Origin of the sequence: Haloterrigena turkmenica DSM 5511 (genome assembly GCF_000025325.1) — an archaeon.
In the GTDB taxonomy this organism is placed as follows: Archaea; Halobacteriota; Halobacteria; order Halobacteriales; family Natrialbaceae; genus Haloterrigena; species Haloterrigena turkmenica.
Genome location: NC_013744.1, coordinates 230,687 through 346,029 on the forward strand (window position 1 = coordinate 230,687; position 115,343 = coordinate 346,029).

Annotated in this window: 104 protein-coding genes and 12 pseudogenes (2 of these 116 running past the window's edge); 49 read left to right on the top strand and 67 right to left on the bottom strand. The window is 57.0% G+C overall.

Annotation, left to right across the window (positions count from 1 at the left end; translation table 11 throughout):
- Positions 1-851: the 5' portion of a serine O-acetyltransferase EpsC gene (epsC, locus tag HTUR_RS19550; RefSeq protein WP_012945066.1), read on the bottom strand. Its footprint begins 22 nt before the window's first position; the window shows 851 of its 873 coding nt (coding positions 1-851); it begins with the start codon at positions 849-851; the stop codon falls past the left edge of the window.
- Between the two features lie 174 nt (positions 852-1,025).
- On the opposite strand from epsC, the gene HTUR_RS19555 reads away from it, so the two are divergent.
- Entirely contained in the window at positions 1,026-1,226 is a 201-nt protein-coding gene (locus tag HTUR_RS19555; protein WP_226377538.1) for a hypothetical protein, read from the top strand.
- 19 nt (positions 1,227-1,245) lie between these two features.
- Here HTUR_RS19555 and HTUR_RS19560 read toward each other — a convergent pair whose 3' ends face one another.
- Positions 1,246-2,403, bottom strand: coding sequence for a Fic family protein (locus HTUR_RS19560; protein ID WP_012945067.1), 1,158 nt, complete (start codon positions 2,401-2,403; stop codon positions 1,246-1,248).
- 226 nt (positions 2,404-2,629) lie between these two features.
- Here HTUR_RS19560 and HTUR_RS19565 point away from each other — a divergent pair, with 226 nt between their 5' ends.
- Both HTUR_RS19565 and HTUR_RS19570 read left to right on the top strand, forming a co-directional pair.
- The gene (locus HTUR_RS19565) at positions 2,630-2,905 is read left to right on the top strand and encodes a hypothetical protein (protein ID WP_012945068.1); all 276 of its coding nucleotides are present in this window, start codon (positions 2,630-2,632) and stop codon (positions 2,903-2,905) included.
- Positions 2,906-3,394: a hypothetical protein gene (locus HTUR_RS19570; protein WP_012945069.1), complete on the top strand. Its 489-nt coding sequence runs from the start codon at positions 2,906-2,908 to the stop codon at positions 3,392-3,394.
- Between the two features lie 153 nt (positions 3,395-3,547).
- On the opposite strand, the gene HTUR_RS19575 is transcribed toward HTUR_RS19570, so the two are convergent.
- Positions 3,548-4,138 (bottom strand): hypothetical protein, encoded by a 591-nt coding sequence (locus HTUR_RS19575; protein WP_012945070.1) that lies wholly within the window; start codon positions 4,136-4,138, stop codon positions 3,548-3,550.
- A gap of 219 nt (positions 4,139-4,357) precedes the next feature.
- On the opposite strand from HTUR_RS19575, the gene HTUR_RS19580 reads away from it, so the two are divergent.
- The 3 genes from HTUR_RS19580 (at position 4,358) to HTUR_RS19590 (ending at position 6,048) form a co-directional block, all read left to right on the top strand.
- Positions 4,358-4,939: a ParA family protein gene (locus HTUR_RS19580; protein WP_049941956.1), complete on the top strand. Its 582-nt coding sequence runs from the start codon at positions 4,358-4,360 to the stop codon at positions 4,937-4,939.
- Between the two features lie 68 nt (positions 4,940-5,007).
- Positions 5,008-5,361 carry a hypothetical protein gene (locus HTUR_RS19585; protein WP_226377539.1) on the top strand — a complete coding sequence of 118 codons (354 nt, stop codon included), beginning with the start codon at positions 5,008-5,010 and terminating at the stop codon, positions 5,359-5,361.
- A 267-nt stretch (positions 5,362-5,628) separates the two neighbouring features.
- A complete protein-coding gene (locus tag HTUR_RS19590; RefSeq protein WP_012945073.1) occupies positions 5,629-6,048 on the top strand; it encodes a helix-turn-helix domain-containing protein in 420 nt (139 codons plus the stop codon).
- Here the strand turns inward: HTUR_RS19590 and HTUR_RS19595 are convergent.
- Entirely contained in the window at positions 6,045-6,371 is a 327-nt protein-coding gene (locus HTUR_RS19595; protein WP_012945074.1) for a hypothetical protein, read from the bottom strand. The two genes, HTUR_RS19590 and HTUR_RS19595, sit on opposite strands and share 4 nt — an antisense overlap.
- A gap of 467 nt (positions 6,372-6,838) precedes the next feature.
- On the opposite strand from HTUR_RS19595, the gene HTUR_RS25700 reads away from it, so the two are divergent.
- The gene (locus HTUR_RS25700; RefSeq protein WP_226377540.1) at positions 6,839-7,948 is read left to right on the top strand and encodes a helix-turn-helix domain-containing protein; all 1,110 of its coding nucleotides are present in this window, start codon (positions 6,839-6,841) and stop codon (positions 7,946-7,948) included.
- Between the two features lie 7 nt (positions 7,949-7,955).
- On the opposite strand, the pseudogene HTUR_RS19605 reads toward HTUR_RS25700, so the two are convergent.
- Positions 7,956-8,210 (bottom strand): annotated as a pseudogene (locus tag HTUR_RS19605) (RNA-guided endonuclease InsQ/TnpB family protein); the annotation flags it as partial.
- Between the two features lie 15 nt (positions 8,211-8,225).
- Entirely contained in the window at positions 8,226-9,452 is a 1,227-nt protein-coding gene (locus HTUR_RS19610; RefSeq protein ID WP_012945076.1) for an AGE family epimerase/isomerase, read from the bottom strand.
- A 244-nt stretch (positions 9,453-9,696) separates the two neighbouring features.
- Here HTUR_RS19610 and HTUR_RS19615 point away from each other — a divergent pair, with 244 nt between their 5' ends.
- On the top strand, positions 9,697-10,530 hold the full coding sequence (locus tag HTUR_RS19615; protein ID WP_012945077.1) for an aldo/keto reductase: 834 nt from the start codon (positions 9,697-9,699) through the stop codon (positions 10,528-10,530).
- Positions 10,531-10,741: 211 nt separating this feature from the next.
- On the opposite strand, the gene HTUR_RS19620 is transcribed toward HTUR_RS19615, so the two are convergent.
- The 3 genes and pseudogenes from HTUR_RS19620 to HTUR_RS19630 form a co-directional block, all read right to left on the bottom strand.
- Positions 10,742-11,200 (bottom strand): response regulator, encoded by a 459-nt coding sequence (locus HTUR_RS19620; RefSeq protein ID WP_012945078.1) that lies wholly within the window; start codon positions 11,198-11,200, stop codon positions 10,742-10,744.
- A 114-nt stretch (positions 11,201-11,314) separates the two neighbouring features.
- Positions 11,315-11,590 (bottom strand): annotated as a pseudogene (locus HTUR_RS19625) (hypothetical protein); the annotation flags it as partial.
- A gap of 122 nt (positions 11,591-11,712) precedes the next feature.
- On the bottom strand, positions 11,713-12,120 hold the full coding sequence (locus HTUR_RS19630; RefSeq protein ID WP_012945079.1) for a helix-turn-helix domain-containing protein: 408 nt from the start codon (positions 12,118-12,120) through the stop codon (positions 11,713-11,715).
- A gap of 432 nt (positions 12,121-12,552) precedes the next feature.
- Between HTUR_RS19630 and HTUR_RS19635 the strand changes: the two genes are divergently transcribed.
- From HTUR_RS19635 to HTUR_RS19660, 6 genes are all read left to right on the top strand, one after another.
- Positions 12,553-13,392 (top strand): phosphoenolpyruvate hydrolase family protein, encoded by an 840-nt coding sequence (locus HTUR_RS19635; protein WP_012945080.1) that lies wholly within the window; start codon positions 12,553-12,555, stop codon positions 13,390-13,392.
- The gene (locus HTUR_RS19640) at positions 13,389-13,829 is read left to right on the top strand and encodes a cupin domain-containing protein (RefSeq protein ID WP_012945081.1); all 441 of its coding nucleotides are present in this window, start codon (positions 13,389-13,391) and stop codon (positions 13,827-13,829) included. The genes HTUR_RS19635 and HTUR_RS19640 overlap by 4 nt, the downstream gene beginning before the upstream one ends.
- On the top strand, positions 13,826-15,046 hold the full coding sequence (locus tag HTUR_RS19645) for a Tm-1-like ATP-binding domain-containing protein (protein ID WP_012945082.1): 1,221 nt from the start codon (positions 13,826-13,828) through the stop codon (positions 15,044-15,046). Before HTUR_RS19640 ends, HTUR_RS19645 begins: the two co-directional genes overlap by 4 nt.
- Positions 15,047-15,409: 363 nt before the next feature.
- Positions 15,410-15,688 carry a hypothetical protein gene (locus tag HTUR_RS19650; protein ID WP_012945083.1) on the top strand — a complete coding sequence of 93 codons (279 nt, stop codon included), beginning with the start codon at positions 15,410-15,412 and terminating at the stop codon, positions 15,686-15,688.
- A 315-nt stretch (positions 15,689-16,003) separates the two neighbouring features.
- Entirely contained in the window at positions 16,004-16,603 is a 600-nt protein-coding gene (locus HTUR_RS19655) for a DUF5789 family protein (protein ID WP_012945084.1), read from the top strand.
- A 214-nt stretch (positions 16,604-16,817) separates the two neighbouring features.
- Positions 16,818-17,240 (top strand): hypothetical protein, encoded by a 423-nt coding sequence (locus HTUR_RS19660; RefSeq protein WP_012945085.1) that lies wholly within the window; start codon positions 16,818-16,820, stop codon positions 17,238-17,240.
- A 64-nt stretch (positions 17,241-17,304) separates the two neighbouring features.
- Here HTUR_RS19660 and HTUR_RS19665 read toward each other — a convergent pair.
- Both HTUR_RS19665 and HTUR_RS19670 read right to left on the bottom strand, forming a co-directional pair.
- Positions 17,305-17,708: pseudogene (locus tag HTUR_RS19665) on the bottom strand (hypothetical protein); the annotation flags it as partial.
- A gap of 340 nt (positions 17,709-18,048) precedes the next feature.
- Entirely contained in the window at positions 18,049-19,353 is a 1,305-nt protein-coding gene (locus HTUR_RS19670; protein WP_012945087.1) for a dicarboxylate/amino acid:cation symporter, read from the bottom strand.
- 829 nt (positions 19,354-20,182) lie between these two features.
- Here HTUR_RS19670 and HTUR_RS19675 point away from each other — a divergent pair.
- Complete coding sequence (locus HTUR_RS19675; protein ID WP_012945088.1) at positions 20,183-20,845, top strand: hypothetical protein; 663 nt, start codon at positions 20,183-20,185, stop codon at positions 20,843-20,845.
- Positions 20,846-21,404: 559 nt separating this feature from the next.
- On the opposite strand, the gene HTUR_RS19680 is transcribed toward HTUR_RS19675, so the two are convergent.
- The 4 genes from HTUR_RS19680 to HTUR_RS19695 all read right to left on the bottom strand — a co-directional run bounded on the left by HTUR_RS19680 (position 21,405) and on the right by HTUR_RS19695 (position 24,784).
- Positions 21,405-22,019, bottom strand: coding sequence for a class I SAM-dependent methyltransferase (locus HTUR_RS19680; RefSeq protein ID WP_012945089.1), 615 nt, complete (start codon positions 22,017-22,019; stop codon positions 21,405-21,407).
- A complete protein-coding gene (locus HTUR_RS19685; protein ID WP_226377542.1) occupies positions 22,016-22,915 on the bottom strand; it encodes an alpha/beta fold hydrolase in 900 nt (299 codons plus the stop codon). Before HTUR_RS19685 ends, HTUR_RS19680 begins: the two co-directional genes overlap by 4 nt.
- A gap of 21 nt (positions 22,916-22,936) precedes the next feature.
- Positions 22,937-23,761 carry a class I SAM-dependent methyltransferase gene (locus HTUR_RS19690; RefSeq protein ID WP_012945091.1) on the bottom strand — a complete coding sequence of 275 codons (825 nt, stop codon included), beginning with the start codon at positions 23,759-23,761 and terminating at the stop codon, positions 22,937-22,939.
- Positions 23,762-23,959: 198 nt separating this feature from the next.
- Positions 23,960-24,784, bottom strand: a complete 825-nt coding sequence (locus HTUR_RS19695; protein WP_012945092.1) for a helix-turn-helix transcriptional regulator — start codon at positions 24,782-24,784, stop codon at positions 23,960-23,962.
- A gap of 151 nt (positions 24,785-24,935) precedes the next feature.
- Between HTUR_RS19695 and HTUR_RS19700 the strand changes: the two genes are divergently transcribed.
- Positions 24,936-25,739 carry an alpha/beta fold hydrolase gene (locus HTUR_RS19700; protein WP_049942009.1) on the top strand — a complete coding sequence of 268 codons (804 nt, stop codon included), beginning with the start codon at positions 24,936-24,938 and terminating at the stop codon, positions 25,737-25,739.
- 146 nt (positions 25,740-25,885) lie between these two features.
- Positions 25,886-26,686: an alpha/beta fold hydrolase gene (locus tag HTUR_RS19705; protein WP_012945094.1), complete on the top strand. Its 801-nt coding sequence runs from the start codon at positions 25,886-25,888 to the stop codon at positions 26,684-26,686.
- 403 nt (positions 26,687-27,089) lie between these two features.
- Here the strand turns inward: HTUR_RS19705 and HTUR_RS19710 are convergent, their stop codons facing one another.
- Positions 27,090-27,899 carry a helix-turn-helix transcriptional regulator gene (locus tag HTUR_RS19710; RefSeq protein ID WP_012945095.1) on the bottom strand — a complete coding sequence of 270 codons (810 nt, stop codon included), beginning with the start codon at positions 27,897-27,899 and terminating at the stop codon, positions 27,090-27,092.
- Between the two features lie 269 nt (positions 27,900-28,168).
- On the opposite strand from HTUR_RS19710, the gene HTUR_RS25710 reads away from it, so the two are divergent.
- Positions 28,169-28,642 (top strand): DUF1330 domain-containing protein, encoded by a 474-nt coding sequence (locus HTUR_RS25710; RefSeq protein ID WP_012945096.1) that lies wholly within the window; start codon positions 28,169-28,171, stop codon positions 28,640-28,642.
- Between the two features lie 859 nt (positions 28,643-29,501).
- Here HTUR_RS25710 and HTUR_RS19720 read toward each other — a convergent pair.
- The 3 genes from HTUR_RS19720 to HTUR_RS19730 all read right to left on the bottom strand — a co-directional run bounded on the left by HTUR_RS19720 (position 29,502) and on the right by HTUR_RS19730 (position 32,460).
- Positions 29,502-29,843: a cupredoxin domain-containing protein gene (locus HTUR_RS19720; RefSeq protein WP_226377543.1), complete on the bottom strand. Its 342-nt coding sequence runs from the start codon at positions 29,841-29,843 to the stop codon at positions 29,502-29,504.
- A gap of 105 nt (positions 29,844-29,948) precedes the next feature.
- Complete coding sequence (locus HTUR_RS19725; RefSeq protein WP_012945099.1) at positions 29,949-31,199, bottom strand: ZIP family metal transporter; 1,251 nt, start codon at positions 31,197-31,199, stop codon at positions 29,949-29,951.
- Position 31,200: 1 nt separating this feature from the next.
- Entirely contained in the window at positions 31,201-32,460 is a 1,260-nt protein-coding gene (locus HTUR_RS19730) for a multicopper oxidase domain-containing protein (protein WP_012945100.1), read from the bottom strand.
- Between the two features lie 291 nt (positions 32,461-32,751).
- Between HTUR_RS19730 and HTUR_RS19735 the strand changes: the two genes are divergently transcribed.
- Positions 32,752-34,374, top strand: coding sequence for a long-chain-fatty-acid--CoA ligase (locus HTUR_RS19735; protein WP_012945101.1), 1,623 nt, complete (start codon positions 32,752-32,754; stop codon positions 34,372-34,374).
- A 282-nt stretch (positions 34,375-34,656) separates the two neighbouring features.
- On the opposite strand, the gene HTUR_RS19740 is transcribed toward HTUR_RS19735, so the two are convergent.
- The 3 genes from HTUR_RS19740 to HTUR_RS19750 form a co-directional block, all read right to left on the bottom strand.
- Positions 34,657-35,160, bottom strand: a complete 504-nt coding sequence (locus tag HTUR_RS19740) for a winged helix-turn-helix transcriptional regulator (protein ID WP_012945102.1) — start codon at positions 35,158-35,160, stop codon at positions 34,657-34,659.
- A gap of 335 nt (positions 35,161-35,495) precedes the next feature.
- Complete coding sequence (locus HTUR_RS28665; RefSeq protein ID WP_012945103.1) at positions 35,496-35,921, bottom strand: hypothetical protein; 426 nt, start codon at positions 35,919-35,921, stop codon at positions 35,496-35,498.
- A 3-nt stretch (positions 35,922-35,924) separates the two neighbouring features.
- Complete coding sequence (locus HTUR_RS19750; RefSeq protein ID WP_012945104.1) at positions 35,925-37,451, bottom strand: aldehyde dehydrogenase family protein; 1,527 nt, start codon at positions 37,449-37,451, stop codon at positions 35,925-35,927.
- Positions 37,452-38,101: 650 nt separating this feature from the next.
- Between HTUR_RS19750 and HTUR_RS25720 the strand changes: the two are divergent.
- Positions 38,102-38,767: pseudogene (locus HTUR_RS25720) on the top strand (aldehyde dehydrogenase family protein); the annotation flags it as partial.
- Here HTUR_RS25720 and HTUR_RS19755 read toward each other — a convergent pair.
- Positions 38,765-38,896: pseudogene (locus HTUR_RS19755) on the bottom strand (calcium-binding protein); the annotation flags it as partial. The pseudogenes HTUR_RS25720 and HTUR_RS19755 overlap by 3 nt on opposite strands.
- A 211-nt stretch (positions 38,897-39,107) precedes the next feature.
- Complete coding sequence (locus tag HTUR_RS19760) at positions 39,108-41,801, bottom strand: glycoside hydrolase family 31 protein (protein WP_049941959.1); 2,694 nt, start codon at positions 41,799-41,801, stop codon at positions 39,108-39,110.
- 244 nt (positions 41,802-42,045) lie between these two features.
- Here HTUR_RS19760 and HTUR_RS19765 point away from each other — a divergent pair.
- Both HTUR_RS19765 and HTUR_RS19770 read left to right on the top strand, forming a co-directional pair.
- Positions 42,046-42,192: pseudogene (locus HTUR_RS19765) on the top strand (IS66 family transposase); the annotation flags it as partial.
- Between the two features lie 51 nt (positions 42,193-42,243).
- Positions 42,244-43,064, top strand: a pseudogene (locus tag HTUR_RS19770) (IS5 family transposase).
- 363 nt (positions 43,065-43,427) lie between these two features.
- On the opposite strand, the gene HTUR_RS19775 reads toward HTUR_RS19770, so the two are convergent.
- From HTUR_RS19775 to HTUR_RS27555, 6 genes are all read right to left on the bottom strand, one after another.
- Complete coding sequence (locus tag HTUR_RS19775) at positions 43,428-43,940, bottom strand: hypothetical protein (protein WP_012945106.1); 513 nt, start codon at positions 43,938-43,940, stop codon at positions 43,428-43,430.
- The gene (locus HTUR_RS19780) at positions 43,941-44,243 is read right to left on the bottom strand and encodes a hypothetical protein (RefSeq protein ID WP_012945107.1); all 303 of its coding nucleotides are present in this window, start codon (positions 44,241-44,243) and stop codon (positions 43,941-43,943) included.
- A gap of 122 nt (positions 44,244-44,365) precedes the next feature.
- Positions 44,366-45,607, bottom strand: coding sequence for a flavin-containing monooxygenase (locus HTUR_RS19785; protein ID WP_012945108.1), 1,242 nt, complete (start codon positions 45,605-45,607; stop codon positions 44,366-44,368).
- Between the two features lie 240 nt (positions 45,608-45,847).
- On the bottom strand, positions 45,848-46,870 hold the full coding sequence (locus HTUR_RS25725; RefSeq protein ID WP_226377544.1) for a transcriptional regulator FilR1 domain-containing protein: 1,023 nt from the start codon (positions 46,868-46,870) through the stop codon (positions 45,848-45,850).
- Between the two features lie 83 nt (positions 46,871-46,953).
- Entirely contained in the window at positions 46,954-47,193 is a 240-nt protein-coding gene (locus HTUR_RS28070; RefSeq protein WP_049941962.1) for an FAD-binding oxidoreductase, read from the bottom strand.
- A 258-nt stretch (positions 47,194-47,451) separates the two neighbouring features.
- Positions 47,452-48,285 carry a helix-turn-helix transcriptional regulator gene (locus tag HTUR_RS27555; protein WP_187291501.1) on the bottom strand — a complete coding sequence of 278 codons (834 nt, stop codon included), beginning with the start codon at positions 48,283-48,285 and terminating at the stop codon, positions 47,452-47,454.
- 114 nt (positions 48,286-48,399) lie between these two features.
- Between HTUR_RS27555 and HTUR_RS19805 the strand changes: the two genes are divergently transcribed.
- Positions 48,400-50,208, top strand: a complete 1,809-nt coding sequence (locus tag HTUR_RS19805; protein ID WP_012945110.1) for an FAD-binding protein — start codon at positions 48,400-48,402, stop codon at positions 50,206-50,208.
- A 14-nt stretch (positions 50,209-50,222) separates the two neighbouring features.
- On the opposite strand, the gene HTUR_RS19810 is transcribed toward HTUR_RS19805, so the two are convergent.
- The 5 genes and pseudogenes from HTUR_RS19810 to HTUR_RS19825 all read right to left on the bottom strand — a co-directional run bounded on the left by HTUR_RS19810 (position 50,223) and on the right by HTUR_RS19825 (position 52,797).
- Positions 50,223-51,215, bottom strand: a complete 993-nt coding sequence (locus tag HTUR_RS19810) for an arsenic resistance protein (protein WP_012945111.1) — start codon at positions 51,213-51,215, stop codon at positions 50,223-50,225.
- Positions 51,216-51,383: 168 nt separating this feature from the next.
- A pseudogene (locus HTUR_RS28080) lies at positions 51,384-51,488 on the bottom strand (glutaredoxin domain-containing protein); the annotation flags it as partial.
- Between the two features lie 15 nt (positions 51,489-51,503).
- On the bottom strand, positions 51,504-51,752 hold the full coding sequence (locus HTUR_RS19815) for a SelT/SelW/SelH family protein (protein WP_012945113.1): 249 nt from the start codon (positions 51,750-51,752) through the stop codon (positions 51,504-51,506).
- Positions 51,753-51,837: 85 nt separating this feature from the next.
- On the bottom strand, positions 51,838-52,305 hold the full coding sequence (locus HTUR_RS19820) for a DUF6789 family protein (RefSeq protein ID WP_226377545.1): 468 nt from the start codon (positions 52,303-52,305) through the stop codon (positions 51,838-51,840).
- Between the two features lie 84 nt (positions 52,306-52,389).
- Positions 52,390-52,797, bottom strand: a complete 408-nt coding sequence (locus tag HTUR_RS19825) for a DoxX family protein (RefSeq protein WP_012945115.1) — start codon at positions 52,795-52,797, stop codon at positions 52,390-52,392.
- A 153-nt stretch (positions 52,798-52,950) separates the two neighbouring features.
- Here HTUR_RS19825 and HTUR_RS19830 point away from each other — a divergent pair, with 153 nt between their 5' ends.
- Positions 52,951-53,319: a winged helix-turn-helix transcriptional regulator gene (locus HTUR_RS19830; RefSeq protein ID WP_012945116.1), complete on the top strand. Its 369-nt coding sequence runs from the start codon at positions 52,951-52,953 to the stop codon at positions 53,317-53,319.
- 55 nt (positions 53,320-53,374) lie between these two features.
- Here the strand turns inward: HTUR_RS19830 and HTUR_RS28670 are convergent, their stop codons facing one another.
- A complete protein-coding gene (locus tag HTUR_RS28670; RefSeq protein ID WP_226377546.1) occupies positions 53,375-54,010 on the bottom strand; it encodes a winged helix-turn-helix transcriptional regulator in 636 nt (211 codons plus the stop codon).
- 7 nt (positions 54,011-54,017) lie between these two features.
- Positions 54,018-54,199, bottom strand: a pseudogene (locus HTUR_RS28675) (hypothetical protein); the annotation flags it as partial.
- Between the two features lie 118 nt (positions 54,200-54,317).
- Between HTUR_RS28675 and HTUR_RS19840 the strand changes: the two are divergent.
- Positions 54,318-55,325 (top strand): sodium:calcium antiporter, encoded by a 1,008-nt coding sequence (locus HTUR_RS19840; protein WP_012945118.1) that lies wholly within the window; start codon positions 54,318-54,320, stop codon positions 55,323-55,325.
- 1,031 nt (positions 55,326-56,356) lie between these two features.
- On the opposite strand, the gene HTUR_RS19850 is transcribed toward HTUR_RS19840, so the two are convergent.
- A complete protein-coding gene (locus HTUR_RS19850; RefSeq protein ID WP_012945119.1) occupies positions 56,357-56,731 on the bottom strand; it encodes a hypothetical protein in 375 nt (124 codons plus the stop codon).
- A 369-nt stretch (positions 56,732-57,100) separates the two neighbouring features.
- On the opposite strand from HTUR_RS19850, the gene HTUR_RS19855 reads away from it, so the two are divergent.
- A complete protein-coding gene (locus tag HTUR_RS19855) occupies positions 57,101-57,883 on the top strand; it encodes an HpcH/HpaI aldolase family protein (protein ID WP_012945120.1) in 783 nt (260 codons plus the stop codon).
- 10 nt (positions 57,884-57,893) lie between these two features.
- Here HTUR_RS19855 and HTUR_RS19860 read toward each other — a convergent pair whose 3' ends face one another.
- Positions 57,894-58,130, bottom strand: a complete 237-nt coding sequence (locus HTUR_RS19860; protein ID WP_049941964.1) for a hypothetical protein — start codon at positions 58,128-58,130, stop codon at positions 57,894-57,896.
- Positions 58,131-58,922: 792 nt separating this feature from the next.
- Between HTUR_RS19860 and HTUR_RS28085 the strand changes: the two genes are divergently transcribed.
- Both HTUR_RS28085 and HTUR_RS28090 read left to right on the top strand, forming a co-directional pair.
- On the top strand, positions 58,923-59,255 hold the full coding sequence (locus HTUR_RS28085) for an amidohydrolase (RefSeq protein WP_264183130.1): 333 nt from the start codon (positions 58,923-58,925) through the stop codon (positions 59,253-59,255).
- A gap of 47 nt (positions 59,256-59,302) precedes the next feature.
- Positions 59,303-59,479: a hypothetical protein gene (locus HTUR_RS28090; RefSeq protein WP_226377549.1), complete on the top strand. Its 177-nt coding sequence runs from the start codon at positions 59,303-59,305 to the stop codon at positions 59,477-59,479.
- Between the two features lie 16 nt (positions 59,480-59,495).
- On the opposite strand, the gene gdhB is transcribed toward HTUR_RS28090, so the two are convergent.
- The 6 genes from gdhB to hutU all read right to left on the bottom strand — a co-directional run bounded on the left by gdhB (position 59,496) and on the right by hutU (position 68,209).
- Positions 59,496-60,776, bottom strand: a complete 1,281-nt coding sequence (gdhB, locus tag HTUR_RS19870; RefSeq protein ID WP_012945122.1) for a glutamate dehydrogenase GdhB — start codon at positions 60,774-60,776, stop codon at positions 59,496-59,498.
- 178 nt (positions 60,777-60,954) lie between these two features.
- Positions 60,955-62,430 carry an arginine/ornithine antiporter ArcD gene (gene arcD, locus HTUR_RS19875; RefSeq protein WP_012945123.1) on the bottom strand — a complete coding sequence of 492 codons (1,476 nt, stop codon included), beginning with the start codon at positions 62,428-62,430 and terminating at the stop codon, positions 60,955-60,957.
- A gap of 344 nt (positions 62,431-62,774) precedes the next feature.
- The gene (gene hutH / locus HTUR_RS19880) at positions 62,775-64,349 is read right to left on the bottom strand and encodes a histidine ammonia-lyase (protein WP_012945124.1); all 1,575 of its coding nucleotides are present in this window, start codon (positions 64,347-64,349) and stop codon (positions 62,775-62,777) included.
- A complete protein-coding gene (gene hutI, locus HTUR_RS19885) occupies positions 64,342-65,559 on the bottom strand; it encodes an imidazolonepropionase (protein ID WP_012945125.1) in 1,218 nt (405 codons plus the stop codon). Before hutI ends, hutH begins: the two co-directional genes overlap by 8 nt.
- The gene (hutG, locus tag HTUR_RS19890; RefSeq protein ID WP_012945126.1) at positions 65,556-66,470 is read right to left on the bottom strand and encodes a formimidoylglutamase; all 915 of its coding nucleotides are present in this window, start codon (positions 66,468-66,470) and stop codon (positions 65,556-65,558) included. Before hutG ends, hutI begins: the two co-directional genes overlap by 4 nt.
- Positions 66,467-68,209, bottom strand: a complete 1,743-nt coding sequence (hutU, locus tag HTUR_RS19895; RefSeq protein ID WP_049942012.1) for a urocanate hydratase — start codon at positions 68,207-68,209, stop codon at positions 66,467-66,469. The genes hutG and hutU overlap by 4 nt, the downstream gene beginning before the upstream one ends.
- An 86-nt stretch (positions 68,210-68,295) precedes the next feature.
- Between hutU and HTUR_RS19900 the strand changes: the two genes are divergently transcribed.
- The 6 genes from HTUR_RS19900 (at position 68,296) to HTUR_RS19920 (ending at position 74,934) form a co-directional block, all read left to right on the top strand.
- Positions 68,296-68,940, top strand: coding sequence for a helix-turn-helix domain-containing protein (locus HTUR_RS19900; protein ID WP_012945128.1), 645 nt, complete (start codon positions 68,296-68,298; stop codon positions 68,938-68,940).
- 459 nt (positions 68,941-69,399) lie between these two features.
- Complete coding sequence (locus HTUR_RS19905; protein ID WP_012945129.1) at positions 69,400-70,209, top strand: superoxide dismutase; 810 nt, start codon at positions 69,400-69,402, stop codon at positions 70,207-70,209.
- A gap of 96 nt (positions 70,210-70,305) precedes the next feature.
- Positions 70,306-70,443: a hypothetical protein gene (locus tag HTUR_RS27560; protein WP_187291508.1), complete on the top strand. Its 138-nt coding sequence runs from the start codon at positions 70,306-70,308 to the stop codon at positions 70,441-70,443.
- Positions 70,444-70,720: 277 nt separating this feature from the next.
- Entirely contained in the window at positions 70,721-71,398 is a 678-nt protein-coding gene (locus tag HTUR_RS19910; protein WP_012945131.1) for an IS6-like element ISHtu2 family transposase, read from the top strand.
- Between the two features lie 371 nt (positions 71,399-71,769).
- On the top strand, positions 71,770-72,171 hold the full coding sequence (locus HTUR_RS19915) for a hypothetical protein (protein WP_012945132.1): 402 nt from the start codon (positions 71,770-71,772) through the stop codon (positions 72,169-72,171).
- Positions 72,172-72,282: 111 nt separating this feature from the next.
- The gene (locus HTUR_RS19920; protein ID WP_012945133.1) at positions 72,283-74,934 is read left to right on the top strand and encodes a PAS domain S-box protein; all 2,652 of its coding nucleotides are present in this window, start codon (positions 72,283-72,285) and stop codon (positions 74,932-74,934) included.
- A 196-nt stretch (positions 74,935-75,130) separates the two neighbouring features.
- Here HTUR_RS19920 and HTUR_RS19925 read toward each other — a convergent pair whose 3' ends face one another.
- From HTUR_RS19925 to HTUR_RS19935, 3 genes are all read right to left on the bottom strand, one after another.
- On the bottom strand, positions 75,131-75,526 hold the full coding sequence (locus tag HTUR_RS19925) for a type II toxin-antitoxin system VapC family toxin (RefSeq protein WP_012945134.1): 396 nt from the start codon (positions 75,524-75,526) through the stop codon (positions 75,131-75,133).
- Positions 75,523-75,720, bottom strand: coding sequence for a DUF7557 family protein (locus HTUR_RS19930; protein ID WP_049941965.1), 198 nt, complete (start codon positions 75,718-75,720; stop codon positions 75,523-75,525). The genes HTUR_RS19925 and HTUR_RS19930 overlap by 4 nt, the downstream gene beginning before the upstream one ends.
- A 466-nt stretch (positions 75,721-76,186) precedes the next feature.
- Entirely contained in the window at positions 76,187-76,462 is a 276-nt protein-coding gene (locus HTUR_RS19935; protein ID WP_012945137.1) for a PadR family transcriptional regulator, read from the bottom strand.
- 242 nt (positions 76,463-76,704) lie between these two features.
- Between HTUR_RS19935 and HTUR_RS19940 the strand changes: the two are divergent.
- A pseudogene (locus HTUR_RS19940) lies at positions 76,705-76,923 on the top strand (DUF955 domain-containing protein); the annotation flags it as partial.
- A gap of 68 nt (positions 76,924-76,991) precedes the next feature.
- Here the strand turns inward: HTUR_RS19940 and HTUR_RS25740 are convergent.
- Together HTUR_RS25740 and HTUR_RS19950 are read right to left on the bottom strand one after the other, a co-directional pair.
- Positions 76,992-77,999 carry an agmatinase family protein gene (locus HTUR_RS25740; protein ID WP_012945138.1) on the bottom strand — a complete coding sequence of 336 codons (1,008 nt, stop codon included), beginning with the start codon at positions 77,997-77,999 and terminating at the stop codon, positions 76,992-76,994.
- On the bottom strand, positions 77,992-79,332 hold the full coding sequence (locus tag HTUR_RS19950; protein ID WP_012945139.1) for an aspartate aminotransferase family protein: 1,341 nt from the start codon (positions 79,330-79,332) through the stop codon (positions 77,992-77,994). The genes HTUR_RS25740 and HTUR_RS19950 overlap by 8 nt, the downstream gene beginning before the upstream one ends.
- Before the next feature lie 199 nt (positions 79,333-79,531).
- Between HTUR_RS19950 and HTUR_RS19955 the strand changes: the two genes are divergently transcribed.
- On the top strand, positions 79,532-80,905 hold the full coding sequence (locus tag HTUR_RS19955) for an NAD-dependent succinate-semialdehyde dehydrogenase (RefSeq protein WP_012945140.1): 1,374 nt from the start codon (positions 79,532-79,534) through the stop codon (positions 80,903-80,905).
- Between the two features lie 20 nt (positions 80,906-80,925).
- On the opposite strand, the gene HTUR_RS19960 is transcribed toward HTUR_RS19955, so the two are convergent.
- A complete protein-coding gene (locus HTUR_RS19960) occupies positions 80,926-81,429 on the bottom strand; it encodes an Lrp/AsnC family transcriptional regulator (protein WP_012945141.1) in 504 nt (167 codons plus the stop codon).
- 374 nt (positions 81,430-81,803) lie between these two features.
- Between HTUR_RS19960 and HTUR_RS19965 the strand changes: the two genes are divergently transcribed.
- Together HTUR_RS19965 and pdxS are read left to right on the top strand one after the other, a co-directional pair.
- Entirely contained in the window at positions 81,804-82,793 is a 990-nt protein-coding gene (locus HTUR_RS19965) for an ornithine cyclodeaminase family protein (RefSeq protein ID WP_012945142.1), read from the top strand.
- A 53-nt stretch (positions 82,794-82,846) separates the two neighbouring features.
- Positions 82,847-83,749, top strand: coding sequence for a pyridoxal 5'-phosphate synthase lyase subunit PdxS (gene pdxS / locus HTUR_RS19970; protein WP_012945143.1), 903 nt, complete (start codon positions 82,847-82,849; stop codon positions 83,747-83,749).
- Positions 83,750-83,775: 26 nt separating this feature from the next.
- On the opposite strand, the gene HTUR_RS19975 is transcribed toward pdxS, so the two are convergent.
- Together HTUR_RS19975 and HTUR_RS19980 are read right to left on the bottom strand one after the other, a co-directional pair.
- Positions 83,776-85,293: an aldehyde dehydrogenase family protein gene (locus HTUR_RS19975; RefSeq protein ID WP_012945144.1), complete on the bottom strand. Its 1,518-nt coding sequence runs from the start codon at positions 85,291-85,293 to the stop codon at positions 83,776-83,778.
- A gap of 74 nt (positions 85,294-85,367) precedes the next feature.
- A complete protein-coding gene (locus tag HTUR_RS19980) occupies positions 85,368-86,699 on the bottom strand; it encodes an aminotransferase family protein (protein ID WP_012945145.1) in 1,332 nt (443 codons plus the stop codon).
- Positions 86,700-86,987: 288 nt separating this feature from the next.
- Between HTUR_RS19980 and HTUR_RS19985 the strand changes: the two genes are divergently transcribed.
- Complete coding sequence (locus tag HTUR_RS19985) at positions 86,988-88,772, top strand: Na+/H+ antiporter NhaC family protein (protein ID WP_012945146.1); 1,785 nt, start codon at positions 86,988-86,990, stop codon at positions 88,770-88,772.
- Between the two features lie 1,955 nt (positions 88,773-90,727).
- Complete coding sequence (locus HTUR_RS25745) at positions 90,728-91,117, top strand: DoxX family membrane protein (protein ID WP_318842641.1); 390 nt, start codon at positions 90,728-90,730, stop codon at positions 91,115-91,117.
- Between the two features lie 122 nt (positions 91,118-91,239).
- Here HTUR_RS25745 and HTUR_RS26850 read toward each other — a convergent pair whose 3' ends face one another.
- Positions 91,240-91,512, bottom strand: a complete 273-nt coding sequence (locus tag HTUR_RS26850) for a HalOD1 output domain-containing protein (protein ID WP_148225418.1) — start codon at positions 91,510-91,512, stop codon at positions 91,240-91,242.
- 217 nt (positions 91,513-91,729) lie between these two features.
- Between HTUR_RS26850 and HTUR_RS19995 the strand changes: the two genes are divergently transcribed.
- Together HTUR_RS19995 and HTUR_RS20000 are read left to right on the top strand one after the other, a co-directional pair.
- Positions 91,730-92,038 (top strand): aminotransferase class III-fold pyridoxal phosphate-dependent enzyme, encoded by a 309-nt coding sequence (locus HTUR_RS19995; protein ID WP_148225419.1) that lies wholly within the window; start codon positions 91,730-91,732, stop codon positions 92,036-92,038.
- A gap of 1,221 nt (positions 92,039-93,259) precedes the next feature.
- Entirely contained in the window at positions 93,260-94,939 is a 1,680-nt protein-coding gene (locus HTUR_RS20000) for an aldehyde ferredoxin oxidoreductase family protein (RefSeq protein ID WP_049941969.1), read from the top strand.
- A 262-nt stretch (positions 94,940-95,201) separates the two neighbouring features.
- Here the strand turns inward: HTUR_RS20000 and sugE are convergent, their stop codons facing one another.
- The 3 genes from sugE to HTUR_RS27565 all read right to left on the bottom strand — a co-directional run bounded on the left by sugE (position 95,202) and on the right by HTUR_RS27565 (position 96,959).
- Positions 95,202-95,525: a quaternary ammonium compound efflux SMR transporter SugE gene (sugE, locus tag HTUR_RS20005; protein WP_049942014.1), complete on the bottom strand. Its 324-nt coding sequence runs from the start codon at positions 95,523-95,525 to the stop codon at positions 95,202-95,204.
- Between the two features lie 917 nt (positions 95,526-96,442).
- Positions 96,443-96,622, bottom strand: a complete 180-nt coding sequence (locus HTUR_RS26860) for a hypothetical protein (RefSeq protein WP_148225420.1) — start codon at positions 96,620-96,622, stop codon at positions 96,443-96,445.
- 187 nt (positions 96,623-96,809) lie between these two features.
- The gene (locus HTUR_RS27565; protein ID WP_187291502.1) at positions 96,810-96,959 is read right to left on the bottom strand and encodes a hypothetical protein; all 150 of its coding nucleotides are present in this window, start codon (positions 96,957-96,959) and stop codon (positions 96,810-96,812) included.
- A 22-nt stretch (positions 96,960-96,981) separates the two neighbouring features.
- Here HTUR_RS27565 and HTUR_RS20015 point away from each other — a divergent pair, with 22 nt between their 5' ends.
- Together HTUR_RS20015 and HTUR_RS28680 are read left to right on the top strand one after the other, a co-directional pair.
- Positions 96,982-97,212 (top strand): hypothetical protein, encoded by a 231-nt coding sequence (locus HTUR_RS20015; protein ID WP_012945152.1) that lies wholly within the window; start codon positions 96,982-96,984, stop codon positions 97,210-97,212.
- A gap of 86 nt (positions 97,213-97,298) precedes the next feature.
- Positions 97,299-97,631 (top strand): HalOD1 output domain-containing protein, encoded by a 333-nt coding sequence (locus HTUR_RS28680; RefSeq protein ID WP_012945153.1) that lies wholly within the window; start codon positions 97,299-97,301, stop codon positions 97,629-97,631.
- A gap of 183 nt (positions 97,632-97,814) precedes the next feature.
- Here HTUR_RS28680 and HTUR_RS20020 read toward each other — a convergent pair whose 3' ends face one another.
- Positions 97,815-98,102, bottom strand: coding sequence for a PadR family transcriptional regulator (locus tag HTUR_RS20020; RefSeq protein ID WP_012945154.1), 288 nt, complete (start codon positions 98,100-98,102; stop codon positions 97,815-97,817).
- A 134-nt stretch (positions 98,103-98,236) separates the two neighbouring features.
- On the opposite strand from HTUR_RS20020, the gene HTUR_RS25755 reads away from it, so the two are divergent.
- Positions 98,237-98,533, top strand: coding sequence for a HalOD1 output domain-containing protein (locus HTUR_RS25755; protein ID WP_012945155.1), 297 nt, complete (start codon positions 98,237-98,239; stop codon positions 98,531-98,533).
- 143 nt (positions 98,534-98,676) lie between these two features.
- Here the strand turns inward: HTUR_RS25755 and HTUR_RS28810 are convergent, their stop codons facing one another.
- Together HTUR_RS28810 and HTUR_RS20025 are read right to left on the bottom strand one after the other, a co-directional pair.
- Positions 98,677-98,844 carry a DUF7344 domain-containing protein gene (locus tag HTUR_RS28810; protein ID WP_449271835.1) on the bottom strand — a complete coding sequence of 56 codons (168 nt, stop codon included), beginning with the start codon at positions 98,842-98,844 and terminating at the stop codon, positions 98,677-98,679.
- Positions 98,829-99,128, bottom strand: a complete 300-nt coding sequence (locus HTUR_RS20025; RefSeq protein ID WP_012945156.1) for a DUF7344 domain-containing protein — start codon at positions 99,126-99,128, stop codon at positions 98,829-98,831. Before HTUR_RS20025 ends, HTUR_RS28810 begins: the two co-directional genes overlap by 16 nt.
- A gap of 114 nt (positions 99,129-99,242) precedes the next feature.
- Between HTUR_RS20025 and HTUR_RS20030 the strand changes: the two genes are divergently transcribed.
- Positions 99,243-99,521, top strand: coding sequence for a hypothetical protein (locus HTUR_RS20030; RefSeq protein WP_049941970.1), 279 nt, complete (start codon positions 99,243-99,245; stop codon positions 99,519-99,521).
- A 47-nt stretch (positions 99,522-99,568) separates the two neighbouring features.
- On the opposite strand, the gene HTUR_RS20035 is transcribed toward HTUR_RS20030, so the two are convergent.
- Positions 99,569-99,874 carry a DUF7344 domain-containing protein gene (locus HTUR_RS20035; RefSeq protein WP_318842640.1) on the bottom strand — a complete coding sequence of 102 codons (306 nt, stop codon included), beginning with the start codon at positions 99,872-99,874 and terminating at the stop codon, positions 99,569-99,571.
- A 1,169-nt stretch (positions 99,875-101,043) separates the two neighbouring features.
- Between HTUR_RS20035 and HTUR_RS20040 the strand changes: the two are divergent.
- From HTUR_RS20040 to HTUR_RS20050, 3 genes and pseudogenes are all read left to right on the top strand, one after another.
- A pseudogene (locus HTUR_RS20040) lies at positions 101,044-101,694 on the top strand (IS6 family transposase).
- 55 nt (positions 101,695-101,749) lie between these two features.
- Complete coding sequence (locus HTUR_RS28100; RefSeq protein ID WP_012945159.1) at positions 101,750-104,995, top strand: bacterio-opsin activator domain-containing protein; 3,246 nt, start codon at positions 101,750-101,752, stop codon at positions 104,993-104,995.
- Between the two features lie 253 nt (positions 104,996-105,248).
- Positions 105,249-105,590 (top strand): HalOD1 output domain-containing protein, encoded by a 342-nt coding sequence (locus HTUR_RS20050; RefSeq protein WP_012945161.1) that lies wholly within the window; start codon positions 105,249-105,251, stop codon positions 105,588-105,590.
- 257 nt (positions 105,591-105,847) lie between these two features.
- Here HTUR_RS20050 and HTUR_RS26885 read toward each other — a convergent pair.
- The 6 genes and pseudogenes from HTUR_RS26885 to HTUR_RS20075 all read right to left on the bottom strand — a co-directional run.
- Positions 105,848-106,039 (bottom strand): annotated as a pseudogene (locus HTUR_RS26885) (IS6 family transposase); the annotation flags it as partial.
- A 186-nt stretch (positions 106,040-106,225) separates the two neighbouring features.
- Positions 106,226-110,440, bottom strand: a complete 4,215-nt coding sequence (locus HTUR_RS20055) for a GH32 C-terminal domain-containing protein (protein ID WP_187291503.1) — start codon at positions 110,438-110,440, stop codon at positions 106,226-106,228.
- A gap of 176 nt (positions 110,441-110,616) precedes the next feature.
- Positions 110,617-111,585, bottom strand: a complete 969-nt coding sequence (locus tag HTUR_RS20060) for a carbohydrate kinase family protein (RefSeq protein WP_012945163.1) — start codon at positions 111,583-111,585, stop codon at positions 110,617-110,619.
- Positions 111,586-111,588: 3 nt separating this feature from the next.
- A complete protein-coding gene (locus HTUR_RS20065; protein WP_012945164.1) occupies positions 111,589-112,218 on the bottom strand; it encodes an orotate phosphoribosyltransferase-like protein in 630 nt (209 codons plus the stop codon).
- An 81-nt stretch (positions 112,219-112,299) separates the two neighbouring features.
- Positions 112,300-113,562 (bottom strand): HAD family hydrolase, encoded by a 1,263-nt coding sequence (locus HTUR_RS20070; protein WP_012945165.1) that lies wholly within the window; start codon positions 113,560-113,562, stop codon positions 112,300-112,302.
- Between the two features lie 67 nt (positions 113,563-113,629).
- Positions 113,630-115,343: the 3' portion of a GH32 C-terminal domain-containing protein gene (locus tag HTUR_RS20075; protein ID WP_012945166.1), read on the bottom strand. Its footprint extends 551 nt past the window's final position; only the last 1,714 of its 2,265 coding nucleotides appear in the window; the start codon falls outside the window, past its right edge — the gene reads right to left on this strand; it ends in the stop codon at positions 113,630-113,632.

A 115,343-nucleotide genomic window follows, 5' to 3' on the forward strand; every position in this document is an offset into this window, starting at 1 on the left:
TGCTCGGGATGGTCGGAGATGAACACGCTCGTGTCGTTCGGCACGTCGTCGGTGACCCACGAGTTCGCCCCGATACTCACGTGGTCGCCGATATCGACCGGCCCGAGGACGTTGCTCCCGGCGCCGATGACGACGTGGTCGCCGATGTCGGGATGGCGCTTGTAATCTTTCGCCAGCATGTGTTCCTCGCCCTCCTCCTCCTCGAAGTGGAGGGCCCCCAGCGTCACGTTCTGGTAGATTCGGACCCAGTCACCGACCGTGGCCGTCTCACCGATGACGACGCCGGTCCCGTGGTCGATGAAGAAGTGGTCGCCGATTGTCGCGCCGGGATGGATGTCGATGCCCGTCTCGACTTTCGAGTACTCGGCGAGTTCGCGCGCGTACTTGACGTGGTCCGCCTCGTAGAGGCGGTGTGCAACCCGGTGGGTGAGGATGGCGTGAAAGCCTGGGTACGACCGAATGATTTCACAGTAGCTTTTCGCCGCGGGGTCGCCCTTGTACGCCGCCTCGACGTCTTTCTTGAGAGTGCGCCGGATTTCCGGCAGTCGGTCGAGTATCCCATCGACGACGCCGGTCAGGTCGTCCGCGTCGCGACTCGAATACGCCGTGATTCCCTTCCGAATGCAGGTGCCGAGCGCTGTTAAGTGGCGTCTCGCTTCGGCTGTATCGTCGACCAAGTCCGTCCCGTTCCAGCATCGGGGGAACAGAAGTTGTTTGAGTAGAAGGGGTTCGTCACGCAGAAACTCCCGGCGCGGATACACTCGTGAATCGTCTGTCGGAAACGGTGATTCGTCCGCTTCGTAGGCCGTGACGAGTTCGAGGTGGGCGTCGCCAGTGTACTCGTATCCCATTGTGTGACTGGAATACGGTCGATGGACGTAGTTCCTTCACTTTGTCTCCCGTCGGTACGCCTCGAAAATCAAACGGTGACAATGATTCTACGAACAACAATGGTGAAGCAGACAATGGCTCCCGGTCACACGTGATTTCCGTATCAGAATCGACGAACAATATCGACGAAAGCAGTGTTCGATGCCAGTTTGCGGATCTTCCCGCCGGAGCACAGGAAGAGCAAGGCCGATCAGTTCGAACGGATTCAAGACCACCTCGAGGACCGGCGCGGTCACGAACTTTCGCGGGCCAATGTCGTTGGGGCCTTGATGGCGGACTTCGAGCAGGTCCTCGAGGACACCCGTAGCGGCTCCGTTCTCCAACGTAGCGGGTAATGAACCCACGATCTCCAAGTTAGTGATCCGGCGGTCTCTCGAGGATGTCGAAGATATCGATCGCTTTGTACTCTTGATTCCGCTGTTTACCAGTCGTCTCGACGAGGATACCGTCGAATACTAACTCCTCGATGGCGTTATACGCGGTTTGTCGACTGACATCGAACTCATCTTGAACATCGCTGGCAGTGAAGTACGGCATGTCGAAGACGCCCCGCGCAAGGCGATGGCTCGTTTTCTGGTGTGGATACCGTTGCTCGTAGTCGCGTCGAAGTTCTATCAGCCGCTGTGTTCGCTCGTACGAGTCCCGCGCCTGTACCTCGATTCCTTCGACAAAGAACGTGATCCAGTCATGCCAGTCCCCAGTTTCGCTCACAGCGCGCATCTTCTCGACGTATTCCTGCTTGTTGCGATTCAAGTAGGCGCTCGGATAGAGATACGGCTCGCTCAGATATCCCTCAGCGCAGAGCTGTAACACGATGAGAATGCGGCCGAGCCGGCCATTCCCGTCCTCACAGGGATGAATCGTCTCAAACTGGTAATGCGTAATCGCGAGATCGACGAGCGGGTGATATTGGCCGCCCATCTGGATATACGTCTCTAGGGAGTCCATCAGCTCGGGAACCGATTGGTGCGGCGGGGGAACGAACGGAGGCTGACTGGCGTACGGAGAGGGAAGGTGGACATCGGTCGTTCGCCAATCTCCCACGACCTCACCTTCGTTCCGGACGTTTTCGAGGAGCAACTCATGGAGCGACTGGAGGAGGTCGAGCGTTATCGGCTCGCCCTGTTTGATCGCGTCGAATCCTTTCTGAAGGGCGCGTTCGGCGTTCAGGACCTCCTGCAAGTCCCGACTCACGTCGACAGTCTCGTCTCTGCTGGTCCGTGTGTGATGGGCGTATACCTCATCCACGTCGACATCGGCCCCTTCTATTTCGGCGGTCTCGACGGCCTCGAGGCGGACGAGAGACGTGTAGAGAACTGGCGAGAAATCAACGGTTGGACTGATCCCGTCGATCCGGCCGAGCTGAAAGGACGCGTCGGCGATACGGTCCGTGAGTTCGTCGTCGATATCGATCCCTGTTGAGAGGGGAAGCTTGTCCGGAATGTAGTATGGATGTGGATGAGACTCGCGATAGTGGCCGGGAGCCGCTTCCGGAAGTTCTCGAGTCCGCATTTGACTACACCACGAACTCCGGCCTGTTAATCATACCGCTCTTAAATCGATTTGATTACTGGTATCTGAGGAAGCCTCACTCAAAATACGAGACGGGAGTTTTGGAGAACGGCCCCCCTCGTGACAGCGGTTGACTGCAGATTACCGCGGACCGCCACCATCTACGTCGGCTAACTGCGTACCTGACGCACTCTTATATCCGAATTCGGTCGGTTGGTCGGATCGCATGGCGATGAATTTCGATCAGGCCACGCAGGCCCTGACTGACAGCGACGTGTGGATGGATGTTGGCATGGTCGCGGGCGGCTACCTCGCCCCGTACCTCGTCGACACCGCGACCGGCACGATGCTCCCGTCCGAGATCTTCGGCATCGGCGGGATGGCCCTCGGCGAGACGGTCGTCAACAAGCGCGCGTTCACCCTCGGCTCGGGTGCGTTCGTCGTCCGCGAGGCGGCCGAGCGCTTCAACGCTCAGGGCATGATCAACGAGGTGCTCGCATAAATGAGCCTCTCGCTGTACGCCGCGCTGGGCGATACCTTGAAGTACGTCTCGACGGAGACGAACATCCCCGACCAGCTGACGCCCGTCCTCTCGATCAGCCCGAAAGACGGCGTAGGCGTTCTCATCCGCAACGCCGTCAGCGTCGGGGATAAGATCGGACTCCCGATCTACGGGAAGTTCCGCGATTCGAACGGCAACCTGCTGCCGGAACACTCGAGTCGCGCTCGGTTACCAGGTACCGACCGACGAGAGCATCCAGGTCGTCTCGGATCCGAAGGCCACGATCGCGAGCTACATCAAGAACAGCGTCTCCGACCAGCAGGACGATCGGAAGGTCGACGCCGTCAAGCACCAGCTCAAGGGCAAAAGCTCGAGGTGCGAGACATCGACGAAGCGCACATCCTCGTCGATTCATCCGAGCAGATCGACCACGTCCAGAGCGAGATCTACTTCGAGGAGACCGCGCTCGCGGAGATGAACCTTGAGTAATGGCGATCCAGCGCCAACTCAAGGCGGCCCTACGACGAGGGTCTCGCCAACACGCGCCTCGAGGTAATCGCTGTCGGCTTCAACGTTGTCCACGACTGTTGGAATGTCCATTGCGCGGAATGCTCTCGCCATCGTCTGCTCGTCCAAGGTTGATCAGTCCTCGCTCTCGTGCTCGGCCTCAAGCTCGACGTCGAGCTCGTCCGTCGATGTCACCTCATCGTCGCCGGCCGGATCCGGAAACAGAATCTCGCAGTCGACCTCATCCTGAACCTCGAGCACCTGAGAGAGCGGTTTCGTATAGACCGCCGCGGCGTCGTCAAGATCTTCCACGTATCGTTCGAACACCTCCCGATTCTCCCAGATAGGCTTAAGTGGACCTTGGGACTTGCCAACGACGGAAACTTCGGGTTCCCTCTCGAGTTGGTCCGTCACTTTGTCGACGAGACTCGAATACCAGTTCTCGTGATACACACACCCGACGTAGTCGAGAGATGAAGCATAGGTGCCCTCACCGCAACCGAGACGCTTTCTGACGTCCGGCGGGCAGTATGCCACGCTAATATCGCTCTCCTCGATGTTCGGGTGATCCGTCGGCTCGTAGAAGTTCGAGACGATACCGTCAAAGAACCGGTTCGCGTTCCGCTTGTTCCCGAGGACCTGGGTCGCGATCTTGGTGACGTCGTCCTCCTCGATCTCCTCATCGACCTCGTGACGGATGATCGCCGCGCACACAGCCGTTTTCACTGTGACACGTGTTCCGCGAGACTGGAGAATATCATGGAATTCTCGAATCTTCTCGTGAGTTTCTTGACCCTAAACCCAGCCCGGTCCTTGATCGCCTCCCACATGATTAGTTCGAGGAATTCTGGATCAAGAGAGTGTTCACCAAGACCAACTGAACACTACACGGGAGATAGGCCAAGACGAGATTGGAGATTCGACTCCTGAAGGGAACACGAGGAGATGGATGTCCTCCCCAGTAACATCGATATGACTGCGGCAGAGCCGGAACTTACCCTCGCACGACGGGGCGGAGTTCGGCTTGATTCCTTCCTACAGCACATCGAGGAAGATCCGGACACGGACTATGACTACCTCCTCGTCGACGCACTGCCTAACCTCGGGAACCTCACGGACAACTCGCTTCATGCAACCCAGAACATCCTGATCCCGGCGCTGGCGGAGTCTACCAGTAAGCGTACCTTCGAGCTGCTCTCTGATTACGTCGACGTACTCGAGGGGGATTACGAGATCACCGTTAATGAGGTCGGCGTCCTTATCAACCGGATCGACGTTCGCAAGAATCGTACCCAGGAGATAGTCGACTGGATCAATGAGGCCTATGACGACATCCCAGTGTGGGACGCTCGTGAACGCGCTGCCATCCAGGATGCTCTGGATAACGGATCCTCGGTCTTTGAGTGCAGACCGGAGTCCGATATCTGTGAGGTCTTCCTCGAGATCGCGGAGAGGCTTGACCACCAGTTCGGGTTCCCAGAGCCTACTACTGAGCCTGAATCTGATTCGGAACTGCTCGAGGCATGAGTGATAGTGATCATGCCAGCTGCCTTCGTGAAAGACGGAATCAGTCTAATCGATCCAAGACGGAAGAGATGGAAGAGACGGGCAAGAGCACTGAACCAGAAGAACCAGCACAGACGGACCAGCCAGAAAAGACGGGCCAGCCTGAAGAGACTGACAGCACGGACAAGACAGCCACGGAGTCAGAGTCAGACCATCCTACTCTCAAGGATGAACAGGTCGGGACGTACCTCTCTTCCAGAGAGCAGCGTGATGAGATGGACTCCCAGTACAAGATGCTCTCTGCTGAGTATGAACGTGAGTTCGGGACTGACCTCGAGAAGAACCGCCACTTCTACCCGCTCGTTATTAAGTATGGTCTCGATCGTCTCGTCGATGCTACTGCTTTGGAGGTTCGGTCTCTTCTCGAGAAGTTGAACTACTGAGTTCGCCCTGTCTCGTTTTCCGTTCAGTCGGTCTCACTCCGCTCGCAGTCGGCCGTGTTTCTGCTGGTGGACATCCCTGCCTATTGTCGCTCGGCTTCGCCTCGCTCTATTCTATGCTTCTCGAGAGGTTCTCTCTCGAGTTCTGTTCCCCTTAGCTGTAGTATAGTGGTTGGACGGGTCTTTGATGGTCGGCGGTGCTGTATTAGCTGGATAATCTCTGGAGAAAAACTAAGCGGATAGATATTAGCCATACAGTGTGGTCAATGTATGAGTTCAGATAGTTCGGGTGAGTTCGATGAGATTGCAGAGCGCATCACGGAGGACCGAGGGGCGTTACTCACGGCCCTCTCGAGGTCAGATCAGAATGCTCTCTCGACGACGGACCTTCGGCGACAGACGGACATCCCCTCTGGTAGCATGAACTATCACATGGATGAACTCGAGCAGCTAGGGCTGGTTGAAGTCGTCGGTCAGACCGAGGGTTCGGGACGGATCCCGGCCAACGTCTACTCGATCACAGAGTTGGGCCAGTCGTTCCTCGAGTCAAAGTCGTGGCAGTCGTTCCCGAGTATGGAGTATGTCCGTCGTCTCGAAGAACGGATCGACGGACTGGAACAAACCGTACAAGAGATGCAAGACAAGCACGAGAAGATGGTCGATATCCTCGAGCAGATGCAGTCGAGTTAGTCGTCTTTGCTGAGTCGTAGGTCCGAGAGGTCTATCCCGTCTCTATCGTCTTGTTCGGTTTGTACGTCTTGTTCTTCTTTCCCGTCTGTACTCTCTTGCCCAATCAACGATGTGAGTGGTCGCGGTTCGCCCTCGTAGATCTCGAGGTCGGTTTCGTCGACGGGATCGTTCGGGATGATGATGATGTCCCACTCGCTCGGATCGATCGACGCGGTCTCGTTCAGTTCCCACTCTGGGATGAACGGCTTCTTGATCGGAACCCAGTCGTCGGTGTTCTCGATGTCGGACTCGGTTGCCGGGTAGTGACTGACTGCGGAGACCACTGACTTCACGTCGGGGAAGCGTGCGTGTTCGTTCCCAGCACTGTCTCGGAGCAGTATCTTGCCGGAATCCTGGTCATGGAGCCAGACGGTCTCGCGTCCAGTGGCTGGTCGGTAGACGTGCTCGCCGCTGATCGAGAGGTTCCCCGAGTTGTAGTATCGTTCGTGCTCGCCGTCCCACTGATGGGAGTAGTGGCCGTTCTCTGTAAGTGTACGCCAGATGTTCGGAGCAACGTCTTCCCGACACGCGAAAAGACACCGCTGTCCGAAGTTGGCTGCTTGGACTAAGTTGAGCCATGTCTGTGCGGGCTTCGATTCTCCTGTCGATGACTCGGCTTCGATGGCTATCTCAGCACCTTCGGGGAGGTGGTAGAGCAGGGGGTTTTCCGCTTCGAACTCGTCTTGAGGAGCTCACCGCGAAACTCTCGGCCGGCGAGTACGAGGATCGCGACCGGTTCCGTGGATCGATCATGCGCTCGGCTCACGGCCTTGCTGGCTCGATCATCCATCTGTTCGACGCTCTTGGGATCGATGTCACTCGGGAACTCCGAGTCCCGGGTGGACTCGGTGCTGACACACTCCACGAACTCGCGACTGCAATCGGCATTTCGACGGCACTTCAGTCGAGATACGGTGCATTCGCCTGCTATCGGCAACTGTTCGAAGCTCGTGAGGAGAAGCGACGGACTGCCCTCTCGCCGACCGTCGATGCCGGCGACCCGCTGGGGACGCTCATTGGCTCTCTGGTCGTTCGTGGGAAAGATATCCATCGACTCCGCCCGCCCCTCGAGGAATCGCTCGAGCGCCCAGCAACAGTCGCTGAGGGCGCGCCTGAGTTTGCAATCCACGTTTCTCTTTCGACGGTCGATCGGACGGCCTACGCGGCGACTGCGACGCGGATTCTCCAGTCGAAAAACCTCCGCCTAACTCGAGAGATCGTCTCGCTGCTGCATGCAGTGACCGGCTCGCCGTATGCCGCCGCTCAGGCACTCCAGCAACTCGCCGGCGAAGACGAACACCGAGAACTCCGACTAGACGAACTCCGCTATGCGCTGGGAACGCTCGAGCCGAAGCAATTGCTCTCTGATCTCCCACCGGCAGTTGGCCAAATCATCCACGCGTTGCTCACAGCCGAGTACCGACTCTCACAACGCGAACTCGCTGAGCGGGCAGCTGTCTCAGCACGGACGATTCGGAAGTATCGCGATCGGCTTGAGGCACTCGATCTCATCCATATCGATACGAATGGGTACCGATTGACGGTGCCGTTCCAGACAACTACTGAACGCCGCGATCCTGTTGTTCCAGCTGTTCTCGAGGACACCCAGACGCTACTCGACACAACTGATGCACTCCTCGAGATAATGGTGCCACCAGACCGGTACGGTGATCCTGACGACGTACTTGGGAGTGCACTCTTTTGGCCACTGGATCCGTCACGATTGCTTGATCATCCGACGGTCGGCCCGTGGCTGCGCGTAGCAGCTGCGCTCACAGCGACAGAAGCCATCGAGGACACTCGAACTCTTCAGATGGGGCCGTCACTCAAGCAGCGAGCACTGCCTCAGACGCCACCATAGGCTCTACTCTCTCCGTGTCTGCGAGCCTGTCTACCGCGTTGTCGATGTCTTTGATAGCGCGTTTGATGGCCTTCTGGACGAGGTTGGCGTGGAGATAGTCGGTTTCCTCGCGGAGGTCTTCATAGAGGGCGTCTTCGGCTTTTGACTTGCTCGTGATGCAGTCCTCGTCCGGGTAGCGCCACGCCCACTCGCTGGTGCGGTTTGCGCAGTAATGGAAGAGGTCGTTGGTGGCGTGGAGGTCACTCTTGCGGTCGTCGGGCACCTCGAATCGGTCTGATCACGGTCGTTGACGGTCACTTACTTTCCGCGCAGATCGCCACCGCTCGTAGTACGCACTCGCGGGGTGATAGTCGGATTCGACGCCCGGCGGCTCCGGCCCGATCGGATCGCCGCCGTCTTCCGGCGACAGCCGCTTCTCGTACCAGAGTCCGGCGGGACCGCGATACGCGGAGGCGCAGTCGGCGAGCAGCCGTTCCCAGTCGCGGAAGCGGTCACGCTCCTCCTCGTCGCCGTGGAAATCCGCGCGTTCGGCGAGCACCGCCGCGGCACCGAGGGCCTCTGCGAGGGCCCAGCCGTAGCGGTCGGAAACGATCGGTTCACCGTCGCGGTCGACGGTGTAGACGAATCCGTCGTCGGCCCAGCCGAGATCGACGGCGGCATCGAATAGTTCTCTCGCGCGAGCGTACTGCCCCTCCATCGGGACTATACTCTCGTCTTCGCACCCGTAGCGATCGAGCAACCCGAGAAACTTCGCCCACTCGACGTGGTGTCCGGGCTGGTAGCCCGGCGGACGGAACTGGTGGCGCGGCTCGTCTTCGTTGTAGGTGAACTCGTGGATCCACTCGTCGGTGTAGTGTTCCCACAGGAGTCCGTCCGTCGCTGCCGCGAGGTCGTCGGTGATCGTCTCGGCGATGTGGCGCGCACGGTCGTAGTACCGGCTCTCGCCCGTCGCTTCGTAGGCCGCGATATACGCCTCGCAGGCGTGCATGTTGGCGTTTTGGCCCCGGTAGGCTTCCCGCTCCGTCCAATCGGGATCACAGTCACTGCGGAATAACCCGGCATCGTCGCGGAAGCGTTCCTCGAGCAGTTCGTGCGTCGCTCGGAGGTCCTCGACGGCGCCGTCGAGACCGGCAGCCGCAGCGCGGGCGTACGCGAGCAGCACGAAGGCGTGTCCGTACGCCGACCGCGTCCGATCGACCGGCTCACCGCCGTCGTCGACGACGAGGTGGTAGCCGCCGTCGGCAGCGCGGTGTGACTCCCGCAGGAACTCGAGTCCGTGTTCGGCCGCATCGAGACACCACTCGGGACCGTCGACGACGGCACCGACCGAGAAATTCGCGATCGAACGGCAGGTAGCGACGAGATGGCGGCGATCGTCCGTGTACGGCTCGCCCGTCTCCGGATGGAGCAACCGAAAGCCGCTCTCGGCGAGCGCGTCCGGATACTGCAGTCGCAGCGTCGCCAGCAGCCTCGCTCGGTGCCTCGCAGTCCGATCCCGTGTCATACGAGATACTACTATTGTCTCGAGTAAAACCCTTTGTTAGAGACTCCTCCCTGAGGTCTCCCCTCGAAGCACTCCCGTGTTCGTCTGTAGAAGACTGTGTTCTCTGTATCGAACTGCCAAGTCCCTTGGCCCATGAGATCATACCTCAATTCTTCGTGTCACCCGTACGGACGATGAACCCGCGAAATACCCCTGGTTCGTAGCTGTTTTGTGCGTTGGTTGAAAACGTCGAGTCGTAACTTCTATGGACTCAGTACCAACTCAATCGCTTCCGAGCGGCGACGAAATTCCGGTCGTCGGCGCCGGCACGTGGGACATCAGCGGCGACGCCGTCAACGAGTCGGTCGAAACCGCACTCGAGGTCGGCTACACGCACATCGACACGGCGGAGGGATACAAAAACGAGGCCGAGATCGGCGAGGTGCTCGCCGAACACGACCGCGAGGACGTGTTCCTCACCTCGAAGGTGCTGCCGTCGAACCTGCACTACGACGACGTCTTCGAGTCCCTCGAGGCCTCTCTCGAGAAACTCGGGACGTCCTATCTCGACCTGTATCTCATCCACTGGCCGAACCCGGCGATCTCGCTGCGGGAGACGTTCAACGCGCTCGAGCGCGCCCACGAGGAGGGGCTGATTCGGAACGTCGGCGTGAGCAACTTCAGCCGGTATCAGCTCATGTTCGCCCAGCAGGTCGCGGACGTGCCGATCGCGGTCAACCAGATCGAACTCCATCCGTGGTACTACCGCGAGGAGTTGCTCGAGTACTGTCAGGAGAACGACATCGTCGTCGAGGCAGCCGCGCCGCTGGCCAGAACCGAACTGTTCGACGACCCGGTACTGAACGATATCGCCGATAGCTACGAGAAGACCCCTGCACAGGTCGCCCTGAAGTGGGCGCTCCAAAAGGACGTGGTCGTGGTTCCGAAGTCGACGTCGGCGGAGCATCTCCGACAGAACCTCGAGCTCTTCGAGTGGGAACTCGAGGCCGACGACGTCGGTCGCATCGACGAGATCGATCGGATGGACAACGTCTACATGATCGACCTCGACGACGACACCTACGGCATTCCGCCCTGACGTCGGTCGACCGCGGCCGAATCGGCAGGCTCCCGCATACGCTCGAGCAGACGCTGAGTTCCCTCGTTTGCGGTTACGGGTAGCAATAAATAGTAGCGCAATTCCTTCATGCCTTAGAAGTGTGAAACAATCTCTCTCGATAAGTATGCGTGCGAACTGAACGTTTGTCTCTGGGCACACTCAATCGGGTGCTAAGTCACCGGCAGGATACTCAGTTCTCTGTTGGCTTCTCTTGGATGAGTGCTATCCACAAGTCCTCAATTTCCTGTACGAACTCGATAAAATCATCCGGCTCAACTGGCTTTTGAACATAGTGATCCGCATCAACGCCCTTCGATTTGACGATACCCTCTCCTACCTCCGAACTCGTGAGGACAACAACAGGGATGTCACTTACTGCTGGCTCATTATCCAGTTCAGACAATACATCCATACCTCTGTCTCCGGGTAACTTCGGCTCGAGCAGGATCAGATCAGGACGTGGGTCATCTGCATGCTCACCGCGTTGATTGATAAAATCAAGGGCAGCGTCAGCATCAGAGACGGTGTAGAGACTATTCTTGAGCTTGGCATCTTTGAAGGATTCCGTGAAGAGACGTGTGTCTCCGGGATTTGGTTCAACCAATAAAATGTTAACCCGCTCATCTTCTCCCTCCTCGTTCGAAGACATTGTAAACTGTTTTAGGCGACCACTTAAAAGATTGGGGTCACATATATCGATCAGTCTATTTTCTGTACTGAACGCGAGTTTCCTAACCGACCTGATAAAGAATCGTATTATTAACTACTGTTCTCGATTGAACGTCCCATCCGGAGCGGGGGCGATCCCAGTTCGGATCTCGAGATCAACACGTCTGAGATGCTTGCAACCATCAGTGGGCTGGCATTGGTTATAATCTGGGCAGGTACACGTCTCTGCCTCGATATCGACCGTGTAGGTGTTCCCGCTCTCACTGACGACCTCGTAGGTTGAACCCTCCTCGGCGAACCGGACATCCATCTCCTCGCTCAGTGCCCGGCGGGTTCGCGATTCGTCGATCGAGTAGCCACCGGCCTCGAGTGGTACCAACTACTGGTAGGTCACCATCTTTGGATTTAGCGAACGCCGGCGAGAAGATCGGTATCGATAGCACGAGAACGGCTCGAAGAGCGCGAGGACCGGGCGCTGGACGAACTGGACGATTAGCTCTGGGCGGGGATTTCGGTGTCGGCCTCGGCGTGTTCGTACTTGTCCTCGAACTCCTGGATGAGTTGCCCCATCTTCGCGTACCAGTCGTTTAACATCCGCTGCATATCGTTTGCGATCTGAGTGGGATCCGTCGGATAGTACACGTGGTAGTAGCCGCCCTGATCGTAGTTGATCTGCTCTTTCTGGATGAACCCGCTCTGGAGCAGCCGCTGGATCGAGCGGTACGCGGTCGAGCGCTCGCGGTCGACTTGTTCGGCGACCTCGTCGATCGTCAGCGCGTCCTCGCTCTCGACCAGCACGCGAAAGCACTCCTTGTCGAGTTGCTTGAGCCCGTGGATACACTCCAGCAACCCTTCACACTCCATGTCCTGCTGTAGTTGCTCTGCCATCGAGTTAGCCATGTTACTACCTCGAGAGAGGGTTCGTACCGGTATAAGGGTTGTGTGAATATTGTGCAATGTCGATGAGCCGAGATTGGACGGGGGAGAGCGGCCCGCTGTGGCGTTAGTCTGCAGACGTCGCGGACGATTTCGACCGTTCTCGCATCGTCGCGATCGTACGGTAGGGCACGGCCCCGCTGACCGCGGACGACGAGAGCAAAATCAGGGCGAAGCCGACCGTGCTGCACGCTTCGATGGCGAAGTAGTCGCCAACCTATTGGAACGCCGCGGCGATCGCTCCGGCCAGAAGCATCAGCCCGACGGACTCCAACTCCCTCGCTCCGAACGCGAACGGCTTGCGTCGCAGCGGTCTTCGATCCGTCCGGCGACCGCCCACTGATTTCCCGGTCGAGGAAAGCTTAAAGAGCTGTCATGTGGTCGACAACATTTGTCATGGAGTTTATGCGCGAGGAAGCGGTCCGACGACTCGAGGAGACGGTATCGAACGACGAGCCGATCATCGGCGCCGGAGCGGGGACGGGGATGTCGGCGAAGTTCGCCGAGCGCGGCGGCGTCGACCTGCTGATCATCTACAACTCGGGCCGGTACCGGATGAACGGCCGTGGTTCGCTTGCGGGTCTGCTTCCGTACGGCGACGCCAATGAGATCGTGGTCGACATGGGGCGGCAAGTGCTGCCGGTCGTGGAGGACACGCCGGTACTGGCGGGGGTCAACGGAACCGATCCGTTCCGGCAGATGGACGTCTTCATCGAAGATCTCAAGCGCCGCGGGTTCTCGGGCGTCCAGAACTTCCCGACCGTCGGTCTCATCGACGAGGACAGCCAGTTCCGCCGGAACTTAGAGGAGACTGGGATGGGCTACGACAAGGAAGTCGAGATGATCCGTGAGGCCGCCGAGCAGGAGATGCTCACGTGTCCGTACGTCTTCACCGAGGAGCAGGCCCGCGAGATGACCGAGGCCGGCGCGGACGTGATCGTCTCGCATATGGGACTGACGACGTCGGGCGACATCGGCGCTGAAACGGCGCTGGACCTCGATGCGGCAGCCGAACGGGTGCAGGCCCACCACGACGCCGCCAAAGACGTCAACGACGACGTGCTCGTTATCTGCCACGGCGGACCGATCGCCTGGCCGGACGACGCCGAGTACGTCCTGAACAACACAGAGGGCGTCGCCGGCTTCTTCGGCGCGTCCAGCCTCGAGCGGTTGCCGACCGAGGAGGCCATCGAGAACCAGGCCCGCGAGTTCAAATCGATCGAGTTCCGACCATGACGGACCCACAGTACTTCGTCGAACCGGATGACGTCGAGAGTCTAGCGTTCGACTGGGGAGTCCTCAAGTGGCTGCATACCCCTGACGTTACCGGCGGTGACCGCTTCAGCGCGGGCGTCGTGAAACTCGAGCCGGGGAAAGGCCACGAGCGACACACGCACCCCGAGAGCGACGAGATCCTCTACGTTCTGCGCGGAGAGGGAAGACAGGAGATCAGCGACGAGACGCGTGAAATCGCGGCCGGCGAGTTGGTGTTCGTACCGGAGGGCGTCGAACACGGGACGGTGAATACCGGCTGGGAGCCCCTGCTCCTTCTGGCCGTCTACGCGCCGCCGGGACCGGAAGCCGAACTGCGGGAGCTGCCGGAGTGCGAGGTCGTCCCCGCCGGCGAACTCCCGAGCGTGGAAACCGCCGCTTCGAACGACTCAGACCCATGAGCGTCGTCATCATCGGAACGTTGGATACGAAAGCGGAAGAGATCGGCTTCGCCAGGGACGTCCTCGAAGCCCAGGGTGTGGACGTCCACGTCGTCGACGCGGGCGTGATGGGCGAACCGGGATTCGAGCCGGAGACGACTGCGAGCGAGGTCGCCGATGCAGCGGGAACGACCCTCGAGCACCTCCGCGAGGAGGCTGACCGCGGCGAGGCGATAGAGGCGATGGGCGATGGCGCGGCCGAGGTCGCCCAGCGACTCCACGATGAGGGTGTCCTCGACGGCGTCCTCGGATTGGGCGGGTCGGGAAACACCTCGATCGCGACGGCGGCCATGCGGGCGCTGCCCGTCGGCGTCCCGAAGGTCATGGTTTCGACGATGGCGTCGGGCGATACGGAGCCCTACGTCGGGTCCCGGGACGTCACGATGATGTACTCGGTCGCGGATATCGAGGGGTTGAACCAACTTTCGCGGCGGATCATCTCCAACGCCGCGCTGGCGATGGTCGGCATGGTCTCGAACGACCCCGACGTCGACGTAGAAGAGCGACCCACGATCGCCATGACGATGTTCGGCGTCACGACGCCCTGCGTGCAGGCGGCCCGCGAGCGACTCGAGGACATGGGCTACGAGGCGATCGTCTTCCACGCCACCGGGACCGGCGGGCGCGCAATGGAATCGCTCGTCGAGGAGGGTGTCGTCGACGGTGTGCTCGACGTCACGACGACCGAGTGGGCCGACGAACTGGTCGGCGGCGTCCTGAGCGCCGGTCCGGACCGACTCGAGGCGGCCGGCGACGAGGGCATCCCGCAGGTCGTGTCGACGGGCGCGCTCGACATGGTCAACTTCGGCCCTCGCGATTCGGTCCCCGAGGAGTTCGAGGGCCGTCAGTTCCACGTTCACAACCCGCAGGTGACACTCATGCGGACGACGCCCGAGGAAAACGCCGAACTCGGGGAGATCATCTCCGAGAAGCTCAACGACGCGACCGGACCCACCGCGCTCGTCCTTCCCCTCGAGGGCGTCTCGGCGATCGACGTCGAGGGAGAGGACTTCTATGATCCCGAGGCCGACGCGGCGCTGTTCGACGCGCTCCGGTCGTCGCTCGAAGACGACGTCGAACTCCTCGAGATGGAGACCGACATCAACGACGAGGCCTTCGCGGCGAAACTGGCGGAGACCCTCGACGGGTACATGCGAGAGGCTGGACGAGCCCCGTAAGGTGGTCACGGACCGACCGCTCACTGCCATCGGCTGCTCGGTGGCAGACGGTTCGGTCCTCGGCGAACCGGTAAGCGACCGTGTGCAGAGCGCGAGACGTCGTAGCAGATCTCCGCTGGTGTGCGATCCGATAATTCGCTCGAGTTCGGCAGCACAGCTAGCGCCGCACTGATCCTCGTCGCATCGCGGACACCGATAACCGTCCAGTACCGGGCGTGAGCAACGTCATTGAGGGGTACAATCTAACAATTTGAGCGCTTGTGACCTCCAGCAGACTGACCCAACGGGCGGCTCCGACGGCCACTCGAGCATTGTTTGATCCTGACCGAAATTTACACACGTCTACTCCACATTACGGCCAGTATGACACCGACCGTTCACGAACTCAGGAACGAAATCAGAACGGCAACTGGCCGATTCGAACGCGAGGTTTCGACCACGTTCACGAAGGAAGATCTCGCGGCCATTTGCGACGCCGTAAACTACGACATCGACGCGAATTCTCTTCCGTCGAAGCCGCAGATGCGAGCCGGGATTCTCTATCAGATCGGTGAACTCGATGACGATGCTCCAGATAGCACACAGAATCCGTTCAAGAAGGCAGAGCTCGTGCGTATAGCGGACACAGTTAGAGACGACTAGCACTGTTCGGGAACCGATGTAACGCAGTGGCTCGTGATCTACCGAGAATTTTCCACGGACAGAGTATCTGGGTGCGTCGGACCCGATGAGCACGTAATCGACGAGGCGAGGATTCTGGTGTCGTCTGTAGGCGTCAGTTCGGGTCGTCGGGGTTCGTCGCTGTCGAGTCGATAGATGTCCCTGACTGTGTCAAAGTCATCACCGAACGTACCGGTAGCCGAGCCCCTCGGTGGACACAGGAAAACTTCCAGTAGCTGATAGCACGGTTTCTTTGTCGGCCACAGAGCTATCCGACTGGAGAGCCAACATTCGAGGATGGCAGACGATAAGCGCGGTCGAGACAAGCAAGCACACGACGCTGAAAGACGCCAGCGAGAGCGTGAGCTCGCCACAGAACTGGAGCGCGGGGACGAAATAGAGCCACCGGTGGAAGCGGAGCAACTCGCCGATTTTGAGGCGGAACTCGAAGAGCTGACATTCCCGGCGACGGGAATCGAGGTCGTCGAGGCGATCGGCGATCGTGAGCTCGGATCGGCCGAGGGGAGCTACAGTATCGAGGAACTAGTCCCGGAGACAGACGAGGAGACGTTCGACTCTCCAGCTGCCGTTCGGGTGCAGGTACAGCGGCCGACAGTCGCCGCGGCCATGAAACGGGTCGTGGAAGCCAGCGAGACGCTCCGGAATTCGGATTTCAGTTGGACACAGCGCAAGGCGTACGAGAAGACCTTCCGGGAACTCAAAGCGATCGACGCCGATGACGACGATGAAGGGATCCAAGCCATCGGCGACTGGATCGTCGAGCGAATCCGCGACAAAGAAACGCTCCCGACGTCCCGGGCGGTACGCCGAGAAGCGGCGAAGTTCTGTCGGAAGAACGGATATCAGGTCCGAAACGACGAGTGGCTCGGGATATAGACCGACGATCACGGGCGATCGTTGCACTGACTGCTATCAAGTTCCAAGCGTAACCGATACGCACCCTCTATCCTGTACGGGATGTTTTCTTGCGAGAGGCGTCTTGTTCCGTCTCGTTTGGACCTGCGATGGGCTTTATTGTGTTTCCAGTGAAACCACTAGTATGGCACTCGATACAGCGGTCCCGGAACCACCAGACCTCTCGAACCGAGGAATGCCCCGCGAGTTCGAGTGGCAAGAAGAGACGCTCGGGTCAGAGGACTTCTATCGCGAGGACATCGAAGACCTGCTTCAGGAGGGTGCATGGAAGGAGGGGTTCAACGAGTGGACCGAGTACACGAATCTCGATGAAGAGCACGTTCGAATTGTCAGCGACCTCGGCCTGTTCCAGGCGTTCGACTTCTACTGGGACCCAACCGAAGACCGCCTTCGCTTCGACGCCCCAACGATTTCGGACGACTGGCGGGAGCGAAACGCGACTGAGTCGCTCGATTCGAGCACGGTTTCACTGATCGACGGTGAGTTAGCGGATCTCGGCCGAGCGGTACAGGAGGAACTGGACGACTACCTCGAACGGAACGACGAAGCGTCCGACTATGGTTGGGGTGAGGAAACGTACGGTAAACGCGAGGAGTGATTGACCAGCTCGATTTTCCGCTCATCCTTAATTCTAGTATTTCTCCCGGACACTCGCAGTATGGCTATTCCTCGAGGCGCTGTAGCAATTGGGCGACGTGCGGGCTGGTATCCCAGCTTCGATGCGGGCTGATCACCGTGATCAGCGTTCTCGCCTCCTCGGAGGTCATGTGTCCGTTTCGGGCGTAGTCACAGATGAGTCGCGGCGTCGGAACGATGCGTGGCCCCTGGAGAACCGCGTGGATGAGCGGGAAGTTCGTCCACCGAATTCGTCGGTCAGAAAGCCGTCACCGTCGAGTGCGTTCGTGAGGACGATTCCATCGCTCTCTCCGTCGCCGAGGCCGAACGTCGGCCGCGAGTCCGGGGTGTCAGAACGATTATAGGGGTCCTCGACGGTGTAGTGGTTGCGAGCCGTGAGGACGTTGCTCGCGGCAGCGGCGTGGATGTCCTTATATTGCGTGATGTCGCGGGTGTTCGTCGGACCTGCACGCGGCAGCACTGCCAGTCCCAAAAACGGACTGTCGGTTATCGGAGTTCGTGGGGTTCGTCAGCGAGTAGTTTCAGCGCCAGAAGCGAATGACCAATAAGCGAGCGGGACAGACTCTGAGAACCCACAGTCTTCGAGGAAACTATCTCGAATACTGAGTGACTACCAAAGACTTTCCCGAAGGTCTAATGCCCGGGAACGGAATCCCGGCGATGATACCCATTGAGGGGACAGAACCAACCTAATCCCCACCTACACACCCGAAATGCCTTTCTGCCGGACTGCGTCTTATTTATCGCCGCAGTAACGCTTTACCCCGCATCTAGTCATCGCTAGAGACGATATTTCCACTGCCCGCTGATTTCTGCGTCCAGACGCCGTTGTCCAAGTCGATCGCGTCGTTCCATTTGCCTACGACAGTCGAAACCGCGAGGTCACCGGTCACGTTGTTCATCGTCGCGATACGACCGAGGATCGGGTCGACACCGGCGACGAATCCGACCACCGCAAGCGGAAGACCGACCTGATTGAGTACGACGGTGAGCATGACAATCCCTGCTCCGGGGACGCCGGCGGTGCCAATGCTGATAAGCACGGCGACGACCAGCACGAGTACTTGCTCGGAGAACGCGAGTGGTTGTCCGACCACGTTCGCGGCGAAGACGACGGTAATCGCTTGTCGGATGGCGGCGCCGTCCATATTTGCTGTGGCACCAACTGGAAGCGCGAACGAGTAGATACGCTCCTTGATACGGAGGTCCTCTTCGGCGTTGTTCATCGTCACTGGAAGTGTGCCACTCGAGGAGCGGGTGGCGAAGGCGGTCACCATTGCGTCCTTCGCGCCCATGAGGAAGGCGAGCGGCGAGACGTCAGCGACCACGCCCATGAGAAGCAGTAGATACGTGAACGTGATGTGGATGGCAACTGCGATTGCGACAGCGAGCACGAGTTCACCGAGCGACGAGAACACGCCGATTCCCTCAGTGCCGATCCCGGCAGCCATGAGGGCGAATACGCCGACCACGCCGTACTCGAGGACGCCACGAACAACGACAAACATCGCTTCGGCTCCGATCTCAAATGCCTCGAACACTGAGTCGACACGATCCGCGAGTTCATCTTGTTGGGCACGCACGTAGGTGAGCGCGATACCGAAAATGATCACGAAGAAGACGGTCGCGAGCAGGTTCCCCTCTGCCATTGCAGTGACAGGATTGCTCGGGACGATGCCAAGCACGACCTCGGTGAGTGAGGGGGGTGCCTGGGACTCAGCTTCACCGCCGGTAAACTCGACGCCACGGCCGGGTTGAAGGGCGTTCGCGACGGCAAGTCCGATGATGCCTGCGATGGTGGTCGTTACTGCGTAGAGGCCGACAGTTGCTCCCCCGATCTTGCCGAGTCGAGCTGGCGATAGCTGGCGGATTCCAGTCAGCAGCGTGAAGACGATGATCGGGATCACCAGCATGTTGAGCAGCCGCAAGAACAGGTCTCCGAGTGGTTCGACGACCGTCATCTGCTCACCGAATGCGATCCCCGCTGCGGATCCGAGAAGGAACGCGAGTGTGATGCGATAGATCAATGGCACCGACCGGTACCGCTGCCATACCGGACCGACTGTCGAGTACATATGCGCTATCAGGAATTCTCTATTTAAACAGCTATCCTTGTCGTTCGTATTTGAAGCAGTCTATGACAGCTGTTCGTCCGTAGAAACGGGGGACGAATTGCCTCACAACGGATGGATTCGGCCACCCGTATATTCCCTGTCGCTGGAGGAGTAAAGTCGCGATCTCGCAGAAAACGGTTACAATCGCCGATAGATACGTTGCATGAGCACTGCTAGTTCTGGACCTCCTACTTTACCGTCGAGAACTCTCCCGGTCGCGATATCCGGCGAGTTCCTCCGCGAATCGTGCAATTTGCCGAAGCACCTCTGGGGATTGGTCATTGAGTTTCGAAGCGATGCTCATCGCAGGAATGCGCAATTTCGAGGATGTTGAGGAAGTCCTTCGGATTGGAGTGACGATGGACGTCTTGACTCGAAACAGTCAGCGACTCCGGTAGAGAAATAACACGATATACGAATACTGGATATTGAATACGATTAGTACTCACCGGTCAGATTCTGCTGGCCCCCTTCTCCTGCACTCACCGATCCCGTGCGGCGGGGATGTTCTCCGGCGTGCACACGGGAAACCGTCGTACTTGGACTTCTGATCGGCACACCGTCTTGTACGAAACACTGCGGTTCCGGCAACAGCGGATCACGTGGACTCGAGCAACAACAAGTGACTGTCCATCTTGCGTGTTCCAGAGGGTGTCAGAGAACGATCCGTCTGACGTTCTTTTCACCCAATCTGGAGTGAACTACCGGTTCACTACACTTGCGTATTGACCAGTTGAGTACAGATCTCCCGGTATTATTTATGACGGCGGCCAACATCCAGTTGTGACAGATGCACACGACAAAGGAATTGGATAGTACCTCGTTCGAGTACCGGGTCGATGGGGACGTGGTCCCCAGAGAGACGGTGATGCCACACGTGACATCGGATGACCGCGTGGGTGTCGTGATGGGAACAGGGGTTGAGGGGCTTGGTGCTGGTAACTTCGTTCTCTCGTGTGTCACTGCGTTCTACGACTATCTCAGAGAAACCCGCGAAGAAGATTTCTTCGAGTATCCGGACTACTATACCTTCCAGACGACCGGCAACCCAGCGGATTACCGGATGCTTGACATATATCCCGACCACAAGAACGTTTCAGTCAACCGTACTGCAGAGCACCTCTTGCGAGCCATCAACGACCGGGCGATAACGACTCTTCTAGTCCCGAATGAGACAACCAATTCATTTGATTTAGATGATATTACGCTACAGAGTGCTCATCGACGAATAGACCACTGCTACGTGTATGCTCCGGACGGTTGTCCGAGTAATGCGGATTTCTCGATACGTCAGCCACGCCAACCAGCAAATGAATGGTTCGAAACAACTGTCGAGTCGCTAAACGGCGACTCCGAGGTAAGCGTCCCATCATTTGGCTGCGACGACAACTGGATAGTCCAGCAATTCCGGCAGGTCTCGGTTAAACAAGCCCTTGAACGTCTGCCAATCTAGAAACTTTCCACAAGAGACACCCTCTGTCTTGATCGATAGATGAGTCCACTGTACTTACCGTTTGTCGGGTAGTCACAGAGAGGGTATGGGAACGTTCTCTGACACCCTGTATTCCAGCGTATTACTGAACTCGAGTTCACTCATGAACTCGCCAGTAGTAGGTGACTGTCACTTGCGAGCTTCAGTTCAGTGGGATCCTCCACGAGCGACACAGCGCCGTCTGCGTCGGCCAACACGCGACAGGGGGACTGTCAGACCTAGCGACCAGCGAATCACCGAACTCGAGCAACAACAAGGGACTGTCACCACGTGCAGACCTCAACGGACACCAGAGACGCCCAAACGACTGAAAACAGCGGCTCTGGTGAAACCCTCAACTGGTGACAAGCTTGACACCCTCAGCGATAAGTGCAGGGCAAGCAGTTACCGAAGCGGCTATCGATCTATCCGAACTATGCCAAAAACCGCCTGCTGAATATAGAGGGTGTATCCATCAATCGGTCCCACTTGACTGACTTCGAGTTCGAAATCGGAAACCAGATTTGCTACGACGAGCCCGTCACTCGCGTCGGAGCCGGTACCAATGCTCGTTTGGCGTCAATAGCAATTCGACTGGTTTTGGGGCCGTGAACTGTGACGGCCCCATGTCGGTCACCGTCCAGCCCGGGAAGGCCGCCTCGATCTCATCTCGGGTCGCCCCTCGCGGCAGCGGTCCTCTCCGCTTGGGATCCCAAACGAGGAGAAGCACGGTAGCATCGGGCCCAGCGACCGCATCGACCTCCCGCGCCATCGCCTCGCGCTGTGCTCGGTTCAATCCATGGAAGGTCCCGGTATCGAGCACTAACTGGTACTCGTCGTCGATTCCCGCTGTTTCGAGCTCCGTCACGTCTCCGAGGACGAGTTCCATCTCGACGTCGGCATCCTCGACCCGGTTACGAGCACGACGTAACACCCTTTCGACGGTGTCGATACCCGTGACCTGCCAGCCTCGTTTCGCCAGTTCGATCCCCCAGATCCCGCTACCCGTTCCCACGTCGAGGGCTCGTCCGTAGGGTGGGTCGCGTCCACGTTCTTCGCGTTCGAACAGGTCGGTGATCGTCTCGACGAACTCCGGATCCTCGATAGCATCTTCCCACGGATGGAAGCCAACCTTGTACGCTAACTCGTAGTTCATCGCTGCCCTCCATGTTCTCCATCATCGGGAGTCTCGAGCGCGGTGTAGAGTGTTCGCAGGAACACGTCAGGCCGTTCGAGTTTGGGGTCGTCGCCAGCGTCGTCGATCACGTTCAGCGGCCATCCGTAGCGGGCACTCGCATCTTCGGCGACTCCGAGCCGTATGGCGCGGTCGTCCCGCCCCCAGATCAGGGTCGTCGGAACCGGGATCCGTTCTAACGTCTCTGACGGGATCATCGGCATCCCCACCTCCTTCATGAGGGTGCGCATGGCAGTCTTCACGCTCGGGGTGCGTGAACGATCGAGGTGATAGGCCAGGAACGGCTCCCAGGTGTCACCCATCCCCTCGATCAGACCATCCCGATCGAACAGACACTGGCCGAGAAATCTGTGGTACGCACGGTCGGTCGGTCGCACGAGGAACCGGAGCAACCCGAACGCGAACCTCGCGGACGGCCGGAACCGACCTAAGCCAAGCGCGTCCACGAGCACGAGTCGCTGGAGTCGATCACCCCGGTCGCTCGCGAAGCGAGCCGCGATGGCACCGCCGAGCAGATGCCCGATCAGCGTCGGTGGCGTCGGGCAGGTTTGCTCGACCAGTTCGCCGAGCCACGTGACCACGGAGTCGGCGTCCAGCGTGCTGTTCGTTACCTCCGACGTGCCATGACCGGGCAGGTCGGGGACGATCACGCGATGGGTCGTCACCAGTTCCGGGATGACACGCATCCACCAGAACGCGGATTCGCCAGGGCCGTGCAGCAGGACGATCGGCGGACCATCACCGCCCTCCAGAACGGCGGTCGAAACACCAGCCAGTTGCAGCCGTCGCTCCGTGACAGGAAGTTCGGTCAGCAGCCGCTCCCGAGCGTCCGTCGTTTGTTGGTCCTGTATGGACATTGATTTCATCGGAGTGTCAACTCACTTCGTCCCGATACCGATGTTCACCGAGTTGTTCAACACGGCGGGGCCGCTCCCCCCGGACCGCTCGCGCAGCTTGTTATCCAGCGCCTTCTGGGCCGCGGCTTTCTGCTCTGCCGTCAGGTCGGCGACCATCTCCGCCCCGATCGGATTGCTGGCGGTCACCCAGTCCCACATCTGCGTGCCGGACTCGAACTCTAACCGGTGGTTCGCCGTCTCCACGCGGATGTCCGTCAATCCGGCGTCGGCCAGTTCCTCGCGCAGTATCTCGGGATCCGATACCTGGAAAGGTAACGGCGGTGGATCCGTCGGGAGGCCCGTGAACTCGGGGACGGCCGTTTTCACCGCGCCGAGGAAGAATCCAAGGAACTCGACCTCCGAGGGTGGACCCATCGTAACGAGCACCACGCGGCCGCCGGGCTTGGTAACACGCGTCATCTCGCTCAGTCCCCGTGGCAGGTCGGGGAACAGCATGACGCCGAACTGTGATGCGGCGACGTCGAAGGTGTCGTCTTCGAGGTCGAGGGCCTGGCCGTCCATGACTCGGGCCCCCAGGTTCGTGAGCCCCTCCTCGCGGGCACGCGCTTCGAGTCGTTCGACCATGGCGGGAGAGATGTCTGTCGCCAGCACCTGCGCCCCCGCGCGAGCCGCCGGAATGCTCAATCCACCACTGCCGGCCGCAACGTCCAGCATCCGCATCCCCGATCGGAGCCTGGCCCGCTGGAGGGCTGCCTCCGCCAAAGCCATGTTCGATGGCGTTACGTACTCGTCATACCCCGGGGCGATCTCGGTCCATGCTTCCTGTATTGTTGCTTGTTCGGTCATGATACCTCAGATTGAGGTACGCCGGCAGACCACGTCTAAATGTCCGCTGAAAGATTTCATCCCGTGAAGAGCGGCTTCGGTTCTGCGGTAGGGCGGAAATGGTCTGACACGGTGAATCGTCTTGAATGCCCGGTCCACACCGTGATATCCGGCAAATCGCTGGTCGTTAAACGCGCGCCCACCAGTCGCCGACGCGACCTACGGGAGGAGGTCCGACGGGACCAGCGTCTCGAACGCCTCCGGCCCGACTGGTTCGGCCTCTCGGCGGACCCGCTCGAAGGTGGAGATGGCCCACTCGCGTGCCTCGGGTGCGTCCGTATCGATCACAGCTGTCAGCGCCCCGGTCTCGGCGTCGTGACAGCAGATGCCGGCGCGGTCGTCCACGATACCGAGCCCACACCGGTTCCCGTCGGGGAGGTCGTCGTGGACATACACGGTGCAGTTCTCACGGGCGGCGGCTTCCATGACTCGGTCGGGATTCCACGCGACGGTCCCCTCGAGGGCGGTCGGCGAGTACACGTACTCGAGTTCCATGCCGTCGAGGACAGCCTGGCAGACCGTCTCGTTGTTAACCGATTTGTAGACGATACTGTCGAACCCGCGCATTCGGCTCGTTCCTTCGATGAGCTGGGTAAGCCGTTCGACGGGTTCGTACGGGTATTTCGGACCGGGATAGGAGACAACCGCGTCGGCGAAGAGGTCGGCGGAGAACCCCTCCATCTCCCGCGGGAGCCACTGCCAGACATCGCGTAGCTTGCGTTCGACCTCCATCGCGTCGCGGAGATCGAGGAATCGATCTGCCACGAACTCGCCGAGCCGTGTCAGTTGGTAGGTCGGGCCGTCCCGGACGATCCATCGACGATCTTCGAAGTCAGTGAGGATTCGACTCATGGTCGGTGAGGAGGCCCCCGTCGCGGCGCGAAGCTCCCTACCCTCGCGGGGTCCCTCGGTCAGGCCCTCTATGACACCGATGCGGTGACTCGACCGGGCGAGAAATTCGATTTCTTCGATGGCAGTATCCATGGTGTGTGTAGGTGTACCACAGTATAATGGGTATCGGTGCTCATGACCAGTTTAGTGAAGAATACGCATTCTCTATTCAGAGGCTCTATTCCCCGTATTTCGGTAGTTTGCGGGGTAGACTTATCGTTGAGTGCATCGAATGATCATCGCTATGCCGTACGCCCAGTGTAACGGGGCCGACCTCTATTACGAAGACCGCGGCGAGGGCCAACCAATCGTGTTTCTCCACGGTGTGTTGCACAGTCTGCGGTTTTTCGAGCCACAGTTAGCTGGTCTCTCGGACGAGTACCGCGCGGTCGCCGTCGATTTCAGGGGGCACGGCCGGTCGGAGAAGACGGAACTGGGCCACACAGTCGCCCAATACGCCCGCGATATTCACACCTTCGTCGAACAACGAGACCTCGATGATGTCGTCCTCGTTGGATGGTCGTTGGGCGCGCTCGTCTCGTGGGAGTACGTGGATCAATTCGGCACCGAACGGATACGAGGACTGGTCGACGTCGACATGGAAGCATCTCGATTTCAGTGGGATGACTACGAGCACGGACTCACCGACCTGGAAGGAATCAAGGACACGCTCGCGTTGGTCCAGGGAGACCGGACGAGCATCATCGAACGCATGACGGAGCAGGTCTTCAAGGATCCCAGCGCCGAGACGAAAACGTTACAGTTCGACGAGATCTCCCGGACGCCGGCCTCGATCGGGACCGTCATCCTGATCGATGCGGTCACACGCGATTACCGACGCGTCCTCCCCGAGATAGATGTTCCCATGTTGGTGTGCGCCGGGGCAGAGGAAGAAACAACACGTGGGACCGTCGCGTCAGTGAGAAACGTCGTGGATTTCGTCCCAGACGCCCAGTTCGAACTGTTCGAAGACAGCGGCCACGGCCCGTGTTTCGAGGAACCCGAACGGTTCAATTGGGTCATGAGCCGGTTCGTCGACTCGATTTGAAAGATACGCGCCCTGTATTCAGTTCCGTCAAGAAAACCCTCAGACTGCTGTAAGAAGCGGCGTGCTGAATACAGAAGTCCTATTCAGCGTATTTCTGTTGTCTTGCCCACTATGATTATCCCTTAGTACGGTGTATATTCAGCGTTATGCCAGTCATCCAGTGCAACGGAGCCGATCTCTATTACGAGGATCACGGCGCGGGCCAACCAATAGTCTTCCTCCACGGTGGGGGAGATGGTCTCAGGTACTTTGAACCGCAGTTGACCGGCCTCTCGAACGAGTACCGAACGATCGCGTTCGATTTCAGAGGCCACGGTCGGTCCGAGAAGACGGACTTGGGGCATACACTACCGCAGTACGCACAGGATTTACGTGCGTTTCTCGACCAGCTCAATCTCGATAACATCGTTCTCGTCGGCTGGTCGATGGGTGCGATAGTGTCGTGGGAGTACATCGATCAGTTCGGCACAGATCGATTACTCGCATTGATCGATGTCGATATGGAACCATCGCCGCTACAACGGGAGGGTTACGACTACGGCAGTTACACCGTGGAAGGGCTCAGGGAAACCCTCGCTCGTATCCAGACGAATCCATTGGATCTCACCGATCAATCAATAGACGCACTGCTCAAAGATTCACCCTCCTGGGAACTGCGGACCATGATGTTTGACGAAGGATCTCGGACCCCGCCTCCAATTCAAGGGGCAATGCTTCTCGAATTGACGCGTGATTACCGAGACGTGCTTCCCGAAATTGATGTCCCGACGTTAGTTTGCGCCGGGGCGGACGAAACGTGGCGGAGCGTTGCATCCGTCGAGTACGTTGCGGAACTCATTCCGGATGCTCAATTTGAACGCTTCGAGGAAAGCGGACACTGTATTACCGTCGAAGAACCAGAACGATTCAATCACATCGTGAGTGATTTCGTCGAATCATTCGGCTGAATTTATACCTTCTATTCAGTACGGCCCCGAATATCACTCAAATCTGTTAAACCGGCGGCAGTCAGTAAGCACATCTACTGAGCGGCCATTTCTGTCTCATCCTTGTGAAAGACACTGCGTTCTCTGACATAGTGGAGTGTTCAGTATAGGGCAAGCAGTTGCCAAAGTGGCTATCGATCTATCCGAAATCTACCAAAAGTCATCTGCTGAATATAGAGGAGGAGTTCAGCACGACGATCTCGTTTGTTTCACGCCCGCCCTACTGAACCAGCCGTTCTATAGATCTGCGAACTTAGTGCTGATGCTTCTACCATCTATCGGAGATGTTGACTGAGTCGTGCTGATAGACAGCGCGTATTCATTAACTGCGTCCGCTACCTAACGCCGTAGAGCGCACCACGTGTTAGGCCTCCGGCAACATCGTCGGGTTGAGAGGCTCAGCCTCATCACGGTAGTCCTCGTAGAGTGACTTCGCCCACGAGACAACAACTGGATCATCAGTTACCACCAACCCTTCAACTCCATTCTGATCGTCCTCGCTCAACCAGAATCCGACTGTTGTATCGATTATATGGAAACTAATTGGAACTTCTCCATCGTACAAAAGAACATCGCCTCTCTCTGCACGTGTCTGCCAGATTGGTATCTGTTTCGGCTCTTCGCCAAGAGTATCGAACCAACTGGCTTCGATCACGGATTCAGAATCTAACTGTCCATGCATCGACTGATCGTGGATTAATTTCACAAACCGGCTGACGGCAAGTCGGACAAGCGACCGCTTCTTGTTCGCAGCACGGATCCACTCCGCTAAATAATCGAACGGCTCAACGGGATTCGTCTCGGTCGGCGTTATAATGTCGGCATCACGGAAATGCCGTGGATCAAGTTCACGAGCAGGTGGCGGAAGAAATCGGATCATCTCTCCGAGATGCCGGATACCCTTGACGGTCTGTAGGTAGTCGTGGAACTCGTTGGTCATGGTTTCTCCCCTGTCCGTGAGTTCGTATTGACTGCCCTCTGAGTCGATCCATCCCTGTGATTCCCCCTTGTTGAGGATGCGGGTAACGGTAGACCGTGAAGCTCCCGTCTGTTCTGCAAGGGCGCGACCCGTCGTCGACCCGTCGATGAGTGCTTCGAACACCCGCATGCTGTATGGCGAATTTACGAAGATTTGGACCTCTTCCAGCGCCTCATTCGTGTCGGATGTTGGCATATATCTCCCCCTTTGTGTCGGTCGCTATGTCCCAGAGTTGCTAATAGCTTGTGCGCGGGGTGAAGATCGGTGCAGGGGCTCGAAAACTCCCCATCGAGTAGGGCTATGAATCTCGCGATGGTAGGTGCCACCAAGGAACAGGGGGGTGAGAATCAACCATCGAATACGAGGAAAAGCGAATCGAAGGATAGCCGAAAGAGAAGTGATCAGGAATACACGAACCGACGTACGGTGATAAGAACCAGCGGTGGCCGTAGGAGAATGTGATCATGACGAACGAACCGAATCCAGACGGCGTCTTGCGCCGAACGCTGTTGAAAGCGGGGGCGGTCACAGCAGGCGCACTCGGAATGCTCCCGTCTGCAACAGCGAGTGGCCGTGCGAAGGAATCGCAGACTGACGAAACGACTAGAAGCGAATCTGCTCAATCCCAGAAGGGATATGTGATTACTGTCGAGGGGGTAACCGACAGGGAGCGGTTTATGAACGAATATCTTCCTGTTGCTGGAGAGACAATTGTCGCGCATGGCGGCGAGGCGCTCGTTCTCTCGTTTAATCCGACCGTGCTTGACGGTGAATGGGGTCATGACGTGACGAGCGTCTTGGAATTCCCATCCGTTCAAGCAGCGAGGGAGTGGTATGCCGATGACGCCTTGCAAGAAGTCCGGCCGATTCGCCACGAGACCACTGCCTACTCCAATAAGATCGTCACCTCTCAATACTCCCCGGAAGATAGCGCGTAAGAAATTCCACTATTTTTCTCCGCGACAAATCGGATGCAACCCCCCAACGTGAAGCGGTAGAGAAATACTCGGAGGGACGTGAGAATTCTTTCAACTATATCATGTTCTATGTAGATCCATCTGTCTAATACGATATTCTTGCCCTGTATTGAGCGTTCGACCTTCTACCTTGGTTGCTCCTCACTCCGTGCCATATCCGCGCTCTGTATTCATCACGACTCTTCGAACAGATACTCTGATTGGCAGGAATCCCAGCGGTCAGTAAGCATCTCTGTATAACAGCTGTTTCAGACAACATCACGTCTGAAGAATAGGATTTCAACAGGGCCAAATCTGGTGTCTTCCTCGCGTGATCTTGAGTGGACTGTCCATCTTGCGTGTTCCTGGCCGACTGTCCACCGTTCGCCAGCAGCGGCGGCCACGGTGCGGTGCTGGGCGTTCGCCGCGATCCTGTCCGTTCGGGCATCGATCGTCCGTCTGTTACCGCTGTCTTGCGACCAGACTCGAGAGTCCTTGGTGAAGTGGTATCGAAAGATACGGAGGGGGTGGTGATAACGAATTAACGTCAGAGGCACTTGACGCCCTCGTCGGGGGATTCAACCGTCACCGATCTCCCTCTACGGAATACTCACTCGTGTACTCCCAAGCGTCGAGGTCGTACCAGATCGTGGCTACGTGCGTTTTTGCGTCGTGCTCGTCGGGATCAACGCGCTCGCGAATCTCATCGAACGTCCTCAATCGGCGGGGCATGCGGTAGGCTGTGACTTTTTTACAGGGTGTCTGCCGCGCACTTCTCGAATGATGCGAGAGGAGCAACGATTCTCCAGCCGGATACCTGTCTTCTATTGCTTGAGGTGGCTCATTCGATCCGAATCGTTCCGACCATCCCAGAACTCTCGTGTGGGATACAATAGTATCCGTACGTTCCGGGTTGATCGAACGTGTGCTTGTAGTCCTCGCCCGGAGCGATGAGCCCCTCGTTGATCCGGTTTCTCGCAGCACGCTCTGACTCGAAGCCACCACTTGCGAAGTACGCGGCCTCGTCTGGAATCTCGTCTTCGTACGCTGTGACCGTGTGCTGGATGTCGCTCTCGTTCGTCCACGTTACCGTCTCCCCAGATTTGATCGTCGTAGTCTTCGGCTCAAACGTGTGGTTGTCGGGCATCGTGATGGTCTGGATCGACGATGCCTGCCCGCTCAAACATCCAGCGGTGCTGAGAGTCGCTAGGGTGGCAGTGCTAAGTCGCAACACCGTCCGCCGATCGTAATACTTGAGCGACATTGTAACAGAATTGGGCGATGTCTATTAGAGCGCCACGAGGAGGTCGGTCACGTACATAACGCCGAGGCCGAACAGGAATGCAAGCAGATTCGTGGCGCTGGCCACGCGACCGCCCGCATCCCGAACCATTCGCGCGATCTCCCAGTTGACCTGCAGGATCGCACCAACCCCGATCGCGAGGAAGAAGGCGCCGATCGTCGGCGAGTACGCGAGACTACCGATCCAGCCACCGAGGATGACGGGTGCGCCGGCGATAACGCCGAGTGCGGCGAAGTGCTTGAGCGACGGGCGTTTTCCGCGGGCAACCGGTGCAACGACGGCCGGGCCTTCCGTCACGTTGTGGAGCATGAACCCAATCACGAGGAATGCACCGAGCGACACGCGCCCGAGTGCAAACGAACTCCCGATAGCAAGTCCCTCCGCGAGGTTGTGCAGACCGATCCCTACCGCGACCAGATAGGCGATCCAGAGACCGCTACTCGCCCGACTATCGCCAGCGGCGACACGGCCCTCACGCCACGCACTGATCGCCTGGACCAGAAGAAGTGCGCCAAAGATTCCGAAGACGACCAGGAGGTTGCCCTCGTACGCGCCTGGAACCCGCTCGGCGAGTTCGAACGCCTCGAACCCGGCATCGAACGCCAAGAAGCTCAGTACGCCGGCCGCGAATAAGAGCACGGCGTGCAGCCACCGATCGCTCATCGTCTTGATGTAGGGGAACCACAGCATCCCGAGTGCGACCGGGATGACACCGACGAACAGCCCGATGACTGCAAGCGTCCCGAGCAGACTGAGGCTAAATCCGGGTGACTGACTCGGAGCGACGATCGTGTTATGGACCGTCGATCCGTCAGAGAGGACGAGAGCGACCTCGAGATCCCACCCCGGGTTCCAGTGATACGGAACCACGATCTGTGCGCTTTCCATCGGGGCGAGCGTTTGGTCACCACCGGCTCCGTCGACCCGGAAATTCCAGTAGGCTTCATCGACGAGGACCTGTGATATCGTCACGGATTCGGGCCCGTTATTCGTCACGTGCAGTACGACCGTGTCGTCGCTCGGAAGCGTTGTGTGCGTGACCGTCACGTCCGGGAGCGGTGTGCCGCTTTGAACACCGGCAAGCGGTGACGTGAACGCGAACACACCCAGGACGAGCACGAGCAACACGATCGGGAGTAACGCGCTGACCCACCGCGGTAATCCGAGGGGCTGTGTGGTCTCGTTCTCGGCTGGTACACCACCGTCCGTCGTCAAGTGTTCTCCTTTGTCCGTCATGTTAGACCACCTCGAAGAAGCTCATCCAGCCGAGTTCGGCAAACTCCGATTGATGCGCGTGGAACATGTACAGTCCGGGTTCGTGATCCGAGTAGTCGATCTCGAGGATACCGCGCTGCGCCTGCGTCTGCATGATCGTATCCACAGTCTTGCGCGTTGGCGTCAGCGTCGTCCCATGGTCATAATAGTCGAAGAACTGCGAGTGCGTGTGGAACGAATTGATGAGGTCGAACTCCGTGGCATTGGCGAGGTACACGCGCTGGAGTTCGTTCTTGTCAATCTGGATGGGGCGTTTCGTCTCGCCCGCCGTCCAGTTACCGTTGCCGTCGGTTTCACCGACCCCGTATCCGAACGCCCGTGTGTTCGCCGCGTAGACCTCGTTTCCGCCGTCGAAGTTGGTATCGAACGAGTTCATTATCATTACCATCTCGTTGACGGCGTCGTTTTCGGCGTACTCGTGATTCCGACTCCTTGCCTCTTCGACGAGCTGTGTCCGGAAGTCGTCAGTAATCGGGCCAGGGTAATTGACGTAGTCGCGTGGGTTCTCCCTAACGCGTTCGGGGTCCGGATCAACGATGATCGTGCCGTAGAGTCCGCGGTGGATGTGCTCTTTCAGCGGGAGCGAGTGGCAGTGATAGAAGTGTGTGCCGGCGGGCTGGGCGATCCACTCGTAGGTGAAGGATTCCCCCGTATCGAGCACACCTGGCCCGTTCTGAGGGATTCCATCCATTCGCGGGTTGAGGTTCTTCAGATGCGGGTGAATCGTGTGAGCATGCCGTCCCAAGTTCGTGAACTTGATCCGGAGTAGGTCTCCCTCAACGGCGCGGATCGTCGGACCCGGCACCTGGCCGTTGTACGCCCATGCCTGGAACTCGACGCCCGGCGCGATGGTAATCGTCGTGTCGACGGCAGTTACTTCGAACTCCCGGATGGTTCGGCCATCCACCTCGTAGATCTGCTGGGGAACGTTATCCTGTCCGCTGTCTCCGGTGTTGAACGCGGTGAGGAACTCGTGCGGGTCGAAATCCAGATCCTGGTATTCGCCCACCGTGCCGAAGTTGCCGTGTCCATCCTCGTCGTTGTGGCCGGGCGACACACTTGCTTGGGTACTCCCGAGTCCGACTGCTGCACTCCCGGCGACACCGAGACTGCCGAGTACTGTGCGACGACTGACGCTCGTTTCACCGGTGAGTGATTCGATCAATCGCTGTTCGAGACGTTCTGTGACGTCTGCTGCACTATCGTAATCTATCGAGGGCATGATCTCCTCCGCTGGTTGAGCCTACGGATACCCATATGCGCTAGTTGGCTCTTCCAATATATAAATTAGACGCGTCTAAACTTTGAGCGAGTCTAGGCTAATTAGAGCTGGTGGATTTTCGAGCTGTTTAGTTAGTACCCTCAGTGAGAGGTACTGGAACGATGCGGAGCGGCGAGTCGGCTAGCAGTAGATTCCGGGTAACCGCGCCCGCGGTTCGGCTCGTGTTTCGGTTTTGGCACTGATTGACCCGTCCGCAAGGAATATAATGAACGTTACTCAAGAACCACGTGTATGGAGGTCCCACTCCTCGTAACAGACTTTCTTGACCGGGCGCGCAAGTACTATGGCGACGAGGAGGCCGTCGTCGCGACGACGGGCGAACGCTACACCTACGACGACTTGGGCGATCGCGCTGATCGACTCTCTGCGGTACTCCGGGAGCGGGGCATCGAGAAGGGCGATCGGGTGGCAGTGCTCGACCCGAACACCCACTACCACCTCGAGTCGGCCTATGGGATTATGCAGCTCGGGGCGATCCATACGCCGCTGAACTATCGTTTGACGTCCGAGGACTACGAATACATGCTCGACGACGCAGGCGTCGACGCCGTCATCGCGGACTACGAGTACGCCGAGAGGATCGACGCCGTTCGTGACGAGGTGCCGACGGAGACCTTTATCGCGACCGACGCCGATGCCCTCAATGGATGTGACGGGGAGTGGGAGGACTTCGAGACCCTCATCGATGACGCCTCGCCTGAGTACGACCGTCCCGAGATGAGCGAGGACGACGTCATCACGATCAACTATACTTCGGGGACGACAGGTGATCCGAAGGGGGTCATGCGGACCCACCGCACTGAGGCCCTACACGCCCAGTTGGTGACGATCCACCACGAGATCACCGACGACGACGTCTACCTCTGGACGCTGCCGATGTTTCACGTCAACGGCTGGGGCCACATCTACGCGATCACGGGAATTGGCGCGAAACACGTCTGTACCCGCGGCGTCGACGCCGAGACGAATCTCCGGCAGATCCGCGAGGAGGACGTCTCCTTCCTGTGCTGTGCGCCGACCGTGCTGACGCTGTTCGAGGAGTACCTCATGGACGAGGACGTGCCGACGACGGGCGACGCACCGATGCGGGTCACTGCGGCTGGCGCCGCTCCCCCCGAGAGTATCATCGAGACCGTCGAGGAGGAGTTCGGCTGGCACTTCCGCCAGCTCTACGGCGCGACCGAAACCGGCCCTCTGATCGGCACCTCCGCGACCCGGCGGCTGATAGACGAGGACAGCGCGGAGCGATTCGCGCTGAAGAAGCGACAGGGGATCGCCCCCCTCGCAACTGAGGTCGAGGTCGTTGACGACGATGGTGAGGAGGTGCCCTGGGACGACGAGACGATCGGCGAGATCGTCGTTCGGGGCAACCAGGTGATGGACGGCTACTGGGAGAAACCCGAGGAGACTGAGGAGTCGTTCGACGACAAGCGCGAGGGCTGGTTCCACACGGGCGATCTGGCCGTCGTCAATGAGGACGGGCTGATGGCGATCCAGGACCGCAAGAAGGACATCATCGTCTCCGGCGGCGAGAACATCTCGAGCATCGAACTTGAGGACGTGCTGTTCGACCACCCCGACGTCGCCGACGTGGCGATCATCCCTACGCCGAGCGAGAAGTGGGGCGAGACGCCGAAGGCGTTCGTCGTTCCGGCGAGCGGCGATCCCGAGAATCCGCCGGTCACCAAGGATGACCTGACGGCATACACCCGCGAGCGGCTCGCCGGATACAAGGTCGTCCACCGCGTCGAGTTTGTCGACGAGCTGCCGAAGACGGCGACTGGAAAGACTCAGAAGTACGAACTCCGTGAGCGGGAGTGGGAGGACGAGGAGACGATGGTCGGACAGGGGTAGCCGCCCCACTTTAGTTCTCAACCTTGCCCGTTGGTAGAATGATGTTAGGACATATACCAAGGCACTGAAAATATATTTCTTAGCGTTGTGAGAGCTCGGATTGATGCATACAAAACAGACAGGACCCCTCAGTTAACCAACACAGTAGGTTGTATGTTGGTTAACTCGGTGCGGAAATCCAGATCTCGACGTTCACTAGCCAGACAACTCACCGAGTTCAAGAACTGATGCTACCACATCGGACAAATGGGGAGAAGACGAGGCGGAACAATGGTCTATATCCTATGTAGCTCTAGAAGAAAGCGGCTGCTGCTCGAGCGGTGGGCCCATCTGTACGACCCAGTTCTTCTCGAGGGTGTCTGATACTGTAAGTGCAATTGCTAGTCGCAGCCACGGGCCGACCGTCGGATGATCGAGTAATCGCGACGGATCCGGTTGCCAGAACAGCACGCTACCGAGTGGGTCGTCGGGATCACCACATCGCGCTGGCGGGAGGAGTGTCTCGAGAAATGCGTCGGCGGCGTCGAGGAGCGTCTGGTTCCCCTTGAGGACAGTTGGAACAACCGAATCGCGGCGTTCAACAGCCGTCTGAAACGAGAGCGCCAAACGATATCCGGTCTCGTCAATCCGGATGAGAGCGAACGCCTCGAGCCGGTTGCGATAGTTCCGGATGGTCCGTGCTGAGACGCCCGCTTGGTCGGCGAGGTCCCGCTGTGACAGGCGGTTTTCGGCTGTGAGAAGCGTGTGAATGATTCGGCCAACTGTCGGTGGGAGATCGGGGAGCATAACCACATATAGTTATATAGATAGCTGAAAAGTACATCGTAAAATTAGATCAATAGATCTTGTTTCGTTAGTTTGTAGGGTCTTATCGTCGGATCTTTACTGAGTGTTCAGCCGTCATAACCGGCTCCGTTGAGTTGGGACACGCAAGCAGCACAAGAGTGCCATCTGCACGACGTTCAGCGGTGAATGTAGGCGCCGGTGGGATTCCATAGTCCGATGGTGTGCGATAGTTCGATGCGATTGCCCATGTTCGTGCGAGCATTCGTCCTGCCTCGGTTGAGTTGTCGACAGCGTTTTTCTCTGGCTTCGTTTGGTCCTCGTCACTCATTTGTTGCTTATTTCTCGTTCTCTAATGGAACCGGCACACGATCCCCGTTCCCAGGGAGTGCCAACTCATCGGTTGTACTCGTGAGTACCTCTCCAGACGGATGAAATGCGACGGCAATTGATCCAGCCTCGTGCATTTTGGCGAACGTTCGGACAAGTTCCGTTTGGTCAAATCCGTTGGGAGCGTCGACGTTAACTCGATCAATCAGCTGATCGCTCTGGAGTTGCACCCAACCGGTAAGCGCAAGTTCGACTTTCGTCCCACTCGGCCCATCGAACTGCTCTCCTATTATCGAGTCACCGATTATACTCTGATGCAAGCGCTCGTGAGTCCCGGACGGGACAACGTAGACACTACCGTCGGGTGAGACGGTAAGATGGCGGACGTACTCGCCTTCCCACTTAGAAAATGGGATTGAGCCCGGCTCGCTCATCGCCTACTGCAGACCGATGTTGATGGTTTTCGTTTGTGTGTAGTGGTCGGCGAGTGCCTCGTATCCGATTTCACGGCCGATACCGGACTCTTTGTAGCCGCCGAAGGGCTGTCCAGCTGGGAAGGAGTTGTACTGGTTCACCCAGATCGTCCCAGCTTCGATATCTTTCGCTGTCTGATAAGCTTTCGTCAGGTCGTTTGTGAGGATACCCGCTGCGAGCCCATAGTCGACGTCGTTCGCCAGTTTGATCATCTTCTCGTAGTCGGTCCACTCGAAGACTTCTTGAACCGGGCCGAAGATTTCCTCTTGGACGGCACGGTTGTTGTGATCAATATTGTCGATCAGCGTCGGCGAGACGAAGCTTCCCTCTTCGAGAGCGTCGTCGTCGGGTACGTCACCGCCGGTAATGAAGTCGGCACCAGCGTCACGAGCTTCCTGGATGTACTCGAGCGTATTCTGGGCCTGTTCTTCGGTCACCTTCGGCCCAAGAGTCGTTTCTTCGAGAAGGGGATCGTCAATCACGAGGTCCTCAGCAGTGGACGCCAGAGCGTCGAGGAACTCTTCTTTGATATTGCTGTGGATGAACAGCCGTGATCCCGCGGAACAGCACTCACCCGTGTTGTAGAAGATGGCTGTTATCGTCGTGTTGACTGCCTTTTCAAGATCCGCGTCAGGGTAGATGATCAGCGGGCTTTTTCCACCAAGCTCGAGCGTGATGTCGTGGACGTTCTCGGCAGCCTGTGCCATTACTTGCTTACCGATCTCGGTTGATCCGGTGAAGGCAAGTTTTCGAATATCTGGATGTTTCGCCAGTGGTTCGCCAGCTTCAGGTCCGAAGCCGGTAACGACGTTCACGACCCCATCGGGAAGTACGTCGTCGACTTCGTCCATCAGCTTGAGGATTGTCAACGGTGTCTGTTCGGCCGGCTTGAGCACCGAACAATTGCCTGCAGCGAGCGCTGGGCCGAGTTTCCACGCTGCCATCAACAGTGGGAAGTTCCACGGTGTGATCTGGCCAACGACACCGTACGGTTCGGAGATCGTTTGGACGTGCTGGCTCTCACCACCACTTGGGATGGTGTCCCCGCCGTTGACACGGGTTGCGCCAGCGAAATAGCGGAAGTGATCAGCGACCAGCTCCATATCGACTCTGGACTCACTGATCGGTTTCCCATTGTCGAGCGTTTCGAGGAGCGCGAATTCCTCCTTGCTTTGCTCGACTCTGTCGGCGATCTCCTCGAGAACACGCTGGCGATCCGCCGCCGAGTAGTTCGACCAAGTGTCGTCGTAAGCAGTCCATGCCGCCTCGACTGCGCGATCGATGTCCTTGTCGTTTCCTGCTTGGACTGTTGCAAGTGAGTCGCCGGTTGTTGGATCTCGGGTTTCGAATGTTTCTCCCGAAGAACTTGTCGTCCACTCGCCACCGATATAAAGTTTCAGATTCGGTGGAACGACGTCCGCTGCGGTCTCTTGATGACGTTGTTCGATATCACTCTTCCGCTCAGTGGCTGACTGGGATTCAGTCGACATTTCATGCCAACAATCGGCATCCAGTACATAAAGATATGTGACTAAGAATAGATATATTAATCGATTCTAATTACATATATCCGATTTAGCTTTAACTAGCGCTTAGAAATGAACTACTTGTGGTTAACCAACCGAATTGTCTGATTATCACCGTTAGATATCTTTTTATCAACCTGCCTAAGGTGCACTTATAAGGAACAAATTTAGATGATGAAATATCTTGCAAATAAAGATGTGGCTGAACGTTCGAGTCGGCTACTGACTGGATTCTATCAATTTCACAGGAATTATAGCTAACTTTGATTCTCCAATCAAAGAAGCCCCACGGTGACGGTAGAACACCGTGAGGGACGACCAGGTGAATTCACAAGGGACGATTGGATGTGCAGAACATCTTGACAGGTACTACCTTGGAGTGTTCTGCAATTGTGCTACTACCACACACATATAAAATCTAATTGAAGCTCTCGCAGCTTAGTAATCTGAGGTAGTTACTAAGATCTAGAATCTATTTAACTAAAGCAATAGAATAAACCATATATAGTTTACAGTGCAGATATGCTATAACTATACTCATCAGAATCAATTTCATCGGTCTATCCAGAGTGACCTCTACTGGATCAAAATCTAGTGACTCCTGGTGAGAGAACATGCCAATCACGAAAAAAGAACATTATCAGCTATTCATCGACGGAGAGAGTATTGACGCATCATCCACCGTCAATCTCACAACTACTGACCCTGCAACTGAGGAACCGATTGCACAGTTTGCAGCGGCAACGGCTAGCGATGTTGATCGAGCGATCAAGTCTGCTTGAGGAGCACTTTCAGACTGGCAATCCAAGACGCCTATTGAACGTGGCCAGATCGTCTATCAGGTTGCAAATGAGATTCGAGACCACACGGAAGAGCTAGCTCGAATCGAGTGCCAGGATCAGGGTAAACCTCTTACCCAGGCTCGGAGCGACGTTGACGATGCAGTTCGTTACTTCGATTATTATGCTGGTGCGGCCGACAAACTCGAGGGGAAACGTGTTCCTCGAGGTCGGGAAAATCTCGACATGACGATTCGGAAGCCGTACGGTGTTAGTGGGCAGATCATTCCCTGGAATTTTCCCCTCAGTATTGCAGCTCGAGGTGTGGCACCTGTGCTTGTTGCCGGAAATACAGTCGTTGTAAAACCAGCACCGACGACACCACTCTCCGCGCTGCATTTGGCGGAGATCTGTCGGGATGCCGGTGTTCCTGATGGAGTCGTCAACGTCATCACTGGCGGTGCGGAACCGGGAGCCGCCCTTTCGTCACACGAGGGTGTCCTCCAAGGGCGACTCTTCTCGCTCAGTGATACAGCATGCTTCAAAGGGAAAGTCCAACGTATCGTCCAGATAAGCATACCACTCCATCGCTTGCTCTTCTGAACCATAGGTGTCGACGATGATCTCCATCTTAACGCGTTCTCGTGGAACGGAATATCGAAAAACGAATGACCGATCGACTACTCGCCAGAGGTTGTCTCGAGCGAAGCGAACGCAGATAACAAAGGTAGTGAAACGTGTGACTTCAAGTGACCGAATTTTCAAGCTGTTGGGACACATTTGTGACATTCTCTCCGCCGTTTACGGCGAGGAGGATGTCACGAGCCTTGTATGAGGGTGCTTATCGACCGCGCCCGGGGTTGTCACCGCCATTGAAGAATAGTTTCACATCTCGTTCTTCATCAGCAGGGATGTGGACCAACACTGCGTCTGCATCAGCATCGTAGGCGAACGATTCAGGAATATCCTCAACATCATCGGCGTTGACTTCCTCATACTTGTTGGAGGCGGCCTGAACCTTCCGAGGAGCCTCCGAGAGATCAAGGTTTAGCAGGTACGACGAGAGTTCCGAGTCGTAATTCTGCACATCGAGTTCTCGCTCGAAGGTGACAACACCGTCGTTGTTCTCCGAGACAGAGAAGTGAGTAACGTTGTACTCTCCATCTTCGAAGGCGCGGGTCTCACCATCATCCTCATAGAATGAGTAGGCAGCCTCGTCATCAAGGTAGGTGCGGAGCTCAAGTGTCGTCAGCGACTTCTCGCCAGTATACTGCTGGACCTCGCGCATCGGAACGATCGAGTCCTTCCGCACGAAAATCGGTAGGTGATCGATTGGTGCATCGACGGTAATCATTTGATCACCGTCGTAGACCTCATTGGTCCAGAAGTCGACCCAGATCTCGCCCTCGGGCAAGTACACTTCGCGCGAAGTTGCCCCTTGCTCGACGACCGGTGCGATCATCATGTTGTCACCGAACATGAACTGGTCGATGATATCTCGAGTATCCGGATCATTCTGGTAGAGGTAGACCAGCGGCTGCTGGATTGGCTTGCCGGTTTCGGCAGACGCCTGAAATTCGTTATAGAGGTACGGCATCAGTCGGTAGCGCAGTTCGATATACTTCTTGCTGATTTCGATAGCCTCCTCACCGAATGTCCAGGGGTGTTGGTTGCGCACGTCGGCCTCTCCATCGGCTTTTCGATGCGTATCGGTGTGGTTCCGGAAGTATGGGAGGAACGCACCCATCTCCATCCACCGTTTGAATAGCTCGGGTGTGGGCCGTCCGGCGAATCCGCCAACGTCGTGGCCGCAAAACGCCATTCCCGACAGACCAAGATTCAGCTGCATCGGGATCGACATCCGCAGGTGCGACCATTCGCTGACGTTGTCGCCAGTCCAGATCGCCGCGAGTCGCTGGCCGCCGGCGTACAGGTTTCGGTTCAGGAGGAAGGGACGCTGATCGGGTTTGTAGATGTCGTAGGCTTCGCGAGACGCGCGGGCGTAGTCGAACCCGTACATGTTGTGATACTCCTCATGGAGCATCGTATCTGCGCCCGTACCGTGGATATTGTCCGCCGGCATCGTCCAATCGTACTTGTCGTTCTCCTGGAACACCGCCGGCTCACCCATGTCGTTCTTGATTCCGTCGAAGCCGGCATCGAAGAACACATTGTGCTGGTCGGCCCACCAGCTGCGGACTTCGCTACGAGAGAAGTCCGGCCACACCGCGTCCGTGGGATCGTCTGCGACGTCTTGGGTCGGCCAGACCGGTCCGTAGAACGTATCGCCGTTGACGTTCTTGGTCCAGTACTCGTTCTCGGTCCCCTCGAGATAGGGCCTATAGGGTTCGTCTTCGCCATCGCCATCAACGTCGGCCTCTTTGTCGACCGCGACGCCGGGGTCGTTGACCGCGACTGTCTTGAGCTCAGGCACCTCTTCGTTGAGCGTGTGAAGTGCCTCTCGGTGTGCCCCCTGAATGGTGAAGACGCGATAGTCATCCATGTAACCAATGTCGAAGTGCATCGCGTCCAGCGGGATTTCCTCCTCGCGGTACCGCTGGGGCACCTCGGCAAGTTCTTCTGGGCTATACTCCCATTTGCTCTGATGATACGCGATAGCCCACTTGGGCGGAAGGCTGATCGTCCCTGTGAGGTCCGTATATCGCTCGAGAACGTCACTTATCTCAGGCCCGTACGCGAAGTAGTAGGTCAACTGGCCGCCATCGGCTAGGAAGTAGTAGTAGTCTTCTTCCGCTTGAGAATTGGAGCTCTTTTCCGAGGTGTCTGGGTCGTCGGCCATATGGAAGACCGAGTGCGAAGGATTATCGAAGAAGAGGCCGTACGCACCCGTCTCCTTGAGACCAACGAAGAAAGGAACCGACGTGTAGACGTAGTCGTTGGTATCTCCGTAGCCGTACTGATCGGTGTTCCAATTTTCGAGTTTCTTGCCCCGTTGGTCAAGGGTTAGTTCGGGCTGCTCGCCAAAGCCGTAGAAGGACTCGTCCACGTCGGCTTTCTTATACGCGTAGGGTTTGCTCCCTTCATAGCCCGCCGTTCCTTTGTCAAGGTAGTCCTCGTTGACGACATTACCCTCTTCGTCAAGAAACTTCACACCGAAGCGGTCCTTCTTGACCTCGACAGTGATGGTTTCTGTACCGATCGCAATGGTATCCGCGGTCTCGTCAACGCTAAAGTTCGGTGCATCCCAATCTTCACGGCCGTTAGCAATACCGCGGGACTCGTACTCTTCTTCGTCTCTGTCTACAATCGAAACACGGGCGAAGTCGTCGTCGAACAGGCGAATATAACCATCATATTCACCAAGATCGAATCTTACTCCATCTCCAAGAACCTCATGGTCTTGAACTGAAAGTTCCATGAGATTGTCCTCGTCCAGTTCGGGTTCATAATGAATTTTTGAATCATAATGATCCGCTTGGACAGGGACAGAAGCGAGGGTACTCCCTGCAAGAAGTGCGGCTGTCGATTTCAGTACAGATCGTCGGTTGACATCGTAGCGGCGGTTTTCAAACATCCGATGAAGAATTTCTTCACATCTGTAATAAGATTTCTGCTAGCTATCCCTACATAAAATGAATGATTTAAATATTCTTTTATTACATGTGTTTAGCCCGAGCTGATTTCGATACTGACTCGTAAGAAGCGTTCAACGGACATGATATGAACAGGCAGCAGAGATTGGATGCGGCTCTCAGGGATGGGCTCCGCAGCGGAGCCCATCCCGTTGCCTCTGCTGTCACTACTAGTTGGTGGAGTCTGTGAACGCAGACAATTTCACCAAGGAAGAGCTCCTTTCTCGGCTTCTCCAACTTGAGCAACGGATCGAAGAACTCGAACAGGAAGTTGATCAAAAGGATGAGCGGACAGAAGAACTCGAAACGCGCCTTCGCAAATACGAAAATCCGGCTCTGTTGAAATCCTCAGAGGGTTACAGGTTCGACCGGTAGTGTGAGCGAATGCAGGCCCTTCCGAAGTCACGATTGCTCCAGTTTGTTGAGCAGGCATTTCACTTAGCCCGGCGAACTGTGGCTCGGTACCCTCGAAGTTCTCAAAACGGCGGTACACACTCCATCAACACATTGTCCTGCTCTGTCTCAAAGTTCGGAAAAACACGACGTACCGAACGCTTCTCGACGAACTTATCGAGATGCCTCGGATTCGGAGCGCTATCGACATTGAGGAACTCCCTTCTCCTTCGACGTTGTGTAAAGCGTTCAATCGGCTCGATATGGCGGTTTGGCGTGTCCTGCTCAACCTCTCGGTCGCACTCCTCCCAACCAACGGTGTCGTCGGTATCGATGCATCCGGTTTCGACCGTAACTACGCCTCAAAACACTACACGAAGCGAACGAAGTTGATAATTCAGCAGCTGAAAGTCACGCTCCTCGTAGACACGAAGTCGAACGCGATTATCGATCTGCACGTGACGACGACCAGAAAGCACGACTCTCAGATCGCGCCGTCGCTCATCAAGCGGAATACCGATGAGGTGGCGATTCTCCTCGGCGACAAGGGATACGAGGACCAGAAGATTCGCGCGTTAGTCCATGAGAGGGATGTTCGTCCGCTTATCAAACACCGCGAGTTTTCGCCGGTTCACAAGGCGTGGAACGCTCGGTTGGATGCCGATCTCTATGGTCAGCGCAGTCAGAACGAGGCGGTAAACTCCCGCCTCAAACGGAAATATGGCGCATTCGTTCGCTCACGGCACTGGTGGAAGCAGTTCCGTGAACTCGTTGTCGGCTGTATCACTCACAACATCGACCGATCGCTCTAATTGGCAGATACAGGGAAGTTACGTATCAATAAGGGCGAAATCGGTACCACCGCAGTCTGGGCATAAATCCCAATGTAGTGGATTGGGGTCAGCATCGCTTATCGCCTGTAAAACGAATCCACAACCCTGGCATTCACTAAAGTTATTCAAGCAAGAGGAATTAAGTGATCGATTGTCTTTGCTACTGCACCATAGTGATTTGGTGATAGAAGGAGGATAGCAAGTTATATTCGCACGTGTAGTGAACGGATAGTTTGCTCCAGAGTGGGTGAAAAGAACGGTATGTGGATCGTTCTCTGACACCCTCAGTACGGATGGGGAGAAGAGGAGGTAACTGAGAACTCGAGGGCGACAGCGTCGGTGTCAAGACTCCTCGAGCAGCGAGCGGGCCCGTTGTACGTAGCTGTTTGCGTCCCAACTGCGGGCGTCACTGATCTCGTCAAGGAGCATCCGAGCATCGGCAGCTGACAGCTGCTCAGTTTGAACGAGGACCGAGAGCAGCGTCGGCGTCGTTACGAGACGAGTATCAGTGAGTGACGCGTGGATCAAGCCGAGTTGGTTGAACTCGTCACAGAGAAATAGTGTGGCATCGAGTTCATTCGCGAGGGTGACAGCAGCGTTCTCGCCGTCATCAAGCGGAAATTCGGCGTCGAGGTCGATTGACCGTGTCTCGAGCGTCTCAGTTCGCTCGAGCACGTCGGTTGCGGCACGACCGTGTGCGTCATCGTACGAGGCGATCTCCCGAAGTTCCTCGATGACCGCCGTTGGGACGACGACCTCGTATTGGGCCAGACAGATTGAGAGTGGATCGGGATCGCTGGCTGCAACGTTCCCAAGACTGACGAGGGCGGAGGAGTCTGCGACAAGCCGCGACATCTATGCGTCAGCGACCTCGTCGATAAAGTCCTCGTCCAGCTGTTGTTTCAACACCCGGAGATTCGCCGCTTCTTCGGCACCGACGAGTGCTTTGAGTTGCTCGAAGGAAATCTCGTCGTCGTAGTAGGCGGCCGCGATCTCTTGGGTGAGAGCATCGTCGTGAGCGGCCTCCTGAAGGTATTCGCGAAGCGCAGTTACGAGGATGTCTGTCCGGTCCTCCCCGAGCACGTCCGCGAGAGCATCGGTGCGATCGATGAGCCGGTGCGGTGCTCGGAACTGGACGCGCTTCTTGTCGCCACTCATTATGTGTACAATGTGAGCTAGACTACTTAGCCCTTGTCGTGTGTACAATGTGAGCCTCTCCAGGCTCGTGCCAATGGACTCCCGACGGGCGGCCCTCGACTGGGGGCCGACGCCAAACTCGGCTACGAGTGCTGTGGAAGTCCGTCCACCGATCCGGCATCTCTCGGACGAGGCCGCTGCTGCCGCGCCGTCGACGTCAGGTGGTCGACGACATACTTCGCATCCCTGCCGACGCCGGTGAACAGCCCCGACGTCATCGCATACAGGAAGAATAGGCCGACGAAGTACAGCCCCGGCTCGTCCGGGACAACACCGCGCACGTGGACGGGCTCCTTGGGCTGTTCCTTTCCATCGAAAACCGGGAGGTCTATCCACGAAAAGTCAGGGCGGAAGCCAGTGCACCAGATTACGTTCTCGACGTCGAGAACGTAATTGTCCCCGACGACGGGGCGACCGTCGCGGACGCCGGTCATACGAGGCACCCGCTCGACGCTGGCCGCGGTTAGGTCACTCGGCTTCGTGCGCACTAGCGGACCGCCCTGTGAGAGCACCTTCGGGCGGATATGGCGCCCGATCGGCGTCCCCGTCGTGAATATCCGGTGGAAGAGCACGCGCATTACGAACGGGACCCCGAGGTGACGGCCGACCCACGAATCGATGTGAAACGGCACGTGGCCGACGTCCCGGCCCGACAGCCACGTTTCGTGCTCGTCGGCGACAGCGAGGTCCCGGAGGGACCTCTGGCTCACGGCGCCGGAGGCACCGTGAACAGGGCGAGACGCGGAGCGTCTCGCTTGCAGCCGGCGCGAAGCGCCGGCAACGTCGAGGGCGATCTCGGCACCGGAGTTGCCCGCCCCGACGACGAGCACGTCCCCGTCCTGGAGCTGAGTGGAATTGCGGTAGTCGCTCGTGTGCAACTGGACGATGTCGTCGGAAAGTTCCGCCGCGAAATCCGGGACCGTCGGGACCTGATAGCTCGCCATCGCTACCACGACGTTGTCCGCCTCAATCCGTCGGTCGCCCGCGGTGACGAGGAAGCCATCGCCGCTCCGTTCCAACCTGTCCACGCGGACACCGAGTTCGACGGGTAGGTCGAACCGCTGGGCGTAGGTCTCCAGGTAGTCGGCCACCTCGTCCTTCGTGGGGAAGGCGTACGGTGAGCCCGGATAGTCCATCCCCGGTAGGCTCGAGTAACGGGCGGGCGTGAACACCCGGAGGGAGTCCCAGCGGGCCCGCCACGCGTCGCCGACGCGGTCGCTCGCGTCGAGGATGACGAAGTCCCGGTCGTGCTGCTGCAAGTAGTATCCGGTCGCCAGTCCGGCCTGGCCGCCGCCGATGACGACGGTGTTGTGTCGTTCGGTCATGTGTTCGTTCCTCGATAAGCGTACGCGCCGGAGGGAGATGATGATGCCGCGTGCAGGATTTCACGCCCTGAAATCCTAGGCAAGCCGGGTGCCTGCTACGTGAGAGGCTCTCGACTGACTGGTTTGCCAGTCCGATGGTGGTGGTCGTCGCCAGCGGTGTTAGGACGGCGCGAGGGATTCGAAGCCGGCGGGGTCTACCGGGGTCGCCTCTGCGCGCACCTGCTCGAAAACCGAGATGGCCTAATCACGGGCCTCCGGGGCGTCGGTGTCGATGACCGCCACGAGCGTCCCAGTCCCAACGTCGTGGCAACAGATACCGGCCCGTTCGTCCACGATGCCGAGGCCGCAGCGGTCGCCATCGGGGAGGTGGTTGTGGACGAGGACGGTCGCGTTCTCGCAGGAGGTGACCTCCATGGTTCGGTCCGGGTTCCAGACGAACATCCCCTCCAGGACCTCGGGCGTGAACACGTACTCGAACGTCATTCCCTCGAGGACCGCACCGCAGGTCGTCTCGAGGTTGCTCGACTTGTAAACAATGTTGTCGAACCCGCGCAACGACGAGGTCGACGCGATGAGTTGACTGAGACGCTCGACGGGCTCGTAAGGGTAACCTGGTCCGGGGTAGGAGACCACCGCGTCGGCGAAGAGGTCGACGGAGAAGCCCTCTCGTACCCACTCGATACATTCGTCGTCTTTCGACGGGGCTTCCCAGTGTGCACCGACGGTCACGATAAACTCGGTCTCCCGATGCGGATACGCGGTCGCGTCCGACGGAACGTCGTTGACCGCGCCTCCGACTTGGCGGATGAGAACTTCTGACTGCGGGGTAGGGGCCTGTTCGCTGTACTCGACGATAGTGTCGATAGCCTCGTCGGTGAGCTCCGTGAAATTATGCGCCTTCCAGTAGTTCCGTTCGCCCTCACCGTACAGGTCGTCTAAGCGACTCTGGGCCTCCGTATAGTTGGTCGGCGCGACAGCGTCGGCGATGGGGTCACCGTACTCGCAGAGCGGTTCGAGCACGTTCTCGCCCTCTTCAGGGTCGCCAGCGTAGAACTGCACGACCAGGAGGACCAACGTTCCGTGCACGTCCTCCGGAAGAAACGGGAGCGGCGGCGCCGCCACGCTGTCCACCCAGACACAACACTCTCGCGGCGCGTCGTGTGCGAACTCACGGTAGTGCATGAGGACGTCGGGTGCGTCCTCGTACGGGTAGACAGCCGGCCCGAAGAGCACCTCCGACCCGACCTCATGTAGGTCAAACACGAACGAGGTGACGATCCCAAAATTCCCACTTCCGCCGCGAATAGCCCAGAAGAGGTCCTCGTGTTCATCTTCACTCGCGGTTACTACCCCCCGTCCGCGGTGACGACGTCGACCGATCGCAGATTGTCGATTGCGAGGCCGTATTTCCGGCTGAGCCAGCCGATCCCGCCTCCCAGCGTGAGGCCGGCGACACCAGTCGTTGAGACGACACCACCGGGCGTGGCGAGCCCGAACGGCTGCGTCTCGTGATCGAGGTCACCCAGCGTGGCGCCCGCTCCGACGCGTACTGTCTGTTCTGTCGGGTCGACTCGGACGTCGTCCATCTCGTCGATCTAGGCTAAGAACCTAGCTAGATATTAACAAGCGAGAGAGTAGTGCGAGGGAAACGAAGTCGATCCGCTGCAAGATACGCGCTGTGTATTCAGCAGACACTGGACGAACTACCGCACCGTTGTCTAGGGGTACGTGCGAGATACAGAGGGTGTATGCAGAAACGGAGATCAATTTCTAAAGAATCTCTTGACTGGCCGAAAGCGTGAGAGAGAGCACGTCGTTCGACCAAGCTGAGTACGTACCTCGGTTCACATCGTAAGCTCCAGCCCTCCCCGCTCCATGGCCTCATGGAACTCCTGATGTGTAAACTCCTCCATCAGGACTGCTTCGGATTCATACACCTCATAGACGGCCTCGGCCCATTCTCGCACTTCCTGTGAACCCGTATCTACGAATACGCGAAGCTGCCTGGCGTCCGGTTCACAGACGCCGATCCCGACGCGATCGTCAAACACAGCGAGGCCAAACGGGAGACAGTCGTGCAGCTGGATCGTGAGATAGCCGCTCATGCACGCTTCCATGCACTTCTCCGGATACTCGTCGAGGGCGTTCTTGGCGGCTTCGGGCAGGACAAGATCCTCCGTTTTCATTCCACTGACGATGCGGTCCTTGATTTCCTCCATATAGAGCGGGGCGATCCCGTCTACGTCGAACCCATAGAGCGTCTCCGTCTCTTGCATTAGGGTGACGAATCGTGCCACTGGGCTGTAGGGATCACCACGTTCGGCGCTCGTCACGGTCGCGTCAGCGAACGCCTCAGCGTCGATCTCAACTGGTGCATCCTTCACCGCATCCAAGACGGGTGCGAGCCGGAGTGCCGACCCGGCGTCTCGTTTGAACGTGGTGAGCGCGTCCGTGAGGAGTCGCCCCGCATCGGTAAGCTGGAAACGACCATCAACTCGCTCGATAACGCCAAACTCGTCGAGTGTGCGTGTATGCCGGTGGCAGGTGGCCCTCGAGACACCCAGCCGATCTTGGAGCTCGCCTCGGTCGAGTGCCTCCTGCTGGAGTTCCTCAAGCAGCGCCGAGCGTCGGAGCATGTCGATCAGCCGGTCGGTTTCCTTGGACTCGGCCGTCATCATACCCATGAATTCACCGTCCGCTACAATAGGTCTGTCTCAGGAGGTGAGACGGTCTCAGCTTGGCCGAAAATATCACTAGTTGATTACATATATTCCTCAATCGTAGCCTCAATCATGTCTCACCGAGACACGGCCACCCCGGTCGACCAGGAAACGCTCGGCTGCACTCTCATTGATGCGGCCTGGAACGAGAGCGACCGTGACCGAATTGCCGACCTGTATGCCGACGACAGCGTCATCAACGACTCGTCGGAGCCCACCGCTGGAACCGGCCCTGACGCGTACGAACGGTACGTCACACGCCACACGGACGCCGCCGCTGAACTGGAACTGACAATAGACGACACCACCGTCGCAAACGGAACGGTAGCGATTCAGGTGTCCGGGAACGCCACCCCAGAGGGTTACTTCCTGGGCCATGATCCAGACCGAGAGGACGGAGCGGTCACGTTCTCGGGCCTCGAAGTCCTCAGCGTTGAGGACGGGTCTATCGTGGAGTGGTCAGGAACGCTCCTCTCCGACGCCACCGTGGACGCGTTCGTCGAAGAGTTTCACGGGGCCGTGATTCGTCCGGGCGACGGCGAGTACGACGAGACACGCGCCGTCTGGAACCGAGTGATCGACAAGTATCCGGCCCTTATCGCCCGGTGTACCGGCGTGGCGGACGTCATCGATGCCGTTGACTTCGCCCGAGAGAACGATCTGCTGGTTGCCGTCCGCGGCGGTGGCCACAACGTTGCCGGGACAGCTGTCTGTGATGGCGGGTTGGTGATAGACCTTTCCCGGATGAAGGGCGTTCACGTTGACCTCGACGCCGGGGCCGTTCGAGCCGAAGGGGGCGTAACGTGGGGCGAACTCGACAGGGAGACGCAGGTCTTCGGGCTAGCGACGCCCGGTGGGGTCGTGTCGATAACCGGCATTGCGGGGTTGACCCTCAACGGCGGGATGGGGTGGCTTCGCCGGAAGTACGGGCTATCCATCGACAACCTCGTCTCAGTGGACATCGTGACCGCCGACGGCGAGTTCCTCACCGCGAGCGAGACCCAGAATCCCGAGCTGTTCTGGGGAATTCGTGGTGGGGGTGGCAACTTCGGGGTCGTCACCAGTTTTGAGTATCGACTCCATCCAGTCGGTCCCGAAGTGATGTTCGCTGCGACGATGTACCCGCTCGGGACGGCCCATGAGGTACTGGTTTCGTGGCGTGACTTCATGGCGGACGCCCCGGAGGAGGTTTCCTCAGAGGCGATCTTCTGGTCTGTTCCTGCTGTTCCCGATTTCCCCGACGAGACGCACGGTGAGCCCATCGTCACCGTCGCCGCTATGCACTGCGGCCCCGTCAAAGAGGGACGGCGCGTGCTCCAGCCGCTGCGCGAACTCGCTGAGCCACTTCTGGATCTGAGTGTCGCCGCGCCGTACACGCAGGTCCAGACGATGTTCGATCCGTTCTTTCCCGAGGGCGAACTGTGTCACTACTGGAAGTCGATTAATCTTGACCGGCTCGATGATGAGATCATCGATGCTGTCGTCACGGTCGCCAAGGATCGTCCTGACCCACGAATCCTCATTCCGATCTGGCATCAGGGCGGGGAAATGGATCGAGTGGGCGCAACCGAGACTGCCTACGGGGACCGGAGTACGAAGTATATGCTGAGTCTGGATTCGACGTGGGAAGACCCTTCGGACACCGAGAAAATCGTCGCGTGGACGCGCGAACACTGGGCAGACATGCATCGCTTCTCTGACGGCAGTCTGTACTTGAACTTCCCCGGCTTCGGTGAGGAAGGCGAAGAATTAGTGCGGTCGGCGGCCGGCCGAGAGAACTTCGACCGGCTAGTCACGCTGAAAGAAGAGTACGATGCCCGGAACCTGTTCCGGCTTAATCAGAACATTACGCCGGCGGCATCACCGTCTGGGGAGAAGTGAATGAAATTCGCAGTTTATGTGCCTGACGGAGTCTGGGATGGTGCGTTCGGCAGGAGCCATCCCGGAACAACTCGCGTCAGGACGACCATCCCGGTCAGTTCGATGAGCGTCTGCGTCACGACGACCGCTGGCGCGAGCGCATACCCTGACGGCAACGCCAGCGCCAGCGGCAGAATAACTAGTGAGTTTCGCGTCACGGATGTAAACACGAGAGCACGACTCTCACCGACATCCATCCCGAGAAGTCCGGCAGCAAGTCGACTGAGCAGGGGCATGATGACGAGGAACACTACGTACACCGGAACGACAGCCGCGATTTGACCGATCGAATTCTGGACACGTGGCAGTTGGGAGGCGATGACGACGAACAGCGTCACACCCATCATCGGCACCGGCAACCATCTCATTACGTCCTGGCACTCTTCGACACGTTTCGACCGATCTGCCCAGAGTTCGGTCGCCCAGGCGAGCGCTAACGGCAGCGCAATGATCACGACGAACGCCTCGATGAACGGTCCAGCCTCGATGAACTCAGCCACCTGCTGGCCCATGAACAGCCAGAGGTACACGGGGAGCAACAGCAATTGCACGAGCATCAGCGCCGGCGTCGCGGCAGTGATCTGCTCGGCGTCACCACCTGCCAGATCCGTGAACGTGATGACGTAGTCGATACACGGCGTCAACAATACCATGAACACCCCAACGAGCAGCACCGGCTCCTGCGGCAGGAACCGCGTGAGACCGAATACAACCACTGGGACGACCACGAAGTTCATTCCGAAAGCAGCTATCATGAACCGCCCATTCCGGAACGCTCGTCTGATCCGGACGAACGGTATCTCCAGAAAGGTTACGTACAACAACACCGCCAGGATGGGATTGATAAGCAGTTCCAAGAGTGAGCCTGCACTCGGTTGCCCGAGGCCGACCCCGATTGCAAGGAGGACGGCGACGGCGTATAATCCGACTTGGTTGTGTTGAATCCACTGTTTCGAGAGTCGTATCATAGAGAAGTCACTGGCAGCGTTGAATTGTGATTCTGAGGAGGGTTGGTAACCCAAAAATCACCAAGGCGGGTGCGGCAATGTATCGAACGAATCGCTGACCGTTGGTGTTGGTGTGAATCATCAGCTATTGCTGGGGACGGCCATGCTGTCGTTTCGCGTCTTGCCTGCGGTGGTTCGCGGGTTATGGATGACGTACGAGACACCAAGCTCGGTCAACGCTTTGCGAACTTTCTTCGAATACCGACAACTCTCCGCCTGATAGAGTTCGAGCATGGAATTTAAAGAGGGTTAGGCCTCTGATAGAAGCCTATCATTGATTGCGTCCACGATGAGCTCCAAGTCGAGGTCAGCACCGTGAACCCCCTTCTCCCAGATGGTCTCGCCGTCGGCGGTCACAATGAATACCCCTCCATGGCCGGGGATCAGGGTGACGCTGTCCAGCTCTTGTCCAAATTCGTTCAGGAGTCGGGTCTGCGTTTCAATTGCGGGGTTAAGCAGTCCACAGGGTACGCAGTACTTGATTTCAACTGAGGTCATGCCTATGCTCTTCTCAGGGAGGAATCACCGTAAAGTTAAGACAAGGGTGTTCTGACCAGGTTAGCGTGGGCTAACCGATTTCTCATCAGTCAGCGGTTGTGGGCGATTCTCCGCTCATCGACAATAGTTCACGATCCAACGCCCAGCCGAGCACGCCACCGTAGACAAGGTGTAGAACGAACGTGGCAACGGCTATTGCCGGCGTGATCTCCGTCCCGAATAGTCCCCAACCGAGGAACGGCAGGAACGTGACTTGCATCAACGCCCAAAGGCCGACACCGAGAGCGAGTCCATTCCGGATTGTCACGGGGCGAGCAATCCATGCGAGGATAGCGCCGAATACGCCCCCATAGCCGAGATGGAGCCCGATCGCGAGTGCCATCAGCATCGGCTTCGGGAGATAGCTGCCGAAGAGTTGTGTGACCACCGCTTTTGGGATCGGCTGTGACATCGGGGATTTCCCCGAAACCACTGCGAGAAACATGAGAATTGACATCACAACTGTCGCGGCGACACCGTAGCCGAATCCCGCTCTCAGTCTGTGTTGTGTCACACACGAAGAGACCGTGGGCAACTAAATAAGGCTAAGACAAGGTCGGACTGACGGAGTCACCAACCCACACTACGTGAGGGTGACCTAACCGAGTAGTCGATTAGCAGGCTGCCAGACGGCGTCCATATCAGTCTTCAGGACGAGAAGTGTGAGCGCTCCGAACAACACGCTGAGGTTCTTCCAGTCTGGTCCGACGTACAGTATCGCGACGAGCATCACTAGAATGAGTGACACAGCCGCAAGGCGCTCACCGACGCCAGCCAGCAGCAGGAAAACTGCTCCGACTTCGATGATGCCTGCAATGATGACCATCAGTTGAGGGGAGGGTATCCCGACCGCATCGAAGAATGAAACCGAATTCTCGTGGGTGACGAACTTACTCAGCGCTGGTTTCGCGACGAGTGCGACAAGAACGAGACGAAGACCGCTGTGAATCCACTCTGGAATTAACTGCTGCAGTGACTGAATGCGATCGACAGAGGTGTCTTCCATACTTAGAGGTGTCCAAGACCTCGGATAAGTGTAAGCGAAGCTGGTACTAATGGAGTACTGTTAGCTAAGTGGCTGTGTATCACCTACCAACTCAGGAACGCTGACTTAGTAGCGGTATACTAATAGCTCCACATCCAGTACCACTAGCAACGAATGAGTAGAGCACTCGAAGAAGAGGAGTGCATCGCATCGTGGTGTGCTGACGATGACTGGTGTACCGTGACGTGTACAGCCCATCTCATCGGGAAGAAATGGCATCCGGTTATTGTCCACCGCCTGCTCGAACATGGCCCGCTCGGGTTCAATGCGCTCAAAGACGAAATCGAGTCGATATCCAGTACCGTCCTCTCGAACAGCCTCGAGGATTTGGAAGACAACGGACTCGTGAACCGAGCGATCGTGAGCGAAAAGCCGTTCCGGGTCGAGTACTCCCTGACTGAACAGGGTTCCTCACTCGAACCCGTAATCAACGCGATGGATGCCTGGGGGGAGGAGCATCTCCAAGAGACATCTTGTAACTGAAATCGATTCTCCCCCTGAGTGTGTCCAGCGGAGGACTGCTCCGAGGAGCTAAATCCTACGGAGGTGTCTGAGACAGCGCTTGCTGTTCAAGCGGTGGGCCCATCTGCACCGCTCGGTTATTCCCGGGAGATCCTGTTGCTGTGAGCGCAGCTGCGAGTCGCAGCCACGAGCCGACTCGGTGGTGATCGAGTAATCGCGACGGATCCGGTTGCCAGAACAGCACGCTACCGAGTAGGTCGTCGGGACCACCATATCGCGCTGGCGGGAGGAGTGTCTCGAGAAAGGCGTCGGTGGCGTCGAGGAGCGTCTGGTTCTCCTCGAGGACAGTTGGAACAACCGAATCCCGGCGTTCAACAGCCGTCTGAAACGAGAGCGCCAAACGATATCCGGTCTCGTCAATCCGGATGAGAGCGAACGCCTCGAGCCGGTTGCGATAGTTTCGGATGGTCCGTGCTGAGACGCCCGCTCGGTCGGCGAGGTCCCGCTGTGAGATCCGGCTCTCGGTAGTGAGAAGCGTGTGGATGATTCGACCAACGGCCGGTGGGAGGTCGGCAAGTAACTGCTCGGGTTCGAGCGTACCCAGGGCATAACGGAGTTCATCCGGTCGGAGTTCTCGGTGTTCGTCGTCGGGAGCGAGTTGCTGCAGTGCTCGAGCAGCGGCGTACGGCGAGCCGGTCAGCGCGTGGAGCAACGAAACAGTCTCTCGAGCGCTCGTGGTCTTTCAACTCCGACTTCAACGCTGCTTCGTCGGGTATCTCGCCGTCTTCGTCCCACCGTTGTTGGATGTAGTAGCGTCCGACATTCCACAGCTTGGATGCGGAGAACTCGCATTGTCAAGGGCGTCACGCACCTGACTAACGAGATGCCCCTGGCAACCCAGACCACGTCCCCGTCGTGAATGGTGGGCTGGGAGAACTACACGGCGGTCCTCGCTCGGCGTCATTCACTTTCGTTCGAAGGAAACACATCTTTCATCGCGTGTCGACAAACGATAATCGATGCCAGGACTGCTCGGCTCCCTTGTTCTCGTAGTTGTCGCAACACTCGTCATCTGGAAAGGAAGCGGATACTTCGAGCAGGCGGCAGAGCGACTGAGTAAGCACTATGGGTTACCTGTCGCCGTCCATGGTGCCATCGTCGTTGCCATCGGTTCGAGTTTCCCCGAGATCAGTTCCATCGTCATCAGTACGGTCGTTCACGGCGAGTTTTCCCTCGGTGTCGGAGCAATCGTTGGGAGCGCCATCTTCAACCTCCTCGTGATTCCAGCTCTTTCAGCCCTCTCTAGCGAGGAACTGGAAGCGACCCGCGACCTCATTCACAAAGACGCGCAGTTCTACGTCATCAGCGTTCTCGTCCTATTCATCACTTTCGCACTCGGTGCGACCTACGTTCCAGGGGGAACGAACCGTGCTGCGATCCTGACACCTCCGCTGGCTCTGCTCTCACTTGCCACGTACGGAATTTACGTCTTTCTCCACCAGCAGGATGCTAGTGAACACGTCGCTGACGATTCTCTCGATGTACGTCCAGCCCGAGAATGGGGAGCGCTCGTAGTAGGTCTACTCGTCATTACCGTTGGCGTTGAGGGAATCGTCCGTGCCGCCCTCTCACTCGGAGCGATCTTCGACACGCCGAGTTTCCTGTGGGGGTTGACCGTTATCGCTGCCGGAACGAGTCTGCCCGACGCATTCGTCAGCGTTCGCGCCGCTCAGAATGACGACAGCGTTACCAGTCTTACGAACGTCCTCGGAAGTAATACGTTTAACCTCTTGGTCGCTATCCCCGTCGGTGTCCTCTTAGCGGGGTCTGCGACCATCAACTTCCTCGCGGCGATTCCAACGATGGGGTTCCTCGCGTTCGCTACGCTCGTATTTATCGTGTTTACTCGGACTCACCTCGAACTTACCAATCGCGAAGCATACGGTTTCCTCGGACTGTACGGGCTGTTCCTTCTCTGGATGATTCTCGAATCAATGGGTGTTATTGAGACCGTCCAGGGAATCTAATCGGTATTTGGTCCAAATGATTTAATGGATATTTGACTTCTGACAGTCAATTCCACTGAATAGTTTATATGAATCTCATAATTTCGGTGATTAGTTCGCACACGTACTTACCGAACCACCCGATTCAGTTTCAGACAAAGTTCTGAAGGGAAGAACCGGGCTACCATCGACTGGTCAGGCGCGAGAGGGGATCAAGCGCAAAGCGCTTGCTGCTCGAGCGGTGGGCCTATTTGCACCGCCCGGTTATTCCCGATAGATCCTGTTGCTGTGAGCGCAGCTGCGAGTCGCAGCCACGATCCAACTCGGTGATGATCGAGTAATCGCTGGGGGTCCGGTGGCCAGAACAGTACGCTGCCAAGTGGGTCGTCGGGATCACCGTATCGCGCTGGCGGGAGGATTGACTCGAGAAACGCATCGGCGGCGTCGAGGAGCGTCTGATTCTCTTTGAGGACGGTTGGAATAACGGGATCGTGGCGTTCGGAAGAGTCTGGAACGATAGTGCTAGGCGGTACCCGGTCTCGTTAATCTGGATGAGAGCGAACGCCTTGAGCCGGTTGCGATAGTTCCGGATGGTCCGTGCTGAGACGCCCGCTTGGTCGGCGAGGTCCCGCTGTGACAGGCGGTTTTCGGCTGTGAGAAGCGTATGGATGATTCGACCAACGGCCGGTGGGTGATCAGGGAGCAACTGCTCGGACTCGAGCGTTCCCACGCATAGCGGAGTTCGTCCGGTCGGAGCTCTCGGCTGTCGTCTTCGCTGGCGAGTTGCTGGAGTGCTTGGGAAGCAGCGTACGGCGAGCCGGTCAGCGCGTGGAGCAACGACACAATCTCTCGAGTCGGTCGTTCTCTAAGGTAAATCAGAGAAGCTGTCTGGTTACGTATTTTTGTCAAGGAAATCACGAGTTGATTCGTCTCCATCTGCGGCGAACTGCTCAGTGACATCAAGTGCATCACTTCTCATATCAGAGTGGTCCAAGGCAGGTCTGAGTAGTCTCGCAGTCTCCTCACTGAACCGGATTGCATACGGGAGTCTTCTAAGTACGACGCTTTGAAGCGATGAACGGTAACGTTCGTTCGATCAACTCGGTAAGGTCGTCCGGGCTGACCTTGTCTTGGATCAATGGCAACCACTCCACAAACCACTGCATTTCATTAGAATACGTCTCAAGGTCGTCTACCTGTTCGAGTCGTTGTTCCCGGAGTCGTCGGACCTTCTCCCACTTTTGGCGGATGTCTTCGTTATCCTTCCCGGATCGCCACAACCCCCACGCGATCTGCCGAGCGAATTCCGGTTCGTCACGGTCATAGAGGTAGGTGATGAGTCCTTCAGGATCATCCAGATCTTCGTAGTCACTCTGCATCGGGCGTGTCACCTCTTTTATTTCGTGCAGATTCGGCTGACTGGTCATCCACACTGTCCGGCGACGGGTAAGTAACGGAATGAGAATCGGCGGTACGACGGAAACGGAAATCGGCGCGCCGCGGTTCGCTCGGTGGGGCAAACGAACCGGGGAGTGACGGACGCGCCGAGAGGCAACTCGGTGTGCTGCTGTCGGTCGAGGAGTGATGACAACGGTGCCGACGGGTGCCAGCGGGTGATCGCACCGTGTCATCGTGCATAAATTTCTCGCACCTAATAGTTATTTTACCCGCTCTGTCGAGGAAGACGAAGCGCGAAGTGAGTTCGAAGGTGGCGGAGTTGCGATTCGACTGCGACCGCACGCGGCTACAATTCCGCCACCGGTAACCTTTTTTCACGAATCGGCAAACAGGGCGGCATGACGTTCCACTCCGCCCTGCGGGACCGAGAGCCGCTCGTCGGGACCTGGGTCGCGCTGAGCGATCCCGCGATCGCCGAACTCAGCGCCTGCCTCGAGTTCGACGCCGTGATGATCGACGGCGAGCACTCGACGAACTCGATCGAGACGATCACCGAGATGGCTCGCGCAATCGACGCCGCCGACGTCGACCCCGACCCCGGGGCGATCGTCCGCCTCTCGGAGAACGATCCAACGGAGATCAAACGCGTCCTCGATGCCGGCGTCGACGGCGTGATGGCCCCGATGATCGACACACCCGAGGACGCGCGGGCGCTCGTCGAGGCCACCCGCTACCCGCCCGAGGGAGTCCGCGGCGTCGGCTACGGCCGCGGCACCGAGTACGGCGAGGCGTTTCCCGAGTACCTCGAGCGCGCGAACGAGGACCTCGTCACGATCGCCCAGATCGAGACCGAAGCCGGCCTCGAGAACGTCGAGGAGATCGCCGCCGTCGACGGCCTGGACGGCCTGTTCGTCGGCCCTGCAGACCTCTCCGCCGCGCTCGGCATCTTTGGCGAAACCGACGGCGACGAGTTCGTCGAGGCCGTCGATCGCGTGCTCGAGGCGGGCCACGCCGTCAACAAGCCCGTCGCGACGCTCGCGTTCGAGGAGGACGAGATCGAACGGTGGGTCGACCGCGGCTTCGACTTCGTGCTGGCCGGCGTCGACATCGACTACGTGAAGGCGGGCGGACTGCGGGCGAAGGCGATGTTCGAGGACGCGATGGAGAAGCGAGACGGGTAAGCTGCGCGTCTCAGTTCCCGTCGTCAGTCGTGTCGGGTGCGAGCGCCGTCGGTCGCGGTCGCGGTATCGTTCGGGTCGCGGCGTCGGGATCGACGAGCAGGACCTCGGGTAGCGCGCGACAGCCACAGAGGGCCGCGACGGCCTCCATCGGTCCTCGGATCGTCACAGTTGTGACCGACTGCCCGCAAAGTGGGCAATCCGGTAGCGAGATCGACTCGTTGGACGGATCCTCGAGATCATCGCTCATGCTCACCGCCGACCGTCGATCGTGGCAGTAGCTGGTGGGGTGAGAGCGATGGTACTCTCCATCCTCGCCATCTGGAGCATAGAACTGTGATTTTTCGATAGGGAGACAGTAGCGATATCTAGCTGTGCAGTTCGCGTTCAGTAGCGCCCGTAGCGTGTGCGCTCTCGTCACTCAACGTCATCGGCCTCCTCGAGTTCGTCCAGGTTCTCGCGGGTGGACAGAGTACAAGGTCCCGAGCGGTGAGGCGGGATTCATCAAGCCCAGCTACCGGAACCGAGACGTCGTCAAAGGTGGGTTCCAATACGACGACTGCAAGACGACGACGGCGCTGTCTCTCCACCCTAAAGGACGGGGCTTTAGCGTGTACAATTCAGATAAAGGAACCGTGCTACCATCGACTGTTCAGGCGCAAGAGGGTGTCAAGCGCAAAGCGCTTGCTGCTCGAGCGGTGGGCCCATCCGTACGGTTCGATTGCTTTTGGTCGATCCTGTCGCTGTGAGTGCAGCTGCGATTTGTAGCCAGGGACCGACTGCCGAATGATCGAGTAAGCGCGAGGGATCTGGTGGCAAGATCGTCTCGAGGAATGCATCGACTACATCGAGTAGCGTCTGACTCTCCTCGAGGATGGTCGGGGCAACCGGATTGCGGCGTTCGGCGCTGGTTTGGAACGATAGCGTTAGACGATACCCGTTTTCGTCGACACGGATAAGATCGAGTGCCTCGAGTCGGTCTAATCCGGCTTCCGTGTGGCCACCGTGTAGGAGCGCGTTCGCGAAGGCCTACGTCGAGTACATGCGAGAGGAGATCCTCGACCCCGATGACGGAATCTACGGCCTGGCCCCGATTCCGTACGGCGACGTCTACGCCTCGATGAAGATTCTCGACCGCATCGAGAATGACGACGCCTACGTCGGCACCTGTTTCGTCACCGCTGGTGCGACGCCGCCGCTAGGCAACCGGAAGTATGGCCCGCTCTACGAGCGCTGCGGGGAGTTGGACATCCCGGCGGTCTTCCACACCGGCGGCGCCGGCCTCGACGAGTACGTCCGCGCGGGCTACCAGAAGATGATCAAGACGCACACGCTGGGCTTCCTCGAGTCGGACATGTCCCAATCGTCAGTCTAGTCTGCCAGGGCGTCCCGGAGAAGTTCCCCGATCTGGATATCGTCTTCATGGAGTCGGGCATTACCTATCTCCCCGGCCTGATGACGCGTCTCGACGAGGAGTATCTCAATTACCCCGAGGAGGCCCCGCTGTTCGAGAAGAAGCCGGGCGAGTACATCACCGACTTCTACTACGGCACCCAGCCCCTACAGGCCTCCGCGGAGACCGAGTACCTCGAGAAGTGAAACCTGTGGTAGAGAATCAGGGCCAGAGACCACGCGCCTCTTTCGCTGCCCCGATCCGTTCAAGCGCAACGACGTATGCCGCTTCCCGCCAACGGAGGTCGCGTTCATCGACTTCGGTTTTGACGCTATCCCACGCGGAGACCATCTCCGACTCCAGTTCACTAACGACGCGCTCTCTAGACCACTGTCGGCGATTAATGTCTTGTAACCACTCGAAGTAGGACACAGTCACGCCACCCGCGTTCGCAAGAATATCTGGTAGGACCTTAACATCTCGATCGGCGAGAATATCGTCTGCTTCGGCAGTCGTCGGACCGTTCGATCCCTCAACGACAATGTCCGCTCGGATTTGATCGGCGTTACGCGACGTGATGACGTTCCCGATTGCGGCCGGGATGACAACATCGACGTCCAATTCTAAGAGCTCCACATTGGTGAGCATGTCCGGGGCATCATGTTTTGTGACCCCCTCCGGCTCTTCCTTATGCGAAGGGACGGTTTGGGTGTCAAGCCCGGTAGCATCATAGATAGCCCCGTTTACGTCACTGACGGCAACGATAGTCGCTCCCCACTCGTCGAGGAGACGGGCAGCGTTCGCCCCGACACTCCCGTACCCCTGAACAGCAACCGTTGAATCCTCGATATCCTTCCCGTAATATGCTATCGCTTCACGGACGATTATTGCGACGCTCCGACCAGGTGCTTCCTCACGGCCGTAGCTCCCACCGACGACTGGAGGTTTCCCTGTTACAACACCGGGAACCGTCTCCCCCTGTTGCATACTGTAAGCGTCCATGAACCACGACATCGTCTGCACGTCTGTGCCCATATCGGGCGCTGGAATGTCCTGATTTGGCCCTACTTCATCGCGGATCTCTTCAGCGAATCGACGAGTGAGGCGCTCTTTTTCGTCATCACTGAGGTCTTTGGGATTCACAACGATACCACCTTTGCCACCGCCAAACGGGAGATCCATCACAGCACATTTCCAGGTCATCCACATCGATAGCCCGATGCACTCCTCTGCGGTAACGTCTGGATGATACCTGAGTCCACCCTTGTAGGGACCACGAACGTCGTCGTGCTGTGCACGATAGCCGGTGAAAACCTCGACCTCGCCGTTGTCGCGCTCAAGTGGAATTGAAACTTCGACCACTCTCGACGGGTGTTTGAGACGTTCGACGACACCCCGATTGAGATCGATGTACGCCGCCGCATCGTCGAGTTGACGGCGTGCTGTTTCGAGCGCGGATATGTGCTCTGTCTCGTCCTGGTCTGTAACCTGTGTGGATGTCATAACTGAATGTTGGTGTAGTCATATTTCGGAGTCCTCACGTTCCTAGTGTGACTCATTTTGTGCAAGTGGGCAGCGCGTTTCACACTAGGTCATGTAAACGAGATAGCAAAGCGAGAGAGGCTCCAAACGGACAATATTTTATATACGCGATGCAGTCGCTGCCAGATTTGGACCGGGATTAATCCTCACCCGCCGATGCTGATCCGACGTCGTCGGTTGGTAACGTGGTTTCCGCAGTTTCGGTACGGTTTTGGGTTGCGATCTGCCAACCAGTCAAGCCCATGAACAGGAGAACAAGCGGTGAGAGGAAACCGAAGAAGTAGTAGGGAGCATACTCCAGCGTGGAAACGCCGAGCGTTCCGGCCATAAACAATCCACCGCTGCTCCACGGGATGAGTACACTTGTTGTCGTTCCAGACGCTTCGATAGCGCGGGAGAGGTTCTTCGTTTGTAATCCCTGTTCGTCGTACAGGTTTCCGAGAGTCATACCCGGCACAACGATACTTGCGTACTGCTCCGCCGCGAGAATGTTCATGGAGATGGCTGAAAATGCAGTGACGATAGTGAGGCTCGCAACATTGTGGCAAAGCCGTCCGAGGTGATGGGCGAGAACCGCGAGAACGCCAGTCCGATCTAGCATTCCGCCCAAAGACAGGGCTGCGATAGCAATCGTTACAATCCAAGCGCCGCCAATTAACCCGCTACTCTGTAGTAATCCGTTCACGAGTTCCATTCCCGTTTCGGGGGCGGTTCCAGATTGTGCAGCAGACCATGCGACACCGAATCCGGTCCCCTGAACGAGTATTGAAGTGGCGACCCCCGCGAAGACACCCGTTCCGAGGGCAGGCAGCGCAGGGATCCCGTATAGTGCAAGCCCGAAGGTGAGAACTAACGGAAGAAAGACAATCGGTGACACGACATAGGTGCTTTGAATAGCCGTTTGGATCGCTTCGACGCGACCGGCAGGAATGCTACCGGCGGTGTTCAGCCCGAGAACAGCGTATAATACGACCGAGATTGCGAACGCGGTGAGCGTTCCCGCCTGCATCGCATTAATGTGCTCGTACAACTCGGTGTTCGTTACTGCAGCAGCGAGATTCGTCGTATCTGAGAGCGGAGACTGCTTATCCCCTGTGTAAGCCCCGCTGAGGATAGCGCCGGCGGTCATCGGCGCGGGAATACCAAGTCCCGAACCGATGCCGATGAGAGCCACACCGAGTGTTCCGGCCACCGTCCAAGACGAGCCGACCGCAAAGGCGATCACAGCGGCGAGGACAGCTGCTACTGGAAGGAATACTGTCGGTGTAAATAACTCCAACCCGTAGTACATGAGACTCGGGATAGTCCCCGCTTGGATCCACGAGGCGATGAGGGCGTAGACGGTAAACATAATAAGAATAACCTTCATCCCCATTATGAGACCATCTGAGATGCCGTCGTACAGATCTGCCCACGATAACCCGAGATGATAGCGAGCGAATAACCCAGTGAATGCGATCCCCCAAAAGAGTGGGAATTGTGGATCCAAGCCGAAGACAACGATACCGACGCTGAGGAAAGCGATCATCCCCGCGATTGGGACGAGCGCCGCTGCGAGCGAGGGGCGTTCAGCCGGATCGATGTCCTCGAACAGACGGGGTTCGAATTCGACCATCAATACACCTCGTTGACAAAGTCGTCTGGAATGACGATACCGTCAGACAGCGACGATGATAAATTCAACCGGGGGTGTCCGACTGCCACTATCACCCGTTTTGTCGGACGGGACACGTCGCCGACTTGTTCGAGAGATGGAGACGTATCCTGTCCTTGTCGCCGTGCTACGATACAATTATTCCGGTCACGTGTGAAATGTCCGTGTGTCATACCCCTACTAACAATAATTATGGATAGTTGCAAATAGAATCTGTTTCCCTGTGGAGAGGGATTTAAGTACTTCATTACGATGTTCGCGAGTGCTAGCAGACGTGCCTTCCGAGAAAAATCAGAAGGTTTCCATTACGACAGTGGCTCGTCGAGTGCCGTTTCGACGGCGTCGAATAACGTATCGGAGCGAAGGATCGCCAGCATAGACGTGATGTCTCGATGGATCGGCCGGTCTTCGTTGAGGTGAGGGACGTGTTCGCGAATTGTGTGATAGGCCGCGTGGGTCCCGAGGCCGGGGCAACAATCCTCAATAAAATCGAGCGCTTGGGCCGCACAGGCCAGTTCGATCCCGACGACACGAAGCGTAGAGTTGACGGTTTCGCTCGCGATATGGGCGCTCTGTGCGCTCATACTGACGTGGTCCTCTTGATTCCCGCTGACGGGGATGCTGTCCATCGACGGGCGTCCCTGCGAACGGTTCGTACTCACGAGGTCTGCGGCGGTGTACTGGGCGATCATATACCCCGAGCGAAGGCCGCTCCCTTCAGTCAGGAACGGGGGCAGATGTTCTTCCTGAACATTAGGGTTGAGCATTCGGTCCATCCGCCGCTCCGAGATCGAGGCCAATTCCGCGAGACCGCTCGTGACGTAATCCAGCCGAAGGGCCAATGGTTGCCCATGGAAGTTCCCGCCTGAAAGGACGGCAGCCCGCTCAGTGCCGCTTGCGCGGTCGTCCGCGTCGTCGGCGGGGAATACGAGCGGGTTGTCTGTCGCGCTGTTGAGCTCCGTCTCGACGGCTTCACGGAGGTGTTGGATCGAATCCCGGACCGCACCGTGTACTTGGGGGAGACAGCGAAGCGAGTACGCGTCCTGCACCCGGTCACAGTTACGGTGCGACTCGACGATCTCGGAGTTCTGAGTGAGCCGACGGACGTTCTCCGCGCTTTCGGTTTGCCCCTGATGTGGCCGGACGCGCTGGATACTGGGATGTGAGCTCGCGGTCGTACTCATCGTCGCTTCCGTAGTCATCGCACCGGCGATATCCGCCGCCCGCATCGCACGTTCAGCGTCACACACGACGAGCGAGGCCAACCCGACGGTCAGTTGGGTCCCATTGATGAGCCCCAGCCCCTCCTTTGCATGAAGCGTCGCTGGTTCGAGGTTCTTCCGCTTCAGGGCCTTCCCACCCGGAAGTCGTTCACCCTCCACAGTGGCTTCGCCCTCTCCTGTGACGACAAGAGCGAGGTGGGCGAGAGGGGCGAGATCGCCGCTCGCACCGAGACTCCCTTTCGCCTTCACGACGGGATGGACCCCTTCGTTTATCATCCCTGCGAGAACGTCAACGATCCGCTCTCGGACGCCGCTGTACCCTTTCACCAGCGCGTTGAGCCGGGTGACGAGCATCGCTCGGACCTCGTCCTGATCGAGTTTGCGGCCCGTTCCGGCAGCGTGGCTCCGGACGAGGTTCTGCTGGAGCGTTTCGATGTCGTCCTCGGGTATCCGTTCCTGGACGAGTTCGCCGAATCCCGTGTTCACACCGTAGACGGCCTGCCCGGACTCGACGATGTCGACGATGCGCTCGCGTGACTCGCGAACGCGCTCACGGGCCTCCTCCGGGATACGAACGGTGGCACCGTGCCGTGCGACGCGTTCGACAGCGTCCGGTGTGAGCGATTCCCCGTCGACGACGACTGGTTCGTCAGTCATGGCGGACCACCTCCCCACGCTTTACGACTGTTTGGACGTTTTGCACGCCGAAATTGTACGGGAGGTGCTGATAGTCGGGCACGTCGGCGACGATTAAGTCTCCGGGCGAGTTCTCTCGAAGGATACCCGTGCCGTCCGTTCGGTCGATAGCGTTGGCAGCCGTAACTGTTGCGCTACGGATAGCCGAGGCGGGACTCATACGCATACCGTTGCAGGCGAGTTCGATTGCGAATTCCATACTCTGCGAGTAACAGTTCGGATTGAAATCGGTCGCGATAGCGACCGGAACGTCCGCCGCTTCGAAGGCTGTCGCATCAGCGTAGTCAGTCGCGAGCGAAAAGGCAGTCCCCGGCAGGAGAACGGGCGTTACGTTCGCTTCGCCGAGCGCTGTGATGTCCGCCTCGGTCGACTGCAGCAAATGATCCGCGCTCGTGGCCCCGATGTCGGCAGCCAACTGTGATCCGCCGAGTCGCTCGAACTCGTCGGCGTGGATCTTCGGTTTCAGCCCATGTTCCTGCCCGGCTTCAAGGACGCGCCGGGAGTGATCGACAGAGAAGACGCCCGCCTCACAGAAGATGTCACAGAACTCGGCGAGATCATTTGCCGTCACCGCAGGTAGCTGCTCTTCGACGACCCGGTCGATGTACGCGTCGGTGTCCGTGTCATCGGGCACAGCGTGAGCACCCATGAACGTCGGCACCACGTCAATCGGGTGGCGGTCGGCCGCTTCGCCGATTGCTTCGAGCATCTTCATTTCCGTCTCGACGTCAAGCCCGTAGCCGGATTTCACTTCGACCGTCGTCGTCCCATGGGCGAGCATGACGTCGAGACGTGCGAGGAGGCTCTCGACGAGGCGGTCGCGGGAGGCCTCGCGCGTCGCTCGCACAGTTCGCAAGATGCCCCCACCTTCTTCGAGGATGTCCTGATACTCCGCGCCCTTGAGCTTCGCAGTGAACTCGTCAGCGCGGTCGCCCGCAAACACGGCGTGTGTGTGGGGGTCGACGAATCCCGGAAGAACCGTCTTTCCGGCGGCGTCGACGGCATCCGTCGCGTTCTCTTCCGGGTATTCGCGCGTGACCTCATCGGTCGGTCCCACTGCGACGATGACACCATCCTCGATTGCCACGGCTCCGTCCTGTGTCGTCATCATCCCACCATCGTCAGTTGGGGTTGTGACTTGGGCCGCGTTGTGGACGACGAGGTCAGTCACGCCGACCACCCGGAGAGGAAGTGTGCCACAGTACGGGCTGCAGCATCAACGGTTCGCCCGTCGGTGTCGAGTGGCGGCGCACACTCGACGAGTTCGAAGCCCGCAAGTCGTTCGTCGTCGGAGACGAGACGCATGAGTCGGAACAGTTCGCGTGGCAGTAACCCGCCGGGCGTCGGGGCGCTAGACCCGCAATAGCTCGCATCGAGCACGTCGATATCGACACTGCAATAGATGCGGTCGACGGTGCCGAGACTCGAGAGTGCCCGGTCGACGGCTTCGGAGAGGTCTGCCGCGACCTCGTCGGCAGTCACGACCGTTCCCCCGTTCTCACGGACATAGTCGTGATAGGCGGTACTCGTCTCGAAGTGTCGAGCGCCGAGACAAGTGTAGCTGTCAAGTCCGGCCTCGTGTAACTGCCGGTAGGGTGTTCCGCTGGTCGGTCCGTCTCGGACTGTTCGAACGTCGAGGTGGGCGTCGATGTTGAGGACACCGACGCTGGAATCCTCGAGCAGCGGAGCGACGTTCGGGACGGTTAGTGAGTTATCGCCACCGAGAAAGATGGGGAGTGTATCGAGGGCGTGAACCGACCTTGTAACCTCTTGGACCTCATCCTGAACCTCGGTAACTGAACCTGTAGGCACGTCGATGTCCCCGAGGTCAGCGACGCTATTGATGGCCCCCGTATCGAAGTGATGAGTCTTCACCCCTGCCAGCGCGTTCCTAAGTGCTTCTGGACCTTCGGCGGCGCCGCGCCGGGAAATAACCGCGCCGTCGTACGGCTCGCCGACGAGGACTGCATCGAATTCGTCAGCCGTGTCGAGGTCAGTCCCACTGACGACGTCGCCGAACTGCTCGTCTAGGGGGTCCGACGACGGCCCCGACCAGTTTAGTGGTGTGGTGAAACTACTCATTTGTTCTCAGCCATCGGGACGTGGACATCCGAAGTCGTTGCCTCGTTGAGCGCTTCGTCGTACCCAGCGTCGGCGTGGCGGATGACACCCATGCCGGGGTCAGTCGTAAACACGCGGCGGGCCTTTTCAGCAGCGAGGTCGGAGCCGTCGAGGACGACGTGGTTGTTGGTATGAAGGGAGTTGCCAATACCGACGCCACCCCCATCGTGAACGCTGACGATATCAGCGCCGGCAGCGCAGTTGAGCAGAGCGTTCAGGATAGGCCAGTCGGCGACGGCATCCGAGCCGTCTCGCATAGCTTCAGTCTCTCGGTTCGGGCTAGCCACACTGCCAGCATCGAGGTGATCGCGTGTGACGACGACGGGCGCCGCAATCTCGCCTTCGTCGACGAGTTCGTTAATTCGAAGCGCAAATCGCGCACGCTCGGTTAGGCCGTCGTCGCTCTGGTACCCGAGCCAGCAGACACGGCTGGGGAGACCTTGGAACGAAACCTGTTCCTGTGCGAGATCGATCCAGCGGTGCAGTTGGTCTTTCTCGGGAAAGAGTTCCTTGATAGCGTCGTCAGTCCGATGGATGTCCTCTTCGTCTCCAGAGAGAGCGACCCAACGGAAGGGTCCCTTCCCCTGGCAGAACAGGGGTCGGATGTACGCCGGGACGAACCCCGGGAAATCGAATGCGCTCGCCATCTCTCGGTGCTCCTCGACTTGTCCACGAATGTTGTTCCCGTACTCGAAGGCCACCGCACCGCGCTCTTGCATTTCGAGGATGCCTTCGACGTGACGTTGCATCGTGTCGAGGCTCTCTTCGACGTACCGGTCGGGATCCGCCTCGCGTAACGCGTCGGCCTCCTCCACAGTGTAACCGGCGGGGTAGTAGCCTTCGAGTTCGTCGTGCGCGCTTGTCTGGTCGGTGACGATGTCCGGGACGAAGTCGCGTTCAAGCAGCCCGTCGAACATATCGGCAGCATTCATGTGGAGGGCGATAGAGAGCGGTTCACCGTTCGCTGCCGCATCTTCGGCCATCTCAATAGCCTCGTCCAGGTCGTCTGTCTTCTCCATACAGTAGTCCGTCTCGATCCGTCTGTCGATCCGGTGTTCGTCGACCTCAGCCGCGATACACACGCCATGATTCATCGTCACAGCTAGCGGTTGTGCTCCACCCATACCACCGAGGCCAGCGGTGACTGTGACCGTTCCTTCCAGCCCCTCCCGCTCGGGGAAGTGTTGGCGAGCCGCTTCGGCCAATGTCTCGAAGGTCCCTTGAATAATACCCTGCGTTCCGATATACGCCCACGATCCGGCGGTCATCTGGCCGTACATGATAAGCCCCTTTGATTCAAGTTCGTGGAAGTGCTCCCAGTCGTCCCAAGCGCCGACCAGGTTCGAATTAGCAATAAGCACCTGTGGCGAACGTTCGTGAGTCTTGAATCGGCCGACCGGTTTCCCCGACTGGACTAGTAGCGTTTCGTCATCGGCAAGCGTCCGTAGCTCCGAGAGAATCGTATCGTATGCATCCCAGCTCCGGGCTGCCCGACCAGTACCGCCGTACACTACGAGATCTTCCGGTTTCTCTCCGACTTCCGGATCGAGATTGTTGTTGAGCATTCGGAGGGCGGCTTCCTGTCTCCACCCCTCACACTCGATATCCGTCCCGGTGGGTGAACCTTGATACTCTAGCCACTCCGACGAGGGACTGCCGATCTTATCTGTCGAGTCATCGTCCGTCTGTTGCTGTTTCATGCGTACGTATATCATTAATTAGTTGGCCGATAGCTTTGGTTCTCCCTTCGGAAAGGGTTTTAAATGGATGGGCTGAATAGCGGCCCATGTACAAGGCGGTGTTCCGGATCAAAAGCGACAGTCCGTACGCGAGTTCGACGGCACAAAACAATACCCGGATCGAGTTGTGGTGTAACGATCACTGTGACTTACTCCATATCGCTGGCGACCAACAAGCAGATGTCGTGGAACATGTCCGTTCGGGAGTTGGTGTTCGTGAATGCATCGAAAACGGCAGCAACCAGACCATCATTACTGAAGCGTGTCTGAAGGAATACGGAGACGACTATATCGAAGCTCATCTCGCCGCTAACGACTGTCTCCTCTTACCGCCGCTTCGATACGAACACGGCGCGAAAGTAGTCCGCGTTCTCGCGCTTGACCCCGCTAACCTCTCAATGCTGTACAGCGATATCTCGGCGGAACACGAAGTGACGGTTGAGTCCAAACAAGAGCTGGCAACTGTCAGGTCAGAGACGCCTGTGCTGTCGGTCAGCACGTTCCTCCCGAACCTCTCTGATCGCCAGCGGAACGTATTTCTGACCGCATTTGAGCAGGGTTATTACGAGATACCACGTGGAACGACGACCAGCGAAATCGCCGAGATCGTGGGTGTCGGTCGCCGGACGGTAGAACACCACCTTAGACGCGCCGAAGAAAAATTCGCGAACGCGTTCGCAGAGTACCTATAGACTCTTCGGACGCTCTCGAGGCGGTCGCGATCGTAGGTGGGACGGCTATTCTTTCCTTCGAGCAAGTCCTCGAGTAGCTATATCACCGCCGAGACGGTACAGGTCCGATTCGATCAGGATCGGTGGCAAGGCGGTCGCGGGTGTAGCTGGCACAGACGACGGCGACGACGAAGATGTAGAATAGGGGCTCGAGGGTCTCGAGGATGGTCCTACAGCCCGAATGCCAGCTATCCACTGGCTCCGTTGTGATCGCGGAGGGTCTGGATCCTGATGGGATTGAGGCCGCGCGATCAGTATGGGTAATTCAAGTCTTGGGTCTGGCCACCCAGAATTTCCCTGTCGAAAATTACCGTTGGATAAAGGTGGGGAGGGGTTCGTCTCAATTGAACAAATGGTTTATTTAATACCTTCTATCGCCGGGAGAGTTTTGATTGGATGGAACGTTGATCTCGCGAGCACATGGCAAACGAATCGATGCTCCCGATCGGACAGCGCCGCGACGTCCTGCAAACAATCGGCGGACTGACCGGTCTCGCGGTGGTTGGATCGACTGCGACGGTGGGGGCCGACGATAACGATGGCGACGAAGGCAGTCAGGTTTACGACGCGACAGAAAACGGACGGTACGCGCTGCCAGAACTCCCCTATGAGTACGGCGCGCTCGAGCCCCACATCGACGAGCGGATCATGGAACTCCACCACAGCGAACACCACCAAGGGTACGTCGACGGGGCGAACGATGCCCTCGATGCGTTCGAAGAGATGCGCTCTGACAGCAACTTCGAGGATATCAAGGCCGTCAAACGGGACTTCTCGTTCAACTTATCCGGCCACGTCAACCACACCATCTTCTGGCAGAACATGAGTCCCGACGGCGGTGGCGCACCTGACGGCGAGTTCCGATCCGCGCTCGAAGACCAGTTCGGTTCGTTCGAGGCATTCCAGAACGAGTTCAGTACGGCCGCGGAGAACGTTGAGAGCAACGGATGGGCGATGCTGTTCTACGAACCGATCGCTGACCTCCTTGTGATCGGGCAGGTCGAATCCCAGAACGGGCTGGCCCACCAGGGTGCGATCCCGATCCTGACGCTCGACGTCTGGGAGCATGCCTACTACCTCCAGTACGAGAACGAACGGGCGAGTTATATCGAGGAATGGTGGAACGTCGTCGACTGGACGGACGTCTGCCAGCGCTACGAGTTCCTAACCCAGACTCGAGCCAACGAAGTGTCTGAAGACGGCGCGGACGGCAACGAAACGGACAACTGATCGACTCTTTTTTGTCGCTCATCCCAATAAGTCGTAAAACCAATTTTGCTGACAGTCTAAGAATCAATTAACGGTGGGCGAAAAAGATAGATGTCTATGGTCGACGATCCGCGTCCCCCGCTCCCCAACTGGGTGACGGACGTCTACACCGTCCTCGAGACCGCCCAGAAGCATGAGGAGTCCGAACCCATAGATACAGATTTGCTTTATCTGCGTAGTTTTGGAACTACCTGACATATGTTCCACGTATGTCTGCTACATCATCAATTCCGTTGGTATCTATGCGATAGATTTCTAATATGAAATGTATCTATATCCCCCTGCGGTTGCACGTCACGAAGAGCGATTACCTCATCGTCAGAACTCGAGGCATACCGGAAAGTACACTTGTTACTGTAACCCCAGCCCGCCAGCACCGTTCGTCGGTTCATATAACTAATAGTAAATATATTCGGGCAGTGTCTAGTTAGGCCAGTTTGAGAAGCGAGCAGGTCGTAGAGCTAGTTTGGCCATGACACTCGCAGACCTGCTCAGCGAGTGCTACGCGGCGGAATTTGATGAATCTTGGGAGCGTGAGCGGACGGCGACGCCCGTCAGGGTGTTCGCCGTCCGCCTCCACGCGACCGGTTGTTCGCTCCGAGAGACACAATCGATTCTTCGCTTGATAGGCGTAGACCGCTCTCATCAAGCACTCTGGCACTGGGTACATCGGCTAGCTGATAGCGTACCAGACCCGCCGACGGCGCAGCCGGCACGGGTCGCCATTGATGAAACCGCTGTCAAGATCAACGGCGACTGGTCTTGGGTGTACGCTGCAATAGACCTAGACTCACGACTAATTCTTGATGTCGCAGTGTTCGGACGGCGAGGCACCGATCCAGCCGCTGCGTTCCTGCATCGATTGACCGAGAAACACAATCTCTCCGACGCTGTGTTTCTCGTCGATGGCTACGGCTATCTGACTGCCCTCTCTCGATTGGGGTTAAGCGGTCAACTCGACTACGTCGAGCGAAACCTGATCGAAAAGTGGTTTCAGACCTTCAAGATGCGAGTTGACCGCTTCCATAATTCATGGGTGGGCAGTCGAGCGAGCGTCAGAGAATGGCTTGAACAGTTCGTACACTATTATAACACACAACGACCGCACCAGTCACTCAACGGACAGACTCCCACCGAGGTGCTAAACTAGACAGTGCCGATGAATCCATTCTCTGTATTCAGCACATCATTTCTGCAGTTATCGAGAGTTGGATAGCGACTCTGGTAACGCCTCCGCCTGTACTTACCGCTGACTCGAGTCCGACTCTACTCTGTTTCCCGGACATACTATAATAGTGAAACCCACAGACAGCACCGACCCGTGGGACCCATACGAACAGTCAGACGACCAGCAAAAAGCAGGCACTGAAGGGGCCTCGAGCGGGCCGCCGACGAAACCGGCCTCACGAGATCGAAACTCGTCGGCCGAGCGGTCGAGTACTACGTCGACGAAAATCCGGATCGAATTCGGGGGTTCTACCCGGACGATTCGTTCGCTACGTTTGTCGAGGAGCTAATTGAATGAGCCGGCCCAACCGCATCCCCGCGATCACCGACGAGTCGGACGCCGAGAGGCTACTCCGACAGCTCCAGAGGGCGACGGAGACGATCCTCGAACCGACCGCGGCCGAAGAGGCGCTCGAGTTCTACCTCGAGGATAAGGCGCGCGAGTGCCGCAAGTCGACCGTCGATTCCCACCGGTCCCGGCTCGGGTTCTTCGTCGAGTGGTGCGAGTCGATCAACGCGGTGCAACCGGGGTTGTTCAAGAAAATCAAGTCCCCGACCATCCCCGACGAGAAGGTCGCCAGAGAGACGACGCTCCACGTGAGCCGAGGGAAGGAGATCGTCACGCACCTTGACCGGTTCGAATACGCATGGGTCGAGCACGTCGGCTGGCTCCTCCTGACCGAGACCAGCGTCTGAAACCCGGAACAAGGAACTAGCACGCCGTCCCATCGTATTCAACCTAAGAGTGGTACCGGATCTGGTCAGTACACGACGATCTTTTCCTCCCCGAGATCCATTATCGTTCGTATGAGCGATCAAGCCGGGACTACACAGGGGGGATTTTGGACGGACGCTACCGGCGAGCGCACAGTCGATCGGTATTCTACACTTGTCAATATGGTTGACGATGGCATCTACCAGCTTGACGCCGAGGGGCGGTTCGTCGCGGTCAACGATGCCATAGTCAGTTTGACTGGCTACGCCCGGGAAGAGCTTCTCGGCAAGCACGCTTCAACCGTGATTGACGACGAGGACGTCAGTCGCATCCAGCGCGAGATCTACCAGCGATTTACAGACGGCGACCGCGAGGGCGAGCCGCTCGAGTTCACCGCCCGGATGGCCGACGGCGAGACCATCCCATGCGAATTGGAGCTACACCTGCTCGTCGAGGATGGGACGTTCCAGGGAACCATCGGGGTCGTGCGCGACATCGCGGACCGCAAACAGACAGAACAGGAGTTCCGTGAGCACGAACTCGAGCTGTTCCGTACCCTGCTTAATCACTCGAACGACAGCGTACTGGTAGTGGATCCGGAGACGGGCCGCTATCTCGACGTCAACGACACTGCCTGTGAGCGGCGGGGATACTCGCGTGAAGAATTCCTTGATCTCACGGTCATGGATCTCGAAACCGAGATTCCCGACCAAGAGGCGTGGCGGTCGTTCGTTGAGGAACTACGTGCCGAGGGGCAACTGACCTTCGACGGACACCACCGCCGCAAGGACGGTACGACGTATCCGGTTGAGGTCAATACTTCCTACGTTGATCTGGATAAGGAGTATGTCCTCGCCATTGCTCGCGACGTTACCAAGCGCCGGGAGTACGAACGGTACCTCGAAGATGCTAAGTCACAGTTAGAGGCAGCAACAGAAGCCGGCGCGGTTGGGACCTGGGAATGGCATATCCCCGAGGACGAGATGGTCGTCGGTACGTCGTTCGCTCGGACGTTCGGCATCGAGCCGGAGGTAGCCTCCGAGGGTGTGCCCCTCGATCAATTTATCGAAGCCATCCATGAGGATGACCGCAAGCGAGTCGAGGTGGCGATCGAGGAGGCCGTCGAGACCTGTGGCGACTACGAGGAAGAATACCGCGTGTGGGATGCTGACGACAATCTCCGGTGGGTTGTCGCTCGCGGGCACGTCGAGTGCGACGATGGCGAGCCAGTCCGCTTCCCGGGGGCACTCACCGACATCACCAAACGCAAACGCGCCGAATTAAAACTCCAGCAGAACAACGAACAGCTGGAGACCCTCTTCGAAGTCCTTCCTGTCGGTGTCGTGGTCGCGGAGGCCGACGGGCAAATCATCCAGGCCAACGACATTGCACACGAGATCTGGGGCGGTGATGTCTTCGACGCTGAGTCCGTCGAGGAGTACGAGCAGTACCCGGTCTGGGATGCTGAGTCCGGCGAGCGCGTCCAGCCAGACGAGATGACGCTCGCGAGGGTCGTCAACGGCGAGGAGGTGCTCGACCCGGACATCTACGAGATCGAGGCAGTCGACGGCGAGCGCCGAGTCATCCGGCTGGAGGGGATGCCCGTTCGTGACGAACATGGCGAGGTGACCCGCGGCGTGGCTACTCTAACCGACATCACCGACCGCCGTGAGGCCCAACGTGCGCTTGAGGAGTCCGAGCGCCGCTACCGAACGCTGGTCGAAAACTTCCCGAACGGAGCAGTAGGCCTCTTCGATGATAACCTACGATACACCGCTGTTGGCGGTCAGCTCTTCGACAGACTCGACTACGACCCGGAGGATCGGATTGGATACCGCTTTACCGAACTCCACACTCCGGATCTGGTTGAGGAGTTAGAACCGCACTTTCGGGCCGCACTCGATGGTGAGGCAAGCACCTTCGAAATCGAATACCAGGGCCGGTACCTGCACGCCCATACACTCCCTGTCAGAGACGCCGACGACGAGGTGTACGCGGGCATGCTCGTGATCCGAGACGTGACTGAGCGACGGGAATACGAGCGTATGCTGGAGGAATCGAACGACCGCCTCGAACAGTTCGCCTATGCCGCCTCCCACGACCTCCAGGAACCGCTCCGAATGGTCTCGAGCTATCTGCAATTGCTTGAACGGCGCTACGACGACGATCTCGACGAGGACGGACAGGAATTCCTCGAGTTTGCTGTTGACGGCGCCGACAGGATGCGGGAGATGATCGACGGCCTGCTCAAGTATTCCCGTGTGGAGACGCGTGGCGATCCGTTCGAGACCGTCAGCCTCGACGATGTCCTCACGGAGGTCTGTGACGACCTGCAAGTAATGATCCAAGAGAGCAACGCTGAGATCACCACTGAAGACCTCCCCCGCGTGGAGGGCGACCACGGGCAGTTGCGGCAGGTATTCCAGAACCTGCTGGACAATGCCATCGAGTACAGCGGCGACGACCCACCGCGGATCTACATCGACGCCGAGCGCGACGGCGACCAGTGGCTCGTGTCCGTCGAGGACAACGGCGTCGGTATCGATCCGGAGGATACTGACCGCGTCTTCGAGGTCTTCCAGCGCCTCCACGCTCGCGGCGAACACGCAGGCACTGGTATCGGTCTCGCGCTGGTTGAGCGCATCATTGAGCGCCACGGCGGCGATGTTTGGGTCGAGTCCGACCCCGGCCAGGGCTCGACGTTCTCGTTTACACTACCTGTAGCGAGTGATTTCGAGACGTAAAGCAACCTCTTTTGCCGGGGCCCTCCCTCATTCGCTTCGCTCATCCGGTCAAACTCCGGCAAAACCCGTTGTAGCATTGGTCGAATGGATGACTGGATTATGAAACTCAGAGACGGGCCTGGCCTGTTCCATATCAACGTAGCAGTGAGGCTTTATACATCTCAAAAAGAAGATCGGCAGTACAAGTAGCAGTTGCTTAGTCGGACCGAAGATTCGTTACCTGCAGTGTGGACTCGAGCACGTCCGTTTGAAAATCCGAATCCGCGACGACGAGGTGATCGCCGGTCGAGCGGGCGGTCGCCGCGATCATCAAATCGCGAACGGCCATCCGTTCGCCGTCGGTGAGGAGTTCGTCTTGCAGCTGTGCTGCCTCGAGCGCGATCTTCTCGTTGAACTCGAGGGAATGGACACCGCCAAAGTGCTGTCGCTCTGCCCGGAGATCGGTGTCGCCGCTGCCGAGTGTTCCAGCGAGGACCTCGTAGACGCAGATTGCCGAGGTGAGATACGGTCCGTCTTGTGATTCGACGAATGAGACGGTTTCATCGACACCCTCGAGCATATCGATGATGACCGAGGAATCGAGAAACGTCATCGCTCGAAGCTCTCACGGGATCGATCGATGGCATCACGGGCCCGATCAGCGGTGTCCGAATCCCATGCACCGACAGTGATTGGCTCCTCGTCGCTTGCCAGTCGCTTGAGTAGTTCATCGAAACTCTCGTCGTCGCGCTTGAGACGATCGAGTTTCGCTTTCGTCTCGTCCGAGACGCGGATGGACGTACTCATGTGCATACATTGTGTATGCAGGGGCTAAGAACTTTCGCCGCGGTGGCTTCTCAACCCTCGGCCGTCGGATAATCGCTCGGATCGATCACCGAGACCTCCCACGTCTCTTCGTCGGTCCGCGTTACCCGCACTGGCTGATCTTTCACGTTGCCGTCCCCGTCTACCAACCCGAGCGCCCGAAGCTCGCTCTTCGGGAGTACATACGATCGGCTCCGAGTGATCTACTCGGACGACACGACGCTCAAACATATCGATTCACGCGAATGGACGCTCGAGAGTACCCACTACGCCAGTGACCGCGTCCGGACCAAACACCCCTTCGACGGGTAACCAGATGCACACCGATGTCACGCTCTGCGCGAGCAAGGCCGACCAGTTCAAACAGATTCAACAGCGCCTCGAGGATCGACGCGGTCACGACCTCTCACGGACTGAAGCCGTCGGTATCTTATCACTTTCTTGTTAATCAGAAATCCATATACTGCTCTTCCCACTCGCGGCGGTCTTCAATTAGCTCCTCACCTTCGTCCGTGATAGCATAGTAATTGGTTCTCCTGTCTAGTTCCCCTTTCTCAACCAACTCTTTGTTGACCACCGTATCCAGATTCGGATATAAACGCCCGTGGTTGATTGCATCACTATAGTACTGCTCTACCTCCTCTTTCACGTCTTGTCCTGAGGGCTGCTCTGCACCTGCGATGACGTACAGCAGATCACGCTGGAATCCTGTGAGGTCATCCATGTGATACATCCCCACAGAAGGGGAGGTTGTTATAAGCACTATACGGACACAGTACGAGAGTGCTATATTCCGACTCTTATCTGTACTCGAGGGGAGGGGAAGCGCATTCAAGAATCAATCCTCACGCACTCTTAGAGAATTAATCCGCATCTCCAACAACTGTGCAAATTCTTCGTCGTCCAGGCCGCTGTAGTCATCCGATACCTATTCTAAGATACATTTCCAGAGATTCACGCGATTAAGTGCTCCACTTCGACGTCGACGACGATATTGAGCGCTCGAAACGCGAGGTTGAGGCTGAAGCCGTCGCGTACGTCGTCGGCCGGTACTACGGGCTCGACACCAGCGGATCAGCGTTCTACCTAGCTGCGTGGGAGTCGGACGATCCAGAGGTCGTTCGCGACCGGTTAAATCGAATTAGTCGGACTGCAGAAGAACTCCTCGAGGCCCTCGAAAACTGACCCTCTTGCAATTTCGTTAACCAACAGACAGCTGGACCCACTCAAAGGTGCTCGAGAGATCTATTTGCCTACTCAGCGAACTGTCGCTCAACGAGTGTTACAAGTAGGTATGCTGCGAGTGTCTGAGTTGACTGGGTTGGATCGTAATTTGGAGCAACCTCCATCAAATCTGCAGCACCGACTGCCTCGTGAGTACCGAGGATTTCCATAATTGTAAGAGCCTGATGACTATTCAGGCCACCTGGTTCCGGAGTTCCTGTTCCAGGTGCGGTACTAGGATCAACCGAATCAATGTCGAACGTTACGTAGACAGCGTCTGTATCTTCAGATGCGTTCTGTATTGCTTCTGTTACAACGTTGCGAATTCCCTGCGCTTGAATGTCCCGCATAGTGTAAAGATTCAATCCAGTTTCTTCGGCGAACTCGAAGAATCCCGGTGCTTCGTACCCTCGAATCCCTATCTGACTGATATGCTCGTAGTCAGAATACTCTGACTCTGCAATCAACCGTGTACTCGACCCATGAAAGTGATCTCCGAAAACTGGGCTTCCATCTGAGGTGTCACTATGGGCATCAATCTGCACCAGACCAACATTGTCGGCGTCGATAGCTTCAGCAAATCCACAGAAGGACGGGTAGGTACAATAATGGTCGCCGCCAATCAGTACTGGAAACGCCTGCTCAGCCGCAGTAGCAACGTGAGCAGTGATACTATCCGCGGATTGCTTTTGATCCTGCGGAAATACAGGGATATCCCCACAATCAGCAATTTTCAAGTCATCATAATCGACTTGAGCACGAGTATTCATGTTTGTGAGACCGCTCTTGTATCCCGAGAGGTAAGCCCACCAAGTGCTAGCCTTTCGGACTGCTTCCGGACCGTATCGGGCACCAGGTCTGTTGCTTGCAGCAGTATCAAGCGGTGCACCGAGCACTGCCACATCTATATCTTGGAGATCATCTACGTTTCGAGGATCTCCCTTGAGAAACGTCTGCTTGCCTGTGTATGCGAGTTCAACTTCCGCTCCCTCGTGGCTTTCTCGGAATTCACGCGCGCGTGAGTAGTCATTACTCATCGTCTGTCACCTCCACAAGAGCGGCCCGGAACTCTTCAACTGCTCGGTAGAGCTGATCTGTGGTAATAGTGAGTGGCGGCTGGAAACGCATGACGTTCTTGTAGTATCCGCCAACGCCCATGATAATACCCCGTTCCTGTAACTTGTCAGAAACGGCCGACGCCAGTTCCTTGTCAGGTGCAGGGGAAACGCCCTGGGTTCCTGTCGTATCTGGGTCAACGATTTCGATCCCCTGCATGAGACCGAGCCCTCGAGTATCTCCCACGACATCGAAGTCAGCCTCGAGTTTAGCGAGGCGGTCCGAAAGATACTCCCCCTTCTCAGCGGTGTCGGCGATAATTCCGTTTTGAAGTTCATCGATGGTCGCCAGTGCGGCAGCACAGGCGACAGGATTGCCACCGAACGTCGAAAGATGGTCGCCGGATTCGAAGGCATTCGCGATCTCCGCTGAAGCAGTGAACGCGCCGAGCGGAAGTCCGTTCGCGATCCCCTTCGCTTGCGTTAGAATGTCCGGTTCGACATCGAAGTGCTCAGTCGCGAACATCTTCCCAGTCCGCCCGTAGCCGGTCTGAACCTCGTCGAGTATGAGCAGCGCATCGTGTTCGTGGACGATTTCTCGGACACGCTCTAACCATCCCTCGGGCGGAACGATAATGCCTGCTTCCCCCATAACGGGTTCAATGATGACCGCCGCTAGATCGCCACTAGTGTGCGATCCGATGACGCGCTCGAGTTCGTTGGCGCAGTCAGCATCACACCGATCGCCGTCACAGCGGGGACAGCGGTAGCCGTATGGCGGTGCGCTGTGTGCGACGTCATTGATCGTCGGCGCCATTCCTTTCTTATAAGATTTATTACCAGTAAGCGCTAGGCTCCCGAGAGTGCGGCCGTGAAACCCCATCTCGAGGGAGATAACCTCTTTCGAGCCGGTGTACTTCCGAGCGAGCTTAATCGCGCCCTCAACGGCTTCAGTCCCCGAATTACAGAAGAAACTCTTCTGTAACTCGCCCGGAGTTATGTCGGCGATTCGTTCCGCAAGGTCAGCAACCGGCTGATTCGGATGGACATACGAACAGCCGTGAACGAACGTATCGAGTTGTTCTTTCGCGGCATCGACAACGGCTTCGTTTCCATGGCCAACGTTTGTTACAGAGATGCCGGAGAACGTATCGAGATATTCATTCCCGTCAAAGTCCTCGAGTTTGCACCCAGACGACCGCTTTACTGGGACGTTGAGTGACTTCCAAATAGGCATCAGGTGGTCATCGTATTGGGAAATAACGCTCTCGTTCGATCCTTCTTCGCCTGGCGAACTAGATTTCTGTTCAGCCATATGTATATTGATTGGATCGCATGCTAATAAATCATACTGAATAGAACCATGTACAGCTAAACCGGGATGGATTCCACATGATATTTTCTGATGGTCTTGGACGAGGTACTAATAAAAATCCAATTTCGGAATATTTACCAAGATCAATCCAGGAAGCTAGACTAGGTTGCACTACGCAACCCGGGGCGCAATCGAACTCATGAAATCCATCAATCCAGCAACTGAGGAAGTCCTCGCAACGTACAAAGAAGATGACACCGGAACGGTCTACGCTCAGCTAGATACGGCTCGGGAAGCTTTCGAATCGTGGTCTGAGAGATCGGTTTCCAGCCGAGAACGTTTATTAGCAAACGTCGCTGATGTACTGCGCGAAAACATTGATAAATATGCGAAACAGATAACCATAGAAGTAGGGAAACCGCTCGATCAGGCGGTTTCCGAGATCGAGAAATGTGTATGGGTATGTAATTACTATTCCCAGCATTCATCCGAATATCTACAGAATGAACATATCGGCACTGAACCGGGGGCGAAGACGTATGTCTCGTATGAACCACTGGGGGCTATCTTGGCAATAATGCCGTGGAACTATCCATTTTGGCAAGTATTCCGATTTGCAGCCCCCCATATTACGTCCGGTAACGTTGCTATCTTAAAGCATTCTCCGAACGTATTTGGCTGTGCACAGGCCATCGAAGACATCTTTGAAGAAGCAGGTTATCCGGACGGTGTCTTCACATCAGTCCAAGTGTCTGTAAATCAGGTTTCGGATATCATCGAAGACGATCGAGTCAGGGCAGTTACACTGACCGGCAGCACACGGGCGGGCAAGGAGGTGGCAACGATAAGTGGCCGTGAGCTCAAACCAACCGTTTTCGAACTCGGGGGGAGTGATCCCTTTGTTGTCCTAGATGATGCTCCAGTCGAACGCGCAGCCGAAGTCGGTGCGACAGCACGAACTCAGAACGCCGGTCAGTCTTGTATCGCAGCGAAACGATTTATCGTTCACGAGACGGTCTTCGATGAATTTCTCGAGCGATTAACGACGGAATTTAAAGCACTTACTATCGGCGATCCGACCGACGTGGAAACGGACGTCGGTCCCCTGGCGAGAGAAGACCTACTCGAAACACTCCACGACCAGGTGATGACGTCTGTCGACGCTGGAGCGACCTTGCATCTGGGCGGTGAACCGCTCGATCAATCGGGATACTTCTACCCGCCCACAATCTTGGTCGACGTTCCCGATGAAACGCCCGCAGCGACCGAAGAACTATTCGGACCCGTCGCTACTGTGTTCAAGGTCGAAAGCGAACGGGAAGCACTTCGAATTGCGAACGATACTCAGTACGGACTCGGTGCAAGCGTTTGGACAACGAACACGGATCGCGGCGAATCCGTTGCTCAAGAGCTCGAAGCCGGGAACGTGTTCGTAAATCAGCTCGTCAAGTCTGATCCTCGAGTCCCATTTAGCGGGGTGAAGGATTCGGGTTATGGAACAGAGCTTTCGCGACATGGGATCCACGAGTTCGTGAATAAGAAGACGATATGGATCGAAGGACAAGGTGAATAAAAGAAGATAATCGGCGTCTGTTACGTATCGCTCTCTGATTTATCCGTAATGGACTCGACTAACGTCTCATACTCGAAGTCATTGATCGGATTCGGTTCATCTTTGACGGTTGAAATAACGAATTTCGAACTAGTTCGTTGTATCTCGTCGATGGCCTCGTATTCCTCAACGAGAGACTCGACCATTTCTCGATTGGGCACGTGAGATATGACTATGAAGTCGGTGTCACCCATCGTGAAATACACCTGGTTGACACCCTCGATCTCGGCTAGTTTCTCACCGACGGACTCGTGGTATCCTTCAGCGAACTCTGCATAAATTTCACTGATAAGCGTCAACGACAGTCCGGCCTTCTCGAGATCGAGATCATAAAGATCATTCTTTAAAATCCCATTTTCACGGAGTTGGCTCAGTCGATAGTGAACTGTCGATTTGGGGATATCTGTCAGTTCGTGAATTTTATCTGGACTTCTTACCCCTTCCGATGCAACAGCCATGAGAATTCTGATATCTTTCTCGTCCATGGGTTCTTGGCCAGACATAGGTTCCGACCGTTGTTATCTACATGCGCCGGGTCTATGTCCGTCTCTATGGTATCTTTAATCTAGATGCCTATAATTGTTACTACCTAGCTGTGCAATGTTATCTTCTCCTGTTGGATGAGATGTTAAAATTGCCATCTGATGCGGAGAGATAGGGAATTTAACAGTGCTAATGAAAGAGCGGCCAATAATCGATCTCGCTGAACACATGTCTCATTTGGGAGTGCAACTAAACCGTCTTACATTTCAATAGCAGAGGTTGTGTCGTATCGTGTTCAGGAATTATAGCTTATTTAGAATGCAGGACAATATTGCCGAGTCAATTGGATCTTTATCCCGTAGGCGACTCTCCTAGCATGACTATGCTCCTGCTTTCCAGCGAGGAAGTCAACGAAAACGCGAAGATGAAAGACGTCATTCCGGCAGTGGAAGACGCCTTTGCAGCCTACCATCAAGGAACAGCACAGATGCCGGCTAAGTCATATATCGAGCTCAGTCAGTACAACGGTGACTTCCGTTCAATGCCCGCATATCTAGAAGCGGATGATTGGGACGCTGCAGGTATCAAATGGGTCAATGTCCACCCGGATAATCCGGAAAAACATGACTTCCCGACCGTGATGGGGACGATGATTTACTCTGACCCCGAAACCGCACTCCCGCTCGCGATTATGGACGGAACGGAATTAACGATGAAACGTACCGGTGCGGCAGCCGCAGTCGCGACTGATCATCTTGCTGTCGAGGGCGCTACGACGCTTGGAATCATCGGCGCGGGTATTCAATCCTATTCACAGGTCGAAGCGATCACTAAGGTACGCCCAATCCAAGAAATTGTCATCAGCGATCTCGATGAAGAACGAGTCGAGAACTTCGTCCAGCACTTCGGGGACCGATTTGAGGTCCGAGAAGGAACAACCTCGGAGGCGGCATCGTGCGACGTCCTCTCTACTGTGACACCGGTTAGAGATCCGATCGTCAATCGTTCCGATGTCGGCGACCAAACTCATATCAACGCGATGGGCGCTGATGCTGAAGGGAAGCAAGAACTCGCCGATGAAATCCTTCTCGAAGCGAAATTGGTTATTGACGACCACGCTCAGACGACCCATTCGGGGGAGATCAACGTGCCCTATTCTGAAGGCACTCTTACCGATGAGGATATCTACGGCGATCTCGGAGAAATCGTGGCAGGAGGAAAGGACGGCCGAACGGCTGCAGATGGTATCACCGTTTTCGATAGTACTGGATTAGCGATCCAAGACGTCGCTACTGCACACGTGACTTACCAAGCAGCCCATGAGAACGGAAACGGAACAGAGTTCGACCTACTCGGTCAGGCATAGCGGACCGTTCTGAGAGTAAACTAATTTCTTCACAAACACCATTAGTGATTTCAATGACAAGTGATGTAGAGGGACTTCGTCAAGGTACTGAACTCGTTAAGCGAGGCTTTGCCCAGATGCAGAAGGGTGGCGTCATCATGGACGTTGTCGATCCCGACCAAGCCCGCGTAGCCGAAGACGCCGGTGCGGTTGCTGTCATGGCTCTTGAAGCGGTGCCAGCAGACATCCGCAAGCGCGGCGGCGTCGCCCGGATGGCCGACCCCGCTGACGTCCGAGAAATTGTCGAAGCCGTTTCCATCCCCGTGATGGGCAAGGCCCGCATCGGTCACACGAAGGAAGCTCAGATCTTAGAGGCTGTCGGCGTTGATATGATCGATGAATCTGAGGTCCTCACACCGGCTGACGATGCCTACCACATCGATAAGCGCGAGTTCACCGCACCGTTCGTCTGCGGTGCCCGCGATCTCGGTGAGGCCTTACGCCGAATCAATGAGGGTGCGGCGATGATCCGAACTAAAGGTGAAGCCGGCACCGGCGACGTCAACCAGGCCGTCCGCCATCAGCGCCAGATCAAGGGTGCGATCCGCGAACTCGAAGGCATGTCCCACGAGGAGCGTGAGGCCTATGCTCGCGAGATCGAGGCACCCGCAGATCTAGTGCACGAGACTGCCGAGATGGGCCGCTTGCCGGTCGTCAACTTCGCCGCGGGCGGCATCGCGACGCCGGCCGACGCCGCGCTCATGATGCACCACGAGTGCGACGGTATCTTCGTCGGCAGCGGCATCTTCGGTGCCGAGAATCCCTCTGCGATGGCCGAGGCGATCGTCGAAGCGACGAACAATTGGGACGATCCCGAAGCGCTCACCGAAGTCTCAAAGAACCTTGGCAAAGGGATGAAAGGAAACGCGAATACTAATCTTCCTGAGGAAGAGCAAATACAGAGTCGAGGGATCTGAGAAGTTCGAGATCGTTGGATATTATCTCAGTCCATCTGTCCCAGACTTATATTGACCGTCTTCGTCTGTTGATATTCTCGGAGGGTATCTTTTGCGCATTCGCGTCCTATCCCAGATCGCTTGAACCCTCCGAACGGTGTACCTGGGACCAGATCCGCATACTGATTAACCCAGACTGTACCTGCTTGAATATCATCCGAAGCCCGATGAGCGATCGAGAGGTCAGTCGTCGCAACCCCTGCTGCTAGTCCGAAGTCTATGTCATTTGCAATAGAAACGGCTTCGTTATAATCCGCGAACTGAATCACCGAAGCCACCGGGCCGAATATCTCTTCTTGAGCAATTCTCATATCATTTTCAACTCCGTCAAAGATAGTCGGTTCTACGAACCAACCGTCATCGCTATCTGTAATGGAGATGGATTCTCCCCCGTGCACTAAAGCAGCTCCTTCTTTTTTACCTATCTCGATATACTCCCGTACCTTTTCGAATTGCTGCTTCGACGCGAGGGGACCGGTCGTGGTCTCTTTCGCAAGTGGGTCACCGACAATCCTCTCTTCTGCCTCAGCTCGGAACAGTTCCAGGAATTCAGCATGAATATCCTCATGTACTAATGTCCTGGAGAAGGCATCGCACGATTGGCCGGTATTGTAGAAGATTCCTTCCGCAGCGATCTCCGCCGCGTTCTCTAAGTCTGCGTCTGGAAAAACGATAAAGGGTGATTTGCCACCCAATTCGAGTGTGACAGGCGTTATCTGCTCAGCAGCGGCCTTCATTATTGTTTCGCCCGTTTGCCCCTCACCCGTGAACGAGAGCTTCGAGATGTCCTCGTGCCGTGTAAGGGGAGCACCGGCTTCATCGCCAAAGCCGTGGACGATATTGAGCGTTCCCGGCGGAAGGACATCTTCAGAGAGCTGAGCGATTCGCGTCACCGAAAGCGGCGAATCTTCCGCAGGCTTTAGAACAACGGTATTCCCCGCGGAAAGCGCGGGACCGAGCTTCCACGATGCCAGTAAGAGGGGATAGTTCCATGGAACGATAAGACCAGCCACACCATATGGTTCGTGCTTCGTAAACGCGTGCGTATCGTCTCCGATCGGGAGCTGGTCTCCTTGTTCTCCCCTCGCTATCTGCGCGTAATATTCGATGTAATTAATCGCCTCACTCACTTCGTATTCTGCGTCTGCAAGGGGCTTACCCGTATCCAGACTCTCGAGTAACGCTAATTCCTCGCTGTTCGCACGCAGGGTCTCGACCCAATCGAGAAGGGCCTCAGATCGTTCGTCTACCGGTAGTGAACCCCAAGTTTGATTGAAGGCTTTCTTCGCTGCCTCGACGGCTTTATCAACGTCTTCTTCCTGACAGCGAGGTACCGTCGTTATCGTTTTCTCTGTGGCAGGGTCTTTCGTTTCGAACCTCTCACCTCGGATCGAAGTCCGGGAAGATCCCTTGATCCATGCATCGAATTGACGTCCACGCGTCACCTCTTCTATCGCTTGCTCGTGATTCTGGCGGATCGTATCCGTGAATTTATCGTATGACATTGTAATCTCTGAAGGAACGTCTAAGCAGATCTATTCCCAATACTATGACTCCGAGAAGTTGTTATACTCTATGACTATTTGAACACCTTTTCGAAGGCGGTGTCCAGGACCTCGATTGCCTCTGTGATATCTGACTCATCGATACAGAACGGCGGACAGACCATAATCTGGTACGCCGGGCGGCCAGTGCTTAAGAGAAGTCCGTTCTCCTTAGCGACCTCGACCACCTCGTCAATCGGGTTATCCTCGTCGTCTTCGAGTACAGTGTCTACGATCGGTTCGCCGGTTTCAGGGTTTTCAACCACTACGGTCCACAGGAAGCCACGGCCTCGGACATCCGTGATGACATCGTGGTCGGCCGCGAGTGAATGGAGTCCGTCCTCTAACACGGGAGCGAGCTGACGAACATTATCAATCAGATGATCTTCGTATTCTTCCACAGCGGCAAGTCCAGCCGCACATGCTACCGGTTGACCAGCGAATGTCTGACCGATGTTCGATCCGTCACGGACGCTTTCGCCTACTTCGGAGTTCATAATGACTCCTGCAAGCGGAATATACCCGCTAGTCACGCCTTTCGCAAACGTGATCATATCTGGCTCGACGCCTTCTGTTTGCATAGCGAACATCTCACCGCACCGACCGAATCCGCTGATCACTTCATCAGCGATCAACAGAATATCGTATTTATCACAGATCTCGCGAAGGCGCTCGAAGTATCCTGGCGGCGCAGGATAGCCTCCGCTCGACCCGGCGACCGGTTCAATGAGTAATGCGGCAATAGATTCTGGGCCCTCATTACGTATGACGTATTCTACATGATCCGCCGCTTTCTCAGCGAGTTCGGCCGGTGAGTCGGCATCGAACGGCGAGTTGTGTGCTACCGGTGGAAGAAATTTCACTGCACCCGTAGCCGCGGCATGGGATTCAACGGCATTGCGCGTTCCCGGTTCACCAGTAAGCGAGCCTGCACCGTACGTGCTTCCGTGATAAGAACGCCAGCGAGTGAGGACCTTCGACGCGTCTTTCGATTTCCGAGCGAACTGTACCGCGAGCTCATTTGCCTCACTTCCTGACACAGAGAAAACTACATCAGAAAGTGAGTCGGGAGCAACGGTCGTTAGCTTGTCTGCTAAGGCGGTCCGAGTATCATTTGATTTGGAAGGTGACACATATGCGATCTTTTCTAGTTGCTCGTTACAAGCATCGGTGATCTTCTGGTTGCTGTGTCCAGCATTAGTACAGTACAGCGACGAAATGAAGTCGAGGTACTCCGTCCCATTTTCATCATACACGTATGCTCCCTCTCCTTCATTTACACTGAATTCGGAACTCTCCGGGTCGTGCCAATGCGGGATATTCGATGAACTGCTAGCCGAGATTTTCTCTGATTTTTTGCTAGCCATCTCACTAAGGGGCTTGTATTTCGAACCATATATTACTTTGGGAGACCGGCTGTTTCCATCAAATAACCCCCCCCTTTCCAGATATCCCTTCGAGGGGCGGAGCGCTTACGTGCGTATGTAGAATAATACTTCGGAATCGCTTCGGCTACTCATAGCGCTGTCTAGAGACAAGATTCGGTAACTACTGTGCAGGACATGATCCAAATACAATAGTGTGAATTGCTTCTGGTCCAACTAAACTGACTTTCTTTGAGTAGATTTAAGTGGCTGCGTGGTTGACGGTGTCACATGGCAGCCGGAACATTCGGCATATGGTCGGTCCTACCACTACTGGTAGCAATTGTCCTCGCCCTTCTCACGAGGAAAGCCGCTCTGGCACTGTTCATCGGCGTATGGGCAGGCGGAGCGATTTACCACTACCAGGATAGTACAGCATTGCTCACGACGTATTTAGAAGACCTGGGCATCCCTGCTGCGGAGGCCCTGAGTCAGATACTGGGGATCTTCGTCGCCGGTATCTGGGGGCTCGTCCAGAGTACAACCTGGGTCGTAGAATCAGTCGGGAATAGCGTCTTCAATATGCAGATCGTTGTTTTCTGCTTCCTACTGGGATCAGCAGTAGCAATGATCTGGCGGCTGGGTGGGACTCACGCCGTGACTACTTGGGCCACAAATCACGTTGACACTAAGCGTAAAGCGGGCCTCGCAGCGTGGGCAATCGGTCTGCTGATGTTCTTCGACGACTACGCTAACTCTGCAATCGTCGGTACCACGATGAAAGACATATCGGATAATCTCCGTATGTCTCGCGAGAAGTTGGCCTACATCGTAGATTCGACCGCCGCTCCCGTATCGACTCTTACGCTATCCTCGTGGGCAGCGTTCCAATTATCCATGATCGACGCCGGATATCAGGCGACGGACCTATCCGCAAGTGAGACCCCCTCCTCATTTGTGATATTCCTCCAGTCGATCCCGTTCAATATGTACGCGATATTAGCGATCGCAATGGTCGCTATTATCGTCGTCTCGCAGAGGGATTACGGCGAAATGCTCACTGCCGAACATCGAGCTGCTGCAACCGGTGAAGTCACTGGAGAAGACGCGCAACCGATGCAAGACGTCAAAGAAGAGCTCGGCGAACCGAACCTCAAGAATCCGCGCCTTCGTATATTCTTTGTTCCAGTACTCGTCCTCGTAGCAGTTATGGTTGCAGGGGTGCTCTGGTCTGGATACTCACCGGGAGCGGGATACTATGAGATCATTATTAACGCGGATTATGCCTCTTCCCTCGTCGTTTCAGCAGTAGCGATGGTCGCCACTACGTTCTATTATGCATATCGGCTCGGACTGCAATCGGTATCCGAGAGTGTCGACACGACTATCGAGGGGTTCGAAATTATGATGCATGCAGTAGCGATCCTCGTATTCGCGTGGTCTATTGGCGAAGTCGTCAGTGCTCTCGGCACGGGTGACTACGTCGCGGGATACGCTAACGCGTTTCTCACGCCTGAGATCTTGATAGTCATTGTGATGATAGTTTCCGCCTTCATGGCATTCACGGGCGACTCGTGGGCAGCGATGGGTGCCTTGACGCCGATTGCAGTGCCCATCGCCTGGAATCTCACTGGCAACCATACGATGGTCGCTGTCGCCGTGGGAGCGGTCTTTTCCGGAGCAATCTTCGGAGACCATACTTCGCCGATCTCTCCATCGACAGTTCTCTCAGCAACGTTTACCGGTGCAGACTTAATTGATCACGTCCGCACTCAGATCTATTACGCTGTTCCGGTCATGATGGTGTCGGTCCTTCTCATGCTCATCTGGGGATACGGGAACCCAATCTGGGGTCGTTCAATTTGGGTTGCCGTTGCACTGCTCCCCCTCGGCGTCCTCATGCTAGTCGGTGTAGTATACGGACTCTCACAGATTGATGCAGATCGGAAGGATATCGACCTAGCTACTATTCGAGATGTTGACCAGTCATCGACCTCAGAAACACCCCTTCACTTAGATCAGGACCACCCACTGAGCGACGGCAAACAAGTAGACAATACGCCAGATACTGATTAAATACTCTCTTAGTAGATATAAATATATGGAGTAGAGGTCATGAAGTTATCTACTTCCTGAGTTCGACTCGGGAGCTCGTGCTCAAGAAGGATCTCCTCGACCGTCAGAGACGTGCGGTAGCCCGCCCACAAGAGACACACCATCCAGATTGATCCGAGGCCAACGACGGTAGCGGCGCCTATCACGGCTTGCTCACTTCAAGTGGTTCTAGACCCTCGAGAACTCGTTACGTTGGCTTCAACAGCCGATCGTAGCCGGTCATAAATTCCAGTGTTGTCGTCGCCCATTGGCTTCGAGATCCTCTTGAGACGGCGCTTGCGGCCCCTCAAGAGTCCTCGGCGACGTTCACTATCCGGTACTGTTCGGAAGGCTGTCGTCAACACACTGTTCACGCTGCTCGAGAAGCTGCTGGCGGTCGTGTCGATCGGGGTGCTCGACGGCGTCGGGGTTCTGGTCATTCTCGGATGAGCACGCCGCAAATGGTCTAGGCTCTCACAGGGGTATATGTCGCTGGGTCCACGCTGTTCGATGCGACACTTCTTCCGTCGTTTCTCGTCGCACAGATCGCGGTTCTCTTAACCTCGTTCAACGAGATCATCATGAGTGCCATTGTCGGCAGCGGCGCTGTAGTCACCGCCGGTGTCGGTGACAGCCCTCTAAGCTGGACTCTCCGTCATCGCCCAGGATTTGGACTCGGCTCTGGATCAATGTGTTTCCTGAGTTCTGAGGCTGCAGCGGACGCACTCGCTTCAAGACATCGAAACGCTGCTCCAATTCCGATCGTACTATCGAGTCGCCGTATGCTCTTGGACCCCTACGGGAAGGAACGGCTAATCAACGGCCGGTCTTTGCGACGACCATATACATGAACTCGCGAACAGCGGCGTATCTCGGAACATGACGGAACAGCGGAAACAACTGGAGGAGGTCATCGGCATGCTCCATCACCGTGCCACAGGAGTAGACGGTACATCGTTGACCAAGTGCGACTACCTCCTATGTCCATGGCTAGCTCATGGACCAAACAGTGCTCTCTGTCCTAACAAATGAGTCTTGCTAGCGGCCGTGGAAAGCTCTAAGACCAGATCCCATTCAAGCATTGAGTACCCAACCTGTCCTTGGAGGAGATGCGGCCGTTTTAACCTCATCGCTCGTTAGCCGTGTGTATCAGATACCAATACCTCGGTCAAACTTAAAACCAGGTCTATTGAATGGAGGGCTATTTGAGAATGTAGGTTTAACACATATCCGAATGACATACAACTGGATCTGGTTATTAGTGGTTATATTTCTGGATGGGATATAGTACCTGGATAACATCCTAACACCAATCGTCTCTGATCTGAGCGCAGCGTGGAAAGGATCGATGACTCATCTCAAGAACTCAAGAGACTCTCGACCAATCATATCCAAAGGTTTTATTACGGGAAAGCAATAACCTCAGAACCGGGATGCCTATCCCCAGTTGAGGTCACCAGCCATGCCCTTAGAAGAGGTATAGGCATTCCTTCCCATTCTTAATCCGTATTTGTGCTTTTTGTTAGTTATTTGGATTCGTAATTACACTGTAGGGGTGACACAACACTCCTTGATGTACTATGTTCAATATAGAGATAAGAATTAAAATCTAGTACGAAAAGCTCTTGTTTACTGGGACAGGATTCATTCATGGGTGGCCCGCCTATCTTTTACAGACATATGCTTGTAATAGTAGGCCGTGATGTATGGAGATGGTTTTCTTCCTATATGGGAGAGTTATATTATACCTTATGAATTATCGATATAAAGCCAACAGCAGATTTATATGGTGGTATGAGCGTTATACGCTGGGTGCTACAGATCGACCGATAGATGCAGCTGATTACGGTGTAGTAACGAGAAAACAAACTACAGAAAGATAAGTAATCATGTGGAAAATAAAATTCGACAAAATAGATCGGAGAATAGCTGAGATTATGAAGAAATTTGGCCTCCCTTCCCTGAGGTGTTCAGTGGGAATGGTTTTCATCTGGTTTGGTGGTCTAAAGGTATTAGGTATTAGTCCTGCAGCTGAGCTTGTCGCTAATACTGTCTACTGGTTACCTCCTAGCTTCTTTGTTCCTTTCTTAGGTATATGGGAGGTGACTATAGGGATTTTTCTACTGTTTAACAAATTTATTCGAGTAGCCATATTCTTACTTTTCCTTCAGATGCCTGGTACGATGCTGCCAGTAATTCTTCTACCAGATACTGTTTTTACTCAGTTTCCTCTCGGCCTCTCATTAGAGGGGCAGTATATAGCAAAGAATCTAGTGCTAATCAGTGCAGCACTTGTGATTGGTAGTACAGTACGGAGTCAAGAGTGAATATTCAGCCATCTTGATAGACTCGATAAAAAGAGGAACTACTCTCTCTGCTATTCCGCTACCCGGATCGCAGTATCGTTCCACTTTGAGTAAGTACTATCTCTGCTTAGGAAACCTATAGACTACAGTTCGTTAACTTCTATACCGTATCTTCCCACGGTTATATTATATCTATAATAATTGAAGGATATGGTGGGATCCACTTCATTCGGACCACGTCCATGATCAACAATGTCTTCAATTAATTCGGGATCAATAGTATTATAAAGCGGTTCATATTCCGGTGGTGTGAGCTCGACCGGGCTAATCCCTTCACGATCTGACACCTTCTTGATGATTTCTAGGCTGATTGGCTGGTTTTTGCAACGATTTGAGTGATTTCTATCTACTGCCATCAAAGATGGTTTCAATCGCCCTTCTAATAAAGGTTGTCTCTAGTCCAATTATTATGTAGAATATAGTATTATGTCCAATCTTATCCAGACGAGATGCACCCATACATCAATCTATTCACAGCAATTGTCGCATAGAGATGATGGAGACCCGCTCTTTCGGGAGGCAGTTTAACAGCATTCGTGCGCCGGATATATTCATTGGCGGTGATTCGATTTCATGCTCGAGGACGAAGCCCATGGAGTACCATTCGGTAATTCATGTCCTCCATTGTCGACCGCCGTGATCATCCTCGGACCCGTCGCCGGCTCAAGCCGCGCGTATCCGGTGTTGCCAAGCTACTTCGCGTGGATCCGCGAGCTCTATGACGACCACGACATCCTCCTTATCGCCGACCAAATGATCACCGAGGTGGCCGCTGCGGCGAGATATTCAGCATGTAGCGGAGGGCGCATCGGTCCCGATATGATCACGTTCGCAAAGGGCGTGGCCAGTTCGTACGTGCCGCACGCGGGGACGTTCTCATGAACGAGGAGCTCGCGGACGCGACCCGTGACAGCGGCACGTCTGTTGGGTAAACCTTCGCCGGTCATCCTGTGGCCTGTACCGCTGGTCTCACAGCGCGTACAAGGACGCCCTCGTCGACAATGACCGATCGCTCGCGTCCGTCCTCCAAGGAGAACTGGACCGCTCATGGAAACCAGAATGTCATCGCTGCGGTTCGCGGCTACGGGTTCCTCTAAGGGATGGTCGTTGAGGATCTGGCCACCAGCGAGCCGTTCGCGAACTCATGAGTAGACGACGATGAGGAGGATCTCGTTGCCGATGCTGTCGAGGCCGCTCGATTACCAGCTCGTCGTCTTGCCGCCACTATGTGTCGACGAGGACAACATCGCTGACGCGTTCGAGATTTTTGACGAGGCGTTCACGACCGTCTTCGAGTAAGTACCAGTGGACTGGAGACCGAGCGCTTATTCAAGACAGTACGCCTCGAAGTTTTCAAGCACAGCCATCGTATTGTACTCCGCGAACGAGTGATCCCCGTCCGATCAGTCATTGGGCTGATCTCGCACGCACTCGGTGAACTCGGGATGGAACTGGACCGTCCGGACCGGTGCAACGACACTGCACGGGAGAACGGGGCGACATTCGGTCGTCGCGGTCTCACTGAGCCATGTCTCGCACCTAGAGTCGCGCTTCTAGATGAACTATGATGTAGACACTCGCCAGTCACTTTCTACAGCGTAACCGCTCTCCAGCCACCATCTCGTCCAGCAGCTCCCGTCGGTATCGCGTCTCACAGTGGATTTTCCCGAAGTAGGGCCCAACACCAGTCTAACATTGGCACCCCACTGTCCTTCGTTCCTCAATACCTCGTTCAGAAGGTGTCTGTCGACGCTTCATCAGCGTTTGGTCCATAGCTTACACGCACCGTCTCGTTCGTTCCTCGACATCATCTGGACATCATCCAAACAGTATTTAGAATATCGTCCTATACTCAATACAAGGACCAGAGATGCAGTTTTACACTAGTATGGGGGTGAAATAAGCTTCAGATTGAGATCAGCTACTCATCGTACCGGATCTCGATAGGATAATTTGCTATTTGTTCAGATATGACCAGGTATGATAAACTGCATTCTACTAAGTGGTGATATGAGGTATATTGTCCATTAATAAACTCTGAGTTGGGACTGGGGACAACACTCATGGCCAACATTTAATACCGATTAGCGACGCCGTTTAGACATGCTCCACAGTCAAGGGCCGTTATCATCAATTGACCTTAGTGATCAAATGACGAAGACGACGGACGTCGAACCGATATATCGACGCTACGTCGGCGGTCGTGGTGTTGCGACACGCCTGGCACACGAGCGGATTCCGTTCGACGCAGATCCCTTCGGGCCTGAGAACCGCCTTTTCTTCACGACTGGACCGATGCAGTTCTCGAACATGAGTTTCACTGGCCGAATGAACTGCACCGGCGTCTCTCCGCTGACCGACGGATTGCTCTCGAGTAACGCGGGCGGGTTCATGTCGCGGAACTTCGTCGATGCAGGCTACGGCGCCGTCGAGTTCGTCGGGGCAAGCGACGAACTCGTCGTCGTCCACGTTCGCGACGACGGTGTGACGTTCGAACCCGTCCCTGAACTCAAGGGCGCGACCGTACCAGAGACGACCGAGTACCTCGAATCCGAGCACGAAATCACGGTAGATCAAACTGCCGTCATCGGTCCTGCAGGGGAGAACCGGGTTCGGTTCGCGTCGATCATGACTTCCGAAGAACGGGCGTTCGGTCGCGGCGGCCTCGGCGCGGTACTCGGCTCGAAGAATATCAAAGGTATTACCTTCGGCGGGGATTCGCGTCCCGAGGTCGAGGTCCCGTCGACGCAGATGGAGATTCACCGGGAGGCCGCAACGGACGACCATATCATGAAACGCCAGGGGACGGTCTCGGTGATGGACTTGGCGAACGAGATGGACGGGCTTCCTTCGTACTACTTCTCTGAACGGCAGTTCGACGGTGCCGACGGAATCAATGGAGCTGCTGTTGAGGAGAAGAAGTACAAAAAAGGGAGCTGCTCGGCCTGCGCATTCGCCTGCAAGCTCCCGACTAGGGACGAGGAAACGGGGCTCGAAACGGAGGGTCCGGAGTTCGAGGTCGCGATGGCCTTTGGATCGAACTCCGGGATCGACGACATCGTTGATGTCATGAAATCCAACGAACTGTGTGATCGCTACGGACTCGATGCGATCTCCGCGGGGAACACGATTGCGGCGTACCTTGCTGCCGAAGACGAGTTCGGCAATGAGGAGCTGATCCATGATCTTGTCGAAAAGATCGCCCACCGTGAGGGCGTCGGCGACGACCTCGCGGAAGGGATCGACCGCGTCCACGACGACCTCGGCGTCGACAACTGGTCGGTCAAAGGGATGGATTTCGCTGCCCACGAAGGGCGGATCCTCCACGGACAGGGGCTGTCCTATGCTGTGGCTAATCGCGGGGCCGACCACATGTACGCGACGTTCTACTCGGTCGAGTACCCGCTCGTCCCCGAGGAAGACGCACTAGAGCCAACGGGGACGCTCGGCAAGGCCGAACGTCTCGTCCGGCGGGAGAATCTCATGGCGCTGAATGACTCCGGTATTGTCTGCAAGTTCTCTCGGGACTACATGAATCCCGAACGGTATGAAATACTGTTCGGTGAGTCCTTCGACAAACTGCTCGCAGTCGGCGACCGAACCGTCACGCTTGAACGCCATTTCAACAATCAGCGGGGTTTCGATCGCACGGATGACGACCTCCCGTACAATCTCCCTGATTTCGATCAGGCGCTTGACGAGTACTATGACTCTCGTGGGTGGAAGGACGGTGTCGTTCCCGATAACATGCTTCCGAAGATCGACGAGACGATCATCGTCTGAGATGTCGTGTCGGTGCGGCGTCTAATCAATGAAATTGGAACACCCATCTTGCTCCCGATCGACCTGGATTGGGCTTGAGCGCGTACTCATCATGGCTATAGATTCCATCAGCAGTGGCGTCAACATGGCCTCTTGAGCACACACGACTCTCATGAATCCAGAGATCATCGGTACGCCAAAAATAATTGGTTGGATTGATTAGTATGTCTATATAACATTATTGTGTTCATATTTAGACGAGACGTTCGGCACCAGCAGGGATTCAGTGGCCTCCGGAAACGAAATGGAGACCGACGATACCGACAAGAATTAGACTAATGAACCCTATCCGCGCAAGAGTCGCAGGTTCGTCAAACAGGATAATCCCCAGTGAAGCTGTCCCAACAGCCCCGATACCTGTCCAGACAGCGTACGCCGTGCCGATGGGGAGATCTTTGATAGCCTGTGCCAACAGTACCATACTAAGGATGAGGGCAACGGCGGTGCCGAGCGTAGGTATCGGCTTTGTGAATCCATCCGAATATTCAAGTCCGATTGCCCAACTGACCTCGAACAAACCAGCCAGTATCAGGAGATACCACGACATCTCAACATTCATCTCCGTCCTCAGCCGAACTATAGCTTCTGATATTCACTGAGTCGATGGCAAATTTCAGTTCATATAATATATCCGTCATTAAGATAGAGTCCTTAGACTAATTCTAGATTATAACTTAGTTACGGTAAGTGAAATATACTATCAACTAATATGGGATTCTCGACAGTCATTTGTCCGAGTAGATTTTCCAGAAGCAAACCTCCTAGACTACAAACCATCGCGACAACCGTTTGAACGAGGTTGGTCTCGTCCGAGACAACGAGATTCCTGCACCTGATACGTGTTTCAGCTCATTGGGTCGTGTTTAGTTTGTAGCATTCTGCTAGGAGACGAAGGCTTGGAGACCCGGTTCAGCTGTTGACGGTTTTGCGTGGCCGAAACAGTTTGAAAACAAATATACGATGAGGAGACACCGCCCCGCGTCGCGATCATCCGCGCGATCACAGCGCTCGAGGAGATTGATCTCGTGAATTCACCGTCGAAACTTGATATCAGACCGTCCGACCAAACCAACCCGGAAGCACTTGACCGCCTGTTTATAGAGAACGACGGTCTCGATGACGTATTCGTTGATCTCTGTCTCTACAGCGACAGTCGGTATGATGTGCTCATCCATGATTCGGGAAAGGTTATTGTCCGAAAGCCGGAATGAATTCACACGCATCATTCCACGTCAGAATCGTCAGTTATCGTATCGCCTTCCGCAAATCGCGGCGTGGAATCAGCTTGTTTCCGTCTTCATCGTGTTTCGTTGTAATCCCTATTAAGACATCATTTCTGGTTGAGACTCCGTTCTCTCTGTCATTTCCGGTTGAACTCGGTGAATACAACCCAGTAGTCCTGCTGTTCAAGCCAGTACATCACGTCTTCCTTCGCCATTTCTACCCCACCTTTCCTCCCGAATCCTAGTCCTCAATATCTTGTTTCCAATCTAGGACATCCTTCCATCCGACATCCTGAAGTTGCCCAAATCGGTTTCCGTAACCTCTGCCGACTTCGTAACACAGACTAGCTACTTCTTCCTCTAACCGGTCATCCTCTTTCGCTTCTCGCAGACGCTTTTTGAACTCTTCCTCAACGCTCACTACGTATCTCCTCCTGATCTGTTTTGAGATCGACTGGAACCCCGGAAAGATAGCTGGGGCAGTTTTCGTTCTTGCAACGAAATGCGATGTCGAACGTGGCGAACCCCTGGTTGCAGTTCGGACAAATATACAGTAGTTCGCCCCCCGGCGGACACCCTTCTCCAACGTTCAATTAGGCGACTAAGCACTATGGCCCGAGGAAATCCACGATCTCGTCGTCAAACACATCCCGCATATCATCTGCCGTCACCACCCGACACATACCGTCTAGAAACTCCTCTTGCGATGCTACGAAGAACACCACGTCACCCTGGTCAAGCAGGTCGTAGCCCGTCAAGGATGCGGAATACGATCAGGTCATGGACATTGTAGCGGAGAACCCGGGGGCCACCATCGAGGAAATGACGGAGTTGGCAGCCGATATGGATATCCCGGATGTCCTCTCAGTGGCGGTCAGCAACGACGATCTCCTCGAGTTTGACGACCGGTACTGGGTGATGCGGAAAGGGAGTACCGGTTCAACCGATACGATCACCCAGAAACCTGAGATACAGGCCAAGAAACACGTCTCAGCCTCTACTCCTGCATAAGCGGCATTGATCAGTACAGACGAAGTTTCTCTTTCCGGTGATCTTGACCCCCTAAACTGAAGTGCGATACGAAAGTAGTACTGCCAATGAATCAGGGCCAACTATCGCTACAGTGCGATTGTACGCCAGTCGGAGTTCACCATTATGATAGCGACAGCGACTCGTCCCCTATTGACGCTGTCATTAGAGCAATTGCGGTGGTGACAGATACCGAGCCAGAAAACCTTGCACCATTGTACGAGACAATCGATACGGAGGCACTTAGCGAGTTGTTTGAACACCGTTCGAATGCTCCCCACTTAGAAGAACAAGTCCTTGCTTTCACTGTGGACAACTGGAATGTCTTTGTTCGCGACGATGGTCAAATACGTGTTTGTGATCCAACTGGGCCAGACACGCCATCGCCAATTTTCGAGTGAATTCATGTCGCTGTATCACCGGCGCTATCCGTCGCTGATAGAATAACTAGTGATCAATACGCAGATCTACTTACCAATCTGTTCACTGTAGCTCGGTTGGACCTATCTTACAAAAATTCTATGTGACCTACGGAGAACCTCTGTAGTGGCCACCGAAGCGGGCAGGACTGTACCGGCGTAATATCATTCAGAAAATATGTTTCCCACGTACTGATCTTCCCAGTCGCGGCGGGCTTCAACCTCTCGGATTCCGCGGCGTGTCACCGAGTAGATGTTGGTACGGCGGTCGGCCTCCCCTTTCTCGACCAGTCCTTTGTCGACGAGTGTATCGAGGTTCGGGTAGAGGCGGCCGTGGTGGATCTCTTTCTCGTAGTAGTTCTCGAGTTCGTCTTTGATCGCGAGGCCGTGCGGTTCCTCGAGGCCGGTAGCAACGTACAGGAGGTCGCGCTGGAAGCCGGTCAGATCATACATATCAGGGCTCATGGTGATCAATGCCTTAAGAATACTGATGACAATACCGCTTTCAACGTAAAAGATTGTGTGAAATCCGCCAGAGTTTGGCAATCCTTTTATGTCGGGATGTGGGATCACAGTCCGTGCGAATGATGAACACACAGATCAATGCAGACGACTCTTCAACTTCCCTGACTACGTCGACCACTGCCGACTGGGACAGTGGTTCCGAGAACACCCCTGTCTACGCAATTGTTTCTGCAGTTGCAGAGGCAGAGGGCGTTGACTCCATTGACCTGCCGCCGCTCTACAACGTGATCGATCCGGAAGCACTGAACGCTCTCTTCACGTCTGATTCTGGTACTGTTTCCAGTGTGGAGTTCGAGTACGCCGGATATTCTGTTGTTGTCCGCGGAGAAGGAGACGTTGTCGTCCAATCTCTTCAATAGCTCGAACCAGGTTTTGGTGTTACGCCGGTCTCGACCGCCCCTTCCGCGGCATGTTCTGTGACGACATTGCTTCCTCGAGCGGTCGACTCCAATCAGTTCAATATCGCTATCGTCTGGAGACTACGTCAATCACCCTCGCAATGTCACCGGTATTCCACTGCTGGATCATCGAAATTGGCGCAGAGGCGGAGCATCTTATCGAGAAGGTCAGGCGGCCGTGAGTACCTCACGGCTTTGCTACGGCGATCGAATTCGACAAGTCCGTTTTCCGCTAACTTCGGGAGATCGGAATGTGCTAACGACGTTTGCACCTGCTCAACCGGGCGGACTCTATGGTAGCTGGGTCCGTCTCTTGTTCCATCGCAGCAACATGCCTTGCCAGTTCATCGAGATCGCTGACTTCGGTCTCCTGCAGGAAGGACAGGGTGTACCGGCGGCGCTGATTTAGCAACGCACGGAGCACACCTTCTAGTTTCCGTTGTCCGTCGTTGCCGGTCTGAATGCCCCCATCACCAACGATCGTCGAGTCGGTCTGGGTATCGGTAGTGTCGTCACGACGATTGAGTCGCTTGCCGCCGAGTTCCTTCTCCGACATGCGGATAGATACATCGGTACTAGTGGACAGTAGCAGCGAATGTTCTCTTCTTCGACACGGGGATAGAGTTAAACCGGATAGTATTGTCTTATCCATATAGAGGTGATCTGATATATGTCTATGGTCGACGATCCACGCCCACCGCTCCCCGACTGGGTGATGGACGCCTATACTGCCATCGAGACCTCTATCACGGAGACAGCCGCCGATAACAGCCAAAGCGGGGTGCCAGCGATCAACCGTGACCAGGCCGTCGACGGACTCTGTACGGACGGCGAACTGGCGCTTGAACCCGACGACGCCGAATATGCACTGACACGGCTACTCAATCGGGGCTACTTCTACGTGGTCGACGGCGAACTCCGGATCACCACCCCACCTAGCGAAGATTGACCACTCTCTGCGGTCCAGAGCGTAGGGGCGGCACCGATCGTGACCAGTCATGGCCAGTCGACTGGTAGTTCATTCGCGTTCTCCTCGAACACTTCCAGCACCGGCTTGATCTGCTCGAATTGCGGGCCTCTCTCAACCACGTGCTGCTCCCGATCCCACGTGATGAATCCGGCCTCCTCTAACCGTGGCAGGTGATTATGATACATCTCGACTTGGAGATTTGCTAACTGCTCACCGTCGACTCGTACACCTTCTGGTGTCTGCACTGCTTCCTGCGGATTGTGTTCCAGAAGGGCGACCAGCAACTGCCGACGATGTCCATTCGCTAACGCTGCCATGATCTCGTCGAGCATATCCCATATACAGCGGAAAACCATGAAGGTCCTTGGCAGGATTAGACAAGCTATTGCATGATCCTTTGATGCTAAATTCATATATTCAGATGTTCAAATTTGGTTCGAGGTAGGAAATACAATAGTTGTTTATCAAGATCATCGAATTCGAGTCCCTCCTTCGAGCAGTCGCCGACCATAACGGAGAGGATGGCAACTCAGTAGCAGTTCAGAAACCACTCATCAGCCGTCAATTAGAGTGAATTTTTCAACCACAGCTACAGCCATTACAGTGTGAGCATTTAACCGTCCCATCTTCATAGAGTCGACCTAGACGCACTGATCCACAATCCTGGCATTTCACCAACACAAGCTCTGTATTTTCCTCCAACTTCTTCAGAAGTACTATCAATATTAGAGAGATTTCTTCCGGAGGGTTGCAATTACTGAAATGCACGCTTTCAACTCTTTACTGATCCTCGGGCGAGTTCAGATATTCGTCATGTCGAATGACCATAATTTCTAAAAAATGCCCGATTCATCTTCGCCATCTTCTTCGTCGCATTTAAGATCTCGTCGACGGTTGTTTACCTGAATTCGTTGTTTGGCATAGATGGACCAATTCGCCCCATTCACGTATGGGTTTTCCACCCTCAATGTGATTGAATTTCTTCTCCATTCTCACTCCGGGTGGTGCCCCATTTCAGCAAGACCCTCCAGAGTGTGAATGGGACCGGCCCTGTCGCCCACCTGTGTTTTGCTCACCTCAGATGATACTCGATACCCTTTCTGGGCTGGACGGCAAGATCCTGGTCGCGAGTCTGTTCGAGGGCCGCCACGTTCTGTGTATTCTGCGTGTAGCCTTCGAGGGTAATCTATCGCTGACCGTCGCGAACGAGCTCGCACAGCGAATCGAGGACGCGGGGAAGCCTGCGGTGATCCTCTACCTCGCGGACTTCGACGTCAAAGGCTACGATATGCCAGCGAACATGGCGGGAAAGCTGGCATGGCTCCATCAGCGCGGCGATCTCGAGCAACGGGTTGTGATCGAACGGCTGGCCGTGACAAAAGACCAGATCGAGACGGTAGAGTTCCCGCGAAAGCCGATCGAAGAGAATACGGCGTCCGGTACCGGCGACGTCGCGTACAACCGTCGGATCACCGAGTGGGAGCAGGAACAAGGCGCCGGCATGACCGAACTGAACGCCCTCGAGCAACAACCCGAGGAGTTCCACCGGATCGTTCGCGACGCCCTCGAGCGGTACACGGACCCCGAACTGCCGCAGAGAATGAAGGAGAGTATTCAGCTATCCCTGTCAGAACCACCACTTTTGAAAACTATATCTTTTTCTCAGATGTTTGGTGTCGAGCATAGTCGATCGACCGTGCATAATTGGGTTCACAAGGCCGATCTACAGCCGGCGGATGGACAGTCGCCGGATCATATTGCGATCGACGAAACCGTGATTCGAATCGTTGATCACCAGTATTGGTTGTACACGGCAGTCAATCCTAAATTGAACAGATCCTCCACATGCGGCTGTTTTCAACGACTATAACCGCATTGACCGAGCGCTTTCTCCGAGAACTGGCCGAGAAACACAATGTCGAGGATGCTGTGTTTCTCGTCGATGGTGCGCAGCATCTCCAGACAGAACTCTGCCGACACGGACTCCGACTTCGGTACGAAAAACAGGGAAATCGAAACGGATCCAAACATGTCTTTCAAGAGGTAAAGCGACGTACCTATTCGTTTTCAAATTGTCCCAGTCACGTCAAGCCACTAACTGTAGAATCGTGGCTCCAAACCTTCGCCCCCCTGGCAGAATGTTACAAACTAAACACGACTGTTTCCGTTGACCGAATCCTTTTCCCTGTTTGGTCCCAACTCGTCCTATGGGTTCGTCCGTACCATCGCCTGCCACGGTCCAAGCGGTCTTCGACCAGCTCGGTCCCCCTGGGACCCCCTTCACGACGCCGGAGATCGCCGCGGAGTTCGACTGTTCCGACCGAACGATCTACAATCGACTCGACGCGCTCGTCGACGAGGGCGTCATTGAGACGAAGAAAGTCGGCGCTCGCGGACGGGTGTGGTGGAGGCCCGTCGACGGCGACATTCGACGGAACGGCGGCGCTTTCAACGAACGGAACCCCGTCTCATTCCGAGATGAGCAGGCACTATCCTTTCTCTCTGATAGCGAGATGGCCGAACGCATCCGCAAGTTCGAGTGGGCCAAAACGCCGCTTGGCCCGATGGACGGGTGGCCCCTAGAGTTGCGGGTCGCGGCCGACATCATGCTGGGGGCGGACGAGGCCATCGGTCTCTACTGGGGAGAGGACCTGACACTGCTGTACAATGACGCCTGGCGGGAGTTGATCGGTGACAAGCATCCGGAGGCGCTGGGGCGGCCTGCCCAAGAGGTGTTTCCCGAGATCTGGGAGACGATCGAGCCGATGTTCGCTGACGTGCTGGATGGGAATGGAGTTGGGTTCGAACGGGAACAGCGACTGTCGCTGGAACGTGACGGCCAGATAGAGGACGCGTGGTTCGACTACAGCGCCAATCCGATTCTGATGGCCGACGGCTCCGTCGGTGGCGTCTTCAACATCGCGAACGAAATCACCGAGAGAAAAGACGCCCAACAAACCCTGCGCGACAGAGAGGGGCGACTCAACGCATTCGTCACAAGTACCTCGGAAATCGTCTATCGAATGAGTCCGGACTGGTCAGAGATGTACTACTTGGACGGCAAGGATTTCATCGCCGACACGGAGGATCCTCGGGAAACGTGGTTGAAGGAGTACATTCCACCGGACGAGCAAGAGCGGGTGATGGCCGCCATTGAGGAGGCCATCGAGACGAAAAGCATGTTCGAACTGGAGCACCAGGTTCACCAGGTCGATGGCACCCGAGGCTGGACGCACTCACGGGCAGTGCCGATACTGGACGACGACGGCGACATCGTCGAGTGGTTCGGGACGGCCAGTGACGTCACCGAGCGAAGGCGCGCTGAACAGGCTCTTCGTGAGTCAGAGCAACGCTATCAAAGGCTGTTCGACTCCGTCAACGAGTCCATCGAAGAGGCCTTTTTCATCATCGAGCGGGTGTCCGGCGAGGGCGAGACTGCCGCAAACGGGGACGACCCGGCAGCGTATCGCTTCGTGGAAACGAACCCGGTGTTCGAGAAATCCATCGGTGTGACCGACGTAGTCGGGAAACAAGTGAGCGATCTCGATTTCGACGGCGACCTCCCCGGATCGGACGTGTGGGGAGAGGTGGTCCGGACAGGCGAATCGAGACGCTTCGAGATCGAGACCACTGGTGGTCCGCTCGCCGATGGCTGGTACGATGTTCGCGTCTTCCCGTATGGCGGAGCGGACAGTCGAGCCGCTGCGTGTCTCGCCGACGATATCACAGACCAAAAGGAAGTCCAACGGTCTCTTGAACGGCTCACCGAGGCAAGCCGGGAACTGATAGAGGCCGATCCAGAGATGGTCCACGACCGCGTGGCTGAGCTCACGATAGCGGTGCTTGACGTCGAGTACGCTGCGCTCTGGCGGTATGACGAGGCAAGCGGAGACTTGATCGACGCCATCAGCACTCTCGACACGGGGATCGATGCCGAAACCGTCCGACACCCGGATGATGCCTCTGAGCACGTCTGGCAGGCGTTTATCGACGATGAGACCGCCGTCACAAACAACCTCCACGTCGACGAGACCGTGCCGGACGCAGCGACCCTGCGGAGCCGCCTGCTCATTCCACTGGGCAGACATGGCGTTGTCTGTATCGGATCCTTCCAGCCGAATGGCTTCGATGAGCGGATAGTCGACCTTGCCGAAACTCTCGGGGCGACGCTCGAAACGGCGTGGGACCGTGCCGACAGCGAACGCCAATTGCAAGTGCAGAACGAAGAACTGCAACGCCTCGACCGTCTCAACACCCTCATACGAGAGATCGATCAGGCACTTGTGGGAGCCGATACCCGCGAGGAGATCGATGAGGCAGTCTGCGAACGACTGGCCAGCTCCGACCTCTACGAGTTCGCGTGGCTCGGAGAGTACGATCCGGGGACCAACCGGATAGAACCGCGTGCGTGGGCTGGCGTCGACAGCGGCTACGTAGAGGAGCTCACGATCACGGTCGAGGACACACCGACCAACCGAGACCCAATCGCCCGTGCCCTCCGCACGGGCGACTTGCAGGTGGTTGCAGACATCGCTACGGATAGCGGCTTCGCCCCCTGGCGGGAAGCGACGCTCGAACGCGGCGCCCGGTCGCTGGTCTGCATTCCACTCGTTTACGACGACGCGGCGTACGGCGTGTTGACAGTCTACGCCGACCGTCCCCAGTCCGACGAGGACAAACGGAATCGGGACGTGCTGTCGGAACTCGGTGATACGACCGCCCATGCGCTCAACGCGAGGGAGACGCGGGCGACGTTGCAGACCGACAGCGTCGTCGAACTCACGCTCCGATTCGAGGACGCTGACACGCCGCTGTATCGTCTCTCCCGGGAGACGGAGTATACCATCGAGCATCAGGGGTTCGTTCCCCGATCGAGCGGGCAGACCGACGTCTTCTTCATCGTTCGTGAAATCTCGCCGGAAGATCTCCGGGCCACAGCAGAACGCTCGCTCGCGTTCGAGGACCTAGACTGTCTCACCGAGAGGGCCGATGGAGCACTGTTCAGGGCACGGGTGTCTGAGCCGACGCTCGCCGCACGGGTCACTGACGAGGGGGCTGTCGTGCGTTCGATTACCATCGATTCCGGGGTTGCAACCGTTGTTCTCGATATCCCCCACACGGCAGCGGTCCGCGAGTTCCTGAACCGACTCCGCCAGTGGCATCCGGAATTGGAGCTACGCGCCCGCCAGTCGCGCGAACGGCCACTGAAGACCCGGCAAACCTTCGTGACGGCGCTCGAGGACCGCCTGACGGATCGACAGCGGGAAGTCCTGCAGACGGCCTACCTGAGCGGCTTCTTCGAGATGCCACGGGTCAGTAACGGACAGGAGGTCACACACCTGGTCGGCGTCTCACAGCCGACGTTCTCTGAGCACCTGCGTGCCGCTGAACGTACCCTGTGTGAGGTCCTATTCGAGACCGAACCGTATGCCGAGGATATCGTCTCGACGTAGCACCACACCCTAACCTCAAAAACAAAATTGGGGGAGAGGTTTGAATAATTAGGGCTTAGGCTTTCACTTCTACTGATCCTCTCGTCTATTATGAACCGGAGATATCTCCATGGTGGTCGGTACGGATGTTGAGACGGATCAATGACGAGCTTTCGGAGTTGTGGTTGCGGATCGTTCACTCGAAGGTGATCAAGAGCAATCACTTCCAGCCGTTCGACCACTTCGGTCGAGAAATTATCCAGGAGGAAACAGAATGAGTATACCATCCTCAGTCGAAGACGGCATCTTCTATGACACAACAACAGACACCTTTCACGCTCGCTTCAATCCAGAGCAAACCAATCCGAGCAAAGCCGTCATCTTGGCTCTCGCGGAAGTGACCCGAACAGACCTATCCAAAATGGAACCCCTGTTCAGTGAGATCGATCCGAACGCACTGGATACGATTCTCGGTTCCCATCTATCGGAGACCGCCACCGAGGCTCGCAAGGTGACGTTCCAATATCAGAATCATTTAGTGTTCGTGACCGGTTCGGGTACCCTCACTGTCTTCCCCGAGGTCCAAGAGCAAACTCTGAAGGAGAGACGTGCCTGAGAACATCCGGTGTGCGGATTGCGGTATTACGGTATTAGGGTTCGACTTCGAATGGAATGATCCGTCTCCGGTAAGCGGTGACGAGTGTCCGAATTGCACTGGGACAGAATTTGTCTCAATCCACAAGAGCAACTAACGTACCCCACATCTGTGCGGATTTGACCTCGGTAGCAGTGGAGACCGTAGCGTGCTTGGAATCACTGCGTTAGTGCTGACGATCATGTTGCTCTGGGGGCACTGCTAGTTTAGCACCTCCGCTAGTATATATGAATTAAGCTATTATTCAGTCGTCGTATATTGTAGTAGTGTGAAAAATGTTCAAGACATTCTCTGACGCTCGCTCGATTACCCACCCACGAATTATGGAAGCGGTCAACGCGCATCTTAAGGGTGTGAAACCACTTCTTTATGAGGTTTCGATCAACGTAGTCGAGCGGACCGTCCAGCCCGAAGATCCAATTCCGGGCCCTACACTGACTCATTAACCGGATTGATGTACTTGCTGCGGTCCTTGGGAAAACCGAACGGGCATCCTCGTGACCGTGCCTCATAAGCGGGTGCGGTATCGGCCGGCGGAAACGGTAAGGTTCCGTCGGAGGGGCAGGACTCCGGGAATTCAGTCGTAGAAGACTGAGTTAGAGTCGCTCAAATTTCCACTGCTGGTTGTTGCCGCCCCACCACTCCCACTGCATAGCGTAGGCGCCGTCGCGCGTCAAAGTGTCCTCGATATCGAGCACCTTCCCGCTGTTGACATTCCGGACTCGGTAGTACCCATCCGGTGTCCTATCGACAGTCCACTGCTGGTTGTCGCCGCCCCACCACTCCCATTGCATGGCGTAGGCGCCGTCGTCAGTGGCTGCATCTTTGATATCCAGTACTTTTCCGCTATTGGCATTCTCGAACCGGAAGACACCGCCATCAACCTCGTGAGCGCTCCATTTCTGATTATCACCGCCCCACCACTCCCACTGCTGAACGGTGTCGCCGTCTCCGGTTCCTCCGTCCTGTATCTCAAGGACTTTCCCGCTATTGCGGTTCTCGATTCGGTAGGTCGCGCCGTCTACAAGTCCTTCGGAGTAGTCCCAAGCGGTGAGGCTTTCGATGGTCGCCGTACCGCCGCTCGCGGTCATCGTCGCGTGGACGCTCGTTTCGTCCGGGTAGATCCGATTCGTCATCGTCTTCTTGCCGTCGTTGGCGAACGTGGAGATGATACTCCGATCGACGAACACGCGCACCGTGAGCGTCCCGTCGTCGCGCAACGCCACCGGTTGGCTCGCGACGTCCTTGTCGGTGTCGCCGAAGAAGGCGCCCGCGTCGCCTCGATCGACGAACAACTCCTCCGCGCCGACGTCGTAGGTGACGCGCGTCTCCTGACTGATGCCCTTGCGAAGCTCGAGGACCACGGCGTCAGCAGTGCCCGGATCGATCGTCGCGAGCAACTCGAGCATCTCACCTTTCACGTTGGTGCCCGCCAACGGGTCGTGGGTAGGCGAAAGGGGTTCGTCGCTCAGATCCGCGAGTACGCCCTTGCGGTTCGACTCGACCGCCCCGTCGAGGCGCTGGATCGGTACGATCCCGCTCCCGGTGTCCCTGAGGGTGATCCGGCGAGGGAACGACTGGGCGCCTTTCCAACCGTCCTCGGGCGTGTCAGCTGCGTAATCCCAGTGGCTCGTCCACGCCAGTCCCAGGCGAGAGTCCGTCGCCGGTTCGTTGGTCCAGCTCTGGGCGGCGTAGAAGTCCCGTCCCGAGTCCGCGTACACCTCGTTATCGGCGACGAACGTCGTGCCGTCGAACTGGCCGACGTGGTGTTCGACATGGTCGGCGTCGACGGAGACGGTCATCACCCAACGCCGCTCGTCGGCGTTCTCGACCGGGAGCTCGAACAGATCGGGACACTCCCAGGCGACGCCGTCGGACTCGTAGGTGCTCAGGTACGTCCAGTTCTTCAGGTCGTCGGACTCGTAGATCTCGATCCCCGCCGGCCGGTCGGGGCCGTTCCCCTCGACGCGCGCGACGACCATCCGCCAGTTGCCGGTTGAATCGTACCAGAACGGGTTCGGATCGCGCCAGTTGCCGGTGTCCTCGTCGAGCACCGGGTTCCCGCCGTACTTGGTGAAGGTGTCGCCGCCGTCGGTGCTGTAGGCGATGCGCTGGTCCTCTTCTCCGCCGTCGTGGTGGCCCGTGTACATGGTCACGATTGTGTTCTCACCGAACCCGGCCGTGTCGTTCACGTCGACCACCGCGCCACCGGAGTACGCCTGAACGCTGTCCGTGTCCGGGATCTTGGTTCCCTGCTCGGTCCAGTTGACCAGGTCCGTGCTGGTGGCGTGATCCCACCGTCGGCGGGACTCGCCGGCCTGGTAGAACATGTGGTACGTACCGTCGTGGTACACCAGACCGTTTGGATCGTTCATCCAGCCGCTCTCGCGTTCGAAGTGGTACCCGGGTCGGTACCGTTCCGAACTAGGCCGTCCGTTCTGGATGTCCTCCATCTCCCAGATCTCGATTGATCGGACGGTGATGTCGCCGTCTCGGTACAGTCGCAGCTCCGTCGAGTCATCGCGCGACGGGTACGCACGCGTCGTGACGCTCTTGAGCGAGTTGACGTAGCACTCGATCAGCGACTTGTCGATGAACGCCCGCAGACGCAGGTTGTCGCTGCCGACGTCGACCGGCCCCTGCGTCGTGAGACTGCTCTTGTCCTGCTCCGCTTCCATCAGCGTCGAGTCCTGACTGGTCTGGTTCCGGTCGGTCTTGATCTCGCCGGTCGATTCGTCGTAGTAGACGAGCGTCTTTTCCTCGCCGCCGGGCGAGTAGTGGGAGTAGAAGCCGTACTCCGTCGCGCCGTTCGACTCGATCTCTAACTGCAGTTCGACGGTATCGGCGGTGAGGTTCTCTAGCGCGTCGTCGACGAGCGCTGGATCAGCGTCGTTCATCTCTAGGAGCTTCTCTGATCGGGCGCTCTCCATCTCCCCGATCGGCGCGATGCCGAGGCGGCCGTCGTCGCGCAGCGACAGCTCTATCGGCGTCCCGGCGTTGTGCGCCCACCCGGAGTCGTGCCAGAGCTGTTCCTTGCGGTGATCCTGCGCGATCGTGAACAGGATTGAGCGGCCCGTCTGCGGATCGACGAAGCCGCTGGGCCCGGTGAAGTGGAAGTTGCCCTCATCGATGAGCAGCGGATCTTGGTGATCACGGACGAACTCGAAGTTAGCGGTGTCCCAAGTCCCGATCCAGTACCACACCTCTGTGTCGCCGCCCTGAGGGCTGATGCAAAGGACGTGCTTCTCGTTGCAGTTGGCGTCCGTGCCGATCGGCAGCAGAACCGGCAGTTCCCAGTTGTCGCCGAGGTGCGGGTAGTCGTCGGGACTGTCCAGCTGGAGCGCCCGTCCCTCGTAGTTCCAGTTGACGCAATCCGTGGAGTGAAACGCGAGCACGGTACCCCCGCCGCCGTTCTGGAGACCCGAGCCGACGAGACAGTACCATTCACCGTTCTCCTGCCAGACGTGGGGGTCGCGAAACTCGTTTTTCATCAGGCCGGGGTCGTCGGGCTGACGCATCACGACCCCCTGTTTGTTCCAGTCAGTGAGCGCTACGTCGTCGTCCTCGGGGAACGTCGACGTTGCCTCGGCGATGGCTTGATCGTCCGTTCCTTCCGTGAGGCCCGCGGTGTAGAGGAGCTTCGGACAGCCGTCGACGTCGACGACGGCGTCGCCCGACCAGCAACCCGCCGGGTCGATTCCCTCCTCCGGTCGGAGCGCCTCCTCGACGGGGTTCCAGTGGACCATGTCGTCGCTGACCCAGTGACCCCAGTGGATCTGCCGCCAGTAGGATCCCTTCGGGTTGTGCTGGTAGAACAGATGATACTTCCCGTCGAAGTACAGCGGACCGTGGGGTTCGTTCATCCAGTGTGTCGGCGCGATCGCGTGGTACTCCGGCCGGTGATTGTCGCCGTCGTACTGCTTTGGATTGACCGTCAACTCCTGGTAGCCAGTCGCGGGGAGGCCGCTGACTTCGTTGTCGTGCTTGCTCCGGATCTCGGAGCCGGAGAGTGCAGCGTCGTAGGTTTCCAGCTGGCTGACGGCGCCGTTGAACATGTTCTGCTTCCAGACGTCTTTGCCCTCGCCAATGTAGTCCATCTGGGAGTTCCTCCCGAGCTTGAGGGCAACATCGGCGGGGCCGATCGTCCCGGTTGGAGTCGAGTTCTCGGCGACGAGGCTCCCGTCCTTGTAGAGCCGCAATGACCCCGCGTTTCCGTCGAAGACGGCTGTGAGGTGGTTCCACTGGTAGACGTCGATCAGGTCGCCGCTCTCGACCCAAATCTCCTCCCAGCTGTCGCCGAGACCCACCTGGAACGTCCAGTGGCCGTAGTTGTCGACGCCAAACGTGAACCCCTGCTGGGCGCTCCGGTCGCGCTTCTCGATGATCGGGTCGATGTAATTCGACTCGGAGCCGTGAGAACGCGGAGCGACCCAGGTGTCGATCGTTAGCTCCGAGAGCTCCTGACCGAACTCCGGCGCGAGTTCGTCGGCCTCCCAGGCCGCCCACGTGGTGTAGCCGTCGAACAGCAGGCCGTTCTGGCCTTTCCCGTCGACCCACAGCGGATCTCGGTCACCCTTATAAGCGACGTGTTTTCGGTATCCTGCGACGCTTTCGACGGTGGAATCACCGCTTCCCTCGTCGAGAGGCCAGTCACCGATCTTGGATTCGGTGTGCGACGCCGTTACGGACTCGGTGAGCGCACCGCCGATGCTAGCCGAAACGGCGACCTCCCCGAAGATCTGCAACCAATCGCGCCGATTGACGTGGCCGATGCTGTCGGTACTAGCGGACCGCTTGTGGTTCTCTGTCACGGTTCGAGAGTCTATCACCATTAACATAAAACTAATCGAGTGTCCGTAACTTCACACTTGAAAGATCGTTCGATAACCGACGCCCGCTGGAATCGTGCAGTCATCGCCGGTGTGACTGGCGATCCGCCGTGACCGTTATACTGAGAACAGAAAACTAGCGACAAGTCGGCGTGATCTCACTTGGGTGCAGTGTGAGAGTCCACGAATTCGGAGATCATCCTCCAGTCCGGTGGCCGTTCCATCGCTCCCGTCGTAGTCGCCGAGATCGCCGCAGATGCGTTCGCAAGCCTGACGATTCGGTCCAGATCGGCAGACCTTCGCGCAAGCGCGGCGACTGTTGTGGAGACAAACGCGTCGCCCGCCCCAGTCGTGTCGACCACGTCGACATCGAATCCTTCATGCTCGACAGCGCCGTCTCCCCACGGCGCGTCGACTGTCGCGTACGCCATAGCTCCCTCATCGCCGCGCGTAAGAAAGACAGTGTGTGGCCCGTTCCGGCAGACTACTTCGCACCGTCGCTCGAGCGACTCCTGCCTGTATCCGAGTTGTTCCAGTTCATCGGACGTCGCCTTGAGCACGTCGGCCATCTCGACCGCGTCTTCAAGGACGCCCGTATCGTCGTCGTCCCACAGTTCCGGACGCCAGTTCGGATCGAAGTACACGGAACAGTTCGCCTCTCGTGCGCGCCGTAGCAGATCGAACACGGCTGATCGAGCCGGCTCGGCCGCGAGCACGACGCCGCCGACGTACACCCACTCGATCTCCTCGAGCGTGCTCGTTGGAACGGCGCCGGTTTCGAGTTTCGTATCGGCAGTGCCGTCGCGATAGAACGTGAACGACCGATCCCGTGTTTCGTCGTGAGCGACGAACGCGAGGGTCGTCTTCGCTGTGGGATCCTGCTCGACGAAGCGCAATGGAACGCTACGGTCTTCCAGCGTATCGACGAGAAAGTCACCAAACCCGTCGTCGCCGACTCGAGTCCAGAACAGCGGGTCAGCACCGACCGCTGCGAGACGTGCTGCGACGTTGGCCGGGGCGCCGCCGGCGCGACGCTGGTACGACTCCACGTCGCGGAGATCCCCCGGTACCGCGGGCAGCATATCAACGAGTGTTTCGCCGACTACGAGGATATTCTGGTCACCCATCGGTCATTCCTCCGCGGTTAGATTGACCAGTGTGATCAGCGACCTGACCGGGACGTCATCGACGCGGTCCGTCCCGTTCTTGTCGACGATGACGGCACAACCCCTGACGTTGCCTCCCTCGTTCTCGACGGCCCGAACGGTCTCGGAAATCGTCGTTCCCGATGTTATCATGTCGTCGACGACGTAGCAGTCGGCGCCGTCGACCGACGAGAAGTTGTGGGAGAATGAGCCACTGTACTCGTCGATATCTCCCTTTTCCCAGCGGTGTTTCCGCGGGGTGTAGGTACTGAGATCGACCGTTAGTTCGCTCGCGACGGCCGTCGCCAGCGGGACGCCCGCCTTTTCGATCCCAACGACGAGGTTAGCATCTCCGTCCGTCGAGAGGACGTCGGCCAGTATCCCGCCAAGGTGGTCGAGTCGGCGGCCGTTCTGGCCGACGGTACTCCAGTCAATGTGGATGTCCTGGGGAGACTTCGGGCGTCCGTTGGGCTGTTCAGCGTCCGGCGTCGCTCGTTCGATGAGCCAGCTAGCGGTCTCGCGGGAGACGTTGAGTTCGTCTGCGATCTCTCCCCTGGAGAGTCCGCTCTCAGCCAAACCGGCGGCTTCGCTCACGAGACTATCGACGTTCTTCATTGTCTGTGTGATCTCTCAGTGATCCGCAATAATCTTTGTGCTCGACCGCAGTACCGACGGATTTCGACGTGGAACATCTCACTATGCACCCCGTCGTGATCGGTACGTCGCGGCCAGTTCGTTCAGTGCGTAGATCGCTCGCAGCATCTTGGAGCTCTTCCCCTCGTCAAACACCAATTCGTCGGTCTCGCGGACGAAGTCCAGGACGTCGGTCGAGGCGTGTCCGGGGGCGGCGGAGATCCCGGTCCCCGTTTCCGTGAGCCAACGCATGACTCGGAGATCGCTCTTGCTGTCGCCCATCGCAACGGCGAACGGGTCGTCGATACCGAGCACGTCGAAGGCGGCTTCCACGCCGGCGACCTTATTCAGTTCGAGGCTGCCGATCTCCGCGGCATCGGCCTCGTAGTACGCGACGTCGATGCGCTCGAAGAGTGCACTCACATCCTCCGGAACGTCACTAACCTTACACTCAGAGGTCTCCTTACGCTCGGTGAGGACGCCGTCAATCTCGGGATCCGCGTCGGCGTAGAACGCTTTCGTCCACTGGCGTCCCTCGTCGCTCAAATACCCTAACTGCGTCGCCACAGCCTCGCCAAGCAGTTCGAGCTGATGGACCAGCCCCGCGTCGATGATCTCTCGAGCTCGTTCGGAGCCGATCTTGAAGTTCGGCTTCACCGTGATGTTGAACTCGTTGCCCTGTAGGTGGCAGTTCCGCCGCAAGTCTTCGGGAGCGTCCGAGAGCACACGTGAGCGAACCGCGTCGAACACGTCAACGATGTCGTCGTCGAGCGACTCATAGAGTAGCCGCTTCGTCTCCGCACCGTGTTCAGGTGTGAATACGCCGGTTCCGGCCTCGTAGACGATCGAGAGGTCGCCCGAGTGGACGATTTCGCTGCCGAGCCCTTGTATCATGAAGCCCTTGACGTTTTCCAAGGTCTGCCCGGTACAGATCACGATCGGAACGCCGCGTTCGTGAAGTTCCGTCAGGAAGTATAGCGTGTCTCGCGGGATCTCGTTGTCGGTCGTTGACGCCGACCGGAGCGTCTCGTCGACGTCGAGGACCAGTGCGTTGATCGGACGTTCGTACTTGTTGTACAGATCGAGTGCGGTGAACGCCTGGCTTTCCGTCGCGTGTGCGGCGATCTCCGCGTAGGCGTCTCCGTTCGGGAAACTCCGCCGAATCTGGGTCTTCTGCTGGTCGAGGTCGTCTCGAACGGACTCCCACTGCTGTAGGGAGACTTGTGAATCGAGTGGCGGGAACACGTTGACGAGATCCTGACGTGCCCTGAGCGTCTCAGTGTCGGTACTATCGTACAGCTCATACAACTGACTATAAACTTGCACGGAAACGTGTACATCCGGAACCGATATAAAAGTCCCGCCAGCCGCGATGCCGCAAAGACTCGGTCGCTCACTCGTATGCGCTATCCAGTTCCCAGACGTCCAATCGCTGGACGGTCACATCACCGTCCGCCCACGCCTCGATTCCGGTCGACCGCTCATCCTCCGGATACAGGCGAGTAGTGACACTCTTTAGGCTGTTCACGTATACCTCGAGCATCGACCCGTCGAGGTACACTCGTAGTTCGAGGTCCTCGCCGTCGCGGTTGACCTCGCCACGGTGGACGAGCGAGCTTCGCTCCGAAACAGTCGCCCGTGTTTCGGCGTTTCGAGTGCTGTGTTCGCGGTGGACGACGATCCGCTCCGTCCGTTCGTCGTAATATATCAGCGTCTCCTCGGACCCATCAGGGTTCGCTCTTACCTTCAGCCCGTACTTCTCAGCGCCGTCGGACGCCATTGTTGCTCGAATCTCGACTGCGGTTCCACCAACGCCGTCCAGTTCGTCGTTCGCATTTGAGACCTGCGCGTTCCGGATCTCGGCGAGTCGCTCGGCTCGGAGCGATCGCAGTTCCTCGATCGGTTCGATGCCGAGCCGACCGTCGTCGCGAAGAAACAGGTGTACCGGGAGACCGCCGTTGTGGGCCCATCCGGCGTCGTAGTGATCCCGCGGACGACGGTCGTCCTGTGCGATCGTGAATAGGAGGCTCCGACCCGTTTCGGGGTCGACGATACCGTGAGGACCAGTGAAGTGAAACCCCCCGTAATCGATACGTCGCGGGTCCTCGTGGTCCGGAACGAACCGACAGGCGTCGGGGTCCCACTCGCCGAGCCAATAGTACACTTCTACTTCCGCGGCGCCCTCAATCGGACTGACGATGAACGCATACTTCTCGGCGTCGGTCTCGTCTTCGCCGATCGGCAGCAAGACGGGCAACTCCCAGACGAGCCCGAGCTCCGGGTACTCGTCGTGATCCGTTCGATGGAGACAGCCCCGGAACACCCACTCCGCCAAGCTCTCAGACTCGTATACGAGGGCCGCACCGCCACCGGTAGCGAATCCGGACCCGACGAGACAGTACCACGTCCCGTTCTCCCGCCAGACGAACGGGTCGCGAAAGTCGTTGTCCCGAAGCCCGATCGAATGCGGGCGCTCGATCGCGGACTCGTCGTCCTGACGCCAAGACGTCAATTCGGGGTCGTCGGGATCAACAGGAGACGCTGCCACGACGCGCTGATCGGGAGTGCGGTCTATTTCTCCCGCGGTAAAGAGGAGAACAGGGTCCCCGTCCGCGTCGTGAGTCGACCCACCGGACCAGATCCCGTCGGGAGCCAGTCCGTCGCGTTCGGGCGCCAGTGCCGGTTTAAGGTGCCGCCAATGGACTAAATCGTCACTCACCCAGTGCCCCCAATGGATATTGCCCCAGTACGGTCCGCTGGGGTTGTGCTGGTAGAACAGGTGATACTGACCGTCGTGATACAGCGGTGCATGCGGTTCGTTCATCCAGTGACCGGGCGGGATCGGATGGTACTGCGGACGATGACGATCTCCGCGATATCGCGACGGATCGAGGGCGATCGTTTCGTAGTTCATCGAGGGGTGTTCGTCGTGACACGGCGTCTCGTACCGCTCGGGGACGTCGGAGGCGGTGAACGCGCAGTCGTAGATTTTGAGTTCGTCGATCGCTCCTGCGAAGTTGTGTAAAGCGAACGTATCATCGACGCGTTCGGTTCGGTTGTTCTTTCCGATCAGAACCGGGACGTCGGCCGGGAAGATCACGCTCCCC

Bases quoted from the DNA above. Each gene is read 5' to 3' on its own strand.
- HTUR_RS26850 (WP_148225418.1), bottom strand. From the start codon at position 91,512: ATGGCAGTAGATAGAAATCACTCAAATCGTTGCAAAAACCAGCCAATC.
- HTUR_RS19760 (WP_049941959.1), bottom strand. From the start codon at position 41,801: ATGTTTGAAAACCGCCGCTACGATGTCAACCGACGATCTGTACTGAAA.
- HTUR_RS19960 (WP_012945141.1), bottom strand. From the start codon at position 81,429: ATGGACGAGAAAGATATCAGAATTCTCATGGCTGTTGCATCGGAAGGG.
- HTUR_RS19710 (WP_012945095.1), bottom strand. From the start codon at position 27,899: ATGCCAACATCCGACACGAATGAGGCGCTGGAAGAGGTCCAAATCTTC.
- hutH (WP_012945124.1), bottom strand. From the start codon at position 64,349: ATGACTGACGAACCAGTCGTCGTCGACGGGGAATCGCTCACACCGGAC.
- HTUR_RS25740 (WP_012945138.1), bottom strand. From the start codon at position 77,999: ATGAGTAATGACTACTCACGCGCGCGTGAATTCCGAGAAAGCCACGAG.
- HTUR_RS28085 (WP_264183130.1), top strand. From the start codon at position 58,923: ATGCGAGAGGAGATCCTCGACCCCGATGACGGAATCTACGGCCTGGCC.
- HTUR_RS19780 (WP_012945107.1), bottom strand. From the start codon at position 44,243: ATGAGTGGCGACAAGAAGCGCGTCCAGTTCCGAGCACCGCACCGGCTC.
- HTUR_RS19785 (WP_012945108.1), bottom strand. From the start codon at position 45,607: ATGACCGAACGACACAACACCGTCGTCATCGGCGGCGGCCAGGCCGGA.
- HTUR_RS19660 (WP_012945085.1), top strand. From the start codon at position 16,818: ATGCCCCGCGAGTTCGAGTGGCAAGAAGAGACGCTCGGGTCAGAGGAC.
- HTUR_RS19810 (WP_012945111.1), bottom strand. From the start codon at position 51,215: ATGATACGACTCTCGAAACAGTGGATTCAACACAACCAAGTCGGATTA.
- HTUR_RS19620 (WP_012945078.1), bottom strand. From the start codon at position 11,200: ATGTCTTCGAACGAGGAGGGAGAAGATGAGCGGGTTAACATTTTATTG.
- HTUR_RS19680 (WP_012945089.1), bottom strand. From the start codon at position 22,019: ATGAACTACGAGTTAGCGTACAAGGTTGGCTTCCATCCGTGGGAAGAT.
- HTUR_RS19570 (WP_012945069.1), top strand. From the start codon at position 2,906: ATGAGCCTCTCGCTGTACGCCGCGCTGGGCGATACCTTGAAGTACGTC.
- HTUR_RS19560 (WP_012945067.1), bottom strand. From the start codon at position 2,403: ATGCGGACTCGAGAACTTCCGGAAGCGGCTCCCGGCCACTATCGCGAG.
- HTUR_RS19700 (WP_049942009.1), top strand. From the start codon at position 24,936: ATGCCGTACGCCCAGTGTAACGGGGCCGACCTCTATTACGAAGACCGC.
- HTUR_RS19905 (WP_012945129.1), top strand. From the start codon at position 69,400: ATGGCAAACGAATCGATGCTCCCGATCGGACAGCGCCGCGACGTCCTG.
- HTUR_RS19630 (WP_012945079.1), bottom strand. From the start codon at position 12,120: ATGGCTAACTCGATGGCAGAGCAACTACAGCAGGACATGGAGTGTGAA.
- HTUR_RS19590 (WP_012945073.1), top strand. From the start codon at position 5,629: ATGAGTTCAGATAGTTCGGGTGAGTTCGATGAGATTGCAGAGCGCATC.
- HTUR_RS19585 (WP_226377539.1), top strand. From the start codon at position 5,008: ATGGAAGAGACGGGCAAGAGCACTGAACCAGAAGAACCAGCACAGACG.
- HTUR_RS28680 (WP_012945153.1), top strand. From the start codon at position 97,299: ATGAATCAGGGCCAACTATCGCTACAGTGCGATTGTACGCCAGTCGGA.
- hutG (WP_012945126.1), bottom strand. From the start codon at position 66,470: ATGAGTAGTTTCACCACACCACTAAACTGGTCGGGGCCGTCGTCGGAC.
- HTUR_RS19730 (WP_012945100.1), bottom strand. From the start codon at position 32,460: ATGCCCTCGATAGATTACGATAGTGCAGCAGACGTCACAGAACGTCTC.
- HTUR_RS19610 (WP_012945076.1), bottom strand. From the start codon at position 9,452: ATGACACGGGATCGGACTGCGAGGCACCGAGCGAGGCTGCTGGCGACG.
- HTUR_RS28665 (WP_012945103.1), bottom strand. From the start codon at position 35,921: ATGAGCGAGCCGGGCTCAATCCCATTTTCTAAGTGGGAAGGCGAGTAC.
- HTUR_RS20060 (WP_012945163.1), bottom strand. From the start codon at position 111,585: ATGGGTGACCAGAATATCCTCGTAGTCGGCGAAACACTCGTTGATATG.
- HTUR_RS19805 (WP_012945110.1), top strand. From the start codon at position 48,400: ATGTCTCACCGAGACACGGCCACCCCGGTCGACCAGGAAACGCTCGGC.
- HTUR_RS20065 (WP_012945164.1), bottom strand. From the start codon at position 112,218: ATGAAGAACGTCGATAGTCTCGTGAGCGAAGCCGCCGGTTTGGCTGAG.
- arcD (WP_012945123.1), bottom strand. From the start codon at position 62,430: ATGGTCGAATTCGAACCCCGTCTGTTCGAGGACATCGATCCGGCTGAA.
- HTUR_RS19740 (WP_012945102.1), bottom strand. From the start codon at position 35,160: ATGCTCCCCGATCTCCCACCGACAGTTGGCCGAATCATTCACACGCTT.
- HTUR_RS27555 (WP_187291501.1), bottom strand. From the start codon at position 48,285: ATGATGACGGCCGAGTCCAAGGAAACCGACCGGCTGATCGACATGCTC.
- HTUR_RS19655 (WP_012945084.1), top strand. From the start codon at position 16,004: ATGGCAGACGATAAGCGCGGTCGAGACAAGCAAGCACACGACGCTGAA.
- HTUR_RS19925 (WP_012945134.1), bottom strand. From the start codon at position 75,526: ATGACGTTTCTCGATTCCTCGGTCATCATCGATATGCTCGAGGGTGTC.
- HTUR_RS20030 (WP_049941970.1), top strand. From the start codon at position 99,243: ATGTCTATGGTCGACGATCCACGCCCACCGCTCCCCGACTGGGTGATG.
- sugE (WP_049942014.1), bottom strand. From the start codon at position 95,525: ATGTCGTGGTATCTCCTGATACTGGCTGGTTTGTTCGAGGTCAGTTGG.
- HTUR_RS19980 (WP_012945145.1), bottom strand. From the start codon at position 86,699: ATGGCTAGCAAAAAATCAGAGAAAATCTCGGCTAGCAGTTCATCGAAT.
- HTUR_RS25700 (WP_226377540.1), top strand. From the start codon at position 6,839: ATGCGCTCGGCTCACGGCCTTGCTGGCTCGATCATCCATCTGTTCGAC.
- HTUR_RS19900 (WP_012945128.1), top strand. From the start codon at position 68,296: ATGTACAAGGCGGTGTTCCGGATCAAAAGCGACAGTCCGTACGCGAGT.
- HTUR_RS28100 (WP_012945159.1), top strand. From the start codon at position 101,750: ATGGGTTCGTCCGTACCATCGCCTGCCACGGTCCAAGCGGTCTTCGAC.
- HTUR_RS19850 (WP_012945119.1), bottom strand. From the start codon at position 56,731: ATGACCAGTCAGCCGAATCTGCACGAAATAAAAGAGGTGACACGCCCG.
- HTUR_RS19690 (WP_012945091.1), bottom strand. From the start codon at position 23,761: ATGACCGAACAAGCAACAATACAGGAAGCATGGACCGAGATCGCCCCG.
- HTUR_RS19920 (WP_012945133.1), top strand. From the start codon at position 72,283: ATGAGCGATCAAGCCGGGACTACACAGGGGGGATTTTGGACGGACGCT.
- HTUR_RS19580 (WP_049941956.1), top strand. From the start codon at position 4,358: ATGGATGTCCTCCCCAGTAACATCGATATGACTGCGGCAGAGCCGGAA.
- HTUR_RS19735 (WP_012945101.1), top strand. From the start codon at position 32,752: ATGGAGGTCCCACTCCTCGTAACAGACTTTCTTGACCGGGCGCGCAAG.
- HTUR_RS19910 (WP_012945131.1), top strand. From the start codon at position 70,721: ATGACACTCGCAGACCTGCTCAGCGAGTGCTACGCGGCGGAATTTGAT.
- HTUR_RS20015 (WP_012945152.1), top strand. From the start codon at position 96,982: ATGGACATTGTAGCGGAGAACCCGGGGGCCACCATCGAGGAAATGACG.
- HTUR_RS19985 (WP_012945146.1), top strand. From the start codon at position 86,988: ATGGCAGCCGGAACATTCGGCATATGGTCGGTCCTACCACTACTGGTA.
- HTUR_RS25745 (WP_318842641.1), top strand. From the start codon at position 90,728: ATGAAGAAATTTGGCCTCCCTTCCCTGAGGTGTTCAGTGGGAATGGTT.
- HTUR_RS20050 (WP_012945161.1), top strand. From the start codon at position 105,249: ATGAGTATACCATCCTCAGTCGAAGACGGCATCTTCTATGACACAACA.
- HTUR_RS20025 (WP_012945156.1), bottom strand. From the start codon at position 99,128: ATGTCGGAGAAGGAACTCGGCGGCAAGCGACTCAATCGTCGTGACGAC.
- HTUR_RS27560 (WP_187291508.1), top strand. From the start codon at position 70,306: ATGGTCGACGATCCGCGTCCCCCGCTCCCCAACTGGGTGACGGACGTC.
- HTUR_RS19955 (WP_012945140.1), top strand. From the start codon at position 79,532: ATGAAATCCATCAATCCAGCAACTGAGGAAGTCCTCGCAACGTACAAA.
- HTUR_RS19695 (WP_012945092.1), bottom strand. From the start codon at position 24,784: ATGGATACTGCCATCGAAGAAATCGAATTTCTCGCCCGGTCGAGTCAC.
- HTUR_RS20035 (WP_318842640.1), bottom strand. From the start codon at position 99,874: ATGCTCGACGAGATCATGGCAGCGTTAGCGAATGGACATCGTCGGCAG.
- HTUR_RS19670 (WP_012945087.1), bottom strand. From the start codon at position 19,353: ATGTACTCGACAGTCGGTCCGGTATGGCAGCGGTACCGGTCGGTGCCA.
- HTUR_RS19645 (WP_012945082.1), top strand. From the start codon at position 13,826: ATGAGCGTCGTCATCATCGGAACGTTGGATACGAAAGCGGAAGAGATC.
- HTUR_RS19675 (WP_012945088.1), top strand. From the start codon at position 20,183: ATGCACACGACAAAGGAATTGGATAGTACCTCGTTCGAGTACCGGGTC.
- HTUR_RS19815 (WP_012945113.1), bottom strand. From the start codon at position 51,752: ATGACCTCAGTTGAAATCAAGTACTGCGTACCCTGTGGACTGCTTAAC.
- HTUR_RS19930 (WP_049941965.1), bottom strand. From the start codon at position 75,720: ATGAGTACGTCCATCCGCGTCTCGGACGAGACGAAAGCGAAACTCGAT.
- HTUR_RS20000 (WP_049941969.1), top strand. From the start codon at position 93,260: ATGCTCCACAGTCAAGGGCCGTTATCATCAATTGACCTTAGTGATCAA.
- HTUR_RS19830 (WP_012945116.1), top strand. From the start codon at position 52,951: ATGAGTAGAGCACTCGAAGAAGAGGAGTGCATCGCATCGTGGTGTGCT.
- HTUR_RS20020 (WP_012945154.1), bottom strand. From the start codon at position 98,102: ATGTATGATCTGACCGGCTTCCAGCGCGACCTCCTGTACGTTGCTACC.
- HTUR_RS19965 (WP_012945142.1), top strand. From the start codon at position 81,804: ATGACTATGCTCCTGCTTTCCAGCGAGGAAGTCAACGAAAACGCGAAG.
- gdhB (WP_012945122.1), bottom strand. From the start codon at position 60,776: ATGACATCCACACAGGTTACAGACCAGGACGAGACAGAGCACATATCC.
- HTUR_RS19705 (WP_012945094.1), top strand. From the start codon at position 25,886: ATGCCAGTCATCCAGTGCAACGGAGCCGATCTCTATTACGAGGATCAC.
- HTUR_RS19775 (WP_012945106.1), bottom strand. From the start codon at position 43,940: ATGTCGCGGCTTGTCGCAGACTCCTCCGCCCTCGTCAGTCTTGGGAAC.
- HTUR_RS19565 (WP_012945068.1), top strand. From the start codon at position 2,630: ATGGCGATGAATTTCGATCAGGCCACGCAGGCCCTGACTGACAGCGAC.
- HTUR_RS19685 (WP_226377542.1), bottom strand. From the start codon at position 22,915: ATGTCCATACAGGACCAACAAACGACGGACGCTCGGGAGCGGCTGCTG.
- HTUR_RS28070 (WP_049941962.1), bottom strand. From the start codon at position 47,193: ATGGACGACGTCCGAGTCGACCCGACAGAACAGACAGTACGCGTCGGA.
- HTUR_RS25710 (WP_012945096.1), top strand. From the start codon at position 28,169: ATGACGAACGAACCGAATCCAGACGGCGTCTTGCGCCGAACGCTGTTG.
- HTUR_RS19995 (WP_148225419.1), top strand. From the start codon at position 91,730: ATGCTCGAGGACGAAGCCCATGGAGTACCATTCGGTAATTCATGTCCT.
- HTUR_RS19640 (WP_012945081.1), top strand. From the start codon at position 13,389: ATGACGGACCCACAGTACTTCGTCGAACCGGATGACGTCGAGAGTCTA.
- HTUR_RS19725 (WP_012945099.1), bottom strand. From the start codon at position 31,199: ATGACGGACAAAGGAGAACACTTGACGACGGACGGTGGTGTACCAGCC.
- HTUR_RS19855 (WP_012945120.1), top strand. From the start codon at position 57,101: ATGACGTTCCACTCCGCCCTGCGGGACCGAGAGCCGCTCGTCGGGACC.
- hutU (WP_049942012.1), bottom strand. From the start codon at position 68,209: ATGAAACAGCAACAGACGGACGATGACTCGACAGATAAGATCGGCAGT.
- HTUR_RS19950 (WP_012945139.1), bottom strand. From the start codon at position 79,332: ATGGCTGAACAGAAATCTAGTTCGCCAGGCGAAGAAGGATCGAACGAG.
- HTUR_RS25755 (WP_012945155.1), top strand. From the start codon at position 98,237: ATGAACACACAGATCAATGCAGACGACTCTTCAACTTCCCTGACTACG.
- HTUR_RS19750 (WP_012945104.1), bottom strand. From the start codon at position 37,451: ATGTCGACTGAATCCCAGTCAGCCACTGAGCGGAAGAGTGATATCGAA.
- HTUR_RS19860 (WP_049941964.1), bottom strand. From the start codon at position 58,130: ATGAGCGATGATCTCGAGGATCCGTCCAACGAGTCGATCTCGCTACCG.
- HTUR_RS19615 (WP_012945077.1), top strand. From the start codon at position 9,697: ATGGACTCAGTACCAACTCAATCGCTTCCGAGCGGCGACGAAATTCCG.
- HTUR_RS19825 (WP_012945115.1), bottom strand. From the start codon at position 52,797: ATGGAAGACACCTCTGTCGATCGCATTCAGTCACTGCAGCAGTTAATT.
- HTUR_RS19975 (WP_012945144.1), bottom strand. From the start codon at position 85,293: ATGTCATACGATAAATTCACGGATACGATCCGCCAGAATCACGAGCAA.
- HTUR_RS19935 (WP_012945137.1), bottom strand. From the start codon at position 76,462: ATGGATGACCTCACAGGATTCCAGCGTGATCTGCTGTACGTCATCGCA.
- pdxS (WP_012945143.1), top strand. From the start codon at position 82,847: ATGACAAGTGATGTAGAGGGACTTCGTCAAGGTACTGAACTCGTTAAG.
- HTUR_RS19635 (WP_012945080.1), top strand. From the start codon at position 12,553: ATGGAGTTTATGCGCGAGGAAGCGGTCCGACGACTCGAGGAGACGGTA.
- HTUR_RS28090 (WP_226377549.1), top strand. From the start codon at position 59,303: ATGGAGTCGGGCATTACCTATCTCCCCGGCCTGATGACGCGTCTCGAC.
- HTUR_RS19840 (WP_012945118.1), top strand. From the start codon at position 54,318: ATGCCAGGACTGCTCGGCTCCCTTGTTCTCGTAGTTGTCGCAACACTC.
- HTUR_RS19650 (WP_012945083.1), top strand. From the start codon at position 15,410: ATGACACCGACCGTTCACGAACTCAGGAACGAAATCAGAACGGCAACT.
- HTUR_RS19915 (WP_012945132.1), top strand. From the start codon at position 71,770: ATGAGCCGGCCCAACCGCATCCCCGCGATCACCGACGAGTCGGACGCC.